This window comes from Pseudothauera nasutitermitis, assembly GCF_004801295.1.
Classification (GTDB): Bacteria; Pseudomonadota; Gammaproteobacteria; order Burkholderiales; family Rhodocyclaceae; genus Pseudothauera; species Pseudothauera nasutitermitis.
On record NZ_SSOC01000003.1, the window covers coordinates 1 to 114,140 of the forward strand.

The 114,140-nt window shown below is 68.5% G+C and carries 98 protein-coding genes and 1 tRNA gene (1 of these 99 running past the window's edge); 35 read left to right on the plus strand and 64 right to left on the minus strand.

Translation table 11 applies throughout. The features are described 5' to 3' along the window. Positions 1-416: 416 nt before the first annotated feature. Complete coding sequence (locus E6C76_RS22030) at positions 417-1,547, minus strand: YncE family protein (protein ID WP_168734275.1); 1,131 nt, start codon at positions 1,545-1,547, stop codon at positions 417-419. Between the two features lie 69 nt (positions 1,548-1,616). Between E6C76_RS22030 and E6C76_RS22235 the strand changes: the two genes are divergently transcribed. Further along, entirely contained in the window at positions 1,617-1,856 is a 240-nt protein-coding gene (locus E6C76_RS22235) for a CopG family antitoxin (RefSeq protein WP_211090151.1), read from the plus strand. On the opposite strand, the gene E6C76_RS07355 is transcribed toward E6C76_RS22235, so the two are convergent. The 7 genes from E6C76_RS07355 to fdnG all read right to left on the minus strand — a co-directional run bounded on the left by E6C76_RS07355 (position 1,844) and on the right by fdnG (position 11,512). Beyond that, a complete protein-coding gene (locus E6C76_RS07355) occupies positions 1,844-4,174 on the minus strand; it encodes a TonB-dependent siderophore receptor (protein ID WP_136347617.1) in 2,331 nt (776 codons plus the stop codon). The genes E6C76_RS22235 and E6C76_RS07355 overlap by 13 nt on opposite strands. 253 nt (positions 4,175-4,427) lie before the next feature. Then, on the minus strand, positions 4,428-5,282 hold the full coding sequence (locus E6C76_RS07360; protein ID WP_168734276.1) for a FecR family protein: 855 nt from the start codon (positions 5,280-5,282) through the stop codon (positions 4,428-4,430). Positions 5,283-5,331: 49 nt separating this feature from the next. Next, entirely contained in the window at positions 5,332-5,874 is a 543-nt protein-coding gene (locus tag E6C76_RS07365; protein ID WP_136347619.1) for an RNA polymerase sigma factor, read from the minus strand. Positions 5,875-6,020: 146 nt separating this feature from the next. Then, positions 6,021-6,896 carry a formate dehydrogenase accessory sulfurtransferase FdhD gene (fdhD, locus tag E6C76_RS07370; protein ID WP_136347620.1) on the minus strand — a complete coding sequence of 292 codons (876 nt, stop codon included), beginning with the start codon at positions 6,894-6,896 and terminating at the stop codon, positions 6,021-6,023. Positions 6,897-6,915: 19 nt separating this feature from the next. Next, positions 6,916-7,533, minus strand: coding sequence for a formate dehydrogenase subunit gamma (locus E6C76_RS07375; protein WP_136347621.1), 618 nt, complete (start codon positions 7,531-7,533; stop codon positions 6,916-6,918). Further along, positions 7,530-8,453, minus strand: a complete 924-nt coding sequence (gene fdxH / locus E6C76_RS07380) for a formate dehydrogenase subunit beta (protein ID WP_136347622.1) — start codon at positions 8,451-8,453, stop codon at positions 7,530-7,532. The genes E6C76_RS07375 and fdxH overlap by 4 nt, the downstream gene beginning before the upstream one ends. Before the next feature lie 11 nt (positions 8,454-8,464). Continuing rightward, positions 8,465-11,512 (minus strand): formate dehydrogenase-N subunit alpha, encoded by a 3,048-nt coding sequence (gene fdnG, locus E6C76_RS07385; RefSeq protein ID WP_136347623.1) that lies wholly within the window; start codon positions 11,510-11,512, stop codon positions 8,465-8,467. 369 nt (positions 11,513-11,881) lie between these two features. On the opposite strand from fdnG, the gene fdhE reads away from it, so the two are divergent. The 3 genes from fdhE to E6C76_RS07395 all read left to right on the plus strand — a co-directional run bounded on the left by fdhE (position 11,882) and on the right by E6C76_RS07395 (position 14,604). Then, positions 11,882-12,784, plus strand: a complete 903-nt coding sequence (fdhE, locus tag E6C76_RS07390) for a formate dehydrogenase accessory protein FdhE (protein ID WP_168734277.1) — start codon at positions 11,882-11,884, stop codon at positions 12,782-12,784. A 552-nt stretch (positions 12,785-13,336) separates the two neighbouring features. Beyond that, positions 13,337-13,486 carry a hypothetical protein gene (locus tag E6C76_RS22035; RefSeq protein ID WP_168734278.1) on the plus strand — a complete coding sequence of 50 codons (150 nt, stop codon included), beginning with the start codon at positions 13,337-13,339 and terminating at the stop codon, positions 13,484-13,486. Beyond that, complete coding sequence (locus E6C76_RS07395; RefSeq protein ID WP_136347625.1) at positions 13,486-14,604, plus strand: YeiH family protein; 1,119 nt, start codon at positions 13,486-13,488, stop codon at positions 14,602-14,604. The genes E6C76_RS22035 and E6C76_RS07395 overlap by 1 nt, the downstream gene beginning before the upstream one ends. A 54-nt stretch (positions 14,605-14,658) precedes the next feature. Here E6C76_RS07395 and E6C76_RS07400 read toward each other — a convergent pair whose 3' ends face one another. From E6C76_RS07400 to E6C76_RS07410, 3 genes are all read right to left on the minus strand, one after another. Then, entirely contained in the window at positions 14,659-16,704 is a 2,046-nt protein-coding gene (locus tag E6C76_RS07400) for a cache domain-containing protein (protein ID WP_136348142.1), read from the minus strand. A 79-nt stretch (positions 16,705-16,783) separates the two neighbouring features. Next, positions 16,784-18,160 (minus strand): sigma-54-dependent transcriptional regulator, encoded by a 1,377-nt coding sequence (locus E6C76_RS07405; RefSeq protein ID WP_408003474.1) that lies wholly within the window; start codon positions 18,158-18,160, stop codon positions 16,784-16,786. A 221-nt stretch (positions 18,161-18,381) separates the two neighbouring features. Continuing rightward, positions 18,382-19,464: a phospholipase A gene (locus E6C76_RS07410; protein ID WP_168734279.1), complete on the minus strand. Its 1,083-nt coding sequence runs from the start codon at positions 19,462-19,464 to the stop codon at positions 18,382-18,384. 208 nt (positions 19,465-19,672) lie between these two features. Here E6C76_RS07410 and E6C76_RS07415 point away from each other — a divergent pair, with 208 nt between their 5' ends. After that, complete coding sequence (locus tag E6C76_RS07415; protein ID WP_136347627.1) at positions 19,673-20,731, plus strand: carboxysome shell carbonic anhydrase domain-containg protein; 1,059 nt, start codon at positions 19,673-19,675, stop codon at positions 20,729-20,731. Between the two features lie 34 nt (positions 20,732-20,765). Here E6C76_RS07415 and E6C76_RS07420 read toward each other — a convergent pair whose 3' ends face one another. Further along, positions 20,766-21,350, minus strand: a complete 585-nt coding sequence (locus E6C76_RS07420) for a CBS domain-containing protein (protein WP_168734280.1) — start codon at positions 21,348-21,350, stop codon at positions 20,766-20,768. Between the two features lie 360 nt (positions 21,351-21,710). Here E6C76_RS07420 and E6C76_RS07425 point away from each other — a divergent pair, with 360 nt between their 5' ends. The 7 genes from E6C76_RS07425 (at position 21,711) to E6C76_RS07455 (ending at position 30,522) form a co-directional block, all read left to right on the plus strand. Further along, complete coding sequence (locus E6C76_RS07425) at positions 21,711-22,709, plus strand: helix-turn-helix transcriptional regulator (RefSeq protein WP_136347629.1); 999 nt, start codon at positions 21,711-21,713, stop codon at positions 22,707-22,709. A gap of 161 nt (positions 22,710-22,870) precedes the next feature. After that, complete coding sequence (locus tag E6C76_RS07430; RefSeq protein WP_136347630.1) at positions 22,871-24,964, plus strand: TonB-dependent receptor domain-containing protein; 2,094 nt, start codon at positions 22,871-22,873, stop codon at positions 24,962-24,964. After that, positions 24,964-26,115: an ABC transporter substrate-binding protein gene (locus E6C76_RS07435; RefSeq protein WP_136347631.1), complete on the plus strand. Its 1,152-nt coding sequence runs from the start codon at positions 24,964-24,966 to the stop codon at positions 26,113-26,115. The genes E6C76_RS07430 and E6C76_RS07435 overlap by 1 nt, the downstream gene beginning before the upstream one ends. Then, entirely contained in the window at positions 26,112-27,197 is a 1,086-nt protein-coding gene (locus tag E6C76_RS07440; protein ID WP_211090152.1) for a FecCD family ABC transporter permease, read from the plus strand. Before E6C76_RS07435 ends, E6C76_RS07440 begins: the two co-directional genes overlap by 4 nt. Positions 27,198-27,201: 4 nt before the next feature. Next, positions 27,202-28,002 (plus strand): ABC transporter ATP-binding protein, encoded by an 801-nt coding sequence (locus E6C76_RS07445; protein ID WP_136347632.1) that lies wholly within the window; start codon positions 27,202-27,204, stop codon positions 28,000-28,002. Positions 28,003-28,055: 53 nt separating this feature from the next. Beyond that, positions 28,056-29,150 carry a siderophore-interacting protein gene (locus E6C76_RS07450; protein WP_136347633.1) on the plus strand — a complete coding sequence of 365 codons (1,095 nt, stop codon included), beginning with the start codon at positions 28,056-28,058 and terminating at the stop codon, positions 29,148-29,150. After that, positions 29,143-30,522 (plus strand): MFS transporter, encoded by a 1,380-nt coding sequence (locus tag E6C76_RS07455; RefSeq protein ID WP_136347634.1) that lies wholly within the window; start codon positions 29,143-29,145, stop codon positions 30,520-30,522. The genes E6C76_RS07450 and E6C76_RS07455 overlap by 8 nt, the downstream gene beginning before the upstream one ends. A 10-nt stretch (positions 30,523-30,532) precedes the next feature. Here E6C76_RS07455 and metE read toward each other — a convergent pair whose 3' ends face one another. Then, positions 30,533-32,815: a 5-methyltetrahydropteroyltriglutamate--homocysteine S-methyltransferase gene (gene metE / locus E6C76_RS07460; RefSeq protein WP_136347635.1), complete on the minus strand. Its 2,283-nt coding sequence runs from the start codon at positions 32,813-32,815 to the stop codon at positions 30,533-30,535. A gap of 105 nt (positions 32,816-32,920) precedes the next feature. Here metE and E6C76_RS07465 point away from each other — a divergent pair, with 105 nt between their 5' ends. From E6C76_RS07465 to E6C76_RS07475, 3 genes are all read left to right on the plus strand, one after another. Then, entirely contained in the window at positions 32,921-33,823 is a 903-nt protein-coding gene (locus E6C76_RS07465; protein WP_211090153.1) for a LysR family transcriptional regulator, read from the plus strand. An 80-nt stretch (positions 33,824-33,903) separates the two neighbouring features. After that, complete coding sequence (locus E6C76_RS07470) at positions 33,904-34,155, plus strand: type II toxin-antitoxin system Phd/YefM family antitoxin (RefSeq protein WP_136347636.1); 252 nt, start codon at positions 33,904-33,906, stop codon at positions 34,153-34,155. Next, positions 34,145-34,570 carry a putative toxin-antitoxin system toxin component, PIN family gene (locus E6C76_RS07475; RefSeq protein ID WP_136347637.1) on the plus strand — a complete coding sequence of 142 codons (426 nt, stop codon included), beginning with the start codon at positions 34,145-34,147 and terminating at the stop codon, positions 34,568-34,570. Before E6C76_RS07470 ends, E6C76_RS07475 begins: the two co-directional genes overlap by 11 nt. Before the next feature lie 282 nt (positions 34,571-34,852). On the opposite strand, the gene E6C76_RS07480 is transcribed toward E6C76_RS07475, so the two are convergent. From E6C76_RS07480 to E6C76_RS07510, 7 genes are all read right to left on the minus strand, one after another. Further along, positions 34,853-35,737, minus strand: coding sequence for a DUF3325 domain-containing protein (locus E6C76_RS07480; RefSeq protein ID WP_168734281.1), 885 nt, complete (start codon positions 35,735-35,737; stop codon positions 34,853-34,855). Continuing rightward, a complete protein-coding gene (locus tag E6C76_RS07485) occupies positions 35,734-36,051 on the minus strand; it encodes an iron transporter (protein WP_211090154.1) in 318 nt (105 codons plus the stop codon). Before E6C76_RS07485 ends, E6C76_RS07480 begins: the two co-directional genes overlap by 4 nt. A gap of 2 nt (positions 36,052-36,053) precedes the next feature. Then, on the minus strand, positions 36,054-36,821 hold the full coding sequence (locus E6C76_RS07490) for a PepSY domain-containing protein (RefSeq protein WP_230976189.1): 768 nt from the start codon (positions 36,819-36,821) through the stop codon (positions 36,054-36,056). A 31-nt stretch (positions 36,822-36,852) separates the two neighbouring features. After that, positions 36,853-39,303 carry a TonB-dependent siderophore receptor gene (locus E6C76_RS07495; protein WP_136347640.1) on the minus strand — a complete coding sequence of 817 codons (2,451 nt, stop codon included), beginning with the start codon at positions 39,301-39,303 and terminating at the stop codon, positions 36,853-36,855. A 94-nt stretch (positions 39,304-39,397) separates the two neighbouring features. Beyond that, positions 39,398-40,378 carry a FecR domain-containing protein gene (locus E6C76_RS07500; RefSeq protein ID WP_211090155.1) on the minus strand — a complete coding sequence of 327 codons (981 nt, stop codon included), beginning with the start codon at positions 40,376-40,378 and terminating at the stop codon, positions 39,398-39,400. Position 40,379: 1 nt separating this feature from the next. Continuing rightward, complete coding sequence (locus E6C76_RS07505) at positions 40,380-40,877, minus strand: sigma-70 family RNA polymerase sigma factor (RefSeq protein WP_136347641.1); 498 nt, start codon at positions 40,875-40,877, stop codon at positions 40,380-40,382. Positions 40,878-41,088: 211 nt separating this feature from the next. Continuing rightward, entirely contained in the window at positions 41,089-41,340 is a 252-nt protein-coding gene (locus E6C76_RS07510) for a GlsB/YeaQ/YmgE family stress response membrane protein (RefSeq protein ID WP_136347642.1), read from the minus strand. A 197-nt stretch (positions 41,341-41,537) separates the two neighbouring features. Between E6C76_RS07510 and E6C76_RS07515 the strand changes: the two genes are divergently transcribed. After that, complete coding sequence (locus E6C76_RS07515; protein ID WP_136347643.1) at positions 41,538-42,638, plus strand: zinc-binding metallopeptidase family protein; 1,101 nt, start codon at positions 41,538-41,540, stop codon at positions 42,636-42,638. A 61-nt stretch (positions 42,639-42,699) separates the two neighbouring features. Here E6C76_RS07515 and E6C76_RS07520 read toward each other — a convergent pair whose 3' ends face one another. The 7 genes from E6C76_RS07520 to E6C76_RS07550 all read right to left on the minus strand — a co-directional run bounded on the left by E6C76_RS07520 (position 42,700) and on the right by E6C76_RS07550 (position 49,082). Then, a complete protein-coding gene (locus tag E6C76_RS07520; RefSeq protein WP_136347644.1) occupies positions 42,700-43,119 on the minus strand; it encodes a hypothetical protein in 420 nt (139 codons plus the stop codon). 199 nt (positions 43,120-43,318) lie between these two features. Further along, on the minus strand, positions 43,319-43,510 hold the full coding sequence (locus tag E6C76_RS07525; RefSeq protein ID WP_211090156.1) for a hypothetical protein: 192 nt from the start codon (positions 43,508-43,510) through the stop codon (positions 43,319-43,321). Then, a complete protein-coding gene (gene mmsB / locus E6C76_RS07530) occupies positions 43,511-44,422 on the minus strand; it encodes a 3-hydroxyisobutyrate dehydrogenase (protein WP_136347645.1) in 912 nt (303 codons plus the stop codon). It abuts the gene before it with no gap. Between the two features lie 28 nt (positions 44,423-44,450). Continuing rightward, on the minus strand, positions 44,451-45,611 hold the full coding sequence (locus tag E6C76_RS07535) for an enoyl-CoA hydratase/isomerase family protein (RefSeq protein ID WP_230976190.1): 1,161 nt from the start codon (positions 45,609-45,611) through the stop codon (positions 44,451-44,453). After that, the gene (locus tag E6C76_RS07540) at positions 45,604-46,392 is read right to left on the minus strand and encodes an enoyl-CoA hydratase (protein ID WP_136347646.1); all 789 of its coding nucleotides are present in this window, start codon (positions 46,390-46,392) and stop codon (positions 45,604-45,606) included. Before E6C76_RS07540 ends, E6C76_RS07535 begins: the two co-directional genes overlap by 8 nt. Beyond that, positions 46,389-47,549: an acyl-CoA dehydrogenase family protein gene (locus E6C76_RS07545; protein WP_136347647.1), complete on the minus strand. Its 1,161-nt coding sequence runs from the start codon at positions 47,547-47,549 to the stop codon at positions 46,389-46,391. Before E6C76_RS07545 ends, E6C76_RS07540 begins: the two co-directional genes overlap by 4 nt. A gap of 21 nt (positions 47,550-47,570) precedes the next feature. Further along, on the minus strand, positions 47,571-49,082 hold the full coding sequence (locus E6C76_RS07550; RefSeq protein ID WP_136347648.1) for a CoA-acylating methylmalonate-semialdehyde dehydrogenase: 1,512 nt from the start codon (positions 49,080-49,082) through the stop codon (positions 47,571-47,573). Positions 49,083-49,259: 177 nt separating this feature from the next. On the opposite strand from E6C76_RS07550, the gene E6C76_RS07555 reads away from it, so the two are divergent. After that, the gene (locus E6C76_RS07555; protein ID WP_136347649.1) at positions 49,260-50,699 is read left to right on the plus strand and encodes a short-chain fatty acyl-CoA regulator family protein; all 1,440 of its coding nucleotides are present in this window, start codon (positions 49,260-49,262) and stop codon (positions 50,697-50,699) included. A 112-nt stretch (positions 50,700-50,811) separates the two neighbouring features. Here E6C76_RS07555 and E6C76_RS07560 read toward each other — a convergent pair whose 3' ends face one another. Next, positions 50,812-53,031: an OsmC domain/YcaO domain-containing protein gene (locus E6C76_RS07560; RefSeq protein WP_136347650.1), complete on the minus strand. Its 2,220-nt coding sequence runs from the start codon at positions 53,029-53,031 to the stop codon at positions 50,812-50,814. 369 nt (positions 53,032-53,400) lie between these two features. On the opposite strand from E6C76_RS07560, the gene E6C76_RS07570 reads away from it, so the two are divergent. From E6C76_RS07570 to E6C76_RS07580, 3 genes are read left to right on the plus strand one after another with little or no spacing between them, the layout of a single operon-like run. Beyond that, positions 53,401-55,431: a ribonucleoside triphosphate reductase gene (locus tag E6C76_RS07570; RefSeq protein WP_136347651.1), complete on the plus strand. Its 2,031-nt coding sequence runs from the start codon at positions 53,401-53,403 to the stop codon at positions 55,429-55,431. Between the two features lie 28 nt (positions 55,432-55,459). Continuing rightward, positions 55,460-55,657: an anaerobic ribonucleoside-triphosphate reductase gene (nrdD, locus tag E6C76_RS07575; protein ID WP_136347652.1), complete on the plus strand. Its 198-nt coding sequence runs from the start codon at positions 55,460-55,462 to the stop codon at positions 55,655-55,657. 13 nt (positions 55,658-55,670) lie between these two features. Then, complete coding sequence (locus tag E6C76_RS07580) at positions 55,671-56,270, plus strand: anaerobic ribonucleoside-triphosphate reductase activating protein (RefSeq protein WP_136347653.1); 600 nt, start codon at positions 55,671-55,673, stop codon at positions 56,268-56,270. Between the two features lie 35 nt (positions 56,271-56,305). On the opposite strand, the gene E6C76_RS07585 is transcribed toward E6C76_RS07580, so the two are convergent. The 6 genes from E6C76_RS07585 to prpC all read right to left on the minus strand — a co-directional run bounded on the left by E6C76_RS07585 (position 56,306) and on the right by prpC (position 66,739). Beyond that, entirely contained in the window at positions 56,306-56,896 is a 591-nt protein-coding gene (locus E6C76_RS07585) for a GntR family transcriptional regulator (RefSeq protein ID WP_136347654.1), read from the minus strand. Between the two features lie 189 nt (positions 56,897-57,085). Then, positions 57,086-60,568: a pyruvate carboxylase gene (locus tag E6C76_RS07590; protein ID WP_136347655.1), complete on the minus strand. Its 3,483-nt coding sequence runs from the start codon at positions 60,566-60,568 to the stop codon at positions 57,086-57,088. Positions 60,569-60,694: 126 nt separating this feature from the next. After that, complete coding sequence (locus E6C76_RS07595; protein ID WP_136347656.1) at positions 60,695-61,555, minus strand: isocitrate lyase/PEP mutase family protein; 861 nt, start codon at positions 61,553-61,555, stop codon at positions 60,695-60,697. 33 nt (positions 61,556-61,588) lie between these two features. Beyond that, positions 61,589-62,788, minus strand: coding sequence for a 2-methylaconitate cis-trans isomerase PrpF (prpF, locus tag E6C76_RS07600; RefSeq protein ID WP_136347657.1), 1,200 nt, complete (start codon positions 62,786-62,788; stop codon positions 61,589-61,591). A gap of 95 nt (positions 62,789-62,883) precedes the next feature. After that, positions 62,884-65,505 carry a Fe/S-dependent 2-methylisocitrate dehydratase AcnD gene (gene acnD, locus E6C76_RS07605; protein WP_136347658.1) on the minus strand — a complete coding sequence of 874 codons (2,622 nt, stop codon included), beginning with the start codon at positions 65,503-65,505 and terminating at the stop codon, positions 62,884-62,886. A gap of 76 nt (positions 65,506-65,581) precedes the next feature. Then, positions 65,582-66,739, minus strand: coding sequence for a bifunctional 2-methylcitrate synthase/citrate synthase (gene prpC, locus E6C76_RS07610; protein ID WP_136347659.1), 1,158 nt, complete (start codon positions 66,737-66,739; stop codon positions 65,582-65,584). A 207-nt stretch (positions 66,740-66,946) separates the two neighbouring features. Between prpC and E6C76_RS07615 the strand changes: the two genes are divergently transcribed. Further along, on the plus strand, positions 66,947-68,407 hold the full coding sequence (locus E6C76_RS07615; protein WP_136347660.1) for a short-chain fatty acyl-CoA regulator family protein: 1,461 nt from the start codon (positions 66,947-66,949) through the stop codon (positions 68,405-68,407). Between the two features lie 19 nt (positions 68,408-68,426). On the opposite strand, the gene E6C76_RS07620 is transcribed toward E6C76_RS07615, so the two are convergent. Both E6C76_RS07620 and E6C76_RS07625 read right to left on the minus strand, forming a co-directional pair. Beyond that, entirely contained in the window at positions 68,427-70,067 is a 1,641-nt protein-coding gene (locus E6C76_RS07620; RefSeq protein ID WP_136347661.1) for a Na+/H+ antiporter, read from the minus strand. A 114-nt stretch (positions 70,068-70,181) separates the two neighbouring features. Then, the gene (locus tag E6C76_RS07625; RefSeq protein ID WP_136347662.1) at positions 70,182-71,336 is read right to left on the minus strand and encodes an AI-2E family transporter; all 1,155 of its coding nucleotides are present in this window, start codon (positions 71,334-71,336) and stop codon (positions 70,182-70,184) included. Between the two features lie 275 nt (positions 71,337-71,611). On the opposite strand from E6C76_RS07625, the gene E6C76_RS07630 reads away from it, so the two are divergent. The 4 genes from E6C76_RS07630 (at position 71,612) to E6C76_RS07645 (ending at position 74,673) form a co-directional block, all read left to right on the plus strand. Continuing rightward, on the plus strand, positions 71,612-72,418 hold the full coding sequence (locus E6C76_RS07630; RefSeq protein WP_136347663.1) for an ABC transporter substrate-binding protein: 807 nt from the start codon (positions 71,612-71,614) through the stop codon (positions 72,416-72,418). Between the two features lie 93 nt (positions 72,419-72,511). Next, the gene (locus tag E6C76_RS07635) at positions 72,512-73,243 is read left to right on the plus strand and encodes an amino acid ABC transporter permease (protein WP_136347664.1); all 732 of its coding nucleotides are present in this window, start codon (positions 72,512-72,514) and stop codon (positions 73,241-73,243) included. Positions 73,244-73,249: 6 nt separating this feature from the next. After that, on the plus strand, positions 73,250-73,942 hold the full coding sequence (locus E6C76_RS07640) for an amino acid ABC transporter permease (RefSeq protein ID WP_136347665.1): 693 nt from the start codon (positions 73,250-73,252) through the stop codon (positions 73,940-73,942). Beyond that, positions 73,939-74,673: an amino acid ABC transporter ATP-binding protein gene (locus E6C76_RS07645; protein WP_136347666.1), complete on the plus strand. Its 735-nt coding sequence runs from the start codon at positions 73,939-73,941 to the stop codon at positions 74,671-74,673. The genes E6C76_RS07640 and E6C76_RS07645 overlap by 4 nt, the downstream gene beginning before the upstream one ends. An 18-nt stretch (positions 74,674-74,691) precedes the next feature. Here the strand turns inward: E6C76_RS07645 and E6C76_RS07650 are convergent, their stop codons facing one another. Both E6C76_RS07650 and E6C76_RS07655 read right to left on the minus strand, forming a co-directional pair. After that, positions 74,692-76,911 carry a patatin-like phospholipase family protein gene (locus tag E6C76_RS07650; protein ID WP_136347667.1) on the minus strand — a complete coding sequence of 740 codons (2,220 nt, stop codon included), beginning with the start codon at positions 76,909-76,911 and terminating at the stop codon, positions 74,692-74,694. Continuing rightward, the gene (locus E6C76_RS07655) at positions 76,911-78,095 is read right to left on the minus strand and encodes a hypothetical protein (RefSeq protein ID WP_136347668.1); all 1,185 of its coding nucleotides are present in this window, start codon (positions 78,093-78,095) and stop codon (positions 76,911-76,913) included. Before E6C76_RS07655 ends, E6C76_RS07650 begins: the two co-directional genes overlap by 1 nt. Positions 78,096-78,557: 462 nt before the next feature. Here E6C76_RS07655 and E6C76_RS07660 point away from each other — a divergent pair, with 462 nt between their 5' ends. From E6C76_RS07660 to E6C76_RS07685, 6 genes are read left to right on the plus strand one after another with little or no spacing between them, the layout of a single operon-like run. Further along, on the plus strand, positions 78,558-78,899 hold the full coding sequence (locus tag E6C76_RS07660) for a cation transporter (protein ID WP_136347669.1): 342 nt from the start codon (positions 78,558-78,560) through the stop codon (positions 78,897-78,899). Then, the gene (locus E6C76_RS07665; protein WP_136347670.1) at positions 78,886-79,584 is read left to right on the plus strand and encodes a ferritin family protein; all 699 of its coding nucleotides are present in this window, start codon (positions 78,886-78,888) and stop codon (positions 79,582-79,584) included. The genes E6C76_RS07660 and E6C76_RS07665 overlap by 14 nt, the downstream gene beginning before the upstream one ends. Before the next feature lies 1 nt (position 79,585). Continuing rightward, on the plus strand, positions 79,586-79,951 hold the full coding sequence (locus E6C76_RS07670) for a hypothetical protein (protein WP_136347671.1): 366 nt from the start codon (positions 79,586-79,588) through the stop codon (positions 79,949-79,951). After that, positions 79,948-80,295, plus strand: coding sequence for a hypothetical protein (locus E6C76_RS07675; protein ID WP_136347672.1), 348 nt, complete (start codon positions 79,948-79,950; stop codon positions 80,293-80,295). The genes E6C76_RS07670 and E6C76_RS07675 overlap by 4 nt, the downstream gene beginning before the upstream one ends. Then, positions 80,279-80,683, plus strand: coding sequence for a hypothetical protein (locus E6C76_RS07680; protein ID WP_136347673.1), 405 nt, complete (start codon positions 80,279-80,281; stop codon positions 80,681-80,683). The genes E6C76_RS07675 and E6C76_RS07680 overlap by 17 nt, the downstream gene beginning before the upstream one ends. Continuing rightward, the gene (locus E6C76_RS07685; protein ID WP_211090157.1) at positions 80,680-82,818 is read left to right on the plus strand and encodes a heavy metal translocating P-type ATPase; all 2,139 of its coding nucleotides are present in this window, start codon (positions 80,680-80,682) and stop codon (positions 82,816-82,818) included. Before E6C76_RS07680 ends, E6C76_RS07685 begins: the two co-directional genes overlap by 4 nt. 51 nt (positions 82,819-82,869) lie before the next feature. Here the strand turns inward: E6C76_RS07685 and E6C76_RS07690 are convergent, their stop codons facing one another. The 5 genes from E6C76_RS07690 to E6C76_RS07710 all read right to left on the minus strand — a co-directional run bounded on the left by E6C76_RS07690 (position 82,870) and on the right by E6C76_RS07710 (position 86,621). Next, on the minus strand, positions 82,870-83,298 hold the full coding sequence (locus tag E6C76_RS07690; RefSeq protein ID WP_136347674.1) for an HMA2 domain-containing protein: 429 nt from the start codon (positions 83,296-83,298) through the stop codon (positions 82,870-82,872). A gap of 119 nt (positions 83,299-83,417) precedes the next feature. After that, positions 83,418-83,494, minus strand: a tRNA-Pro gene (locus tag E6C76_RS07695). A gap of 37 nt (positions 83,495-83,531) precedes the next feature. After that, complete coding sequence (gene ispB, locus E6C76_RS07700; RefSeq protein WP_136348150.1) at positions 83,532-84,500, minus strand: octaprenyl diphosphate synthase; 969 nt, start codon at positions 84,498-84,500, stop codon at positions 83,532-83,534. Between the two features lie 91 nt (positions 84,501-84,591). Continuing rightward, positions 84,592-85,332, minus strand: coding sequence for a glycerophosphodiester phosphodiesterase (gene ugpQ / locus E6C76_RS07705; RefSeq protein WP_230976191.1), 741 nt, complete (start codon positions 85,330-85,332; stop codon positions 84,592-84,594). 2 nt (positions 85,333-85,334) lie between these two features. Next, entirely contained in the window at positions 85,335-86,621 is a 1,287-nt protein-coding gene (locus E6C76_RS07710; RefSeq protein ID WP_136348152.1) for an extracellular solute-binding protein, read from the minus strand. Positions 86,622-86,734: 113 nt separating this feature from the next. On the opposite strand from E6C76_RS07710, the gene E6C76_RS07715 reads away from it, so the two are divergent. Further along, positions 86,735-87,115 carry a hypothetical protein gene (locus E6C76_RS07715; RefSeq protein ID WP_230976192.1) on the plus strand — a complete coding sequence of 127 codons (381 nt, stop codon included), beginning with the start codon at positions 86,735-86,737 and terminating at the stop codon, positions 87,113-87,115. Positions 87,116-87,163: 48 nt separating this feature from the next. Here the strand turns inward: E6C76_RS07715 and E6C76_RS07720 are convergent, their stop codons facing one another. Continuing rightward, positions 87,164-88,201, minus strand: coding sequence for an aldo/keto reductase (locus tag E6C76_RS07720; RefSeq protein ID WP_136347675.1), 1,038 nt, complete (start codon positions 88,199-88,201; stop codon positions 87,164-87,166). A gap of 106 nt (positions 88,202-88,307) precedes the next feature. Here E6C76_RS07720 and rlmM point away from each other — a divergent pair, with 106 nt between their 5' ends. After that, a complete protein-coding gene (gene rlmM / locus E6C76_RS07725; RefSeq protein WP_136347676.1) occupies positions 88,308-89,399 on the plus strand; it encodes a 23S rRNA (cytidine(2498)-2'-O)-methyltransferase RlmM in 1,092 nt (363 codons plus the stop codon). Between the two features lie 18 nt (positions 89,400-89,417). Here rlmM and E6C76_RS07730 read toward each other — a convergent pair whose 3' ends face one another. From E6C76_RS07730 to E6C76_RS07815, 18 genes are all read right to left on the minus strand, one after another. Further along, entirely contained in the window at positions 89,418-90,047 is a 630-nt protein-coding gene (locus E6C76_RS07730; protein WP_136347677.1) for an SCO family protein, read from the minus strand. Between the two features lie 35 nt (positions 90,048-90,082). Beyond that, positions 90,083-91,198, minus strand: a complete 1,116-nt coding sequence (locus E6C76_RS07735; RefSeq protein ID WP_136347678.1) for a YncE family protein — start codon at positions 91,196-91,198, stop codon at positions 90,083-90,085. A 64-nt stretch (positions 91,199-91,262) separates the two neighbouring features. Further along, positions 91,263-92,228 (minus strand): ABC transporter substrate-binding protein, encoded by a 966-nt coding sequence (locus E6C76_RS07740; RefSeq protein WP_136347679.1) that lies wholly within the window; start codon positions 92,226-92,228, stop codon positions 91,263-91,265. Between the two features lie 41 nt (positions 92,229-92,269). Then, complete coding sequence (locus tag E6C76_RS07745; protein WP_211090158.1) at positions 92,270-93,031, minus strand: ABC transporter permease; 762 nt, start codon at positions 93,029-93,031, stop codon at positions 92,270-92,272. Then, entirely contained in the window at positions 93,031-93,927 is an 897-nt protein-coding gene (locus E6C76_RS07750; RefSeq protein ID WP_136347681.1) for an ABC transporter ATP-binding protein, read from the minus strand. The genes E6C76_RS07745 and E6C76_RS07750 overlap by 1 nt, the downstream gene beginning before the upstream one ends. A gap of 187 nt (positions 93,928-94,114) precedes the next feature. Next, complete coding sequence (locus E6C76_RS07755) at positions 94,115-95,152, minus strand: sigma-54 interaction domain-containing protein (protein WP_331000009.1); 1,038 nt, start codon at positions 95,150-95,152, stop codon at positions 94,115-94,117. A gap of 77 nt (positions 95,153-95,229) precedes the next feature. Beyond that, positions 95,230-96,447 carry an acyl-CoA dehydrogenase family protein gene (locus E6C76_RS07760; RefSeq protein ID WP_230976193.1) on the minus strand — a complete coding sequence of 406 codons (1,218 nt, stop codon included), beginning with the start codon at positions 96,445-96,447 and terminating at the stop codon, positions 95,230-95,232. Between the two features lie 27 nt (positions 96,448-96,474). After that, on the minus strand, positions 96,475-96,990 hold the full coding sequence (locus E6C76_RS22365; RefSeq protein WP_136347683.1) for an OsmC family protein: 516 nt from the start codon (positions 96,988-96,990) through the stop codon (positions 96,475-96,477). After that, positions 96,987-98,957, minus strand: coding sequence for an acetate--CoA ligase (gene acs, locus E6C76_RS07770; RefSeq protein WP_136347684.1), 1,971 nt, complete (start codon positions 98,955-98,957; stop codon positions 96,987-96,989). The genes E6C76_RS22365 and acs overlap by 4 nt, the downstream gene beginning before the upstream one ends. A 153-nt stretch (positions 98,958-99,110) precedes the next feature. Beyond that, on the minus strand, positions 99,111-99,488 hold the full coding sequence (locus E6C76_RS07775) for a type II toxin-antitoxin system PemK/MazF family toxin (RefSeq protein ID WP_211090159.1): 378 nt from the start codon (positions 99,486-99,488) through the stop codon (positions 99,111-99,113). Next, positions 99,485-99,739 (minus strand): AbrB/MazE/SpoVT family DNA-binding domain-containing protein, encoded by a 255-nt coding sequence (locus tag E6C76_RS07780; protein WP_136347686.1) that lies wholly within the window; start codon positions 99,737-99,739, stop codon positions 99,485-99,487. The genes E6C76_RS07775 and E6C76_RS07780 overlap by 4 nt, the downstream gene beginning before the upstream one ends. Before the next feature lie 83 nt (positions 99,740-99,822). Further along, a complete protein-coding gene (locus tag E6C76_RS07785; protein ID WP_136347687.1) occupies positions 99,823-100,503 on the minus strand; it encodes a fumarate hydratase C-terminal domain-containing protein in 681 nt (226 codons plus the stop codon). Beyond that, positions 100,479-101,432: a fumarate hydratase gene (locus E6C76_RS07790; RefSeq protein ID WP_136347688.1), complete on the minus strand. Its 954-nt coding sequence runs from the start codon at positions 101,430-101,432 to the stop codon at positions 100,479-100,481. Before E6C76_RS07790 ends, E6C76_RS07785 begins: the two co-directional genes overlap by 25 nt. Further along, the gene (locus tag E6C76_RS07795) at positions 101,429-103,153 is read right to left on the minus strand and encodes an L-aspartate oxidase (RefSeq protein WP_136347689.1); all 1,725 of its coding nucleotides are present in this window, start codon (positions 103,151-103,153) and stop codon (positions 101,429-101,431) included. The genes E6C76_RS07790 and E6C76_RS07795 overlap by 4 nt, the downstream gene beginning before the upstream one ends. Beyond that, positions 103,150-103,509 (minus strand): hypothetical protein, encoded by a 360-nt coding sequence (locus E6C76_RS07800; protein WP_211090160.1) that lies wholly within the window; start codon positions 103,507-103,509, stop codon positions 103,150-103,152. Before E6C76_RS07800 ends, E6C76_RS07795 begins: the two co-directional genes overlap by 4 nt. Next, positions 103,500-103,835, minus strand: coding sequence for a succinate dehydrogenase (locus E6C76_RS07805; protein ID WP_136347690.1), 336 nt, complete (start codon positions 103,833-103,835; stop codon positions 103,500-103,502). The genes E6C76_RS07800 and E6C76_RS07805 overlap by 10 nt, the downstream gene beginning before the upstream one ends. A 1-nt stretch (position 103,836) precedes the next feature. Then, positions 103,837-104,589: a succinate dehydrogenase/fumarate reductase iron-sulfur subunit gene (locus tag E6C76_RS07810; protein WP_136347691.1), complete on the minus strand. Its 753-nt coding sequence runs from the start codon at positions 104,587-104,589 to the stop codon at positions 103,837-103,839. After that, entirely contained in the window at positions 104,586-106,238 is a 1,653-nt protein-coding gene (locus E6C76_RS07815; RefSeq protein ID WP_136347692.1) for a thiamine pyrophosphate-binding protein, read from the minus strand. The genes E6C76_RS07810 and E6C76_RS07815 overlap by 4 nt, the downstream gene beginning before the upstream one ends. Before the next feature lie 326 nt (positions 106,239-106,564). On the opposite strand from E6C76_RS07815, the gene E6C76_RS07820 reads away from it, so the two are divergent. Together E6C76_RS07820 and E6C76_RS22245 are read left to right on the plus strand one after the other, a co-directional pair. Next, positions 106,565-108,001 carry a DEAD/DEAH box helicase gene (locus E6C76_RS07820; protein ID WP_136347693.1) on the plus strand — a complete coding sequence of 479 codons (1,437 nt, stop codon included), beginning with the start codon at positions 106,565-106,567 and terminating at the stop codon, positions 107,999-108,001. 120 nt (positions 108,002-108,121) lie between these two features. Beyond that, positions 108,122-110,893: a putative bifunctional diguanylate cyclase/phosphodiesterase gene (locus tag E6C76_RS22245; protein ID WP_211090161.1), complete on the plus strand. Its 2,772-nt coding sequence runs from the start codon at positions 108,122-108,124 to the stop codon at positions 110,891-110,893. A gap of 52 nt (positions 110,894-110,945) precedes the next feature. Here the strand turns inward: E6C76_RS22245 and E6C76_RS07840 are convergent, their stop codons facing one another. Further along, positions 110,946-113,345, minus strand: coding sequence for a TonB-dependent siderophore receptor (locus tag E6C76_RS07840; protein WP_136347694.1), 2,400 nt, complete (start codon positions 113,343-113,345; stop codon positions 110,946-110,948). 138 nt (positions 113,346-113,483) lie between these two features. Further along, positions 113,484-114,140, minus strand: the 3' portion of a protein-coding gene (locus E6C76_RS07845; RefSeq protein ID WP_168734282.1) for a FecR domain-containing protein. The gene runs 327 nt beyond the window's last position; only the last 657 of its 984 coding nucleotides appear in the window; the start codon falls outside the window, past its right edge — the gene reads right to left on this strand; the stop codon is at positions 113,484-113,486.

The following is a 114,140-nucleotide window of genomic DNA, read 5'->3' on the forward strand; positions in this document are numbered from 1 at the left end:
TTTTCTAGATCGTGCCGCCACTCGGACGATCTCTCTTCGGTCTCATCGGAGACAATATCTGCGATAACCACCACCGTCGATAGGTCGAGTTTCGCTTCTTTCTCCTGCATGATAATTCCTAGTTATCAGTAAATTGGAAAGAAAAATTTATCTTAACCAGCAACTCTGGCCACCAGGACAAGACACATGTCCGACTCTCCGCAAGGCGAACCGCCACGTGCCAATACCCGATACGGGTAACCACCCTCAGATGGAGGCATTATTTTGAAGCATCCGATCACTCAAACCGCATCAGATTAAGCGGACGGATACATCATAGCAGCATCGGCTGCGGGCTCGCGGCCCGCAGCCGATGCTGCTATGCAAAGGTTTTCAAGGCAGCGGGTCATGCTAGTCCAGCTTTTTCGAACAGTGAGCTACAACCGCTGCAGATCAATACGCACCACCCGCTCCATCGGCGCAAGTTGGCCCCCCGCCGGAAACGCCCGCTTCACGGTCACGAACAGCACCTGCCCATCGGCCGACAGCGCCAGGCTGTTCGGGTGCGTGGGCAGTTCGATCTGGCGCTTGACGGCATACGTCGCCGCATCCACCACCGTTACCGTACCGCCTTCGCGGTTGGCCACATACACCTCGTCGCGCACCGGGTTGAAGCGGATGCCCACCGGCGACTTGCCCGTTTCCACCGTGTGCAGTACCTGGCCGTTCTGCGCATCGAAGACGAACAATTCGCCCGCATAGGTCGATTCGGTCGCGAACAGCCGCCGCGCGCCCTGATCCAGCGCCAAGTTGATGAAGTAGCGGCCGTAGCTGTCCTCCTTGCCTGCCGGCTTGGGCACCGCATGCAGGCCGACGCGGCGCATGCCCCGGGTGTCGATCACTTCGTACGCACCCGTGGCCCCGGTGTAGAGCAGCCCTTGCGAGGCGTCCAGCGCCATGCCGATACTCTTGCCGTCGGGCGAACGCAGCACCTGCTTCTCCGCCAGCGTGCGGCCGTCCAGCACCCAGACGATGCCGCCCTTGCCCACCCCGCCCACGTACAGCGTGCCGCTGGATTCATCCGCCAGCAGTTGCCGCGTGCGGATCGGCTTGCCCTCGTCGTTGAACTGCTCCAGCTTCACCGTGCCGCGCACCCGGCCGCTGGCCACGTCGATGGCGGTGATGGTGCTTTCCAGCGAATGGCCCGCGTAGAGAATGCCCGCCTGGTTGTCGCTGGCCAGCGCGAAGGGCTTGAGCGGCAGTTCGATGGTTCTTTGCAGCGCGAGGGTGTCGGCATTCAGCTGGTAGATGAAGCCACCCTTGCCGTCGCCGAAACGCTCGCCCATGCCGGCGACGTAGATGGCATTGTTGGCGCTGCTGTAAACCAGCTCGTAAATGCCGCGCAACTCGGCTTGCGCCACGACCGCAGAAGGCGCGGCAACCGCCGACGAAGCAGCAGCGTCCGACTGCGTGGCCGGCGCAGACGCGCAGGCCAGCAAGGACAGGCACGCCAGCGAAACAGCGCCAAGCCGGATGGCGCGCTGCACGAGGTTGATGTGTTGATCCATGAGAGTTCCAAAGAAGTCAAAAGATTTCGAGCATTTGTATATTCTGGCAATACACAAAGCGGGCCATTTATGAACAAACCGGCGAAGGCCACGACCAAGGTCCGCACGAAAGACATCCCCCGGTTCATCTCGCTGCGCCTGCCGCAGCACCTGCTGGACGCAATCAAGGCCGCCAATGCGCGCGACGTGCCCTACCAGTCGCTCATCAAGGTATGGTTGCAGGAGAAGGTGCATGACTGGGGGCGGGGCGCGCCCGCTCAGGTGGGCAGCGCCTCATGCCAGATCCAACAAGGGGTTCAGAAGTCGTAGCGTGCGCTCACGTTGAAGCTGCGCGGGGCGCCCCAGGTGTAGCCAAGGCCTTGGTACCCGGCGATGACATACGAGAAGTACTTCTTGTCGAACACGTTGTTGATGTTGGCGCTGATGCTCAACTGGCTGGTGACCTGGTAGCGCGCCATCAGGTCCAGCAGCCAGTAGCTGGGTTGTTGCACCTTGCTGCCCGCAAAACTGGCGGATGTTGCGGTCGTGGTGCTCTGCCAGCGGGTGGCCGCCCCTACCGTCAGGCCCTGGAGATGGCCGTCCGCGAAGCGATAGGTGCTGCCCAGCTTGAACTGGTGCTTGGGGTCGGACCCGGCATTGCTCAGGTTGCTGCTGTTCATCGTGTAGCCGCCCTGCACCTGCCAGCCCCGCGCCAGTTCGCCGGAAAGCTCCAGTTCGTAGCCGCGCCGGCTGGCGCCCATGATTGCCCGATACGCATAATCGCCGCTGGGCGTCCTGCCGCCAGTAGCCTCTGCCTCGTTGTCGGTTCTGATCCAGAAATGGCTGATGCTGGCGTTCAGGCGCTTGTCGAAGAATTCGCCTTTGGCACCGACTTCATAGGTCAGGCCCTCTCGGGGGTCAAGGATGCGCCCTTGCTCATCCTGACTGCTCTGGGGCTCGAAGATGCTGGCATAGCTGCCGTACAGCGAGACGTTCTTGCTGACATCGAACACCAGCCCGGCGTAGGGCGTGACCACACCGGTTTCTTTCAGACCACTGCCTCCCCACAGTGTTGTGTAGTCCTGATTTTCGTAGTTGGTGATCCGCGCACCCACAATGACTTTGAGCGGGTCGGCCAGATTGATGCGGCTTGCTGCGTACACATAGCGTTGCTTCCAATCGTGATGGCTGGCTCCAAACTTATTCGAGTCAAAGTCAGTATCGCCATTGGAAGCGCCAGCCCCAAGCAGCACATCATGGGTTCGGCCAAACAGGTGCACCGGGCCTTTCAGGTCGGCAATGATGCTGGAATTGCGGTTTTCGGTATCGAGATAGCGGGTGGCGGTATCGAAGTCGCCTCCAGAATCACCCAACAGCAGTTCAGGGATTTCGATGTTTTCATGCGCCACCTGGATTTTGCCCGTCCACCCATTGGCGAACTGGTGCTCCAGGCGTGCGAAGACGTTGGTTGATTCCTGCTCATAGCCTGACCAGGATGCGCCTGGGTTGTACGAGCGCGGCTTCCCGCCCAGGAACTGCGTGGGGTCGCTGGCGCTGTAGGCCACAATGTTGGTCCACATGGCCAGGCCGCGCACCTCGCGCTTGCGATAGGTCAAACCGGCGCTGAGCACGGTGTCGGGAGTCAGATCGAATTCCACCGTGCCATACAAAGTCCGGCTCTTGTTCTTTTCATAATCGCGGAAGCTGTCGCCATCGGTCACCGCCGCGGCCACGCGGCCGCGCAGCGTGCCGCTGGCATTGAGCGGGCCGCCCACATCCGCGTTGGCGTTGTAGTTGTTCCAGCTTCCCGCACTGGCGCCCACCCGCGCCTGGAACTCGCGCGTGGGGCGTTTGCGGATCAGGTTGACGGTCGCCCCCGTGTTGCCCTTGCCGACCAGCAGGCCATTGGAGCCTTTCAAGACTTCGATGCGATCAATATCCACCATGCTGTCCAGCGTGAAGTTGGTACTGCTGAAGTAGGCGTAGCCAGATGCGAGTTGCTGGTTGCCTTCGGTTTGCAGATTGACGCTGGTGCCACGCGCCTGGAAGCCGACATGGCTGCCCTGCCGGACGACCGTGATGCCCGGCGTCTGCTCCATCACATCGGTCAGCGTTTCCAGCTTGAAGTCGTCCATGCGCTGGCGGGTCATCACGGTCAGTGATTGGGGAGTTTCGCGCAGCGTCAGGCTCAGGCCGGTGGCGGCACCGCTGGGACCGGTCTGGGTGTAGCTGCCGGTGCCTTCCGTGGTGCCACTGCGGTCAGCGGCGGCGGTGACCGTCACCGGCGCCAGCGTGGTGCCTCCTTCCTTGTCCCGGACCACGGTGAAGGTGTTGGCGCCGCTGGGCTGGACCGCGAGCCCGCTGCCGGCGAGCAGTTGCCGCAGCGCCTGCTCGACGGTGAGCTGGCCGCGCAGCGCCGGAGCGTGCTGGGTGTTGGCGATGTCGGTGACGAAGACGATCTGCGCGCCGCTTTGCCGGGCCAGCGCGTTGAGCGCCTTGTCGAGCGGCTGGGCGGGGAGGTCGAGATCGAGCGCCGCGCCCTGGGCCAGGGCGATGCCACTGCTCAGCAGGGCCGCGGCCAGGGTGGTGAGGGCGGCGAGGCGCCGGACGGCGGCGGGCCGGTGCGGGGTCTTGCGGGAATGGAGCATCACGTGTCCCTTTCTACGGTAATGAGAAGAATTACTCTTCGTATGCCGTTTCGGGGTCTGGCAATGTACACCTTGTGGTGGAAATTTTTCTGAGGTGGGGGCCGGTGGGATTGGCGGCACTCGCATCTGTCCCCCCCACCCCTCCCACTCGAAGGGAGAGGGGGGGTGTGCGGGGATTACCAAGCCGCCCCTCTTCGGCACGTGCAGCCCTCCGCCGAAAGGAGAGGGAGGGGTGGCCGGGAAACGTTCAGCCTCAAGGAGCGGGCAGGCGCTCGACGTGGGGGGTGCCGTCGGCGGAACGGCCGAGGCGGACCGGGGCGAAGCGCGGCAGCAGGTCGATGAGCTGTTCGCGGTTGCCCAGGTCGAACTGGCCGGAGATGCGCAATTGCGCGGCGTCGCTGCCCAGGGTGACGGGCAGCGGGCCGTAGCGGCGCAGTTCGTCGACGACTTCCGCGAGCGGGGTGTTGTCGAAGACGATGCGGCCGTCGTGCCAGGCGGTGAGGTTGTCGACTTCGGCCGGCACCGGCCGGCCGGGTGCTTGCGGGGTGGTACGCAACATCTGGCCCCGGCCGAGTTCGACGCTTTCCGTGTGGCCGTTGTCGACGCGCACGCGGCCTTGCTGGACGCTGACTTCGACCGCATCGCCGGGCAGGCGGCGGACGTTGAAGGTGGTGCCGATGTCTTCGATGCGCGTGCCGCCGGCTTGCACGGTGAAGCGCCGTTCCAGCGCCGGCAGCAGGCCGTGCCAGGGAGCGTGGGCGACGTCGAAGGTGGCTTCGCCGCTTGCCAGCGAGAGCCGGCGCGAGCGTAGGTGCAGGGCGACGTCGACGCGGGAGTCGGTGTTGAGATGCACCCGGCTGCCGTCGGAGAGCGTCCAGACGCCGCTTTCCCCCAACACGGTGGTCATGGTCTGGGTCTGGTAGACGGGGTCGATCCACCAGGCGATACCCAGGGCGAGGCCAAGCGCCAGGGCGATGCCGGCGCGGCGCACGCGGGCGCTACGCTGGCGTTGCTCGGCACGCTGGATGATGTCGTCTGCACTGGGCAACTGAGCGCGCAGAGCATCGGCGTAAGGCGCCAGGGCGCTTTCCAGTGCCACGACACGCACGCCGCGTGCTCCGGATGTCGGTGCACAGGCTGGAGAGGGTTTGCGCGGGTCAGTCATGATCGTGCAGCACCGGCAGGATGTCTTCCAGCGAGCGGGCCAGGTGGCGCGCGATCATGCCGCGCGAGATGCGCAGCTTGTCGGCCACTTCGGCCTGCGGCATGTGGTAGAGGTGGATCAGGATGAAGACTTCCTGGCTGCGCGGCGGCAGGCCGCGAATGGCGCACAGCAAGGCTTGTTCGCGCTGCTGCCGGAGGGCGGCGAGTTCAGGCGAGGTCAGCCCGCTGGCGCCGCCGCCATCGCAGGCGAGTTCGCCGGGCAGGCAGTCGGTGGTGTCGATCAGCCCGGCGTAGGCACGTTCGCTGCGGCAGCGGTCGATGGCGGTGTGCATGGCCATGCGCCGCAGAAAGGCCAGCGGAATCTGGATGTCTTGTGCCGGTGCCGGGTTCTTCAGCACTTTCAGGCAGACCTCATGCACCACTTCCTGGGCAAAGGCCTTGTCGCCGAAGCGGCGGCGGACGTAGCCGATCAGTTCATCGTAGTGGGCGACGATGGCCTGAAGCAGGGACGGAGAGCCGGAGGGGGAGGACAGCATGGCGTGGGGCACGGGGAAAACCAGCCGATCTTACTGGTTTCCATTCTCATTTACAAAATGAGGGGCAAGAATGCTGCGCCCTGCCCCACCCGATCACCCGCCTTGGCACGGTATGCGCAGAATGGGCAGATGCCGCGCCGCCCACCTCAACCCGGCAGCAGGCGCTCCGCATGGGCGTAGGCCACCAGGCGGTCGCCGCGAGCGAAGCCGGCCAGCAGCAGGCCGCTGTATTCGGCCATGCGGCAGGCCATGGCGGTGGGTGCGGAAACCGCGACCAGTGCGCCGATGCCAGCGCGCGCGCTCTTCTGCACCATCTCGTAGCTCGCCCGGCTGGAGACCAGCGCGAAGCCCTGCGCCGCTTCCGCGTCGCCCTCGGCAAGGCGCGCGGCGCGCCAGCCGATGAGCTTGTCGAGGGCGTTGTGGCGGCCGACGTCCTCGCGCACCGCGACGATGCCGCCGTCCGGGCGCACCCAGGCGGCGGCGTGCGCGGCGCCGGTGCGCGCGCGTACCGGCTGGTGGCGGTCGAGTTCGGCGAGCGCGGCGCTCACCGCCGGGGCGGCGAGCACGGTGTCGCCCGCCAGTTGCGGCATGGCGCGGTCGAATTCGGCCAGGCTGTCGACGCCGCACAAGCCGCAGCCGGTGCGCCCGGCCAGCGCGCGGCGGCGCTCCTTGAGGGCAGCGAGGCGGCGTGCGGCGATTTCGATGCGCACCTCGATGCCGTTGGGCAGGGAAAACACCTCCCGGTCGAAGACTTCATCGGCGCTTTCGACGATGCGCTCGCTGAGTGTGAAGCCGAGGGCAAAGTCTTCCAGATCGGCCGGCGAGGCCAGCATGACCGCGTGGGAGATGCCGTTGAACACCAGGGCCACCGGCACTTCCTCGACCAGTTCGTCCACGTCGTCGCGCGCCGCCTGCCCGGCCGCCAGGCGCCGCACGGCGACCGCGCGGGCGGTCGGCCAGTGTGCCGGGTCGAAGTCGCGGGGTGCGGCTTCGGGCGGGCAGGCGGCGGGTTCGGATGTCATCGGCGGCACGCTCCGTGGCTTACTTGCGGCCGGTCATCTCCCGATACCAGCGCGGGTGGTGTTTCTTGGCCCAGGCGTGGATGACCACACCTTCGACCATGGCCCGGATGGTACCCTTGACCCACAGCGCGGCATAGACGTGCACGATGATGCCGGCGATCAGCGCGATGGCGCTGGCCGCGTGCAGCAGCAAGGCGATGCGAAGCACCGGAATGGGGAAGAACTCGGCGAAGTACTGACGCCAGATGATGATGCCGGTGGCCAGCAGCACCAGCATGCAGATGGACATCAGCCAGAACATGCCCTTCTGCCCGCCGTTGTAGCGGCCGATGTCGCCCACTTCGTTGCCCTTCATGACCTCGCCCACCGCCTTCATCCACTTCACGTCTTCCTTGTCGATGAAGTTGTGATGGAAGTAGCGGAAGAACTGCACGAGGAAGCCGACGAACATCACCACGCCGATGAAGGGGTGCAGCAGGCGCGCCAGCTGCGGCGTGCCGAACACGCCGGTGAGCCAGAAGAAGGCCGGGTAGAAGAAGGCCAGCCCGGAGATGGCCAGCAGGATGAAGCACCACACCACCACCCAGTGGTTGATGCGTTCGGCAACGGAGTAGCGCTGGATCAGTTTTTCCTTCATTTGGTCACCTCGGTTTCCTGGGTGGCGTGTTCGCCGTGTGCTTCGCCTTCCTCTTCTTCCTCGTCCGCCCGGTTGGGGCCGACGGTGGTGTAGTGGAAGAAGCCGAACAGGCCGGCGGCGGCGATGCCGATGGTGGCGAGCGGCTTCAACATGCCCTTCCACAGATTCACCGTGGGGCTGATCTGCGGATCGCTGGGCAGGTTGTTGTAGAGCTGCGGACGGTCGGCGTGGTGCAGCACGTACATCACGTGGGTGCCGCCGACGCCTTGCGGGTCGTACAGGCCGGCGTTGCCGAAGCCGCGCGACTGGAGATCGGCGACACGGCCGGCAGCCACTAGCTTCATGTCTTCCTTGGTGCCGAACTGGATGGCGCCGGTGGGGCAGGTCTTCACGCAGGACGGTTCCTGGCCCACGGCGAGGCGGTCCGAGCACAGCGTGCACTTGTAGGCCTTGTTGTCGGCCTTGTTGATGCGCGGCACGTTGAACGGACAGCCGGCGATGCAGTAGCCGCAGCCGATGCAGTGCTCGGACTGGAAATCCACCACGCCGTTGGCGTACTGGATGATCGCGCCGGGCGCCGGGCAGGCTTTCATGCAGCCGGGGTCGGCGCAGTGCATGCAGCCGTCCTTGCGGATCAGCCATTGCAGGCGGCCGCCCTCCTCCTGGTGCTCGGCGAAACGCATCACCGTCCAGCTCTTGGCGGTGAGGTCGATGGGGTTGTCATACACGCCGTGGTTGACGCCGACCTCGTCGCGGATGTCGTTCCATTCCGAACAGGCCACCTGACAGGCCTTGCAGCCGATGCAGGTGGTCACGTCGATGAGCTTTGCGATCTCCATCTTGTGGTCGCGCACCCGTGGCGCGGGGGTAAGCGCCGCGGTGGCCGAGCGCCCGATGATGTCTTGGGATTGCATGGACATGGTGTGTTTCCTCAAGCCTTCTCGACGTTGACCAGGAAGGCCTTGTATTCCGGGGTCTGGGTGTTGGCATCACCGACGCGGGGAGTCAGGATATTGGCGAGGAAGCCCTTGCGGGTGCTGCCCTCGAAGCCCCAATGGACGGGGATGCCGACCTGTTCGACTTCCTGCCCCGCCACCTGCAGCGTCATCACGCGTTTGGTCACCACCGCCTTGCCGCGGATGTAGCCGCGCTTGCTCGATACCTTGATCACATCACCGGCCGCGATGCCCTTGCTGGCGGCCAGCTTCTCGCTGATCTCGACGAACTGCTCGGGCTGCACGATGGCATTGAGGCGCGCGTGCTTGGTCCAGTGGCGGAACATTTCGGTGATCGAGTAGGAGGTGGCGACGAAGGGGAATTCCTCGCGCGTGCCGAAGCTGGGCAGATCCTCCTTGAAGATGCGCGACACCGGGCTCTTGCCGTGACCGGAATGCAGCGGATTGGCCGGGATCGGGCTTTCTTCCGGTTCGTAGTGCTCCGGGAAAGGGCCATCGACCAGGGCGCCCATGGAGAAAATATGCCCCACGCCGTCCTGCAGCATGATGAAGGGGCTGACGCCGCTGTTGGGCGGCGAGCCGACCGGGTAGTCGGGCACGTCGGCGCCGCTCCAGCGGCTGCCGTCCCAGTGCAGGAACTTGCGTTGCGGATCCCAGGGCTTGCCGGCCGGGTCCAGCGAGGCACGGTTGTACAGCAGGCGGCGGTTGGCGGGCCAGGCGAAGGCCCAGCCCGGGGTGTTGCCGAAGCCGGTGTCGGTGTTGTCGCGGCGGGCCATCTGGTTGCCGGCCTGGGTCCACGAGCCGGTATAGATCCAGCACAGGCTGGAGGTGCTGCCGTCGTCGCGCAGGTGGGCGAAGCTGGAAAGCAGTTCGCCCTTCCTGGCGATCAGCCTGCCCTGGTCGTCATGCAGGTCCGCCAGGGCATAACCATTGAGCTGCTTGGTCACTTCTTCCGGATGCGGGTCGCTCGGATCGTGGTAGTGCCAGTCCAGATTGAACACGGGCTCCGGGTAGGCCCCGCCTTCCTTCTCGTACAGCTCGCGCAGCTTCATGAGCAGGGTGCCGAGGATCTTGCCGTCGTGGCGCGCCTCGAAGGGCGGCGTCTGGCCGGCCCAGTGCCACTGCAGCCAGCGCGCGGAGTTGGCGATGGAACCGTCTTCCTCGGCGAAACAGGAGGACGGCAGACGGAACACCGTGGTCTGGATCGTCGCCGGATCCACGTCGTTGAACTCGCCGTGGTTCTCCCAGAAGGAGGCGGTTTCCGTCTGCAGCGGATCGATCACCACCAGGAACTTCAGCCTGGCCAGCGCGTCGCGCACCTTGCCGGAAGAGGCCGCCGCGGCGATGACGTTGAAACCCTGGACGAGGTAGCCATTCACCTTGCCCTTGTACATCTGGTCCACGTAGGCCATCACGTCGTAGCTGCGGTCCCACTTGGGCAGCCAGTGGTAGCCGAAGTCGTTCTCGGCGGTGGCTTTGTCGCCCCACATGCCCTTGAGGAAGCTGACCATGAACTTCGGCGTGTTGCGCCAGAAGTTCACCTGGCTGGCCACCAGGGTCTTGGGCGTGCGTTCGTCCAGGTAGCTCTGCAGCGACTGCTGGTTCTCGTGCGGCAGGGTCAGGTAGCCCGGCAGCATGGTGGTCAGCACGCCCAGGTCGGTGAAGCCCTGCACGTTGGAGTGGCCGCGCAGGGCGTTGATGCCGCCGCCCGGCATGCCGATGTTGCCCAGCAGCAGTTGCACGACGGCGGAGGCGCGGATCATCTGCGAACCGCCGGTGTGCTGGGTCCAGCCCAGGGCGTAGAGGATGCTGGTGGTGCGCTCGGGCACACAGGTGGTGGCCAGCACCTCGCAGACCTTCAGGAAATCTTCCCTGGGCGTGCCGCAGATGCTGCTCACCATGTCCGGCGTGTAGCGTTCCACGTGCATCTTCAGCAGGTTGAACACGCAGCGCGGGTGCTGCAGGGTGTCGTCGCGCAGGGCGTAGCCGTCGGGGCCCAGTTCGTAGGCCCAGGAAGAGCGGTCGTAGGCGCGCTTTTCGGCGTCGTAGCCGCTGAAGATGCCTTCGTCGAAGCCGTAGTCCTCGCGCACGATCAGCGGGGCGTTGGTGTAGGCCTTGACGTATTCGTGCTGGATCTTGTCGTGGTTCAGCAGGTAGTTGGCCACGCCCAGCAGGAAGGCGGTATCGGCGCCGGCGCGGATCGGCGCGTAGAAGTCGGCGACGGCGGCGGTGCGGTTGAAGCGCGGGTCCACCACCATCATGTAGGCCTTGTTGCGCACCTTGGCCTCGACCGCCCACTTGAAGCCCACCGGGTGGGCTTCAGCCGGGTTGCCGCCCATCACCAGGATCACGTCGGCATTCTTGATGTCGACCCAGTGGTTGGTCATCGCGCCGCGCCCGAAGGACGGCGCCAGGCCGGCCACGGAGGGGCCGTGGCACAGGCGGGCCTGGTTCTCCAGGTGCACCATGCCCAGCGCGCGGGCGAACTTGACGTCGAGGATGCCGGTCTCGTTGCTGGCTGCGGAGGAGCCCAGGAAGCCGGTGGTGGTCCAGCGGTTGACCACCTGGCCCTTCTCGTTGCGCTCGACGAAGTTGGCGTCGCGGTCGTCCTTCATCAGGCGGGCGATGCGCTCGATGGCCTCGTCCCAGCCGATGCGCTTCCATTCCTTGCTGCCGGCTTCGCGCACTTCGGGGTACTTCAGGCGCTGCGGGCTGTGAATGTAGTCGATCAGGCCGGAGCCCTTCGGACAGAGCGAACCGCGGCTCACCGGATGGTCCGGGTCGCCCTCGATGTGGAAGATCTTCTTCTTCGCATTCTTGGCGCCGTCGCCCAAGCTGTACATCAGCAGGCCACAGCCCACCGAACAGTACGTACAGTTGTTGCGCGTCTCGGTGGCGCGCAGCAGCTTGTACTGGCGCACGCCGGCCAGCGCAGCGCCGGGCGCCATGCCGAGCGCGGTCAGGCTGGAAGTACCCAGCCCGGCGGTGGAAATCTTGAAGAACTGGCGTCTGGTGATCTGCATGAACCCTCCTGGCAATGCGTTACCCGGAAGGCTCACGCGCCCCGTCGACGAGCCCGGGGCCCGCCACGCGCGGTGAAGCGACGGAGACGACACGCGCCATCCGGTACGGTTATTACTTCAGCACTATCCGTGCCAACCCGGAGAGCGGTGCCTGCAAAGGGAAATACGCTACGCGAGAGAGAATCCCGGGACAAAATGTCGCGCACCGGCAGGACAAAATAACCCGTTCTTGAGTAGGGTCAAGAATGCAAAAGCCCCCATCCGCGCCGGTTTATGGGCGATCTCACCGCGGAAGACCGTCCGCACGCTTCTTGCTGTGAACGCCGGCCGCACGCCGGCGCACTTCCACCCGCAATCCCCGGATTCAGCATGACCTCCAGCCCCCCGACCCCGAATTTCACCCCCGGCCCCACGCCCAACGGGCACCTCGCCCCCCGCCCCGCCAGCCTGTTTGCCGCGCGCGCACGCCGCCTGCGCGAACTCGCGGCCGATGCCGCGCTGGCCGACTGGCTGCGCTTCGTCGCCCATCTGGCCGACGCGCAGGCCGACGTGCAGCGCCTTCTCGACGAAGACATCCGCGCGGCCGGCTGCCTGGATGCCGCCGGCCATCTCGACCTCGTCCGCCTGCCCGCCCTGCCGCTGTGGCAGCGCGCCGCCGTCCTGCTCGCCGAGCGCATCGCCGCCGTCGATAGCCCCGCCGCCGCCAAGGCCGCGCGCGCCCTGCTCGCCCTCGACGACGGCACGCGTGAAGCCCTGGCCCTGCGCGTGCTGGGCGGTGAGACGCGTGCCGAGGACCTGCACGGTGCCCCGCTGGCCTGTGCCGCGCTCGAACTGCTGGCCACCGGTGCGGCCGCGCTGGCGCGCCCGCAGATCCATACAGGCATCGGGAAAAGCTGTCCGGTGTGCGACGGCCCCGCACTCGTCGCCACGCTGGAAACCAGCGCCACCAGCGGCCTGCGCTATCTGCACTGCGCGCACTGCAACACCGCCTGGCACCACGTGCGCGCGCAATGCACGCATTGCCACGACGCGCGCGGCGTTTCCTACCAGTCGCTGGAAAAAGCAGAGGAAATCCCGCTCTGGCGTGCGGAAACCTGCGATGCCTGCCACGCCTACCTGAAGCTGTTCGACCGCACGAAGGTGCGTGAACTCGACCCGGTGGCCGACGACCTGGCCAGCCTGGAACTCGACCTTGCGCTCGGCGAGGCCGGCTACCGCCGCACCGGCGCCAACGCCTACCTGCTGCTGCTCGGCGAGCACGCCGGCGCCTGAGAGCCTGTCTACGCTCTTTTCATGGGTCCCGTTTCCCCGCCAGGCCGGTCGATGCAAGGCACAAAACGCAGTCGGGCTGGTGGCCCGGCGAGTATTTGTAACGCCGCAGCGGCCGGCCTGGCGGGGAAACCCGAAGGGCAGCCGCCCAAAGCGTTCCGCTCCGCGTTGCACGCCTTGCCAAGACATCCGGTATTGGCTGCGCCACGCGCCTTGAGCGGAACGCTTTGGGCGGCTGCGGGACCCATGAAAAGAGCGTAGACAGGCTCTGAGAAGCAGCGCGGGCGGGTATGGCCGGGGTGATCGGGCGCAGGCTTCCCGGCACCGGTCTGCGGCCTGCCGGAATCACATCGATGCTTATCTGCTTAGCGGGCTGTCGATAGCGCCTGCATAGATATACAAACACAGGATAAATTAATGAATTTATTTTGTTTTTGAGTTTCCGCGCCGGCTGGCACGATTTCATCGACCAGCGCCGGCAGCAGACCAGATTCTTCCCGGCAAGCTGATCGATGCACCGCCATAAATACATGCTGCATGTTCAGGAGAATTGCCATGAGTCAGAAAGAAGATCTGGACGCCACCGCAACGGATACCGGCCCGGGCGGCAAAGCCCTGAATGAGGATTGGCTCGCGACGATCGTGGGCCTCGCGATTCTCGCGCTGGCCCTGCTCGGCTTCATTCCCAGGGAGGTACTCTGGTAATGAGCACTCGATCCGAATCCATCGATATTGCCGAAACCGATGCGCTCGCCGAGCGCTCCCAATCCTCGGCACCCTGGTTTTTCGTGGGTCTGGCGCTCGTCCTCGCGCTCGGCCTGGCTACCCGCTTCCTGGAAAAGAACGTTCCCGTCTGGGTCGATTGGGGCTGGGTGAAGTCCGTCGAGTACCCCGTCTACGCCATCGTGCTGGGCCTCGTGGGCAGCGGCATCGTCGGCGTGCTCGGCATCCGGGAGAAGGTCGCCTCGGCGTTCCGCACCGAGTTCTTCATCAAGACCGGCCTCGTGCTGCTCGGCGCCTCCGTGCAACTGCACGTCATTGCCAGGGCCGGCGCCCTGGGTGTGGTACAGGCGGTGCTGCTCGTCTCTTCGGTGTTCTTCTTCACCTGGTGGATCGGCGGCAAGCTGAAAGTGGGCGAAAAACTCCGGGCGCTGCTCGCCGCATCGGTATCGATCTGCGGCGTGAGCGCGGCCATTGCCGCGGCCGGCGCGGTGAGGGCCACGAAGGAGCAGATTGCGTACACGGCGACGCTGGTGATCCTCTTTGCGCTGCCGTCGATCTTCCTCCTGCCATGGCTGGCCGGTCTGCTCGGCCTGAGCGGTCCGGTGGCCGGCGCCTGGATCGGGGGGAACATCGACACCACCGCGGCGGTGGCGGCGGCGGGCGCGATCGTCGGCGAAGAAGCGCTGCAGATCGCGGCCATCGTCAAGTCGGCGCAGAACGTGCTGATGGGCGTGGTCGCCGTCGCCTTGACACTCTATTTCGCCCTGTACGTGGAGAAAAAGGGACAGGACGCCACCAAGGGCGCGAGCAAGGCCTTGTGGGAGCGCTTTCCCAAGTTCGTGCTGGGCTTCATCCTGGCCTCGGCCGTGGCGACCTGGTATGTGAACGCCGGCGGCGCGAGCGCCGGCATCAGCGCTGCCAATACCCTGCGGGCCTACTTCCTGATCCTCGCATTCGTCAGCATCGGCCTGGAATTCCGGCTGACCAAGCTGCTTGCGGAAGGATGGCGCCCGATCGCGGTGTTCGGCTCGGCCACCGTGTTCAATCTGGCCATCGCGTTGCTGATCGCCTCGATCCTCTTCTCGAACTTCCAGATTTGAGTCGTCGCCGGCGCGCGGATCAGCACGACGCGCGCCGGCCTTCGCCAGCCCGGCTCAGCCGCTCTCGCGGCCGAAGAAGCGTCTGGCGAAGCCCGGCGCGCTGGGCTCTTCGTTGAACACCGGGCGGCAGCGCAGCACCACGGAGAAATGCGCGCCGCGCCCCGGCGCACTGTCCACGGCGATGTGCCCGCCGTAGCGCGTGACGATGGCGTAGCTGATCGACAGGCCCAGGCCCGTGCCGTCCTGCTTCTTGGTGGTGAAGAAGGGGTCGAAGATGCGGTCGATCAGCACCGGCGCGATGCCCTGTCCGGTGTCTTCCACTTCGATGCGCACGCCATCGACGCCCTTCTCGATTTCGGTGTCGCGCGTGCGCAGGTGCAGCGTGCCGCCTTCCGGCATGGCCTGCATGGCGTTGACGATGAGGTTGATCAGCACCTGCTGCAGTTCGCCGCGGTTGATCTCCACCGTGCGCCCCGCGTGCAGTTCCACGCGCACCTCCACGCGCGCGCGGCTCAGGTTGTGGCGGGTCAGCACCAGGCAGTCGTTGATCAGGGCGTTGACGTCCACCTCGTCGGTGTAGCCGGCGAAATCGCCCGGACGGGCGAACTGCAGCAGCTTGGCGACGATGCCGTGGATGCGCCGCACCTGCTCGTCGATGGCGCGGATCTCCTCGCGGATCGGCGCCGCGCCCGGCCCCAGCACCTCGCGCAGCAGTTCCAGGTTGCCCTGGATGACCGCCACCGGGTTGTTGATCTCGTGCGCCACCCCGGCGGTCAGTTCGCCGATGGCGGTGAGCTTCTCGTTCATCACCAGTTGCTGGCGCGCGCGGCGCAGCGTGGCGTTGGCGGTTTCCAGTTCGGCGGTGCGCGCGGCCACCATGGTGTCCAACTCGCCCGCCCAGCGCTGCAATTCGGCGCGGCGTGCCTCCAGCATGTTCAGCAGGCTGTCGAAGGTGCGCGCCAGCTGGCCGAGTTCGTCATCGCGCCCCACCAGGCCCACGCGCGCCTTTTCTTCGCCGTGCTCGATGCGCTGCATCACCGCGGCCATGCGCTCGATGGGCTGGAAGATGGAGCGCGCCCAGCGCACCGCGCCCAGCGTGCCGAGCGCGGAAACCACCAGGAAGAGCAGGAACAGGCCGCCCAGCGCGCGGTACAGCTCGCGCTGCAGCGGTTCCTGCATGAAGCCCACGTACAGCATGCCGATGCGCTCGCCGTCGCCGTCGAGCAGCGGCGAATAGCCGGAGATGTACGGCGCGTTGACCACGAAGGCCGAGCCCAGCCAGGTTTCGCCGTGCTCCAGCACCTTTTCGCGCACTGCCGCCGATACCCGCGTGCCCAGCGCGCGCGTGCCCTCGCGGAACATGCGCACGTTGGTGGCCACCCGCGTGTCACCGAGGAACAGCGTGGCCGTGCCCTGGCTGTCGAGCGGCAGCGAGGTGTCCTGGTACACCACCGCGTTGAGGCGGTCGACGATGCCCAGGTTGCGGTTGAGCATCACCCCGCCCTCCAGCACGCCGCGCAGTCCGCCCTGTTCGTCGAACACCGGCACGGCCACCTGGATCATCAGCCCGCGCTCTTCGCTCTGACGCGTATCCGGGGCGGCGTTGGGCGTGGCGATGAGCGGCAGCGTGGCACGCTCGCGCAGGGCCGGCGACAAGGCTTGCAGATGCGCCGGCGAGAACACCGCGAGCGCCTGATGCGCCTGCCCGCCGAGCGCGTCGCGCACCACCGGCCAGTCGGCGCGTTCGGCAAAGGGCGCCGGCAGCCGCACCGAGCCCGCGTCGAAACGACCGTTCTCGTCGAGCAGCACCAGATAGTCGAGCCCCTGGGCAAGCGCAGCGCCGTTCAGCAGTGCGTCCAGCGCGCCCCGGCCGCCCTCGTCGCGCTCCAGTTCGAGCGCCAGCCGGTGCGAGGCGGCGAAACCCGCCAGGCCGCCGGCCACACTTTCCTGCACGCGCTCGAAATACTGGCGCGCGGTGAGCAGATCGGAACTGACCTTGTTGACCAGCAACTGGTTGTAGCCCTGCGTGCCCCACACCCAGACGATGCCGAGCAGCACCGGCACGCCCAGCAGCAGCGGCGCGAGCACCAGCGCGAGCATGCGCGCGCGCACCGAACGCACGCCGGGAAAGCGGCGCCCGGGCGGGCGCGGCGCCGCCTCGGGGGCGGCGGCGTTCACGCTACACCGCCCATTCGGCGCACTTGCGTTCCAGCGTCTTGCGCGACACGCCGAGCAGTTCGGCCGCGCGCGTCTTGTTGCCGCCGCAGTGCTCCAGCACGGCAAGGATGTGGTGCTTTTCCACCTCGCCGAGCGGCAGCGGCGAGGCCTCCACGCGCGCTACGCCCGGTTCGGTGCGCGCGCCGGCGCCGGCCAGGCTGTCGAGCGGGAACTCGCCGAACAGCAGCGAACGCTCGATGAAGTTGCGCAGTTCGCGCACGTTGCCCGGCCACGGGTAGGCGCGCAGGCGCTCGGAAACTTCGGGACGCACCAGCAGCGGCGGCACGCCCAACTGCATGGAGAGCTGGCTCATGAACGCGGCGGCCAGCGCCGGGATGTCCTCGGCGCGCTCGCGCAGCGGCGGCACGGTCAGGGTGATGACTTCGAGGCGGTAGAACAGATCCTCGCGGAAGCGGCAGGCTTCCACCTCGGCGCGCAGGTTGCGGTTGGTGGCGGCCAGCACGCGCACATCCACCGGCACCTCGGTTTCCGAGCCGAGCGGGCGCACGCGGCGCTCTTCCAGCACGCGCAGCAGGCGCGACTGCAGGGCCAGCGGCAGTTCGCCGATCTCGTCGAGGAACAGCGTGCCGCCGTGGGCATAGTGGAACAGGCCGTTGCGCGCCTCGCGCGCGCCGGTGAACGCGCCCTTGACGTGGCCGAACAGCTCGGACTCGATCAGTTCGGCGGAGATTGCCGCGCAATTGACCGGCACGAAGGGCTTGCCGGCGCGCGGCGAACCCTGGTGCAGCGCGCGCGCCACGACTTCCTTGCCGACCCCGGATTCGCCCTGGATCAGCACGGTGGAAGGCGTGGGCGCGATGCGCTGGAGAATCTGGCGCAGGCGCGCGATGGCCGGCGAACTGCCGACCATGCCGTCGTCGCCGCGCGCGCTCTCGGCCACCTGGCGGCGCAGCAGGTAGTTCTCGCGCGACAGCCGGGTGCGCTCGGTGCAGCGCTGGATGGCGTTGGCGATCTGGTCCACGCGGAAGGGCTTGAGGATGAAGTCCGAGGCCCCGGCGCGCAGCGCGTCGATGGCGGTTTCCATGTCGGCGAAGGCAGTGATCAGGATCACGTCGCCGGCGAAACCGTCGGCCTTCAGTTCCTTCAGCCACTCGATGCCGGCCTTGCCGGGCAGCGCGATGTCCAGGACGATCAGGTCGAAATGGGTGTGCTCGAACTTCTGCGCGCCCTCTTCCGCCGAGCCGGCCAGTTCCACCGTGTAGCCGCGCAGCGCCAGCGCGCGGGACAGGAAGCTGCGCATGCCAGACTCGTCATCGACGACCAGGATGCTGCCTTCAGTCGGAGGGATTTCGCTCACCGGACGCTCCGGGGAGCGGATGCGCGCGAACGCGCGGGAGCAGGAGGCGCTTTCAGGAAGAACATGTGCTGCGTGCCGAGGGAAGTTCCGGAAACGACGGGCGAAGGCGCTGCGCACGCTGCGGTGCACCGGGCCGCGACGCGGCTCCGCAGTCTAGCAGGTCACCCCCGGCTTGGACAGGCGCGGGCGCGCCGGCGGCACGCTGGACCATGCGTCCCGCATGCGCACGGACGCTCTCCGGGCTACAGCCGGTCGGTGAGGATCAGGCCGATGCCCAGCGAGGTCTGCCGCCAGTTGTAATCGATCAGGCTCTCGCCGTAGCCGGAGAACAGGCGCACGTAGCCGCGCAGCTGGCCGGCCACGGGAAAGCTCCAGTCCGCCTCCACCGAGCCCCGGCTGTTCTTGAAGGTGCTGCGCAGCTTGACCGAATACTGGTGCTGGCCGTGGCGATACACGCCGACCAGTTCCCCGCGGCCGATGTAGTCCTCGATGTCCGGGTTGTCGTCGCGCGAACGCGATTCCGGCAGCCGCCACCACGGGCGGAACCACAGCGCCAGATCACCGACCTCCGCGCCCACTTCGACGAACATGCGGTCCCAGCTGCGCGACAGCGGATCGGAACGCCCGTTGGACTGATGCACGTAGCCCAGCCCGGCATAGCGCAGTTGCAGGCCCCCGATCTTGTGGGAAAGCGGCGCCACCCATACCACTTCCGGCTCGTAGTTGGTTTCGCGGAAGGGTCGCGAGATCGCGCCGTTGAACACCTGCCAGTTGCTCTGCTGGGTATAGCCGAACCACAGATTGCTGCCGGTGCCGCCCAGATTGCCGAGCAGCTTGGTCTTGAACGACAGCTGGAACCCGAGCTCGTTGGAGTCCAGTCGCTGATCCTCGCCCGGCGCCATGTCGAGCAGCGGGCGGAAGGGGTGGTCATTGACGCGGTTGGTGCTCTTGTAGACGACGTAGTTCTGCCGGTGCGGGCGCAGGCCGAAGGTGCCCCGGTCGGTGTCGGCGGTCAGTTCCCAGCGCGCCTGCAGGGGGCTGGTGGCCGGCGCCGCGTCGTGCACCGGATCGTCGAAGCTGGCGCTGGGCGGCTCGCCCCTGGGCTCCTCCGGCAAACGCACGGACGCCGCCACGAGTGCGCTGCCGGCGGGGCTCGCGGGCGCGGACGGCGCTGCGCGGCTGGCGAGGCGGTCGTAGCAGGCCAGCCGCGCGGCATCCTCGACGACGCGCGCGCAGGCGCCGAGGTCTTCCGGTTCCACCGCGTGGGCCGTGGCCCCCGCACAACTCAGCAACACCGCCACCAGGCCGGCCGTCCTGTTCTTCATAGAATCCCCCGCAACCTCGATCAGCCCGGCCTCGCCGGGCAGGCCATTATGGCGCGGCCGGCGTCCGGCGGACGATAAGGATTCGTGTCTGCCGGTTGCGGTACGGACCGGCTCCGGCAGACCACCCAGGCACGGACCGCGAACCCCGCCGGCAACGCCGGACCTCGGAGTACCATGCGGAACTTCGGGCGCATTGGGGGAAGGCGGGATGGCTCTGCACGAAAAACCGATCGGCGAACGCATCGACTGGCTGTTCGGCCTGGCCCGCCAGCACGCCGCCGAATTCGCCAGCCCGGAAACCCAGCTGGCCCGCGCACGCTACCTGGCCGAGCACCCCACCGCGATCATGGCACTCAAGTGCATGGACGGACGCATCAACATCGCCATCGCCACGCGCACCCCCAGAGGCATCGTGCAGCCCTTCCGCAACCTCGGCGGCATGTTCAACCTGGGCTGGCCGCATCTGGGCGAAGTGCTCGCCGAATACGTGCAGGACATCGTGCACGACGGCCGGCGCGCGCTGGCCCTGGTGACCTACCACTATTCCAAGGGCGACCCGGCGCGCGGCTGCGCCGGCTTCGCCTTCGACACCGCCGCCGCGCGCGAGCACACCTTCGCCATCCGCCGGCAGTTCGAACAGGTGTTCGGCGGCGGCCACGGCACCGTGTATCCGCTGGTATGCGGCTTCGAAACCGACGAGGAGGCGCTGGTGCTGCATGCCGATTCCGGTGAAACGCTGGACGTCGCCGCGCTGGCGCCGGACGAGGCGCCCTGGCTGCGTCAACGCCTCGCCCGGCTCTTCCCCGACATGCCGGGGCAGGTGCTCAACGACCTCGTGCCGCTGGTCGAGGGCAACCTCGCCCATGTCGCTGCGACGCGCGGGCGCCCGCGCGAGCTGGACATCGAGCACCGCGAATGGACGATCTGCCTGGGGCGTGGCTTCGATTTCCTGCACACCCCCAACCTGGCGCTGATCATCGGCCCGTACAGCCCCGATCTGGGCGATCCGGTGCGCAAGGCCGCCGGCATCATCCAGGCCAACATGGACTGCGGGCGGATTCCGCCGGACGGTTTCCTGCTGCTCGCCTCGGCGCCCTACGTCGACCCCGGCATGGACCGCGCCCGCGCGGAATTGAAGGCGCGCTTCCTGTCCGACTTCGCCGCCGGGGTGATCGCCGAAGCCCAGCCGGAACTGGCGGCGCGCATGCACGTGCATACCGCCGTGCTCGACTGGCGCACGCGCGCGCTGACGCGGCTGCCGGACTGACGCGTCCGGCACCGCGCGCAGGCCCCGGACGGCTTCACCCCGCCAGCGCCGCCTCGATCTCCGCGAAGGTGCGCGGCAGGTCGAAACCAAGCACCGGCACGCCGAGCAGGCGGCCGATGTGCGTGGCCGAGAACAGCCCGCGCACGCGCGCCAGACCGGTCACCGGGTCGGTGTCCTCGATGAGGATGTGCTGGCGGCCCAACTGCTTGAGCGCATCCAGGATGTCGGCCACCCGGGCGTTCAGCACCTCGTCCAGGTAGAGCGTGTCGATCGCGCCGATCGGCGTCATCAGGTCGCGCACCAGCAGTTCCTCGTGCTTCACGCCGCGCGCCTGGGCGACCTGGACCGGCTTCTCGCCAAGGATGTCGCGCGCGGTGATCAGTCCGGCGATACGCTCGTTGCCATCCACCACCACCAGCAGTCGCACGCCGCGCGAAATCATGTAGGCATTGGCGTCATTCACCGAAGCCTGTACCGGAATGCTCACCGCCTGCGTGCGGGAGAAATCGGTCATCGCCTCGATGGCGGGCGAATCGGCGCCGATCAGGTTGAAGCCGGCCGCGCACAGGAAGGCATCGGCCGAGAGTTTGTGGGTGCGGACATGGGTGGGCAGCGTCATTTCGGGTTTCCTCCTGCGGGTTCTCTGTCTGGTCTGTTTTATCCGTGCGCCGTGGCGGCGAAACCCCGCGGCCATTCCCGGGGCTCGCCAAGCAGTATTCGGCGAAAGCAAGCCCCCCCGCAATTAGGGTTCCATCACCCCCTCCCCGGCCTTGCACGGCGCCCGGCCCGGCGCATCGCGCGGCGGATGCGCCAAAACAACGGACCGGGGCCGCCGCACCGGTCTTGTGCAAGAACGGGCTTGCGCTCCTTGCTATCAGATCAAATAATAATGGTTATCATTAATAATTAACTCTTCCGTCGACATCGGTCCAGCCACCCCACACGACGGCCGCACGGCCCATCGGATACCCCGACCAGCATGAACTCAGCACTGAGCACGGAACACGCCCGCAATCCCCTTCTGCCGTCCGGCATGATGCGCGCTGGGGATTTTTGCGGCGGCGACTACCACTTCGTCGGCGTGCGCATGCCGCCGGACGAGCCGGTGCTCGCCGGACGCGTGTTCCGCCTGGGCGCGCAGGAAGGACTCGAGGTGCATTGCACGCAGAACTGTGATCTGCGCGATCTGCGCTCCCGGGTCTCGGCGGCGCCCGGCCTGCGCGTCACCGTGCTGCTGGCCGGCAACGTGGATGTCTCCTTCGGCGCCCGCCACGTCGATCTGGCGGCGGGACGGCAGCAGCCCTGCCCGCGCGGCATGATGGTCGGCACCACGCATCTGGAAACCTTCGAGCGGCGCTGGCAGCGCGGCAAGCACGAACGCAAGGTGAGCCTGTTCCTGTCCTCGGACTGGCTGCAGCGCCAGGGATTGGGCGACGCGGAGACGGACCCCGGGGTGCGCGACTTCCTCGGCCGCCATCTGGCGGTCCAGCCCTGGCAGCCCTCGCCGCGCGCCGTCGCGCTGGCCGAGCAACTGCTGCAGCTGACCGCCGGCCCGGCGCCGGTGGGCAGGCTGCTGATCAGCAGCCGGGCCATCGAACTGGCGCACGAGGCCCTGAGCAACCTGGCCGGCCAGGGCGGGCACACCAGTCTGCCGCCGCGCGAGCACCAGCGCCTGGCGCGCCTGCGCGAATTCCTCTCCAGCGACGAGGCGCTGGATCTCAGCCTGGACGACATCGCCCGCTGGGCCGGACTCAGCGCCAGCGCGCTGCAGCGCCATTTCCGCGCGGCCTACGGCACCTCGATCGCCGAATTCCGCCGCGACGCCCGCCTGCACAAGGCGCGCATCGACCTGGAACAGCGCGGCCTGAGCGTGGCCCAGGCCGCCTACGCGGCGGGCTACAACAGCGCCGCCAACTTCGCCACCGCCTTCAAGCGCCGCTTCGGCCTGTCCCCCAAGCTGGTGCGCGCGCGCATCTGACGATCGCGCGCGCCGCGCAAACATCCGCGCGTTTCCGGCAAACCACGGAGGTGGAGCTGGGTGCTGAAATCACCCGCTGAAGCACGCAGGCAGGTGCCGCGTGCTGCCGAGCCCTCCGTCGCCGCTGCGCGACTCCACCGCACCCGAAGGTCACTATCGCCATGAAATCCGCCGCCACTCCAGCGTTCCCGCGCCGCCGCGCCTCCAGCCCGCTCTCCATCCGCATCCTGGCCGCCATCGGCATGCTGGCCGGCGCCACGTGCGCGCACGCCCAGAACGACGGCGTGCTGAGCGAGGTGGTGGTCACCGCCAGCGGCAAGCAGCAGATGGTCAAGGACGCGCCGGCGTCGATCTCCGTCATCACCCGCGAGGAACTCGACAAGCTGCCGGTGAGCAGCGCGGCCGATGCGATCAACCGTCTGGAAGGGGTGAGCGTGCATGGCGACAGCCCGAATTCCGCCGATATCTCGATCCGCGGCATGCCTGGCGAATACACGCTGATCCTGGTGGACGGCAAACGGCAGAACACCCGCGAGACCATGAACCGCGGCACCGGCGGCGTACAGGCCAACTTCCTGCCGCCGCTCGACGCCATCGAGCGCATCGAGGTGGTGCGCGGCCCTATGGGCACGCTGTACGGCGCCGACGCGATGGGCGGCGTGGTCAACATCATCACCCGCAAGGTGCCCTCCGAGTGGCACGGCTCGGTCACCCTGTCCGCGACCCGGCAGGAGCATTCCGAGCTCGGCGACAGCCGCCAGGCCGATTTCTGGGTGGGCGGGCCGATCAAGGCCGACGCGCTCGGCCTGCAGATCTATGGCCAGTACCTGCGCCGCTACGAAGACGACATCTACTACGCCCGCCCGTACGTCAGCGGCGCCCATGGCCTGCGCGACCGTTCCATCGGCGCCAAGCTCAGCGCCAAGCTGAGCGACCGCCAGGACCTCACCCTGGACCTGGGCACCGAGACCTTCAGCCATCTGCGCGAGCCGGGCCACTCCATCGCGGCCACCGCGGCGGCCACCGAAACCCGCCACAGCCGCGACCACTTCGCCCTCACCCACGAGGGGCGCTGGTCCTTCGGCAACTCCCGCGTGGCGCTCAGCCAGGAGATCGGCAAGCAGGTCGATTACACCAACGGCGCGCGCAACGTGGCCCGCCCGGAAGTGACCAACACCGTGCTCGACGGCCAGCTCTCGCTGCCCTTCACGCGCCACCTGCTGCGCCTCGGCGCCCAGTACCAGCGCGGCAGCGTCAGCGGCATCAGCCAGCAGGACGCCATCCCCGGCTTCCCGACGGCCAACGTGGACAAGGTGGACATCGATTCGTGGGCCCTGTCGGTGGAGGACGACTTCTTCCTCAACGAGCGCTTCACGCTGACCGCCGGCGCCCGCCTCGACCACCACGACCTCTACGGCTCGCACTGGTCGCCGCGCCTGTATGGCGTGTACCAGCTCGACGACGCATGGACCCTGCGCGGCGGCATCGCCAGCGGCTTCAAGGCGCCCACGCTGCGCCAGAGCGTGGCGGGCTACTGCATGACCACCGGCGGCAACACGCCCAGCCGCGGCAACCTGTGCGGCAACCCCAACCTCGATCCGGAAACCAGCCTGACCCAGGAATTCGGCGTGGCCTGGCAGTGGGCGCCGCGCGCCAGCCTCAGCGCCACGGTGTTCAACAACGACTTCAAGAACAAGGTGGCCAGCTACGACACCGGCGTGGTCGATCCGCGCATGCCGTCCCGCACCATCTATATCTACGACAACATCGACAACGTCACCATCCGCGGCCTGGAAGTGGCGCTGAATTTCCCGCTCACCCGCACGCTGAGCTTCGACGGCAACTACACCTACGTGAAGTCCAAGCGCGAGGGCGGCGGCGAATTCTCCTTCGACAACAGTTCGCTCGACGGCAAGCCGCTGGACAAGACGCCCGAGCACATGGTCAAGGCGCAGCTCGACTGGACCCCCGGCGACGCCTTCTCCGCCTACCTGCGCGCCAACTACTACGGCAAGTCGTACTGGGCCGGTTTCCGCAACGGCGCGATGAACGTGCGCGAGCGCCCGGCCTCGGCCACGCTGGACGTCGGCGGGCAGTACAACTTCAGTTCCGCGCTGAAGCTCAAGTTCGCCCTGCTCAACGTCACCGACCGCATGGTCGCGGTGGACGACCGCACGCGCGCCACCGGGCTGGACGGCAACTGGCTGCAGGACGAAGGCCGCCGCCTGTGGGTCGCGCTGAACGCGAGCTTCTGATGGGCGCAGGCCGCTTTTCCGTGGCATTGCGCGCCGGCCTGATCGGCCTGCTGTCCGCGCTGTCGCTGGGGGCAAGCCCCGCGGCGGCGGAGGTGGCGGTGACCGACCAGGCCGGCCGCCGCGTGGTGCTGGCGCAGCCCGCCCAGCGCATCGTGCTGACCGACACGACGGACTTCATTTCGCTCGCCCTGATCGACGACCGCCCGGCACAGCGCCTGGTGGCGTGGAACCGCTGGCGCCTGGACGCGGACACGCTGGGCGCACTGCGCGCGGCCGACCCCGCCTTCGACGACATCCTGCAGCTCAGCGTCGATGATCCGAACAACTTCCCGCTCGAACGCGTCATCGCCCTGCAGCCCGACCTGGTGGTGCTGCATCCGCGCTTCAACGCCGCCGAACAGCTGATCCGCCGGCTGGAAGCGGCCGGCATCGGCGTGGCGGTGCTGCGCCTGACGCCCAGCTTCCGCACCGCCGAACCGCTGGAAGGCCTGCAGCAGCTCGGCGTGCTGATCGGCCGCAGCGAACAGGCCGAAGCCTACGTGCGCTTCTTCCAGGCACGCCTCGAGCGCATCCGCGAACGCGCCGCCACCGTCCGCCAGCGTCCCACCGTGCTGCTCGAACCGCACGCGGGCAGCGCCGCCTGTTGCTCGTCGGTGGGGCGTGGCGAGAGCATCGGCGACCTCGTCACCCATGCCGGCGGCCGGCACATCGGCGAGGACGTGCTGCCCGGCATGTTCGGCCAGTTGAGCCTGGAATACGTGCTCGACCAGGCACCGGAGGTGTACATCGGCGTGGGCGGCGCCTACCTCGCCGAACGCGGCGGACTGGTGCTCGGCGTGCGCACCACGCCGGACGCCGCGCAGGCCTCGCTGGGCCGCGCGCTGGCGCGCAAGGGCATGTCCGGCGTGCGCGCGGTGGAGGACGGCCGCGCCCACGGCATCTGGTTCCCGCTCACCGGCGGCCTGAGCATCGTCGCCCTCGAAGTGGTCGCCAAGTGGGTGCTGCCCGAGCTGTACGCCGACATCGACCCGCAGGCCACGCTGGACGAGATCAACACCCGCTTCCTCGCCACCCCGCTGCGCGGCACCTTCTGGACCAACGCGCCGGGGCAGCCCGCCGGCTTTCCCGCCCCCGCGCGGAGCACCCGATGACGCACGCGGACGGGAACAAACCGGCCGCCACGGTCTCGGCAGCCGGGCTGCGCACCCTGGGCGACTACCGCCGGCTGATGTGGCGGCGCCGCGCGCTGGTGGCCCTGCTGGTGGCGATCGCCCTGGCCAGCGCGCTCACCGACTTCGTCAGCGGCCCTTCGTCGCTCGGCTTCGCGGACGCCCTGCGCGGACTGCTCGACCCGGCCTCCCTGGGGCACGGACAACGCGTGATCCTGTGGGACGTGCGCCTGCCCATCGCCGTGCTGGCGATCCTAGTGGGCATGGCGCTGGCGCTCGCCGGCATGGAAATGCAGACCATCCTGGGCAACCCGCTGGCCGAACCGTTCACCCTCGGCGTATCGTCCTCGGCGGCGCTCGGCGCCGCGCTCGCCATCGTGCTCGGGGTGGGCGTTCCAGGGGTTGATCTGTCCTGGCTGGTGCCCGCCAACGCCTTCGTGTTCGCGCTCGGCGCGCTGCTGCTCCTGCAGGTGCTCGCGCGCACCCACCACGCCGGGCCGGAAACCCTGGTGCTGTTCGGCATCACCATCGGCTTCGCCGCAGGCGCCTTGCTCTCCCTGCTGCAGTTCGTCGCCAGCGAGGACGCCCTGCAGCAGTTGGTGTTCTGGACCATGGGCAGCCTGGCGCGCGCCGACTGGCCCAGCGTCGGCCTGCTGGCCGCCGTGCTGGCCGTGACCCTGCCCTTTTCCTGGCGCGCCGCGCGCCGCCTCACCGCGCTGCGCCTGGGCGACGACCGCGCGCGCAGCTTCGGCGTCAACGTGGACCGCCTGCGCCTGTGGGCGCTGGTGCGCGCCAGCCTGCTGGCCGCGACGGCGGTGGCGCTGGTCGGCACCATCGGCTTCGTCGGCCTGGTCGGCCCGCACATGGCGCGCCTGCTGGTCGGCGAGGACCACCGCTTCCTGCTGCCGGCCAGCGTGCTGTGCGGCGCGCTGCTGATGTCGCTGGCCTCGGTGATCAGCAAGACGCTGGTGCCCGGCGTGCTGGTGCCGGTGGGCATCGCCACCTCGCTGGTCGGCCTGCCGGTGTTCCTCGCGCTGATCACCCGGCGCCACCGGCGGAGATGAATCCATGAACCCTTCGCACTCCGGCCCGGCGCTGGAAATCCAGCATCTCACCGTGTCCTACCGCAACCGCGCGGTGTTGAGCGACCTCAGCCTGCCGCCGCTGCTGCCCGGCCAACTGGTGGCCCTGGTGGGCCCCAACGCCACCGGCAAATCCACCCTGCTGCGCGCGCTCGCGCAACTGGTGCCGGCCAGCGGCCAGATACGCTGGGACGGCCAGGACCTGCTCGCCCTGTCCAGTGCCGCGCTGGCGCGCACCATCGGCTACATGCCGCAGAGCCTGCCGGAAACCGCCGCGCTGAACGTGCTGGAAGTCACCCTGACCGCCATGCAGGCGCAGAACCTGCCCGCCAGCGCGGAACAGCTCGCCGCCATGGCGGTGCTCGAACGCCTGGGCATCGACGACCTGGCCCTGCGGCGCCTGGACCAGCTCTCCGGCGGCCAGCGCCAGGTGGCTGCGCTGGCCCAGGCCATCGCGCGCGATTCGCCCATCCTGCTGCTCGACGAACCCACCAGTGCGCTCGACCTGCGCCACCAGTGGCGGGTGATGAACACCGTGCGCAGGCTGGCCGACGACGGCCATCTGGTCATCGCGGTGCTGCACGACCTGGCGCTGGCCGCGCAATGGGCCGACCGCATCCTGGTGCTGGATCGCGGCCGCCTGCACGCCTGCGGCACGCCGCAGACGGCCATCACCCCGGACATGCTGCGCACCGTGTACCGCGTGGACGCGCGCGTGCAGCGCTGCGAGCGCGGCCGCACGGTGGTGCTCATCGACGGCCCGGCCGAAGAAACGCCGCGGGCCTGAGCCTGCTGAACCCGCTGAATCCAATCTCCCTCCCGACCGAGGAACGTTTCACCATGACCCAGCTTTCCGCGCAGGCGCACATCCGCCTGCCTGCCCCCGAAGACACCCTCACCCGCCTGGGCGAGCACGTGCGCGAACACGGCTTCCAGTTTCAGCGCGAAGGGGCCGACTGGACGCTCTCCGTGGACGGCGGATGCGTACGCATCCGTGTCGACGGCGAACAGCTCGACATCCGCGCCGAGGCCGCCACGCTGGAAGCCCTGCACGACCTCCAGGTCACGGTGGTCAGCCACCTGCAGGAGTTCTCCGCCGGCGCCGGCGAAATCCGCTGGCGGGGCGACGGCAGCCAGTTGCGCGAACCGCCGGCCTTCCGCGTGCTGCGGGTCACCGCCGTGCGCGACCTCACCCCACGCATGCGCCGCATCACGCTGGCCGGCGAGCGCCTCGAACGCTATGCCGCCCTGGGCAACCTGCACTGCAAGCTGCTGCTGCCGCAGCCGGGCGACACGGAGCCGGAATGGCCGACGCTGGCGGCCAACGGCCTGCCGCGCATGCCGGAGGGCGACAAGCGGCTGGACGTGCGCACCTACACCATCCGCCACATCGACCCGGCGGCCGGCACGCTGGACATCGACATGGTGCTGCACGAACCTTCCGGCCCCGGTGGCAGCTGGGCGCAGCGCGCCCGCCCCGGCGATCTGGTGGGCATGCGCGGGCCGGGCGGGCTGGGCGCGCGCGAGGCCGACTGGTATCTGCTCGCCGGCGACGAAACCGCGCTGCCCGCCATCGCGCGCATCCTGGAAAACCTGCCGGCCGAAGCGCGCGGCGTGGCGCTGATCGAAACCCAGGACGACAGCGGCAGGCTGAACCTGCGCGCGCCCGCCGGCATCGCCGTGCGCTGGCTGCTGCGCGGCACGCACGCGCCCGGCACCACCGCGCTGCTGCCGGACGCCGTGCGCGCGGTGGACTGGCCGGCGCCCGGCACGCGGTGGTTCGTCTGGGCCGGGCTGGAGTTCGACGCCTTCCGCGCGGTGCGCGAGTACGTGCGCAAGGAACGCGGGCTCACCGCCGCCGAACATCTGGTGGTGGCCTACTGGCGGCGCGGGCGCAGCGAAACCGAGTTCAAGCACGCGCCCGAAAGTGACTGAGCCGCCCGCTTCCAGGGCGGAGGAATCCGCCCGCCCCGCGCCGGCCGGCGCGCTCCGCCCTGAATCGGTGGCCGAGTCCTGTCCCGGGCCGGGCGACGCGGCCCGGCCCGCACGGCACCTGTCGCGCCTCGCCCGTTTCGCGGTGGATATCTCCCCGCTGCGCGCCAGCCCGGCCTTCCGCCTGCTCTACCTGGCGCGCGGCGTGGCGCTGATGGTGTATGCCATCAACGCCGTCGCGGTGGCCTGGCAGGTGTATGGCCTGACGCAATCCTCCCTGCACGTGGCGCTGGTCGGCTTCTGCCTGGCCGGCGGGCAGCTCGCCGGGCTGGTGTTCGGCGGCCGCCTGGCCGACCGGCACGACCGCCGCGCGCTGATGGTCGGCAGCCGCATCGCCTACGTCGGCGTGATCGCCCTGCTGTTCGGCAACGCGCTGCTGCCGCAGCCCCAGCTCGGCCTGATCTACCTGGCGGCGCTGGCCGGCGGGTTCACCGGCGGCATCGGCGCGCCCGCGCTGCTGGCCGCGCTGCCCGCCGTGGTCGAACGCCAACAGCTCGCCGCCGCCGGCGCGCTGAGCGCGATTGCCGCGCAACTCGCCGCATTGATCGGCCCGGTCCTCGCCGGTGCGCTGATCGCCGGCACGGGGCTGGCCGGCTGCTACGCCGTGGTGCTGGCGGCCTCGGCGCTCACCCCGCTGCTGCTCGCACGCCTGCCCCGCATCAAACCCGCACAAGCGGATGCCCGGCCGGCCCCGGAGAACACCGGCGTGCTCGCCGAATGGCGCGACGGGCTGCGCTTCATCCGCCGCAGCCCGATGATCGCCGCCATGCTGTGGCTGGACCTGATCGCCAGCCTGCTGGCGATGCCCTTCGTGCTGCTGCCGCAGATCGCCAGCGAAACGCTGGGCGGCGACGCGGCCCTGGTCGGCGTGCTGCACGCGGCGCCGGCACTGGGCGCGCTGCTGGCCGCGCTGTGCTCCGGGTGGACGCGCAGTCTGCAGCACCCCGGCCGCCTGCTGGCGGCCATGGCGGTGCTGTGGGGCCTGGCGGTGGCCGCCGCCGGCCTGGCCGGCAGCCTGTGGGCCATGCTGGCCTGCCTGGCGCTCGCCGGCATCGCCGACACGGTGGGCGACATCGTGCGCGGCGCACTGCTCCAGCAGCACACGCCGGACGCGCTGCGCGGGCGCGTGTCGGCCTTCTGGCTGGTGCAATCCACGTTGGGGCCAGCCCTCGGCGGCCTGCAGATGGGCTACGTGGCGCGCCGCTTCACGGTATCGACGGCGCTGCTGGCCGGCGGCGCGGCCTGTACGCTGGGCAGCGCGGCCGCCTGGGCAGCGCTGCCGGCACTGCGGCGAAGATCCGCCCCGCCCTCGTAAAACACCCGCTTCAGACCGCAGCGCGCAGCGCCCTGGCAGCAGCCACCATGTTGGTCAGTGCCGGAATCACCTCCGCCCATTGACGGGTCTTCAGCCCGCAGTCGGGATTCACCCACAGGCGCTCGGCCGGAATGCGCTCGGCGGCCTTGCGCATCAGTTGCACGATGTGCGCCTGCGTGGGGATGTTGGGCGAGTGGATGTCGTACACGCCGGGGCCGATCTCGTTGGGGTACTGGAAGTTCTCGAACGCGTCGAGCAGCTCCATGTCGGAGCGCGAGGTCTCGATGGTGATTACGTCCGCGTCCATGCCGGCGATGGACTCGATGATGTCGTTGAACTCGGAGTAGCACATGTGGGTGTGGATCTGGGTTTCGTCGCGCACGCCGTTGGCGGTGATGCGGAAGGATTCCACTGCCCAGTCGAGGTATTCCTTCCACTGCGCGCGGCGCAGCGGCAGCCCTTCGCGCAGCGCGGCCTCGTCGATCTGGATCACGCGCACGCCAGCCTTCTCCAGGTCCAGCACTTCCTCGCGGGTCGCCAGGGCGAGCTGTTTGCACGAGGCCGAACGCGGCTGGTCGTCGCGCACGAAGGACCAGTTGAGGATGGTCACCGGGCCGGTGAGCATGCCCTTCATCGGCTTCGCGGTGAGCGACTGGGCGTAGGTGATCCACTCCACGGTCATCGGGTGCGGGCGGCTGATGTCGCCGAACAGGATGGGCGGCTTGACGCAGCGCGAGCCGTAGGACTGCACCCAGCCGAACTGGCTGAAGGCGTAGCCGTCGAGCTGTTCGCCGAAGTATTCCACCATGTCGTTGCGCTCGGCCTCGCCGTGCACCAGCACGTCCAGCCCCAGCGCTTCCTGCTCGCGCACGGCGCGGGCGATCTCGGCCTGCATGGCCGCCTTGTAGGCGGCGGCGTCCAGCCGGCCGGCCTTGAACCCGGCGCGCGCCTGGCGGATTTCGGCGGTCTGCGGGAAGGAGCCGATGGTGGTGGTCGGGTAGGCCGGCAGTTGCAGCCGTTCGGCCTGCTTGGGCGCACGTTTGGCGTAGCTGCTTTCGCGCATGCCCAGGTGGGCGTCGATGCGCGCCACCGCGGCCTGCACCTTGGGGTTGTGCACGCGCGGCGAGCTGCGCCGGGCGGCCAAGTCGGCCTGGTTGGCGGCCAGTGCATCGGCGACCGCGCCGCGCCCTTCGCGCAATGCGGCGGCGAGCACCTCGAGTTCGCCGAGCTTCTGCAGCGCGAAGGCCAGCCAGGACTTCAGTTCCGGGTCCAGCTTGTGTTCGCTGGAGAGATCCACCGGCACGTGCAGCAGCGAGCACGACGGCGCGATCCACAGGCGGTCGCCCAGGCGTTCGGCCAGCGGCTCCAGCCAGTCGAGCACGGCGGCAAGGTCCGTCTTCCAGATGTTGCGGCCGTTGATCACGCCCAGCGACAGCACCTTGTGCGAGGGCAGCAGGCCGATCAGCGGCAGCACGTCGTCGCGCCCGTTGATCGCATCCACGTGCAGCCCGGCCACCGGCAGGTTGGCGGCGAGGTACTGGTTTTCCGCCAGTTGGCCGAAATAGGTCGCCAGCAGCAGCTTGACGCGGCTGCTCTTCAGGTGGTGGTAGGCGGTGTTGAAGGCATGTTGCCAGTCGGCATCCAGTTCGGTGACCAGGATGGGCTCGTCGATCTGCACCCACTCCACGCCCTGCGCGGCCAGGGTCTCCAGCAGTTCGGCATACACCGGCAGCAGGCGCTGCAGCAGGTCCAGCCGGTTGCTGCCGTCCTTGGCCTTGCCGATCGCCAGATAGGTCACCGGGCCGACGATCACCGGCTTGGCGCGCACGCCCTGCGCCCTGGCTTCGGCGAGCTGCGCCAGCAGGCGCGAGGCGTCCAGGCGGAATTCGGTGGCGGCGGTGAATTCCGGGACGATGTAGTGGTAGTTGGTGTCGAACCACTTAGTCATCTCGCCGGCGGCCACGCCGCCGCAGCACGCGGCGTGCGACTCGGCAGACCTGCCCCGTGCCACGCGGAAAGTGTTGTCCAGCGCATCGCCGTGGAAGCCCTGCACGCGCTCGGGCAGGTTGCCCAGCGTGAAGCTCATGTCGAGCACCTGGTCGTAGAACGAGAAATCGCCCACCGGCACCAGATCCAGCCCGGCTTGCGCCTGCCAGTGGCGTTGGCGCAGCGCGGCGCCGGCCGATTTCAGCTCGTCTAGGGAGGATTCGCCCTTCCAGTAGGATTCGAGGGCGAACTTGAGTTCGCGCTTGGCGCCGATGCGCGGAAAGCCGAGGTTGTGCGTGAGTGCCATGAGGATTGCGGATAACAGTTGGTCGTGGCGCCATCCTAGGGCGCATCAGCCATGAATAAAAATGGTATTGTTTCATCCATCCATTAACATGGCTCACGTAATCTCATGCCCATCCTGGAACGCGCCCACCTGGAAATCGTCCGCGCCGTCGATCAGTACGGCTCCCTGACCGCCGCCGCCGAAAAGCTGCACGTCACCCAGTCGGCGCTCAGCCACACCGTGCGCAAGCTGGAAGACCAACTCGGCACCGCCATCTGGCACCGCGAGGGGCGCAGCCTGCGGCCCACCCAGGCCGGCGAATACCTGCTGGCGGTGGCCCGGCGCCTGCTGCCGCAGCTCGCGCTGGCGGAAGAACGCCTGCGCCAGTTCGCCCAGGGCGAGCGCGGCGCGCTGCGCATCGGCATGGAATGCCACCCCTGCTACCAGTGGCTACTGAAAATCGTCTCGCCCTACCTGGCCGCGTGGCCGGCGGTGGACGTGGATGTGAAGCAGAAATTCCAGTTCGGCGGCATCGGCGCGCTGTTCGGCTATGAGATCGACCTGTTGGTCACGCCGGACCCGCTGCACAAGAACGGACTGGTGTTCGAGCCGGTGTTCGACTACGAGCAGGTGCTGGTGGTCGGCCGCCAGCATCCCTTGGGCAAGACCCGTCACGTGCGGCCGGAACAGTTGTCGGACGAAACGCTGATCACCTATCCGGTGAGCCTGGACCGGCTGGACATCTACACCCGCTTCCTCACCCCGGCAGGCATTGCGCCCAAGCGCCACAAGCCCATCGAGACCACCGACATCATGCTGCAGATGGTCGCCAGCGGCCGCGGCGTGGCCGCGCTGCCGCGCTGGCTGGTGGAGGAGAACGCGGAGCGCTTCGGCGTGCTGCCGGTCAAGCTGGGGGCGCAGGGCGTGGACAAGCAGATCTTCCTGGGCTACCGCGAGGCGGACGGCGATACCGATTACCTGCGCGCCTTCATCGGGATGGCGCGGGCGCATCGCGATACCACTAGGTGACGCGTTGCCGTCACCGCCTGCTCGTAGATCGAATCGAACGATTCGTCTAATATGAACGAAACAACGTGCCGGAGCCGACCATGCTGACCTTTACCGCCAACGAAGCCAAAACCCGCTTTGGGGAACTGCTTGACCGGGTACAGCGCGAACCCGTGCAGGTTGCCCGCCGCAACCGCGTGGTGGGCGTGATGGTCTCGCCGGAAGACTACGCCGCCATGCGCGCCTTCTATGCCGACCGCCTGCGCCGCACCCTGGAGCAGACCGCCGACGCAGCGGCGGCCCAAGGCCTGACCGAAGCGGAGCTGGAAAAACTGCTGGCCGATGAAAGCTAAGCGCGCGGTCGTCGACAGCAACGTATTGATCAGCGCTACCCTGTCGCCGGGCTCGTCTCCCGCACGCATCGTCTTCTGGCTACTGGAGCATGGTCGGCTACTGTTTTGCGAGGAAACCTTCGCAGAGCTCGAAACCCGTTTGTGGCGCCCCAAGTTCGACCGCTACCTGAGCCTGGAAAACCGCCTCCTGCTGCTGCACGACCTGAGCGCGGTGGGAGAGTGGATCAAATTGCCGCCGGAGGGCCTGCGTCCATTGAGCCGCGATGCGGATGACGACAAGTTCATCTGGCTGGCACAGGCCGGAGGCGCCGAGTGGCTGGTCAGTGGCGACCGCGATCTGCTGGACCTGGAGCCGCCCGAGGGCTTGCGCATCCTTTCGCCGGCCGATGCGCTCGCGTTGATCGAGGCATCATGAGCGTGCGGTGGCGAAAACTTGTTCCGGAATGGCGCCATTGCAGCACTCCGGGTCACTCCGACGGCTCTGACCGGCGGGCGCTCAGTCGGGCCAATGCCGCCTGCCTGATTGCTTCGCTGACCCACTGATTCAGGCTTTGGCCGTGCGCGGCGGATCGTTGGGTTAAACAAGTGACGGGCAAGGCCACTACGCTGCGGAAGAAGTTCCACCACAGCAATAGCGCCAGGCCGGCCAGAGCCAGCAGGCTGATGAGAGTCCGCCCCAGACGCCGCAATCCGGCCTTCACTGTCTGCCCTGCCGTTCAGTAAACCACGCTACGGTTGCCGGGGAGGCTTCGTCCATACGCCATGCCACCTGATGCACTGTGCCATCCCGCCCCACCACCGTGAGCCATAGTTCACTGTCTGCGGCGGTGTTGCTCGGCAACTGGACGAGGGCGCGGCGATCCCAGTGGCGGCCCTCGAAGAGCGTACCGGCGTTGCGCGTGCTGCGCGGTTTATGCACTTTCAGGTAGGCGGCACGAATTTCGGTATCGCAACCCTCGCAGAAACGCAGGTGCCAGGTCTTGATCGGGACACCCAGGGGCGCGAGCGTGGGCGGGCCCTGACGGTCTTCGGCCAAGCGGAACGGCCACGGCCCGGCCTGACCGTGCAGCACATCGGGGCGGGCAAGCGGTGCTTCAGGCGCGTGATACAGCGCCCACCCGAAGGCCAGCGGCAGAAGTGCCAGCGCCGCACCCAGCACCAACCGCCAAAAAACGTCCCGTTCCCCCTGCGGGAGAAGGGCGGCGGGAGAGGAGCGGCGGTCGTCGGATGCCCCCCTTTCCCTACCCATCTCCTGCGAAGGGAGAGGGCGCCGGGCCGGGGCTGGCTGGCCGCGCCCCGGCCAGTACGCAATCGCCAATACCACCGTCGTTGCCGCCACCGTCAGCCAGCCAAACCACAACACCGTGCCGAAGTGGCCAAACCAGCCCCAGATGCACACCCCCAAGGCCAGCATCAGAAGCGGCCAGCCCAGCAAGTGCAAAATGAATTTCTCCCGCCTCGTCGCTGTCCTGCTCAGCAGAACCTTGCCTTCGCGTTCGCTCGCCAGCGCCAGCAGCATGAACCCGCCCAGGCTCAGAGCCAGCACCAGCCAATGCCAGCCAACGGCCAGATTCGGCATCATGACCAGCCCCCTTTCAGTACGGCCCAGCACAGTGCGGATGCCACCCCGGTCCATGCCGCCAGCCATGCCCAGGCACGGGTGGCGCTGCGGGCATGGAACACCCACAGCAGGATCAGCAGGTAGATCAGAAAGCCTGGCTTGAGTGCTGAAACTCTCGCCATGGTTTCCGGCATCGGCATCAAAGCGGCGAGCAACAGCATGGTCAGGGCCGACGTCAGGGCGTAGCCGCCGAGTATCGCGGCCAGGGTGCGAGAGGCAACGCTGACGCGATGGCGCATCATCGTGCTCAAACGGGAATAGACAGGGATAGGCATGGTCACTGCCCCCCTGCCACGACCATGTTCGTCGCAACCGGCGTCGTATCGGCCTTGGCCCAGCGCCGTCCCAGCTTCCAGGCTATGGTCCCGAATATCGCTGCCAATCCGAACATCGCCAAGTCGAAGCCCGCCAGCGGCCAATCGCCAGCCGCAATCGTCACCCCCAGATGCCTATCGGTAGTCAGCGCGTTGACCACAGGCACCAGCCCGAAAGCCGCCGTTGCCAGCCACAGGGTTTCCACCCACGCGCGTTTCTCCGGGCGGAAGGCGGCATAGCAGAACAGCCAGCCCCAGACGAGGAACATCGCATGCAACTCCCACGCAGCGCGCTCGGCCATGGACACCGGCAGCAGGCGGTTGGCCCAGAAGTACGCGGCAACCGCCACCGGCAGGCCGGCCAGCACGGCTACGTTCAGGCACGCCATCAGCCGCATGCCGAAGTGTTCTGGAATGCTGTCCTTCGCGTGCCGCGCTCGGCGCTTGATCACCCACAACACCATGCCGGTCGCAATCATCACGCAGCCGAGCAAGCCGGAAACGAAATGCAGCCAGCGCAAGGGATAGTTGGCGTACCAAGCCTCATGCAGTGAAACCAGCGTGCGATACCAGGCCACGTCTGCACCACCCAGACCACGCACCGCGACCACGGGCAAGCGCTCGCCGGAGAAAACGCAAACCGCGGCTTCATGCGATTGCCTGTCGGGTTGATCGCAGCGGAAATGAAAACGCCGGCAGGATGAACTGACCGGCGTTTGTTCGGGCGTCACTCGGAAACCGCGTTCCTGATTGATTCTGCCATCAGTAGCTCGCATTCAGCGTCAGCAGCGCGCTGCGTGGCCTGCCATAAGCCTCGTTCGCGGCCCAGTACCAGTGGCCGGAGATGTGCGAGTAGTAAACCTTGTCGAAGACGTTGTTGATGTCGAGCTTGACATTGAGGTTTTGGGTCAGGCGGTAGGTAGCCGACAGATCCACGACGGCGCGGGCATCCTGTTGGTTGCGCACGATCTCGCCATAGGCGTTCTCCCAATCCCGGTACATCTTGCTCTGCCAGTTGATCCGCCCGCCCAGCGTCAGCCGGTTCAGCGCGCCCGGCAAGATGTATTGCGTGCTCAACTTGAACGAGGTGGTCGGATTCATGGTGACGAGCCGCTTGCCGACGTTGGCGGGGTTGGCATCCTTGCGGTAGCGCGTTTCGGACCAGGTGAGGCCGGCCCCGATCTGCCAGCTGGGCGTGAGGGCGCCTTGCAGTTCGATATCCACCCCCTCGGTGCGGACCAGACCGGCGGCAGCGTAGCAACCTTCGGCAACAGGGCAGCCTGTTTGGTCTGCCAGATAGATGGCCCGGTTGCTCTCGTCGATGCGGAACAGCGCGATGCTGCCGTTCAGCGCACCGTCCAGATATTCGCCCTTCACCCCGACTTCATAGTTCTTGCCAACCTTGGGCGACAGAACGCTGCCGCTCACGTTGCGCTCGTTCTGTGGCTGAAACACATCGGTATAGCTCACGTAGGCGGAGTGCTGGTCCGCGAACTTCCACGTCAACCCGGCATATTTCGTCAGGTGCGCGTTTTCCGACCAGGACATACGGCCGCTGTCAAAATGCTGTTCCCGGTCGTACCAGTCCAGCCGCGCGCCCAGCAGCAGGTCCAGCGTGTCGGTCATGTTGAAACGGCCGGCGGAGTACAGGCTGTCTTGCTTGTAGTGGTTCGAGTATTGGTACAGCCAGGGACTGGTGCTGCTGGTATCCGGCCGGGGCGCGGTATGGTTCCAGGTGGACAGATCGATGCCGCTGGTGATCGGGGCGTCCCAACCCTCCCACCACTCGGAAACACGACTATCCTGGCGGTTGACCGTGGCGCCGAATACCAGGTCGTGCTGGCGTCCAAACCAGGAGACGGGACCGGAGACGTTGAGATCGGCCGCCTTCTGTTTGCGCGCCGTCTGCGCTGCCCACCACACATGCCCATGGCCGCCGACATCAGGGGTGGGGATCAAAACGGTCGCCAACATGCCATAGCGACCATCCACGTAGGTGCCATTGAAGTCCAGCTTCCAGCCCCCGCCGAAGTCGTGCGCCAGGTTGGCGTAGAGCGTATCGGCCTGATTCTTGTTGTATTCCCAGTCCGCACCGACGAAGGTCGAGCGCGGCAGGTCGAGGTGGCGGAACCCATAGCTCGTCGGCATGCCGCCCCAGTTCAGGTTCTTGTTGGAATACAGGTGGGAATAGCCGATGTTGAGGGTGGTGCGCTCGGTCAGATCGACATCGATCGTGGCATAGCCCAGGCGTTTGTCGTTGAAGGCGAGGTCATAGAAATCGCTGGCGTCCTGGATATAGGCGACGGCGCGGCCGCGCACGCGACCATCCTCCGTCAAGGGGCCGCTGGCGTCGGCCATCAGCCGGTAGTCGTCCCAGCTGCCGGCGCTGACGGAACCCTTGAATTGCCGGGTGCTGGTGGGCCGCTTGCGGACCATGTTGACGGCAGCGGACGGGTTGCCGCCGCCCTGCATCAGTCCCGTTGCACCCCGCACCACCTCCACCCGGTCCTGCATGGCCAGGTTGCCGAGCGAGTCACCCGAATACCAATCGTATCGGGTGGCAATGCCGTCCTGCGTCACGCTTTCGATTTCGTAGCCACGCGATTGCAAAACCGGGCGGATGTCTTGGGACTGAAGCACGAGCCCCGGCGTTGCCCTGGCGATATCGGTTAGGTCGACCAGGTTGTCTGCCTCGATGCGGGCGCTGGTCAGCACCGTGACCGACTGCGGCGTCTCGCGCATGCTCAGCGGCAGGTGGGTGGCACTGGACATGCTGCGCGTGGTGAAAGAACCGGTGCCTTCGGTGGTGCCACTGCGCTCAGCAGCGGCGGTCACCGTTACCGGTGCCAGTGCGGTCTCTCCTGCCGCCGCCGGCAGTCTGTACAAAGTATAGCTTCCGTCGTTGCGTGCTTCCGCCGCCAGTCCCGTGCCTTGCAGCAGCCGGGCAAGGCCGCCGGCAAGGTCGTGGCTACCGCGCAGCCCGGGGCTGCGCAGGCCGGCGGTGAGGTTGGTGGAGAAGCCGAGCGTGATGCCGGCTTCGCGGCCGAAGCGGTTCAGGGCGGCTTCCAGCGGGCCGGCGGGGATGTCGTAGGTTCGCTGGACGGCGGCTTTGGCGGCACTGGCTGTTTCGGCGGCAAGCGCCGGCACAGCGATGCCGAGGTGGGCGACGGCCAGGGCCAGCAGGCTCAGGCGCGGCAGGTGGTGACGGGGCATGGTGTTTCCTCGGGTGGTGAAGGTGAAAAATGCGGCTTCACCTGGTTTGTCCGACGAGGAAAAAAAGTAGACCACCCCTTGTGCATCGCCCCGCTCAGGCGGCGGGATGCACCGTGACCCAGTAGCGCGTGAGGTAGTGGATGCGCACCGGCAGGCTGGCGCGCAGGACGTCGAGGATGCGGTCGGTGTCGTCCAGCCGGTAGGTGCCGGAAACGCGCCAGTCGGCGATTTCCGGCGCGCAGGCCAGCCGGCCGTGGCGATGCCGGCCGACTTCGGCGAGGAAGTCGGCGAACCGCATGTTGGCGGCGACCAGGATGTCCTCACGCCAGGCGACGGCGTTTTCGTCAGCGGCCTGCGGCGCTTCGTCGAGGCCCGGGGCGAAGCGCAGTTGTTCACCGGCCTGCAGGGTGACGCGCGGCGCCGTGTCGCCACCGTGCTGGACGGCGACGGCGCCTTCGAAGACGGCGAGGTGGCCGGCGTCCGGCAGGATGCGCACGGCAAAGCGGGTGCCGAGCGGGCGCAGCGCACCGTAGCGGGTGAGGACGATGAAGGGGCGTCTGGCCGGATCCTGCCCCGTGCGGATGAGGATTTCGCCGCGGTGCAGGGTCAGTTGCCGGGCCTGATCGTCGAAGTGGACGTCCAGCGCGCTGTCGCTGTTGATCGCCAGTTCGCTGCCGTCGGCCAGCTCCAATGTGCGGCGTTCGCCGACGCCGGTGCGCAGGTCGGCCAGCAGGCCGGTGCTGCGCCGGCCGTGGCCGCTATGCAGCCACAGGCCGCTGGTGGCACCGGCGGTGAGCAGCGCGATGAGCAGTTCGCGGCGCCGATGGCGGGGGCCGCCGAGCAACGCCTTGCGCACGGGCGGCGCGTTGTCGGCCACCGAGTGCAGGCGGGCGTTGACGCGCTGGATGTGTTCCCAGGCGCGGCGGTGGTCGGGGTGCTCGGCCAGCCAGCTTTCGAAAGCCCGGCGCGGCGCTTCGGCGTCTCCGGCCTCCTGTAGTTCGAACAGCCATTCCACGGCACGGCAGGCGATTTTCGGATCGAAGTCGGCCGGCGGCTGGGGCGTCGCAGCGGACATCTCAGCCGGCATCGAGGGCGAAGTAGCACAGGGTGCCGGCCCGGGTCAGGTAACGCTTGACGGTGGTCACCGAGACGCCGAGTTCCGCGGCGATCTGGGCCTGGTTGAGGCCGTCGAGCTGCGACAGCAGGAAGGCGCGGCGCACTTCGCCGGGCAGGGTGGACAGCAGGGCGTCGATCTCGATCAGCGTGGCCAGGATCACCTGGCGCTCCTCGGGCGAGGGGGCCAGCGCCTCGGGCCGCAGGGCCAGGGCTTCGAGATAGGCCTGTTCCAGGTACTCGCGCCGCCAGTGGTTGGACAGCAGACGCTGCGCGATGGTGGTCAGGAAGGCCCGTGGCTCCTGGATGGCGACCGGCTCTTCACGGGCAAGCAGGCGCAGCCAGGTGTCGTGCGCCAGATCGGCGGCGCGGTGGGTGCAGCCGAGCCGGCGGCGCAGCCAGGTGTGCAGCCATTTGTGATGATCGGTGTACAGCTCGTCGACGTTGGGGGCGGCAGGCACGGCATGCTCCGGGAAGCGGAAAGAAGCGCTGGCTACCGGGAGTTTCCCCTTGGCTGGCTATCGAGAACCGTTCTTATTTTCTTCCTGGAGCATGCCGCCGTCAATGCGGCTTCGCCGCGCGGCCGATGGCGGCAGGATTGCGCGGTTCCGCACAAGATGCACTACCCGCCGCTTCGAACCATCGCCCCACGGCGTGGCGCCACCGCCCCTGCTATTTCCGGATCGCCCGCACCAGCCAGACCAGGATGCACGCGCCAAGCACGCCGGCCACCAGGTAGCCCAGCCAGCCGCCGAAGGAAATGCCGAGGATGCCGAACAGGAAGCTCGCCACCGAGGCGCCGATGATGCCCAGTACGATGTTCAGCAGAATGCCGGTATTGGTCTTCATCAAGCCCGACGCAATCCAGCCCGCAAGCCCGCCGATGATGATAGCGGCCAGCCAGCCAATTCCCGCTTCGCTCATTTCTGTATCCTCCTGCGATTCATGGAAATACCCAGCGTCCCGGACCGGCGACGTGCGTTCCATTATGCGTACGCCCTGCGGGAATCGTCGGCATGCAATGGTAAAAAGTCGATTCACAGCGTGAACTCTGCATCGCCGCTGGCGAGAATCTTCCTCAACACTCACCCCATCACGCGGCATCCGCCGGGGAGTCCCAGATGAAACTGTTCCAGTGCCAGTGCTGCAAACAGGTGCTGTACTTCGAGAACACCGTCTGCCTGCGCTGCGGCCAGACTGTCGGCTATCTGCCGCAGGAAGACCGCATGGCCGCGGTGGAAGCGGATGGCCCGCGCTGGCGCGTGCTGCCCGCCAACGGCCATTACGCGCCGGATACCCGGCGCTGGCGCTTCTGCCGCAACTGGGAACTGAGCGCCTGCAACTGGATGGTGCCCGCCGGCGACGAGGGCTACGCGGAAGCTCCGGGCGCCGCTGAGTTCTGCCCGGCCTGCCGGCACAACCGCACCGTGCCCAACCTCGACGACCCACTGCATCGCGCACGCTGGCAGAAGATCGAGGCCGCCAAGCGCCGGCTCATCTACACCCTCACCCGCCTCGGCCTGCCGTGCCCCGTCACCGGCGACGGCCACCCGGAACCCCTGGTCTTCGACTTTCTGGCCGACGCGCCGGGCGGCACCGAACGGGTGATGACCGGCCATGCCGACGGCGTGGTGACCATCGCGCTCAACGAAGCCGACGATGCCGCACGCGAACAGGCGCGCACCGAGATGGGCGAGGCCTACCGCACCCTGCTCGGCCACTTCCGCCATGAAATCGGCCACTACTACTGGGATCTGCTGGTACGCGACGGCGGCGCCCTGGAGGGCTTCCGCGCCATGTTCGGCGACGAGCGCGCCGACTACGATGCCGCCCTCGACCGCCACTACCGCGAAGGTGCACCGGAAGGCTGGCAGGAAACCCACGTTTCGGCCTACGCCACCATGCACCCCTGGGAAGACTGGGCGGAGACCTGGGCGCACTACCTGCACATGGTCGACACATTGGAAACCGCCGCTGCGCTGGGCATTGAAGTCGGGCCCGAGGTGGATGCCGAAGGCGGCCTGTCCACGGACATCGATTTCGATCCCTACCGGATAGCGCGGGTGGAATGGCTGTTGTCCGCCTGGGTGCCGCTCACCGTGGCACTCAATACGCTGAACCGCTCGATGGGCGCGGCGGACCTGTATCCCTTCGCGCTGCCGGAAGCGGTGCGGCAAAAGCTCGCCTTCGTGCACGATCTGGTCAGTACGCGGTGGGGCTGAAGTACATCCCCCACCTTCGGGCATGCCCTGGATGGCGCGCGCCGGATATTGGATGCGCCGTTCAGGAAACGGAAGCGCGCTCCTCGTGATCCGGCGACCCGGACGGGTCCCGCGCCGCCGGCCGCCGCACAGTACCGCACATGCGCCGGAGCCGCGCAAGATCGCGGCGCGCCTGCGCTTGCAGCGCCTCGGAAGCCAGTTCCGGCGCGACGTGCTCCAGCAGCACAGCGGCCGCTTCGAGCAGTTCGAGGTGGCTCTTCCACGCACCGTTGCGCCCGTGCGGCAGGCGCAGCCGGGTGGCAAAGCGGGCAATCTCCTGCGCCAGTTCCAGCCCCGCCTCCGGCGTGGGCACGGCCGCTGGCGACAGTGCGCGGCAGAAACCCAGGACCAGCGGCGTCTGCCCCGCGCGGATGGCGGCCGCGAGCGCCTGGGGACATCCTGCGCGGCCACCCCGGCGAGCAGCCGCTCCAGCCACTCGCACGCCTGCTTCCTGCGCCCCATCTTCAGGCAGGTTTCCGCGACGATCAGCCACAGGCGGGGCGCGGCCACCCCGGCGGGGCCGCCCAGGGCGCGCCGGAACAATGTGTCGAGCCCGCCGGGGGTACCGGCGATCAGGGCCGCCTCCACGGTCCTGCCGAACGCTTCCGCATCGAAGCTGCCGCGCCGCCCCGGCATGATGCCTAGCAATAGGCCGGGAAGCGGGCGGTCAGCGCATGGCCCCTGGCGCGCACCGCGTCGATGACGGCCTCGTCGCGCGGATTGTCCAGCACGTCGGCGATCAGGTGGGCGGTGGCACGCGCTTCCTCGTCGCCGAAGCCGCGCGTGGTCATGGCCGGCGTGCCCAGCGAGCACGCCGGCGGGTGAACCGGCATCTACGGGCGCGGGCGCCCTTCCAGCGCGGTGATGACGCTGGAGAAATCCAGCCCGCCGTTGCCGGCCGCGCTGTGGGCGGCATACAGCGATTCCGCCAGGCCGCCCAGCGGCACCGGCGCGCGTTTGGCGATGGCCGCTTCCAGCGCGAGGCCGAGATCCTTCAGCATCAGGTCGGTGCCGAAGCCGCCACTGTAGCCGCGCGCGGCGGGCACGTTGTCCATCACGCCGGGCACCGGGTTGTACTTCTCCAGCACCCAGTTGGCGCCGGAACTCTTCTTCATGATGCCGGCGAGCACGGCGGGGTCCAGGCCCAGCGAGCGGCCCAGGTTGAGGGCCTCACTGGTGCCGATCATCAGGATGCCCAGCAGCATGTTGTTGCACAGCTTGGCGGATTGCCCCGCTCCCGCGCCGCCGGCATGGAAGATGTTCTGGCCCATGCGGTCGAGGATGGGTTCGGCGCGGGCGAGCGCGCTTTCGTCGCCGCCGACCATGAAGGTCAGCGTGCCCGCAGCGGCGCCGGCGGTGCCGCCCGAGACCGGGGCATCGAGCACCGCGAGGCTGCGCGCCTTGCCGGCTTCGGCGAGTTTTTGCGCGCTGGCGGGGGCGATGGTGCTGCAATCGATCACCAGCGTGCCCGCGGGCAGCGCGTCGAACAGGCCCGGCTCCCCGGCGCCACCCAGGTACAGGCTCTCCACGTGGCGGCTGGCCGGCAGCATGCTGATGACGACCTCGGCGCCCTCCACGGCCGCCAGCGCGGATTCGGCGATGCGGGCGCCGTGTTCGGCCACCCGCGCGCAGGCCGCGGCGTCCAGGTCGAAAGCCTGCACGGCGAAGCTGGCCCTGGCGAGGTTGATGGCCATCGGGCCGCCCATGTTGCCGAGGCCGATGAAGGCGATGCGTGTGGTGCTCATGTCTCCTCCTTTTGCGTTGTGTTTCGCGTCAGCCCAGGTCGGCCAGCGGATGCGGGCCGCCGTAGCGGGGCTTGAAATGATCTTCGACGGCTTCGTCGGGCACGGCGTCCAGCGTGGCGTACCGCCAGCGCGGCTGGTGGTCCTTGTCGATGAGCAGGGCGCGCACGCCTTCGGCGAAGTCGCCGTGGGCGGTGGCGGCCACCGAGACGTGGTATTCGGTGCGGAACACCTCGGCCAGCGACAGGTGCCGGGTGCGCTGCCACAGCGCCCACGACAGGTGCGCGGAACTGGGCGCGCCGCGCGCGAAGGTCTTGCCGGCGGCGGCGAGCCAGGGGTCGGCGTCCTCCGCGAGCGCGGTCAGGCGGGCGGCGATGTCGGCCAGGCCGTCGTGGCCGATCAGCGCCTCGATGCGGTCGAAGTGGGCGCGCAGCGGCGAATCGGGCACGGCGGCTGATTCACCCAGGCGATCAAGCAGCGCGCCCAGGCGGGCGTGGTTGGCCCGGCCGGGAACGTCCGGCGCATCCCAGCGCGTTTCGGCGATCAGCGCGGGCAGGCGCTCGCGCTCGGCATCGCCGATGACGAAATCCGCCAGCCCGGCGAAGCGCGCATCGGCGGCGTTGAGCGGCGCGCCGGTGAGCGCCAGGAACAGGCCGGTGCGCCCCGGCATGCGGCGCAGGAACCAGCTTCCGCCCACGTCCGGGTACAGGCCGATGGTGATCTCGGGCATCGCCATGCGCGTGGTGGGCGTGGCGACGCGGTGCGAGGAGCCGGCCATCAGGCCGATGCCGCCGCCCATGACGATGCCCTGGCCCCAGCACAGCACCGGCTTGGGGTAGGTGTGGATGCGATGGTCGAGGCGGTATTCGCGCTCGAAAAAGGCGGCGGCCTCGGGCGGTGCCTCGCCTTCCGGCATGGCCTTGATCGCATGGTAGAGCGCAGCCACGTCGCCGCCGGCGCAGAAGGCCTTTTCGCCCGCGCCGTCGAGCAGCACGCCGACGATGCCGGGGTCGGCGGCCCAGGCGTCGAGCTGCGGCGCGAGGCGGTCGATCATCGCCAGCGACAGGGCGTTGAGGCTCTTCGGCGCGTTCAGCGTGGCATGGCCGAAGCGCCGGCCGCAGGCGGTGGAGAATTCGCGCAGGATCACGCAGTCGTTCATCGCGCTGTTGTCCATCAATACGTCCTCAGGCATTGCGCCACATCGGCGTGCGTTTTTCGAGGAAGGCGGTGACCCCCTCGCGCTGGTCGGCGGTGTCGAACAGCTTCACGAACGCGGCGCGCTCGCTCGGTAGGGCTTCGCCCGGCGGCATATGGCGCGCGGCCTGGATCATGCGCTTGCAGGCGGCCACGCTGGTGGGGCTCTGGCGCTCCGCCGCCCGGGCCAGTTCCAGCGCGCGTGCCAGGGCCTCGCCCTTGCCGGTGACTTCTTCCACCAGGCGGATGCGCAGCGCGGTGGCCGCGTCCAGGCGTTCGCCGCACAGAATCAGGCGCTTGGCCCAGCCCTCGCCCACCATCCACGACAGCCACTGGGTGCCGCCGGCGCAGGGCAGCAGACCCACGGCAGCCTCGGGCAGCGCCAGCACGGCCTGTTCCTCGGCCACGCGGATGTCGCAGGCCAGTGCGCATTCCAGCCCGCCGCCCATGGCGTAGCCGTTGATCGCGGCGATGGACACGCCGCGGAAGGCGGCCAGGGTTTCGAAGGCGCGGCCGAAGTGGTGGGCCATGCCGGCGGCGATGGCCCGCTCACCGCTGGCGAAGAGCTTGAGGTCGGCGCCGGCGGAAAAGAATTTCTCGCCCTGGCCGGTCACCACCAGACTGTAGATTTCGCGGTCGGCATTGAGACCCTCCACCACTTCCACCAGCGCGGCCAGGCTGTCCTGCGTCCAGGTGTTGGCCGGCGGGTTGGCCAGCGTGAGGATGGCGGTGTGGCCGCGCTTCTCGAGTTCGAGGCCGGGGTAGGTGTGTTTTTTCATTGGAGGATCTCCGTGGTGGGGTGCGCGAGCATGCGGCGGGCGATGATGACGCGCATGATTTCGTTGGTGCCTTCGAGGATCTGGTGCACCCGCGCGTCGCGCAGGTAGCGTTCCAGCGGGTATTCGCGGATGTAGCCGTAGCCGCCGTGGATCTGCAGGGCCTCGTTGCAGATGGTGAAGCCCAGATCGGTGGCCAGGCGCTTGGCCATCGCGCAGTACAGCGTGGCGTCGCGGGCGCCGGCGTCGAGCCGGCTGGCGGCCAGGCGCACCATCTGGCGCGCGGCCACCAGTTCGGTCGCCATGTCGGCAAGCTTGAACTGGAGCGCCTGGAAGTCCGCCAGCGGACGGCCGAACTGGCGGCGCTCGTGCACGTAGGCCAGCGCGGCGTTCAATGCGCCCTGGGCCGCGCCCACCGAGCAGGTGGCGATGTTGATGCGCCCGCCGTCCAGCCCCTGCATGGCGATGGCGAAGCCTTCGCCTTCCCCGCCCAGCAGGTGGGCGGCCGGCACGCGCACGCCGTCGAAGGTGATGCCGCGCGTGGGCTGGCTGTTCCAGCCCATCTTGTGCTCCTTCTTGCCGTACTCGATGCCGGGGCTGTCGGCGGCGACGAGGAAGGCGGAGATGCCCTTCGGCCCGGCCTCGCCGGTGCGCGCCATGACCACCAGCGCATCGGTGGCGCCGGCGCCGGAGATGAAAGCCTTGGCGCCGTCGAGCACGTAGTGGTCGCCTTCCCGGCGGGCGCGGGTGGCGAGCGCGGCGGCATCCGAGCCGGCGCCCGGCTCGGTGAGGCAGTAGGAGGCCAGCCGTTCGCCGGAGGCCAGCCGCGGCCCCCATTCGGCAGCCACCGCCGGCCGGGCGAAGCGCGTCACCATCCAGGCCGCCATGTTGTGGATGGTCAGGTAGGCGGTGGTGGACGGGCAGGCCGCGGCCAGTTCCTCGAACACGATGCTCGCGTCCAGGCGCGGCAGGCCCAGGCCGCCGTATTCCTCCAGCGCATACAGGCCGCAGAAGCCCAGTTCGCCGGCGCGGCGCAGCGCATCCAGTGGAAACTCGGCCTCGGCATCCCAGCGCGCCGCGTGGGGCGCGAATTCGCGCTGGGCGAATTCGCGCGCGGTGTCACGGAAGGCGCGCTGGTCTTCGGAGAGTTCGAAGTCCATGGCGTTTCTCCAGGGCGGGCTTTACTTCAGGCTGATGGTGGTGTTCACCGGCGCCACCACGTCGTCGTCGAACCAGCGCGCGGTGACGGTCTTGGTCTGGGTGTAGAACAGGATCACCTGCTGGCCGTAGGGACCGAGGTCGCCCAGCTTGGAGCCGCGCGAGCCGGTGAAGGAGAACAGCGGCACCGGCACCGGAATCGGCACGTTGATGCCCACCTGGCCGACGTCGATCTCCTCCTGGAACTTGCGCGCGGCGGCGCCGGACTGGGTGAACACCCCGGTGCCGTTGCCGTTGGGGTTGGCGTTGATCAGCGCGATGGCCTCGTCCAGCGACTCGACCGCCAGCGTGCACAGCACCGGGCCGAAGATTTCCTCGTCGTAGATGCGCATGCCGGGCTTGACGCCGGAAAACAGCGTGGGGGCGACGAAGTTGCCGTCGGCGTAGCCGGGCACCTGCGGGTTGCGGCCGTCCAGTTCCAGCGTGGCACCCTCTTCCACGCCTGCGGCGATCAGTTCCAGGATGCGTGCCTTGGCCGCGCGGGAGATCACCGGGCCGAGATCGGCGCCCGCCTCATGGCCGGCGTTCACCTTCAGCGCGCGGGCACGATCGGCCAGTTCCGGCAGCCACTTGGCCGATTCGCCGACGAACACCACCACCGCGGAGGCCATGCAGCGCTGCCCGGCGGCGCCGAAGCCGGCGCCGGCCAGGGCGTTGAGGGTCTGTTCCTTGTGCGCGTCGGGCAGCACGACGACGTGGTTCTTCGCCCCCATCATGCACTGGGCGCGCTTGCTGGCGAGGCTGGCGCGGTTGTAGACGTGGGTGCCGACGCGGGTCGAACCGACGAAGGACACCGCCTTGATGTCCGGGTGGTCGCAGATGCCGTTGACCACGTCGACGGCGCCATGCACCACGTTGAGCACGCCGGGCGGAATGCCGGCTTCCACCGCCAGTTCGACCAGCCGCATGGTGGACAGCGGGTCCTGTTCCGAGGGCTTGAGCACGAAGGTGTTGCCGCAGGCGATGGCCATCGGGAACATCCACAGCGGAATCATCGCCGGGAAGTTGAACGGCGTGATGCCGGCGCACACGCCGATGGGCTGCAACAGGGTGTAGGTATCCACGCCGCCCGCCACGTTGTTGGCCAGCCCGCCCAGTTGCAGCGTACCGATATTGGCGGCGTGTTCCACCACCTCCAGGCCGCGGAACACGTCGCCTTCCGCGTCCGGCAGGGTCTTGCCCTGTTCGGCGGTGAGGATGGCGGCCACCTCCTTCATGTTTTCGCGGATCAGTTGCTGGTACTTCAGGAAGATGCGCGCGCGGGCGCCGATGGGGGTCTTGCGCCAGCTTGCGAAGGCCTTCTTCGCCGCGGCCACGGCGGCGTTGAGTTCATCGGCGGTCGCCAGAGGCACGCGCGCCAGCACCTGCTGGGTGGCGGGGTTGACCACGTCGCGCCACTCGGTGGTGCGCGATTCGACGAATTCGCCGCCGATCAGCAGTTTGACGGTGGGGATGGCGGTGGAAGCTGGGTTCATCGGAAGTCTCCTCGATCGTTTTTCTGCGGCACGCCCGGCGGTTCCGGACGCGTTCGGCAAGATCGTATTTACAGCCGCCCAATTCAACAATAAGCTTTTGATGTAAAAGAGAATTTTTGCAAATAAATTCGCAAGACAGAACGCCGTTGTGCAAATCTTGCGAACAAGGAGGAGACATTGAGCCGCAAGCTGTTCATCGGCGCACGCCTGCGCCGCCTGCGCGAACAGGGCGGGCAGAGCCAGGCGGCATTGGCCGGGCGCCTGGGCATCTCGCTGAGCTACGTGTGCCAGCTGGAGAACAACCAGCGCCCGGTGAGCGCCCCGCTGCTGCTGAAGCTGGTGCAGGTCTTTCAGTGCGACATCGCGGAGTTTTCCGAGGAGCAGGACAAGCGCCTGCTGCACGAGCTACAGGCGGTGTGCCTGGACCGCGGCGTAGTCGGCGAGCGCATCGCCCCCGCGCAACTGGCGCGCATGGTGGAGCACGTGCCGGACATCGCGGCAGCCTTCGTCAGCCTCGCCGAGCGCCATCAGCGCCTGCGCGAGGAATACGCGCAGGTCATCGAGCGCTTCCGCGGCGAGCCGGCCGGCGTGTCGCCCACGCCGCTGCCGCACGAGGAAGTGCGCGATTTCTTCAACCGCCGCGACAACCACATCGACACGCTCGACACCCAGGCCGAGGCCCTCGCGCAGGCACTCGCCCTGCGCCCCGGCGAGCGCGCCGCCGCCCTGCGGGAAGTGCTGCGCCAACGCCACGGCGTGGACACGCTGGCCTCGGACTTCGACGATTTCGGCGTGCTGCGCCGCTTCGACGCGCGCCGCCGCCGGCTGGAGATTGCCGCCGGGCTCAGCGACGCCCAGCAGGCCTTCCAGCTCGCCACCCAGCTCGCGCTGCTCGAACAGCTCGAACGCATCGACGGGGAAATCGCCGCCGCCGGCCTCGCCGATGCGCACAGCCGGGGCCTCGCCCGGCAGGGGCTCGCCCACTACTTCGCCGGCGCCCTGCTGCTGCCCTATGGCGAATTCCTGCATGCCGCGCGCGCGGCGCGCTACGACATCGAAGCCCTGCAACGGCGCTTCGCGGTGGGTTTCGAAACCGTCTGCCACCGCCTGTCCACCCTGCAACGCAGCGGCGCGCGCGGCGTGCCCTTCTACCTCGTGCGCGTGGACCGCGCGGGCAACATCTCCAAGCGCCAGAGCGCCACGGCCTTCCACTTCGCCCACCACGGCGGCGCCTGTCCGCTGTGGCACGTGCACGACGCCTTCGCCCACCCCGGACAGATTCTCGTCCAGACCGCGGAAATGCCGGACGGCACGCGCTTCTTCGGCATCGCGCGCAGCATCGGGCGCGGCGGGGGCGGCTGGCGGACGCCGCGCAAGTCCTTCGCCATCGGCCTGGGCTGCGAACTGCCGCATGCGCGCGAACTGGTGTACGCCGACGGGCTGGACCTTGCCGCGCCGCGCGAGGTGGTGCCCATCGGTCCGGGCTGCCGCGTATGCCCGCGCGCCGACTGCGTGCAGCGCGCCTTCCCGCCCGCCGGCAAGCCGCTGGAGACCAGCGTGGATGCGGAATTTCTGGGCGCCTACCGCTTCGGGGACGAGCACGGCATGCACGGGTAACGCGCCCCGGGGTGAGGCCGTAACACACCGAAGACCCGCCTCTCGCGACGCTTCAGGACGAACAAAGAGGAGGGTTCTGCGGCCCCGCCTGATCGCGGCGCAGGCAGACCGATCACGGACAGACCGCAAGACCATCCAAAGCCGCCGCCCTGGCGCGCGCGCCGTGCAGCTTTTTGTAGCTGTCGATCAGGCGCTGGTGCCGGTCCAGCCCTTCCAGCTGCATGCTCGTCGGCGTCAGGCCGAAGAATCGCACGCTGCCATCCACCGAGCCCATCACCGCATCCATCCTCGGATTGCCGAACATCCGGCGGAAATTGGCCTCGTAATCGTCCAGTTCCAGTTCGTCATCCAGCAGCACCTCCAGCACCACATTCATGGCCTGGTAGAACAATCCGCGCTCGACCGTGTTTTCGTTGTACTGCAAAAAGGCTTCCACCGACTCTTTCGCCGCGTCGAACTGCCGCAAGGCCAGGCGGATCAACAATTTCAGTTCCAGAATCGTCAACTGGCCCCAGACCGTATTTTCATCGAACTCGATACCGATCAAGGTGATGATGTCGGTGTAGTCATCCAGCTCGCTGTCTTCCAGCCGCTCAAGCAGCGCTTCCAGGCCGGCATCGTCCAGACGGTGCAGATTCAGGATGTCTTCGCGGAACAGCAGCGCCTTGTTGGTGTTGTCCCAGACCAGATCCTCCACCGGATACACTTCCGAATAGCCCGGCACCAGAATCCGGCAGGCCGTGGCGCCCAGATTCTCGTACACCGCCACGTACACTTCCTTGCCCATGCCTTCGAGCAGGCCGAACAAGGTGGCGGCCTCCCCGGCGTTGGCGTTTTCACCTTGGCTGGTGAAATCCCATTCGACGAAATCGTAATCCGCCCTGGCACTGAAAAAACGCCAAGACACCACGCCGCTGGAATCGATGAAGTGCTCGACGAAGTTGTTCGGCTCGGTCACCGCATTGCTTTCAAAAGTGGGCCGGGGCAAATCGTTCAGCCCTTCAAAACTGCGCCCCTGCAGCAACTCCGTAAGGCTGCGCTCCAGCGCCACCTCCAGGCTCGGGTGGGCGCCGAACGAAGCGAACACACCGCCGGTACGCGGATTCATCAAGGTCACGCACATCACCGGAAACGCCCCGCCCAGCGACGCATCCTTCACCAGCACCGGAAAACCCTGCTGCTCCAGGGCCTGAATGCCCGCCACAATGCCGGGATATTTCGCCAGCACTGCGTGCGGCACATCGGGCAGTGCGATTTCACCTTCCAGGATTTCGCGCTTGACCGCCCGTTCGAATATTTCCGACAGGCATTGCACCTGCGCTTCGGCCAAGGTATTGCCCGCGCTCATGCCGTTGCTGAGAAACAGGTTGTCGATCAGGTTGCTTGGAAAGTACACCACCTCGCCGTCCGACTGGCGCACGTACGGCAGCGCGCAAATGCCGCGCTCGACGTTGCCGGAATTGGTGTCGTACAGATGCGAGCCGCGCAACTCGCCATCGGGGTCGTAGATTTCCAGGCAGTACTCGTCGAGCATGCCGGCCGGCAGCGCGTCCCCGGGGCCCGGCTGGAACCAGCGCTCGTCGGGGTAATGCACGAACGCCGCATTGGCGATGTCTTCCCCCCAGAACTGGTCATTGTAGAAATGATTGCAATTCGTCCGCTCGATGAATTCGCCCAGCGCCGACGCCAACGCGCTTTCCTTGGTCGCCCCCTTGCCATTGGTGAAGCACATCGGCGAGTGCGCGTCGCGGATGTGCAGCGACCACACATTGGGCACCAGATTGCGCCACGAAGCGATCTCGATCTTCATGCCGAGGCCCGCCAGCACGCCCGACAGGTTGGCGATGGTTTGTTCCAGCGGCAAATCCTTGCCCGCGATACAGGTCTTCGTTTCCGCAGCCGAATCCAGCATCAGCAATGACTGCGCATCGGCATCCAGATTCTCCACCTCTTCGATCACGAACTCCGGTCCGGTCTGCACGACCTTCTTCACCGTGCAGCGTTCGATGGAGCGCAGAATGCCCTGGCGATCCTTGGCGGAAAGTTCCTCCGGCAATTCAACCTGTATCTTGAAAATCTGCTTGTAGCGGTTTTCCGGATCGACAATATTGTTCTGCGACAGACGGATGTTATCGGTCGGAATATTGCGGGTCTCGCAGTACAACTTCACGAAATACGCCGCGCACAAAGCCGATGACGCCAGAAAATAGTCGAACGGCCCCGGCGCCGAGCCATCGCCCTTGTAGCGGATGGGCTGATCGGCGATGACCGTGAAGTCGTCGAATCGGGCTTCGAGGCGAAGCTTGTCGAGAAAATTGACCTTGATTTCCATACGGGAATTCCAGAAACGCTTGAATCGAATGGGCCGCCATTATCGTGGTTTCCCGCCGGGAAAACCGATCTTCTTGGCAGCGGAAACATGCGGCATACCGGCGCCGGCAAGGGCATCCACGCGCGCCCTGCGCGCCGGGGCAGGCTCAGCCCTGGCTCCGGATCGCTCAACGGATGCGCTCCGCTGTGCCGCGCCCTGAAATGATCCTCGACGGCCTCTTCCGGCATGTCCGCCAGCGTGGCGTACTGCCAGCGCGGACTGCGGTCCTTGGGGCAAATGCTGATCGCTATCCATTCTTGATAGAGGTCAATCAACCTATAGTAGGCCGCGAGTAATATCGCACTACATTTAGTACGAAAGGTGATTTCCATGCACAACCCCACCCAGGCCGACCCGGCCACTCTGCCCCACGAAGCGATCAAGCGCGATGGACGACGCGCGCCCTTCGACGCCATCAAGATCCAGGCCGCGCTGCGCCGCGCCGGCGCCGCCAGCGGCGAGTTCGGCGATGCCGAGGCCGGCCGGCTCACCGCCCGTGTGCTGCGCGTGCTCGGCCACCGCTTCGGCCACCATGCGGTGCATATCGAGCAGATCCAGGACGTGGTGGAGGAAACCCTGATCGCCGACGGCCTCACCGCCACCGCGCGCGCCTACATCGTCTACCGCGAACAGCACGCCGTGCTGCGCGGCGAGCGCAAGGTGCAGGTGGACGTGGAAGCCTCGGTCAACGAATACCTCACCCGCGCCGACTGGCGGGTCAATGCCAACGCCAACCAGGGCTATTCGCTGGGCGGGCTGATCCTCAACGTGGCCGGCAAGGTCACCGCCAACTACTGGCTGTCGCACGTCTACCCGCCCGAGGTGGGCGCCGCGCACCGCGAGGGCGACCTCCACATCCACGACCTGGACATGCTGTCCGGCTACTGCGCGGGCTGGTCGCTGCGCACCCTGCTGCACGAGGGCCTCAACGGCGTCCCGGGCAAGGTGGAAGCCGGCCCGCCCAAACACATGTCGAGCGCGGTGGGACAGATCGTGAATTTCCTCGGCACCATGCAGAACGAATGGGCGGGGGCGCAGGCCTTCTCGTCCTTCGATACCTACATGGCGCCCTTCGTGCGCAAGGACAACATGCGCTACGAGGAGGTCCGCCAGCACATCCAGGAACTCATCTACAACCTCAACGTGCCCTCGCGCTGGGGCACGCAGACGCCCTTCACCAACCTCACCTTCGACTGGACCTGCCCGGACGACCTGAAGGAGCAGATCCCCGTCATCGCCGGCGAGGAAATGCCCTTCGCCTACGGCGACCTGCAGGCCGAGATGGACCTGATCAACCGCGCCTACATCGAGGTCATGTCCGCCGGCGACGCCAAGGGCCGGGTGTTCACCTTTCCCATCCCGACCTACAACATCACCCCGGACTTTCCGTGGGAGTCGGACAACGCCGCGCTGCTGTTCGACATGACCGCCAAGTACGGCCTGCCCTACTTCCAGAATTTCGTGAACTCGGAACTGCAGCCCAACATGGTGCGCTCCATGTGCTGCCGCCTGCAACTCGACCTGCGCGAACTGCTCAAGCGCGGCAACGGCCTGTTCGGCAGCGCCGAGCAGACCGGCAGCCTGGGCGTGGTGACGATCAACTGCGCCCGCCTGGGCTATCTTTTCCGTGGCGACGAAGCGGGCTTGTTCGCCCGCCTGGACGCCCTGCTGGAAATCGGCCGCAGCAGCCTGGAGATCAAGCGCAAGCTGATCCAGCGCCTCATCGACCAGGGCCTGTTCCCCTACACCAAGCGCTATCTCGGCACGCTGCGCAACCACTTCTCCACGCTGGGGGTGAACGGCATCAACGAGATGATCCGCAACTTCAGCGCGGACACCGAGGACGTCACCACCGAATGGGGCCACGCCTTCGCCGTACGCCTGCTCGACCACGTGCGCGCGCGCATGACCGCCTTCCAGGAAGAAACCGGGCATATGTACAACCTGGAAGCCACCCCGGCCGAGGGCACCACCTACCGCTTCGCCCGCGAGGACAAGAAACGCTGGCCGGACATCCTGCAGGCCGGCACCGCCGAGCAGCCCTACTACACCAACTCCTCGCAACTGCCCGCCGGCTTCACCGACGACCCCTTCGAAGCCCTCGCGCGCCAGGAAGCCCTGCAACGCAAATACACCGGTGGCACGGTGCTGCACCTCTACATGGGCGAGCGTCTGTCCAGCGGCGAGGCGTGCAAGCGCCTGGTGCGCCGTGCGCTGGAAAACTTCCGCCTGCCCTACATCACCGTGACGCCGACCTTCTCCATCTGCCCGGCGCACGGCTACCTGGCCGGCGAGCACGCCTTCTGCCCGAAGTGCGACGAGGAGCGCCTGGCCGCCAAGCGGGCACGGCTCGCGGCCTGATCACCCAATTTTCCCCAAGGAGCACGCCATGAACATGCATTCCGCCACCGAAACCCGGCACCTCGCCGACACCATCACCCTCAGCGACGACGAGCGCCAGCCCTGCGAAGTGTGGACGCGCGTGATGGGCTACCACCGCCCGGTCGCCAGTTTCAACACCGGCAAGAAGGGCGAGCATGCCGAACGGCGCTTCTTCGCCGAGAACCGCTGCGCGCTCGGCGGCTGAACCCGGCCCCCGCATGCACGCCCTGCGCGTCGGCGGCCTCACGCCGCTGACCACCATCGACTTTCCCGGCCGGCTCGCCGCCGTGGTGTTCTGCCAGGGCTGCCCGTGGCGCTGCGGCTACTGCCACAACCCGCAGTTGATTGCGGCGGGCGCGGCGCCGGAGCGGCCGTGGCAGGCGGTGCTGGATTTCCTCGCCCGGCGGCGCGGGCTGCTCGACGGCGTGGTGTTCTCCGGTGGCGAACCCACCTTGCAGGCGGCGCTGCCGGAGGCGCTGCGCGAGGTCAGGGCGATGGGGTTCGAAACCGCGCTGCACACCGCCGGCATGTACCCGGAGCGCCTCGCCGCCGTGCTGCCGCTGCTCGATTGGGTGGGGCTGGACATCAAGGCGCCGGCGCAACACTACGACGCCATCACCGCCACGCCCGGCAGCGCGGACGCCGTGCAGCGCTCGCTGGACCTGCTGCTGGCCAGCGGCGTGGAGCACGAATGCCGCACCACCTGGCACGCTGGGCTGTTCAGCCGGGAAGAACTCGACCGCCTGGGCGACGGACTGAAGGCGCGTGGCGTGCGGCGCTGGCAGGTTCAGGAGTGCCGCCAGGGTCAGCGGCAGTAGGCGGGCGCCGTCGGCACCCGGCAGAAGAAGCCGGATCAGGCCGCTTGCAGCGCCGCCGGCGTGCATCCCGCGCGCGTCCGGCGCGCGGCGGTGTATTCCCGCCACGTCCGTTCGGCCTGCGCCGCGTCGTGCATTTCCAACGCAGCCAGCAGGGCCGGCGCGGCGCTGTCCAGCAGTTCGGCCTCGTCCCGGCCGAAAGCGGGCCCCAGGGCCAGCAGGAGCTTTTCGCGCAGGCGGGTGATGGCTTCGGCCGCATAGCGGTTGCCCGAGGTTTCCAGCAGGCGGAGGTAATCCACCTTCCCGGCCACCTCCAGGCCGTGATGCGCGATCTCGCTCACGGCATAGCCTTCCAGCAGTTCCAGCACGTCGAACAAGGCGCGCACGTCGGCCGCGGAAAACTCGGCCACGCAGCAGCCGCGGCGCGGTTCGATCAGCACCAGCCCCTCATGGGCCAGCACTTTCATCGCCTCGCGCACCGGCGTGCGGCTGACGCCGTAGCCCGAGGCCAGCGCGGCCTCGTCCAGCGCCGCCCCGGGCGGCAGTTCGTGGGCGAAGATGCGTTCGCGCAGCGAGTCCGCGATGGCCTCGTAGAGCGCCCGCGGGCGCAGCAGATCGTCGTCGTTCATCTTGGTGCATCTCCGTTTGCAGGCCCGCGGCGTGGCTTCCTTGCTGCGGAACAGCTGCCGGCTGCCGGTACGGCATTGATGTGACGGGGTTTCCCTCCCACAGTCCGGCATGACCCCGTCACGAAGCTCATGCCGGCCTTGAACCTTGTACGTACCGCGCGATGGTGGCGGATGCCGGTGCCAGCCCGGTCATGCCCCCGCCCCGGCCGCCGCATCGGCGAACTCGATCAGCAGATCCTTGGATTCCACCTGTTCGCCCGGCTTCACCCACACGCGGGCGATGGTGGCGTCGCGCTCGGCGGCGAGCACGCTTTCCATCTTCATCGCCTCGATCGACAGCAGCGGCGTGCCCTTCTGCACGCGCTGGCCGGCTTCCACGGCGACCATCGCCACCGCGCCGGGCATGGGCGCCGGCAGGTGGGCGGGGTTGCCGTCCTCGGCCTTGGGATGCTTGCGCTCGGCTCGGGCAAGGCCGGCCTGGGCGATGCGGATCGGGCGCGGCTGGCCGTTGAGTTCGAAGAACAGCTTGACCATGCCGTCGTCGTCCGCCTCGGTGCGGCCGACCAGGCGCACCGCCAGGGTTTTGCCGGCGTCGATGGGCACGTCGATTTCGTCGCGTTCGGCCAGCCCGTTGAAGAACACCGGGGTGGGCAGCACCGAGACGTCGCCGTAGCGGCGCTGGTGGCGGGCGAAGTCGGCGAACACCTTGGGGTACATCAGCCAGGAGGCGAGGTCGTTGTCGCCGATCTCGCGGCCGGCGGCTTCCTGCGCCGCCGCGCGCGCGGCGTCGAGGTCGGCCGGCGGCAGCACGGCGCCGGGGCGCTCACTGAGCGGCGGGCGGCCCTTGAGCACCTTGCGCTGGAGTTCGGTGGGGAAGCCGTCCGGCGGCAGGCCGAGTTCGCCGCGCATCAGTTGCACGACGGATTCGGGGAAAGCGATCTCGCGCGCCGGGTCGAGCACGTCGGCCGGGGTGAGTTCGTTGGCGACCATGAAGATCGCCATGTCGCCGACCACCTTGGAGGTGGGGGTGACCTTGACGATGTCGCCGAACAGCATGTTGACGTCGGCATAGGCCTGGGCAATGGCGTCCCAGCGGTGCGCCAGCCCCATCGCGCGGGCCTGTTCGCGCAGGTTGGTGTATTGGCCGCCGGGCATTTCGTGGCGGTATACGTCGGCGGTGCCGGCGCGCATGTCGGCCTCGAAGGGCGCGTAGTGGCGGCGCACGCCTTCCCAGTAGTGGGAGAACGGGCGAAGCTGGTCCAGCGTGACGGCCGGCGCACGTTCGCTGCCTTCCAGCGCGGCGACGATGGCGCCCAGCGAAGGCTGCGAGGTGAGCCCGCTCATGGCGTCCATGGCGCCGTCCACCGCATCCACGCCGGCGTCGACGGCCGCCAGCACGCTGGCCGCCGAGGCGCCGCTGGTGTCGTGGGTGTGGAAGTGCACCGGCAGGCCGGTTTCCTCGCGCAGCGCCTTGACCAGCGCGCTCACCGCGCGCGGGCGGCAGATGCCGGCCATGTCCTTGATGCCGAGGATGTGGGCGCCGGCGCGCTCGAACTGCTTGGCGAGATCGACGTAGTACTTGAGCGAATACTTGTCGCGCCGGGCGTCGAACAGGTCGCCGGTGTAGCACAGCGCGGCTTCGCACAGGGCACCGGATTCATTCACCGCGTCCATCGCCACGCGCATGTTGTCGGCGTTGTTGAGCGAGTCGAACACGCGGAACAGGTCGATGCCCTCGGCCGCCGCGCGCTGCACGAAGAAGCGCACCACGTTGTCCGGGTAGTTGGTGTAGCCCACCGCGTTGGAGGCGCGCAGCAGCATCTGGAACAGGATGTTGGGCACCCGCTCGCGCAGTTGCGCGAGGCGCTGCCACGGGTCTTCCTTGAGGAAGCGCATGGCCACGTCGAAGGTGGCGCCGCCCCAGCATTCCAGCGACAGCAGGCCGGCGAGTTCGCGCGCGTAGTGCGGCGCGGCCGGCAGCATGTCGGCACTGCGCATGCGGGTGGCGAACAGGGACTGGTGGGCGTCGCGCAGCGTGGTGTCGGTGAGCAGCACGGCCTGCTGCGCGCGCATCCACGCGGCAAAGCCCTGGGGGCCGAGTTCGCGCAGGCGGTCGCGGCTGCCGGCCGGGATGGCCTTGCCCAGACTGGATGCAGGCCAGATCAGGCTGGTGTCGCCATGCACGCCGTGGGCAGTGGCCGGCTGGCGGCCCTTCATTTCCGGGTTGCCGTTGACGACCACTTCGCCGATGAATTCGAGCATGCGTGTGGCGCGGTCCTGGCGCGGCGTGGTGGCGAACAGTTCCGGCGTGTCGTCGATGAAGCGGGTGGTGCAGGAGCCGTCGCGGAAGGCCGGGTGGCCGACGATGTTCTCCAGGAAGGCCAGATTGGTGCTGACCCCGCGGATGCGGAATTCGCGCAGCGCGCGGTCCATGCGCTGCGCCGCTTCGCCGGGGTCGCGCCCCCAGGCGGTGACCTTGACCAGCAGGGAATCGTAGTAGGGGGTGATCACCGCGCCGGTGTAGGCGGTGCCGGCATCGAGGCGGATGCCGAAGCCGGCGGCGCTGCGGTAGGCGCTGAGCTTGCCGTAGTCCGGCGCGAAGCCTTTGTCCGGATCTTCGGTGGTGACGCGGCATTGCAGCGCGTGGCCGTTGAGGCGGATGCCGGCCTGCGCCGGCACGCCGGCGTCCGCGTCGCCGATGCGCGCGCCTTCGCTGATGTGGATCTGCGCCTTGACGATGTCGATGCCGGTGACTTCCTCGGTGACGGTGTGTTCGACCTGGATGCGCGGGTTCACTTCGATGAAGTAGAAGTGCCCGTTGTCCGCGTCGAAGAGGAATTCCACCGTGCCGGCGTGGGTGTAGCCCACCGAGCGGCACAGGCGCAGCGCGGCCTCGCACAGTTCGGCGCGTCGGGCGTCGTCGAGATAGGGTGCCGGCGCCCGCTCCACCACCTTCTGGTTGCGCCGCTGCACCGAGCAGTCGCGCTCGAACAAATGCACGAGCTGACCATGGGTGTCGCCGAGCACCTGCACCTCCACGTGGCGGGCGCGCACGATGCGCTTTTCCAGATAGACCTCGTCGTTGCCGAAGGCGGCCTTGGCCTCGCGCCGCGCGGCGGCGATGGCGGCGCCGAGTTCGGACTCGTCGTCGATCGCGCGCATGCCGCGCCCGCCGCCGCCCCAACTGGCCTTGAGCATCAACGGGTAGCCGATCGCGGCGGCCTGCGCCTTCACCGTGTCGAGGTCGTCGGGCAGCGCGCCGGTGGCCGGAATCACCGGCACCTCGGCGGCGATGGCGGCCTCGCGCGCCGCCACCTTGTTGCCCAGGGTGCGCATCACCGCGGGCGAGGGGCCGATGAATTCGATGCCGGCGGCGGCACAGGCTTCGGCGAAATCCGGGTTCTCGGAGAGGAAGCCGTAGCCGGGGTGGATGGCGTCCACGCCCGCCTCGCGCGCGATGCGCAGGATGTCTTCGATGTCCAGGTAAGCCTGGATCGGCGTCTTGCCGGCGCCGACCAGATAGCTTTCGTCGGCCTTGAAGCGGTGCAAAGCGAAGCGGTCTTCACGCGCGTAAACGGCGACGGTGCGGATGCCCAGTTCGGCGGCGGCGCGCATCACGCGGATGGCGATCTCGCTGCGGTTGGCGACCAGCAGGCTGGTGATCTTTTTCATTGCAGGGTCCTTTTCAGGGCGCGAACCGCCCCAGCCTCCGCCGCGAAGGGGGAGGAAACCGGGAGGAGCGTGGAGTTCAGCGTGCCGCGCAGGGCGCCGCGCCGAGGCGCGAACGGGTACGCCGGGTCAGGTGTAACGCTTCTCCAGCGCGTCCCACTCGGCCTTGCCGACCAGGCGCTGGCGCTCGGCGAACGGCGTGACCAGCCCGCTCGATTCCTTCACTTCCTTCTCGTCGCGCAGCACGGTCAGCGCCCGCTGCATGCCGGCCACCGCACCCTGCAGCGCGGCGTTGGCGTACAGCACCACGCCGTAGCCCAGCGCCCCCAGTTCGGTGGCGTTGAAGATCGGCGTCTTGCCGCCGATCACCATGTTCATCAACTGCGGACGCGGCAGGCGCTGCGGCAGGGCGCGCACTTCCTCTTCCCTGGTCACGGCCTCGACGAACAGGATGTCGGCGCCCGCGTCGGCAAAGCGCATGGCGCGTTCGACGGCGGCCTCGAAGCCATGCACGGCGGCGGCATCGGTGCGCGCCATGATGAGGAAGTTTTCATCGCGGCGCGCATCGACGGCGGCCTTGATCTTGCTGACGGCCTCCTCGGTGCTGATCACGTCCTTGCCGCTGAAGTGGCCGCAGCGCTTGGGTGAAACCTGGTCTTCCAGCTGGATGCAGTCGGCGCCGGCGCGCTCCAGCGTGCGCACGGTGTGATAGACGTTGAGCGCGTTGCCGAAACCGGTGTCGGCGTCGACGATCAGCGGCACCGACACCGCGTCGCGGATGCGCGCGGTGTGGTCGGCGATTTCGGCCAGGCCCATGAAGCCCTGGTCCGGCATGCCGAACCACATGTTGGTGACGCCGGCGCCGGTGATGTAGATGGCTTCGAAGCCGAGGTCTTCGACGACCTTGGCGGACAGGGCGTTGAAGGCGCCCGGCACGATCACGCCACGGCGGGCTTCGACGAGGGCTTTCAGTTGCTTGCGAGTGGACATGGGGTTTCCTTTGTTCGGGCGGTGTTCGAGGGGTCAGAAAGCGTCGCCGGGCACGCGTACCCAGCCTTCCATCAGCACGCGGGCGGAGCGCGACATGATGGCTTTGGTGACCTGCCAGCTTTTTCCTGTCTCGCCGTCGACCTGCTTGGCCTCGGCGCCGACGCGCAAGGTGCCGGAGGGGTGGCCGAAGCGGACGGACTGGCGCTCGCCGCCGCCAGCAGCGAGATTGACCAGCGTGCCGGGAATGGCTGCGGCGGTGCCGATGGCAACCGCCGCGGTGCCCATCATGGCGTGGTGCAGCTTGCCCATGGACAGCGCGCGCACCAGCAGGTCGACCTCGCCGGCCTTGACCGTCTTGCCGCTGGATGCCACGTAGTCCTTGGGCTTGGAGACGAAGGCGATCTTGGGCGTGTGCTGGCGGGTGGCGGCTTCTTCCGGGGTCTTGATCAGGCCCATGCGCAGGGCGCCGGCCACGCGGATCTTCTCGAAGCGGGCCAGCGCCGCGGGGTCGCCGTTGATGTCCTCGCGCAGCTCGGTGCCCTGGTAGCCGATGTCCTCGGCGTTGACGAACACCGTGGGGATGCCGGCGCTGATCATCGTCGCCTTGAAAATCCCGACGCCGGGTACGTCCAGATCGTCGACCAGATTGCCGGTGGGGAACATCGAGCCGCCTTCGTCACCGTCGTCGGACGGGTCGAGGAACTCCAGCACGATCTCGGCGGCTGGGAAGGTCACGCCGTCCAGCTCGAAGTCGCCGGTTTCCTGCACCTGGCCGTTGGTGACCGGCACGCGGGCGATGATGGTCTTGCCGATGTTGGCCTGCCAGATGCGCACCACGCACACGCCGTTGTCGGGAATGCGCGCCGGGTCGACCAGCCCGGCGTGGATGCCGAAGGCGCCGGCGGCGGTGGACAGGTTGCCGCAGTTGCCGGACCAGTCCACGAAATCGGTGTCGATGGAGACCTGGCCGTAGAGGTAGTCCACGTCGTGTTCCGGCCGGCTGCTCTTCGACAGGATCACGCACTTGCTGGTGCTGGAGGTGGCGCCGCCCATGCCGTCGATCTGCGCGGCATAAGGGTCGGGGCTGCCGATGACGCGCTGGAACAGCTTGTCGCGGGCCGCGCCCGGCGTCTGGCAGCGCTCGGGCAGGTCCTGCAGGCGGAAGAACACACCCTTGCTGGTGCCGCCGCGCAGGTAGGTGGCGGGAATCTTGACTTGCGCTGCATGGGCCATGTGCGGGGCTCCTGTCAGGCCGCCGGGTGCGACGGCGGCGATGTGATGAAGGTGCGGGAAGCGCGCCGGGGCGCCGCTTCCCGCGTCTTGCCGGGTCAGACCGTTCCGGCGAGGAAGTCCTTGGCGAAGCGCTGCAACACCCCGCCCGCCTCATACACCGACACTTCCTCGTCCGAATCCAGCCGGCAGGTGACCGGCACGCGCAGGGTTTCGCCGTTGCGGCGGTGGATCACCAGCGTCAGCTCGGCGCGCGGCTGCAATTCGCCTTCGACGTCGTAGGCTTCGGTGCCGTCGAGTTGCAGGGTCAGGCGGTTGGTGCCCGGCTTGAATTCCAGCGGCAGCACGCCCATGCCGATCAGGTTGGTGCGGTGGATGCGCTCGAAGCCTTCGGCCACCACCGTCTCTACGCCGGCGAGGCGCACGCCCTTGGCGGCCCAGTCGCGGCTGGAGCCCTGGCCGTAGTCGGCGCCGGCGATGATGATGAGCGGCTGGCGTCGGTTCAGGTAGGTCTCGATCGCTTCCCACATGCGCATGACCTGGCCTTCCGGTTCGACACGCGCCAGCGAGCCGCGCTTGACCTGCCCATCGACCACGGCCATTTCATTCACCAGTTGCGGGTTGGCGAAAGTGGCGCGCATCGCGGTCAGGTGGTCGCCGCGGTGGGTGGCGTAGGAGTTGAAGTCCTCTTCCGGCAGGCCCATCTTCGCCAGGTATTCGCCCGCGGCCGAACTTGCCAGGATGGCGTTGGACGGCGACAGGTGGTCGGTGGTGATGTTGTCCGGCAGGATCGCCAGCGGGCGCATGCCCTTGAGCGTGCGCGGATTGGCGGCCAGCGCGCCGACGCCTTCGGTGTCCCAGTAGGGCGGGCGGCGGATGTAGGTCGACATCGGGCGCCAGTCGTACTGCGGCGCGGCTTTCTCGCCGTCGTCGCGGCGGATCGCGAACATCGGCTCATACACGGCGCGGAACTGCTCGGGCTTGACCGCCTTGGCAACGATCTCGTCGATTTCCTCGTCGCTCGGCCAGATGTCCTTCAGCCGGATTGGATTGCCATCGACCACCGCGAGCACGTCCTGTTCGATGTCGAAGCGCACCGTGCCGGCAATCGCGTAGGCCACCACCAGCGGCGGCGAGGCCAGGAAAGCCTGCTTGGCGTAGGGGTGGATACGGCCGTCGAAGTTGCGGTTGCCCGACAGCACGGCGGTGGCATAGAGGTCGCGGTCTATGATCTCCTGCTGGATCTTGGGGTCGAGCGCGCCGCTCATGCCGTTGCAGGTGGTGCAGGCGAAGGCGACGATGCCGAAGCCGAGCTTCTCCAGGTCGCCGAGCAGGCCGGCTTCCTTCAGATACAGCTCGACGGCCTTGGAGCCGGGCGCCAGCGAGCTTTTCACCCAAGGCTTGCGCGTCAGGCCGAGCTTGTTGGCGTTGCGCGCCAGCAGCGCGGCGGCGATCACGTTGCGCGGGTTGCTGGTGTTGGTGCACGAGGTGATCGCGGCGATGATCACCGCGCCGTCGGGCATCAAGCCCCTGGCTTCTTCTTCCTTGCCGGCGGCCAGCTTGGCGGCGTCGGCAATGCCGCGCTCCTGCAGCGCCGACACCGGCAGGCGGCGGTGCGGATTCGACGGGCCGGCCATGTTGCGCACCACGGTGGACAGATCGAACGTCAGCACACGCTCGTATTCGGCGGTTTGCAGCGCACTGCTCCAGATGCCGGCCTGCCTGGCGTAGGTTTCCACCAGCCTGACCTGTTCCGGGCTGCGGTCGGTCAGCTTGAGGTAGGCGATGGTTTGCTGGTCGATGAAGAACAGCGCGGCGGTGGCGCCGTACTCCGGGCACATGTTGGAGATCGTCGAGCGGTCGCCGATCGACAGGCTGTCCGCGCCTTCGCCGAAGAATTCGACGTAGGCACCGACGACTTTCTCCTTGCGCAGGAATTCGGTCAGCGCCAGGGCGATGTCGGTGGCGGTGATGCCGGGCTGGCGCCTGCCGGTCAGCTCGACGCCGACGATGTCGGGCAGGCGCATCCACGACGCACGGCCGAGCATCACGTTCTCGGCTTCCAGGCCGCCGACGCCGACGGCGATCACGCCCAGCGCATCGACGTGCGGGGTATGGCTGTCCGTGCCCACACAGGTGTCGGGGAAGGCTACACCGTCCTGCACATAGACCACCGGCGACATCTTCTCCAGGTTGATCTGATGCATGATGCCGTTGCCTGCCGGGATCACGTCGACGTTGGCGAAGGCCTTCTTCGTCCACTCGATGAAATGGAAGCGGTCCTCGTTGCGGCGATCCTCGATCTCGCGGTTCTTGCGGAAGGCGTCGGGGTCAAAACCGCCGCATTCCACCGCCAGCGAGTGATCGACGATCAACTGCACCGGTACCACCGGGTTCACTGCCGCCGGGTCGCCACCTTCCTTGGCAATGGCGTCGCGCAGGCCGGCCAGATCCACCAGCGCGGTCTGGCCAAGGATGTCGTGGCAGACCACGCGCACCGGGAACCAGGGAAAGTCGATCTCGCGCTTGCGCTCGATCAACTGCGAAAGACAGGCGTCGATGATGGCCGGATCGGCCTTGCGCACGATGTTCTCGGCGTGGATGCGGGCGGTGTACGGCAGCCTGTCCCAGGCGCCGGGCTGGATCGCGTCGACCGCTGCGCGGGCGTCGAAATAGTCCAGCGAGGTGCCGGGCAGGGGTTTGCGATGGGCTGTATTCATGGATGGCAGGAGGAAAGCTCGTCGGGGAATCGGGCTGCGGCGGCGGCCACGGGCCGGCCGCCGCCTTCGCGGACGCTCAGTTGCGCGCTTCGATCGGCACGAAGGCCAGATCGTCCGGGCCGACGTAGTTGGCGCTCGGGCGGATGATCTTGTTGTCGATGCGCTGCTCGATGATGTGCGCCGCCCAGCCGCTGGTGCGCGCGATGACGAACAAGGGGGTGAACATCGCCGTCGGCACGCCCATCATGTGATAGCTGACCGCGCTGAACCAGTCCAGGTTGGGGAACATCTTCTTCACTTCCCACATCACCTGCTCCAGGCGCTCGGCAATGTCGTACATCTTGGTCGAACCGGCATCAATCGACAGGCGCTTGGCCACACCCTTGATGACCACGTTGCGCGGGTCGCTCACGGTATACACCGGGTGTCCGAAGCCGATCACCACTTCCTTGGCTTCCACGCGGCGGCGGATGTCGGCTTCCGCCTCGTCCGGGTTGTCGTAGCGCTTCTGGATCTCGAAGGCCATCTCGTTGGCGCCACCGTGCTTGGGTCCGCGCAGCGCGCCGATGGCGCCGGCGACAGCCGAATACATGTCGCTGCCGGTGCCGGCAATGACGCGCGCAGTGAAGGTCGAGGCGTTGAATTCATGCTCGGCGTACAGGTTGAGCGAGGTATGCATCGCCCGCACCCAGGTTTCCGTCGGCTTTTCGCCGTGCAGCAGATGCAGGAAGTGGCCGCCGATGGAGTCGTCGTCGGTTTCCACCTCGATGCGCTGGCCCTTGGTGGACCAGTGGTACCAGTACAGCAGCATCGAACCCAGCGAAGCCATCAGGCGGTCGGCGATGTCTCGCGCGCCCGGCGTGTTGTGGTCGTCCTTCTCCGGCAGCACACAGCCAAGCGCCGACACGCCGGTGCGCATCACGTCCATCGGGTGGGCCGAGGCCGGCAGGCGCTCCAGCGCTTCCTTGACGCTCGCGGGCAGGCCGCGCATGGCCTTCAGCTTCGTCTTGTAGGCGCGCAGTTCGGCCTTGGTCGGCAGCTTGCCGTGCACCAGCAGGTGGGCCACTTCCTCGAATTCGCAGCGCTCGGCAAGGTCGAGGATGTCGTAGCCGCGGTAGTGCAGGTCGTTGCCGGTCTTGCCGACGGTGCACAAGGCGGTGTTGCCGGCGGTAACACCGGACAGGGCGACGGACTTCTTCGGCTTGAAGCCGGCTTCGGTAGGCTGAGTGCTCATGCGGTGCTCCAAACGAACAGGGAGAAAGAATCACGCGGGGGATGCACGAGGGGTTTGCATTTGCCCGCGTTTGTTCGCAATATACGCAGCATGAAAAATTCGTAAATCACTGAATTGGCATTGATTTGCGAATGAACTCACACCAGATTGCGAAGATTGCGAATGAACATCCACCGCTCATCCACCACTCATCTACCGAAACCCGCGATGAAGAAAGTATTTACCGGCGTGCGCCTGCGCCGCCTGCGCGAGGAACGCGGCCTGACCCAGGCGGCGCTCGCCCGCCTGCTGGAACTCTCCCCCAGCTACCTCAACCAGATCGAACAGAACCAGCGCCCGCTCACCGTGCCGGTGCTACTGCGCATCAGCGCCACCCTGGGCGTGGACGTGCAGCGCTTTTCCGACGACGACGAAGGCCGGCTGGTGGCCGAACTGCGCGACGTGCTGGGCGATGCCGGCCAGCCCGCGCCGGGCGGGGAGAGCGTGTCCCTGGCCGAGATCCGCGAACTCGCCAGCCAGATGCCGGCGGTGGCGCGCGCCCTGCTCACCCTCGACCGCCGCCGCCGCGAAGCCGAGGACCGTCTGGCCACCTACGCCTCGCGCCTGGGCGAGGAACGCGGCGCGGCGCGCCCCACCGCGCCCATGCCCTACGAGGAAGTGCGTGATTTCTTCTACGCGCGCCACAACCACATCGCCGGCCTGGACGCACTGGCCGAACGCTGCTTCGATGAATGGGAACTGAAGGCCGGCAGCGTCGATCAGGGGCTGGCCGAACGGCTGACGCGCATCCACGGCATCGCCGTGGACGGCACGCCGCGCGGCGATGCCGGGGCCACCGGGGCCGCCGAAGCCCTGGATGGCGAGCACGCCCCACTGCGCGAATTCGACGCCGCGCGGCGCATCCTGCGCCTGTCGCCGCTGCTCGACGCCGGCCAGCGCGCCTTCCAGATGGCCACCCAGCTGGCCTTGCTGGAGGCCCGCGAGGAGATCGAAGGGCTGGTCGAAGAAGGCGCCTTTCTCGGCGAGGAAGCACGCGTGCTGGCGCGCATCGGCCTGGCCAACTACTTCGCTGGCGCGCTGATCCTGCCCTACGGGCACTTCCTCGCCGCCGCCGAGGCGCTCGCCTACGACATCGACCGCCTCGGCCGCCGTTTCGGCGTCGGCTTCGAAACCGTGTGCCACCGTCTGTCCACGCTGCAGCGCCCGCAGGCGCGCGGCGTGCCTTTCATCTTCGTGCGCGTGGACCGCGCCGGCAACATCTCCAAGCGCCAGTCGGCCACGGATTTCCACTTCTCGCGCGTGGGCGGCACCTGTCCGCTTTGGAACGTCTACGAAGCCTTCGCCCGCCCCGGGCAGATCCAGACCCAGCTCGCCGCCATGCCGGACGGCCGCGCCTACCTGTGGATCGCCCGCAGCGTGGTGCATCGGCGCGGCGGCTGGGGCACACCGGAAAAGACCTTCGCGGTGGGCCTGGGCTGCGACCTGCGCCACGCCGGCCGCCTGGTCTATTCGCGCGGCCTGCCGCTGGACGACCCGGAAGCGCGCACGCCCATCGGCGCCGGCTGCAAGATCTGCGAGCGGCCGTCCTGTGCGCAGCGCGCCTTTCCGCCGGTCGGCGCGCGCCTGCCCGCCGACCCGGACCGCAGCCGCTTCGAGCCGTATTCATAAACGGCCGGGCGACGCCTCTTCAGCGGTAGCGCTCTTCCATCAGGTCGATCTGGCGCACCAGCTTGCGCGAGATCTCGTCGGAAATCTCCGCTTCGCGCGCCAGCCGGAAGATGGCCTCGCGCTCGGCCTGCAGGGCGGCGAGCCGCAGGGCCACTTCGGCGCGGTCGGCCGCGCGCAGGCGCTCGGCGTCCACGTCGCCGGGCACGGCGCTGTCCTCCAGGCGGTGCTGGTAATTGGCCATGACCCGCACGGCGGCGTTGGCGTACAGGTCGGCATCCGCGGCGCTGGCCGCCGACAGGGCGTGGCGCGTGCGCTCGATGGCGGCGACCGCCGCCGCCGCGGCTTCGCGCCGCACGCGATCCTCCTTGCGCTGCTCGGCCGGCTCGTCCGGCAGTTCCAGCCCGCGCAGCACCCGCGGCAGGGCGACGCTGGCCACCACCAGCGAAATCAGGATCACCGACGCGGCCAGGAAGATCACCAGATCGCGTGCCGGAAACTCGCGCCCGTCCGGCAGCAGCAGCGGCAGGGTCAGCACGCCCGCCAGGGTGATCGCCCCGCGCACGCCGGCCAGCGACACCGCCGCGACGATGCGCCAGTGGGGGCGCTGCAGCGGCTCGCCGGGATCGCGCGCGCGGAACAGGCTGAGGCGCAGCGACACCCATACCCAGACGAAGCGCAGCAGCGCCAGGATGGCGCTGATCGCCAACGCATAGGCCAGCAGCCACCAGCCCGACCGGTGGCCGGTCTCCTGCACGGAGATCGCTGCCCGCTCCAGGATGCCCGGCAACTGCTCGCCGAGCAGCACGAACATGATGCCGTTGAGCGAGAACTGCACCGTGTCCCACACTGCCGCGCGCTGCACCCGGGTGGTGGCGAGCGCGCGGCCGCTCAGTTCGACGTAGCTCATGGTGACGCCGGCGGCCACTGCCGCGAGGATGCCCGAGGCTTCCAGGTGCTCGGCGATCAGGTAGGCGCCGAAGGGCGTGAGCAGATTGATCAGGATGGACGAGCCGGCCTCCTCGCCCAGCAGGCGCGACAGCCAGCGCTGGGTCAGGCTCACGCCCCAGGTCACCCCGGCGCCCACCGCCAGCCCCGCCGCGGCCACCCACAGGAAGGTGAGCGAGGCCGACGCCAGCGAAAAGGTGCCGGTCATCACCGCCGCCACCGCGAAGCGGAAGCACACCAGGCCCGAGGCGTCGTTGAGCAGCGACTCGCCTTCGAGGATGTGCATCAACCGCTTGGGGATGGGCACCCGTTTCGCCAGCGAGGACACCGCCACCGGGTCGGTGGGCGAGACGATGGCCGCCAGCGCGAAGGCCACCGGCAGCGGCATGGCCGGAATCATCCAGTGGATCAGGAAACCGGCGCCGATCACGGTAAACACCACCAGGCCGAAGGCCAGTTCGAGAATGCTCGCCTTGTCGCGGAACAGCCCGACCTTGGGAATGCGCCAGCCGTCGAGGAAGAGCAGCGGCGGCAGAAAAAGCAGGAAGAAGATTTCCGGATCCAGCCGCACGCCGTGGCCGAACACTCCGGCGATCACCGCGCCCAGCGCGATCTGTACCATCGGCAGGGGCAGCGAAAACGGCACCACCCTCACCAGATACCCGCTGGCGACCACCGCCAGCAGCATCGCCAGGACTACCTCGATCGAATACATGCTTGTGCCTGCCCGCCCTCAAAGCGCGTCAGTTTACGGCCTGCCGGCACATATTTCTGAGTCGCGTTGTTTCCGGGCGCTCCCGCCACGCGGTGCAGACAGCCGACGGGCCAGTCAGCCGGGCGGAATCCCCGAATCCGCCGGCGGCGTCCGCGTGCCGCCTTCCGTCGTCACCGGCAGGGCCAGCGGTTCCGTATGGGCGGCATATTCCGGCTGCGTGCCTTCCATGCCGTGCAGCCACTCGCGCCACATCGCCACCAGCAGCGCCATCAGCACCGGGCCGACGAACAGGCCGACCAGCCCCATGGTCTGCACGCCGCCGACCAGGCCGAAGAAGGTGGGCAGGAAGGGCAGCTTCACCGGCCCGCCCACCAGACGCGGACGCAGGGTCTTGTCCACGATGAACAGCTCGATGGAGCCCCAGGCGAACAGCCCCAGACCGGCCATCAGTTCGCCCGAGCCGACCAGGTACAGCGACACCAGCGTGAACGACAGCGGCGCGCCGCCGGGAATCAGCGCCATGAAGCCGGTGGCCACGCCGAGCAGCACCGGCGAGGGCACGCCGACGATCCAGTAGGCCACGCCGAGCACCACGCCCTCGCCCACGGCGATCAGCCCCATGCCGGTCACCGTGGCGCTCACCGTGGCCGGCACCACGCGCGAGAAGCGCTGCCAGCGCATGGGCAGGATGCGCTCGCCCACGGTATCGAGCTGCGCGGCGATGCGCGCGCCGTCCTTGTAGACGAAGAACAGCGTGATCAGCATGAACAGCACGGTCAGCGCAATGCGGAACAGATCGCCGGTGGCGGTGAGCAGCGCGCGGTAGATGTTGCCGAGGTGCTCGCCGCTGAGCAGCTGCACCCAGTGGCCCAGCGCGTGCGGCTCGCCCAGATGCTCCCTCCACAGTTCCGCCAGGCGCTCGCCCACCACCGGCAGGGAACTGATCCAGCCCGGCACCGGCGCGCCGACGCGGTTAGCCTCCAGCAGCCAGGCGATGAAGTTCCCCGCTTCCTGCAGCGCGTAATGCAGCGCGATGGTGAGCGGCAGGATCAGCGCACCGATCACCACCAGCAGCGCCACCGTGGCCGCGATCGCCGTGTTGCCGCCGCATGCCGCCACCCCGCGCCGGTACAGCGGCCAGCTGGCGAAACCGATCACCAGCGCCGCGAGCACCGGCACGATGAAGCCGCTGAGGAAGTAGATCCCCGCAGCCAGGATCAGCAGCAACAACGCGCGAACGACGAACGGGGCTTGCAGGACGGGCGACATGGCGGAGAGCGGGGCGCGGTGCGGGTGAAGGTAAGGACAGGACTATACCGGACGGCAAAGGTTTTGCCCGGCCCGCTCCGGGTCGTGGCACCACGCCGGGCGCGCGCCGGACGCGGGCGGCGCACCACGATCGACCGCCCGCATGCACTCAAAAGGTGCAAAGCAACGCATTATTTCGTGGTTCTGCCACGCAGGGCCGCTCCCTATCATCCGCTCACTGCCCCTCGGCGCCCATGCCGTGCGGGTGATGGAAAACAATTCATGGAGTTGCGCAAATGATCAAGAAATTCCGTCTGGCCGCCGTGATCGCCCTGTCGGCCCTGGCCGGCGTCGCCCACGCCGACCGCCTCGACGACATCCAGAAGACGGGCGTGCTGCGCGTGGCCGCGTTCGACAGCAACCCGCCGTTCGGCTTCGTCGATCCGCAGAGCAAGCAGATCAGCGGCCTGGACGTGGACTACGCCAAGGAACTGGCCGCCAAGCTGGGCGTGAAGCTGGAACTGGTGCCGACCAACCCCGCCAACCGCATCCCGCTGCTGGCCGCCAACAAGGTCGACATCGTGCTGGCCAACTTCACCATCACCGAAGAGCGCGCCAAGCAGGTCAACTTCAGCATCCCCTACTTCGCCTCCGGCCAGCAGTTCATCGCCAAGAAAGGCGTGCTGAAGTCCGCCGACCAGCTCGGCAGCCTGCGCATCGGCGTGGACAAGGGCACCACCAACGAGATCGTGCTGCGCGAGAAGTACCCCACCGCCACGCTGGTGGCCTACGACGACACCCCGTTCGCGTTCACCGCGCTGCGCAACGGCAACGTGCAGGCCATCACCCAGGACGGCCCCAAGCTGATCGGCCTGCTGGCCAACGTGCCGGACAAGCAGAACTACGAGATTCCGCCGTTCTCCATCTCCGACGACCTGATCGGCGCCGGCCTGCCGAAGGGCGAGACCCGCCTGACCGAATACGTCAATGACTTCCTGCGCGAGTTGGAAGCCAGCGGCAAGGCCCAGCAGATCTACGACCGCTGGTTCGGCCCGGACACCAAGACCCCGCTGACGCGCATCTTCCGCATCGGCGACAAGTAATCCCCGCCACATTCCAACGCCCCTTCCGGCTCCGCGCGGTTCCCGCCGCGCGGAGCCTTGTCACGCACGCCACCGCCGCACCCTCCAACCCGCATGCTCGATGAATTGCTCGCACCGAAATACGTCGGCTGGCTGATCGACGGTTTCTACGTCACCCTGCTGCTTTCCGCGCTGGCCTCGGCCGCCGCCACCGCGCTCGGCCTGCTGCTCTGCCTGGCCCGCCTCGCCCCCACGCGCTGGATCGCCTGGCCGGCGCTGGCCTGGCTGTCGCTGTTCCGCAATACCCCGCTGCTGGTACAGCTGTTCTTCTGGTACTTCGGCTTTTCCGCGCTGCTGCCGCAGGAAGTGGTGGTCTGGCTGAACGCCCCGCACCACTGGCATCTGGCGTTCTTCGGCGTGCGCTGGCCGCCGTTCGAATACCTCGCCGGCTTCGTCGGCCTGACCCTGTTCACCGCCGCCTTCATCGCCGAGGAATTCCGCGCCGGCGTGCGCGGCGTGCCGGCCGGCCAGACGGTGGCCGCGCGCGCGCTGGGCCTGCGCCCCTGGCAGGTATGGCGCCACGTGGTGATCCCGCAGGCCTTGCGCATTTCCCTGCCGCCGCTGCTCGGCCAGTACATGAACGCGGTGAAGAATTCCTCGCTGACCATGGCCATCGGGCTGGCCGAACTGTCCTACGCCTCGCGCCAGGTGGAAACCGAAACCTTCAAGACCTTCCAGGCCTTCGGCATCGCCACCCTGCTGTACATCGGCACCGTGGCCGTCATCGAACTGGCCGGCCAGTGGCTGCAGCGCCGCAACCCCACCGTGGGGGCGGCTGCGCGCTGAAACACCATGGACTTCTCCGTCATCACCAACAACCTGTCCTACTTCCTGCTCGGCGCCTGGCCGCACGGCCCGCTGGGCGGCGCCGCGCTGACCCTGGTGCTGAGCGTGTGCTCGGCGCTGGCCTCCGGCGTGCTCGGCCTGGTGTTCGGCGTGGCGCTGGCCATGACGCACGGCGCCGCCCACCAGGCGCTGGTGCTGTTCCTCGGCTTCTTCCGCGCCATTCCGGTGCTGATGCTGATCTTCTGGACCTATTTCCTGCTGCCCATCGTGTTCGGCTTCAACGTGCCGGGCGTGGGCACGGTGATCGTCGCGCTGTCGCTGATCGGCGGCAGCTACCTCGCCCATTCGGTGTACGCCGGCATCCGCAGCCTGCCGCCCGGGCAGTGGCAGGCCGCCGCCGCGCTGGGGCTGGGGCGGGTGCAGGCGCTGCGCTACGTAATCCTGCCGCAGGCGCTGCCGATCATGCTGCCCTCCTTCCTCAACCAGTGGATCGCGCTGATCAAGGACAGCTCGCTGGCCTACGTGATCGGCGTGGGGGAACTGTCCTTCGTCGCCACCCAGGTGAGCAACCGCGAGATGGTCTATCCCACCGAGATCTTCCTGTTCGTCGCCCTGCTCTATTTCCTCATCTGCTCGTCGCTGGAACTGGGCGCCGGGGCCATCGCCCGGCGCTACGGCACGGCGGCCAAACCGACATGATCGTCATCGAAAACGTTTCCAAGTGGTACGGTAAAACGCGCGTGCTCGACCACTGCAGCACCCGCATCGCCCAGGGCGAGGTGGTGGTGGTGTGCGGCCCGTCGGGCTCGGGCAAATCCACGCTGATCAAGACCATCAACGGACTGGAGCCCTTCGACGAAGGCCGCATCGTCGTCAACGGCGTCTCGGTGGGCGCGCCGGGCACCAACCTGCCGAAACTGCGCGCGCACGTCGGCATGGTGTTCCAGAGCTTCGAGCTGTTCCCCCACCTGACGGTGATCGAGAACCTCGCACTGGCGCAGGTGGTGGTGCTCGGCCGCAGCCGCGATGAAGCCCGCACGCGCGGGCAGGGTTACCTCGCCCGCGTCGGCCTGGACGGCTTCGCCGACCGCCTGCCCGCGCAGCTTTCCGGCGGCCAGCAGCAGCGCGTGGCGATCGCCCGCGCACTGTGCATGGACCCGGTGTGCATGCTGTTCGACGAACCCACCTCGGCGCTCGACCCGGAGATGGTCGGCGAGGTGCTCGACGTGATGGTGGAGCTGGCCGGCGAGGGCATGACCATGGTGTGCGTGACCCACGAGATGGGCTTCGCCCGCAAGGTGGCCGACCGGGTGATCTTCATGGACCAGGGCGCCATCCTGGACGATTGCGCCGGCGAGGCGTTCTTCGGCGATCCCGACGGCCGCCCGGAGCGCGCGCGCCAGTTTCTCGCCCGCGTGCTGCCGCACTGAGCGGCAACACGCGCACGCTCAGTACGGCTGGCCGAACAGCAGGTAGTAGCGCGGCTCGCCGACCCGCGAAGCGTAGGCCACGCCGACGTACAGCGGCCCCAGCACGGTATCCGCGCCGAGAAACAGTGACATCGAGTTGCGGTTGCCCAGCGACGGCGCGTCCAGCGCATCGTTGCGCAGGTTCGCCCACTCCAGCGAACCACCCAGATACACGCCGCGCCCCAGCGCCTCCGGCAGGGTGTTGATCAGACGGTAGTAGGATACGTTGGCCATCGCCACCTGGTCGGCCGCCAGTTCGCCGTAGCGGTAGCCGGACAGACGCAGCGGCCCGCCCAGCGTATAGCGCCCGGCCGCGGGCAGTTCATGGTCCGGGCTGCCCGCCAGCGTCAGGTTGACCAGCACGCTGTGCGGCCCGCGGGAACGCACCCAACTGGTGTCGAGTTCCATGTAGCGGTAGTCCAGATCGCTGCCGAAGCGTCCGGAATGCCATTCGCCGAGCAGTTGCGCGCGCACGCCGCGGCGCGGGAAGAACGGGCTGTCCAGGCGGTCCAGCACGGCCGACACGCGCAGCTTGCCCTGCTCCACGTTCTGCTTCGGATAGACCTCCACGCCGCTGATGATCTCGCCCTTCTCGCGTCCGCGGTGCCAGCCCGCGCGCAGTTCGCCCCACTCGTCCAGCTCGTAGCCCAGATCCAGCCCGATGGTGGCCTCGCGCACGCGGAAATCGGCTTGCTTGCGGCCGTTTTCATACACCGGCACGCTGCGCATGCCCACCTGCGCCACCGGCGCGACGAACCAGGAGCTCTTCAGTCCCAGCGGCTGGAACAGTTCCGCGCGCAGGCGGTTGCTGGTGCCGACCTGCGCATCCAGGTTCAGCCGCCCTTCCCAGTCGTTGAGCCAGCGCCGCGACAGCCCGGCGAACAGGCCCACCGCGCCGCCGCCCTGCAGATCGGCGGCTAGCCCGCCGCCGAAGCGCAGGTAGTTCGGCCCCCAGGACTTGTCCACCGCCTCGACGAACAGGCGCCCATAGGCGCCGTCGCGCTCGATGCGGTAGCGCAGGCGCTCGAAATCGCCGCGCGCGTACAGGCGCTGCAGATCGGCCTCCAGCACCGCGCTGTCGAGGGGATGGCCCTCTTTCTGGCGCAGCCCGGCCAGGATGCCGGCGGGCGGCACGTGGCGCAGCCCTTCCACCTCCACCTTGGTGACGATGGGCGCCGGGCGCTGCAGGCGTGCCTGGCGGTGCATCTGCCAGCGCGCATAGACCTCGGGCTCCACGGCGAAGCGCGCCAGTTCGGCGGCCGCCGCGCGCGCCGCGCGCTCGCCCAGCGGAATGGTGTCGAGCACACGGGTGAAGTCGCGCGAACTGATGTCCTGCAGATCCACCTCCACCAGCACGTCGCCCTCGCCCAGGCGGCCGAGCTGCTGCTGCACGTTCTGCTCCAGCGCCAGGTTGATGGCCTGCAGCACGATGTCGGCCACCGTGTTGAGGCGCTCGCGGCCGAACGGCGGCGTGCCCAGATTGACCGCGATGACGCGTCCGCCGCACAGTTCGCGGCCCACATCCACCGGCAGGTTCATCACCAGCCCGCCATCGACCAGCAGGCGGCCGTGGTGCTCGATGGGCAGGAACACGCCCGGCACCGCCATGCTGGCGCGCATCGCCCGCCACAGCGGGCCGTCGTTGATCACCACCATCCCGCCGGTTTCCAGGTCGGTGGCAATGGCACGGTAGGGCAGCGCCAGCGTGTCGAAGGCGCTCAGCGACTCGACGTCGCCCGCCAGCCCGCTCAGGAACAGATCCAGCTGCTGGCCGGTGATGGCGCTCTGCGGCAGACGGAATTCTCCGCCGCCCCAGCCCAGGGTGATTGCCGAACGGTTGCCGGCGGAATCCTGCTTCTCGCGGAACGGCTGTTCGTCGCGCGGCAGGGCATTCTGGAACATCTCCGTCCAGTCGGCCGCGCGCACCCGGCGCTCCATCTCGTCCAGCGCCATGCCCGAAGCGTAGGCGCCACCGACGATGGCCCCCATGCTGGTGCCGACCACGCAATCCACCGGCACGCGCAACTCTTCCAGCACCTTCAGCACGCCCAGGTGGGCCACCCCGCGCGCGCCGCCGCCGGACAATACCAGGGCCACGCCCTCCGGCACGGCGGGTGTGGCCGGCGTCACGGGCGCGGCCGCCAGGGCGCCAGCCGGCAGCAAACCGGCCAGCGCGGCCGCCAACAAAAGACGACGCATCAAACCTCCAGCTTGTGTAGAACGCGCTCCGCGGCCTCCGCCAGCGCGCCAAGCGCGGCATGGCGCGCGCGCTTGGCGCGCCCGTGGCCGCGCAGCAGGGAACCGCCCGCCCCGGCCAGCAGGCCGATCCACCACGCCTGCCCGGCGGCCAGCGCCAGGCGGCTGGCGCCGGCCGACAGCAGGATCTCCGCGCCGCGCGCGCCGAAGCGTTCGCTGCGCTCCAGCAGGCTGCGCGAACGGTCGGCGAAGGTCGCCAGGGCCAGGAAGGCCAGCCCGGCCGGACTGGTCGCCCAGCCTCCGTCGGGCGCTTCTGCGCGCAGATCCGCCGGCTCCAGATCGGCCAGCGCGCGCTCCACCGCACGCGGGTCCGGCCCGTCTCCTGCAGCGCGTTCCAGCATGGCGCGCATCAACAGTTCGGCGGTGAGTTCGTCCACATCGTCGGAAACCAGATCGGCATGGCGGGCGAGCGCCGCGCGCACGTGCACGAGCGATTCCTCCGCCTTGCGCTGCAGGGCTGCGTTGCCCGCCCCGGCGCCATCCTCGATGCGGAATCCCGCCGCCTCGCCAGCAGCCGCCACGGCCGCGTAGCCGGCGGGCAGGTGCCCGCGATTGAGCCACTCGGCATAGCGCGCCGGCAGCGTCTCCATGCGCGCGGCCGGACCGGGCACGCATCCACGCACGCCCATCAGCGCCCGGTAGCGCTCGGCGCTGGCCGCGATGCGCGCGCCCAGCACGGCGAAATCCTCGCCGCCGAGCGCGGCGGCATCCAGCGCGCCGCCGACCTGCTCGACCACCGTGGCGAACGCCCCGGCCGCCGCCGCGCCGATCGGTTCACCGGCTGCACGCGCGGCGGCCACCCCGCCGGCCGCGCGCCCCAGCACGGCGCCGGAACGCCGCAAGGCCTGCGCGCCCAGATCGCGCGCACGCTCTCCCAGCCCGCCCTCTGCGGAACGCGGCCCTTCACCCAGAGCCCTGCCGGCGGCGGACAGGCCGGCACCCGCGCCGTCGAGCAGATCGGCCGCGCTGCGCGCGGCTTCATCCACGCCGGCACCGATCACGCGGCGCACGTCATCCTTGTGCTCGCCCAGGGCGAGCGCGCCGTTGCCGGCCGCACGCAATGCGGACTTGAACAGGCTGCGTGCCTGAAAGCCCGCCTTGCGGGCCTTGTCGGTCAGATCGGACATGAACGCTCCATGCGTACTGGAATCCAGCCGCGGCCGGGGCGGGCCGCGAAGCTGCGGGATTATCCCACGCGCTCCCGGCACGCACGCGCATGTGCCGGTTTCGGCAGGTATCCGTCGGACCGCCGGATGCGCGCACGATTCCGGCACCCCGGTCCACACCCCCGTCGCGCAGCACGGCGTCGTGTTCATATCGCATGCCCCGCGGGCGCAATACCCCGCGCCGAGCCGCTCTTGACCGGCATCAGGGCCGCATGCGCCGGCAAGGCGTACGCTGTTCGGCAAATCGACCACGCGCACGCGGCGGAGTATGATTCCATCGGCACGACAGAGCAGTCCACCGTAGCCGGCCCGCATCGCCAGCATCCGCCAGCCAAGCGCCATACAGCGTGGAAACCGCCCGGCTCCTGGTCGTGTATCGATCCGTCGGCGCGTCCTCGACGCGCCGCTTTGCTGGAAGCCTTCATGCCCGAATTCGAGGAACTGCGCGCATTCCTGAACAGTGTGCGCATCGCCCACCACATCCGCGGACGCATCCGCCTCAAGCTGCAGGGCGGCGTGCCTGGCGCCGTCGAACTGTCCGGCGCGCAGGCGCGCGCCTTCCAGTCCGTGCTCGACCGTCTTCCCGGCATCCAGTCCGTTCAGACCAACCTGCTCGCGCGCTCGTGCACGGTGATCTACGACACCGATGTGATTTCCGAGCGGGCCTGGGGCGACTTCCTGAGCGGCATCCAGTCCGAACCGGCAGGCAGGCTCGAACGCATCCTGCGCGATGCCTACCAGGAGATCGCCGATGCTCAATCATGACGAAACGATCCTGCGCACCCGGCGCATCGATCCGGCGGCACCGTTTCCGGTGGTCCATCAGGCGGTGCGCATCGCGCTGTACGACGAGTACGCGGCACGCAGCTTCCATGCGCGGGTGATCGAGGCCTTCGGCCCGCGCGCGCCCTTCCCCAAGGCCCTGCAGGGCTGCACGCAGCGCATCGGCATGCTGCTGAAGATCTGCGAGCGCTTCGGCATCCCCCGCCCGCTCGATCCCTTTCCGCAGGAAACCACCGTCGAACCCAGCTGGCTGGCAAACTGCCTGCGCGCCCTCGCGGGCGAGGCCGGCAAGGTCCGCCTGCATGCCGAACTGCTGATGCAGGTCGGCGAGCCCGCCGTCCGCCAGGTGCTCGAAGAACTCCAGCACGGCTCGCTGCACGAGTACCTGCCGGCCTTCCAGCAGGCGGTGGAAGCCGCCCAGGCGCAGGAGAACTATCACGCCGCGCATGGCATCGGCCCGCAGCAGGCCTATGTGCGCCATGGCCCACTGGCCGATTTCCTCGAACGCGCGTTCGCCCAGCTCGGCCCCTACGCCGGACCACTCGGTCTATTCAGTCCGCTTCTGCGCCATACACCCCCCGCCATGCTGGCCGGCATGGTCGCGGGCGGCGCCGGAGTCCATCTGTTGAAGAAAAACAGAATCGGCCGCCATCGCAAGGAGTCCTGACATGTTTCCGCTTTTCCCCTTCGTCGCAGGCGTGGTGACCGGCGCGGTCGCACTCCGCCTGCTCAAGACCGACAAGGCCGGCCAGAGCCTGGACATTGCCCGCCAGGGTCTGGACAAGGCGCGCGACAGCCTGCGCAGCGCCACCGTATCCAGCCTGGAGGCCATCGAAAGCGCCTCCAGCCGCGCCCGCTCACAGTTGGGCACGCCCGCGGCCGAGACCCCCGCCGCCGAGCCGGCAGCCGCCAAGCCCGCCCGCAAGCGTGCGCCGCGCGCGGCCAAGCCGGCAGGCAAGGCGGCCGGCAAGCCCGCCAGCGCCAAGGCCGCGCCCAAGAGTGCCGCCAAGGCTGACAAGGCGGCCGGCGAATGAATGCACGCTTCGCACCGCGCACGGCCTTTCCGGCACCCGCCCGCCCACGCGGCGCGGGGGGCGGCTTCGCCCAGGGTTTCGTCACGGCGGGCTGCCTGTCCGCCTTCCAGGACCGCCCTTCCCCCCAATCGCCCACCGACCTGAGGCGCGTGCTGCGCCACGCCCTGCAGGGCGGCACGGCACTGGCCGCCGGCAGCCAGGCCGCGCAGGCCCTGCGCCAGCGCGACTACACCCGGGCGCTCGCCGCCACGGTAGCCGGCGCGGCCGGCGTACTGCTCATCGAACAACTGCTGCGCGACGCAGCACCCAGCGAACAGGAGAACAGCAATGGGAAAAAAGCGTAAGAAAGGCAACGGCCGCAACGACTATCAGCCGCCGTACGGGCAGTACGGCTACTACGGCCAGCAGGGCGATGCCGGCTTCGCCCCCGGCATGGGCGGCCCCGGCCTGCAGGAAGGGCTGCGCGCCGGGCTCAACGCCGCCGGGCTGGACGCGGGGCTGCTGCAAGGCATGCCGGCCTTTCTGCGTTCGCGCAACACCGAGCAGTTCCTGCTCGGCGCGCTGATCGGCGCGGCCGCCGCCTGGGTGCTGAGCGACGAGGAACTGCGCGGCAAGCTGGTCAAGTCCGCCATCAAGCTGTACGCGGGCGTGGCCGGCGGCTTCGAGGAAATGAAGGAGCAGATGGCCGACATCCGCGCCGAGGTGGAAGCGGAGCAGCACGGGGACGCATGATGGCGGCTGGCTGGGTCTCGGCGCTGGAGCCGGTCCATACGACACGCGGCCGGGTGCGCTGGCGCTACCGCTGCCACCCCGGCACGCCGCGCGAGGCACGCGTCATCGAGCGCGCCGTGGAAGGCATCGAGGGCGTGCACAAGGCACGCCTCAATCCCGCGGCACGCTCGCTGGTGGTGGAGTTCGACCCGGCGCTCACCGACGCGGAACGCATCGCCCTCGGCATCCTGCGCCTCACACCCGTCCCGCAACGCAACGGCGCCCCTCGCAACGACGAGGTCAGCGCCGCCCCGGTCGCGCTCAGCGCGGCCAGCCTGCTGGCCTCACGCACGCTCAACCCTGCCCTGCAGGCCCCGGTGGCACTGGGCACGGCGGTGCCGCTGTTCGGCGAGGCGGTCGACGACCTGCTCGAAAAGGGCGTGACCTCGCACGTGCTCGAAGCGCTCGCGGTGGCCATCTCCATCGGCCGGCGCGACTACCTGGCGGCCAACACCACCTCCTTCCTGCTCGCCCTCGGCGAGTATCTCGAAGCCTCCATCGAACGCCGTTCCGACGATCTGCTCAAACATCTGCTCAAGCCTGCGGACGATGCGGTATGGGTGGAGCGCGACGGCGTGGAAATGCAGATCGATGCCGCCGCGGTGAAGGTCGGCGACACGGTGATCGCCGCCACCGGCGGCATGGTCCCGGTCGATGGCACCGTGCTCGGCGGCGAGGCACTGGTCAACGAGGCGGCGATGACCGGCGAGAGCGTGCCGGTGGAACGCCGGCGCGGCGACCGCGTGCTGTCCGGCACGCTGGTCGAGGAAGGCCGCCTGCGCATCTATGCCGAACACGTCGGCGCGCAGGCCGCCGCCGCGCGCATTGCGGATTTCGTCGAACAGTCGCTGGCGGTGAAGAGCAACACCCAGCTCGAAGCCGCGCGCATGGCCGACCGCCTGGTGCCCATGGTGCTCGGGCTGGCGGGCGGCACCTGGCTGGTGTCGCGCGACTGGCAGCGCGTCGCGGCGGTGCTGCAGGCCGACTATTCCTGCGCGCTCAAGCTGTCGACGCCGGTCGCCTTCAAGGCGGCCATGTACGAGGCCGGCAAGGCCGGCATGCTGATCAAGGGCGCGAAGGCCCTGGAACGCCTGGCCGAGGCCGACACCTTCGTGTTCGACAAGACCGGCACGCTGAGCACCGGCAAGCTGGAGGTGACCGATTCGGTCGCCTTCAAGCAGGGCTATTCGCCGGAAGACCTGATCAACCTGGCCGCCTCGGTCGAGGAACACTACTTCCACCCGCTCGCCCTGGCCGTGGTCGAGGCCTCGCGGCGCCTGGACAATCCGCGCCACTTCGATCACAAGGAAGTCGAATTCATCGTCGCCCACGGCGTCGCCAGCGTCATCGACGGGCGGCGCATCGTGGTCGGCTCGCGCCACTTCGTCGAGGACGACGAGGGCATCCCCATCGACGCGCATTGCGTACTCATCGAACGCCTGCAGCGCGAAGGCAAGACCCTGCTCTACATCGGCTACGGCGGCGAACTGCTGGGCGTGCTGGCGCTGCGCGACAGCCTGCGCCACAACAGCGCGGCCACCATCCGCCGCCTGCGCGAACTGGGAGTGAAGCACGTGCTGATGCTCACCGGCGACCACCCGGAACGCGCCAGCGCCACCGCCGGGGAGCTCGGCCTGGACGAATTCCACGCCGGCCTGCTGCCCGAGGACAAGGCGCGCATCCTGCAGGAACTGGCCGCCCGGGGCGCGCGCATCGCCTTCGTGGGCGACGGCGTCAACGATGCCCCCGCGCTCAGCGGCGCGCACGTCGGCATCTCCATGCACAATGGCGCGGACGTCGCCCGCCTGGCCTCGGACGTGGCCCTGCTCGAGGACGACATCGCCCGCGTGGCCGACGCCAAGGCCCTGGCCCTGGCCACGCGCCGGCTGATCGACAGCAACTTCAAGCTCACCGTGGGGCTCAACACCAGCATCCTGTCGGCCGCCGCCTTCGGCTGGCTGAAACCGATCGCCGCGTCCGCGCTGCACAACGGCACCACCATCGCGATCCTGCTGCGCGCACTGGCCGGCGCCGGGCTGCCGCACGCGCACAGGGCTCGTTCCGCAAGCGCCGGAGCAAGACACGGGAAGGGATGAACGCAGAGGCGCGGCGGGACACCACCCGGCCGCGCGGCGGCGGCCCCTCGCTCAGCGCAGGATATGCTTGCGATGCACCGCGAGATGCACGCCCAGACAGGCGACGAACACCCCGCCGGCCACCGCGTGCCAGTGCTTCTGCCCTGCGGCGGCAAGTACCAGCGAAGTCCCCAGGCTACCCAGCATGCCGAGCTTGGCCGCTCGATTGACACGATTGCGCAGGCGGTGGCGGCCCTTGCGCCGCGGCGCCGCCAGCACCGCATCGACGGCCTCGTCGACCGTGCGCTCGAACGCTTCCACATCGATCCGCCCGGCATCGTAATGCAGCACGATGCTGCCGGCCGCCGCATTGCCGCGCAGTCCGGCCACGCCCTCCAGCGCCGCCAGGGTCTGTTCGAGCAGATCGAGCCGGTCGGGTGCGCGCAGCGCGGGGTCGCGGACGCGGATGCGACCGGGCAGGGAGGAAACGATGCGGGTCATGATGTGTGTCCTGATGGTGCTGCGGAATCACCCTAGCACCCGCGCGGCAGCCAGGCAATACGGCGCCCGATGCCGCAAAAAGAAAAAGCCACTCGATGAGTGGCTTTTCCGGGAATGGATGGTCGGGGAAAGAGGATTCGAACCTCCGGCCCCTGCGTCCCGAACGCAGTGCTCTACCAGGCTGAGCTATTCCCCGACACTTTTACTTTCGCCTCGCGAAGCCGATCAATATATCAGCGATCTCGCGTAACCGCAAAGTCTGATAATTGTAGCAGCGCGTCCTTGAAAATGGAAGGGGGCAAGGCCCGCAGCGCCTCGGCCGCCAGCACGGCTTCGGCCTGCGCGTGGCGGCGGCTCACCTCCAGCGCGCCGGTGGCACGGATGGCCGCCAGCACGGCCTGGAAATCGTCGCGCCCGCCGCTTTCGATGGCCCCGCGCACCACCCCGGCCTGCTCGGCGCTGCCGTGCTGCATCACGTGGATCAGCGGCAACGTGGGCTTGCCCTCGGCGAGGTCGTCGCCCAGATGCTTACCGGTGGCCGCCTCGTCGGACGAATAATCGAGCACGTCGTCGATGATCTGGAAGGCCGTGCCCAGATGCATGCCGTAGGCCGCCAGCCCCTCTTCCTGCTCGGCCGTGCCACCGCCCAGGATGCCGCCCAGGCGCGCGGCGGCCTCGAACAGCTTGGCGGTCTTGTAGCGGATCACGCGCAGGTAGTCGTCGATGCCAACGTCGGCGTCGTGACAGTTGAGCAGTTGCAGCACCTCGCCTTCGGCGATGATGTTGGTGGCGTCGGCCAGCACCTGCATGACGCGCATGTCGTTCACACCGACCATCATCTGGAAAGCGCGTGAATACAGGAAATCGCCCACCAGCACGGAGGCGGCGTTGCCGAACATGGCGTTGGCGGTCTTGTTGCCGCGGCGCAGTTCGGATTCGTCGACCACGTCGTCGTGCAGCAGCGTGGCGGTATGGATGAATTCCACCACCGCGGCGAGTTCATGGTGATGGGTGCCCTGGTAGCCCATCGCGCCGGCGGTGTACAGCACCAGCGCCGGACGCAGGCGCTTGCCGCCGCTGTGGATGATGTATTCGGCCACCTGTCGGACCAGCACCACGTCCGAGTGGAGGCGCTGACGGATCACCGCGTCGACGGCCTGCATGTCGGCGGCGATCGGGGCGAAGAGCTGCTGGATGGACACGGCGGAAGCGCTCACGGCAAGGCAAAGAGCGGGATGGTAGGAGGCCGGCCGCAGCCGCGTCAAGGAGGCCGCTCGCACGCGGGTGGCGCGCTCAGGACACCCGGATGAGATCGGGACGGTCGGTGATCACGCAATCCACGCCCCAGGCCAGCAGTTCCGCCGCGCGCGGCGGCTCATTGACGGTATACACCGCCAGGTGCAGGCCCGCGGCCCGCACGGCGTCGACCTGGGCACGCTGCAGGCCGGCATCGGCAACATGCAGGGCCACCGCCCCCAGCCGCGCGCAACGCGCGGCGAAGTCGGCCGGCACGCCCTCCACCAGCAGGCCTCGCGGGAGTTCGGGCGCGCGGCGCCGGGCGGCATCCAGCGCCGTCTCGGAAAACGACGAGAGCAGCGGTGGCAACACGGCGGCGCTCCACAGCCGGCTCGCCAGACCGGCGGCCACTTCGCCGGTCTGCGCTTCACGGCCGCTTGAAGGCTTGATTTCCAGATTGACCGCGAGCCCCAGCGCCGTGCAGCGCTCGGCGGCTTCCGCCAGCGTCGGAATGCGCTCGCCGGCGAAGCGCGCGGCGAACCAGCTTCCGGCATCCAGCCCGCGCAACGCGGCGTACGGCGTATCGGCCACCGCGCCGCGGCCATTGCTGGTGCGTTCCAGGGTTTCGTCGTGGATCAGCACCGGCACGCCATCGGCGCTCAGCATCACATCGAACTCGACGCCCCGGCAGCCCGCCGCGACGGCGACGGGCAGGCCGGCCAGGGTGTTCTCCGGCGCCAGCGCGCCGCCGCAGCGATGCGCCAGCACGCGCGGCCAAGGCCACGCAGCAGGCAGCACGTTCAGCGCGCTCCGGCGGGCGGGTGCAGACGCGCCACGGCGGTGTCGAGCGCTTCCTTGGCCGGTTTCACGTCGGCCCACACGGCGGCCAGTTCCTCATCGAGCACGCGGCGCACGGATTCTCGCCCGACCAGGGAAGAAGAGGAGGAATCGGCGGTGGCCGGTTTGTTGGTGAGCTGGTGGACGGCCACCCGCACGTTCTCCAGGTCCTCGCCGAGCAATTCGCTTTCCGAGGCCAGCAGACCGGCACGGTTGAGCGGCAGATAGCCGGCCTCGCGCTGCCAGGCAACCTGGTTCTCCGGTTGCAGCCAGAATGCCACGAAGCGCGCCAGCACACGGTATTCGGCGGGCTTCTTGCCGGCCGCCACCCACAGCGAGGCGCCATCGGCCAGGGTGTTCTGCGGCGCGCCGGGGAAGTCGTCGTAATACGGCAGGCGCAGTACGCCGATGTCCAGGCCGGACTGGCGGCGGAAGTTCGCCCAGCTCGCCGACGGGCCGGCCAGCACCGCGCATTCGCCGGAAGCGAAGCGGCGCTCGGCCTCCGGGCCGCGATCGAAGATGTGCAGATAGCGCGCGCGGTGCCAGCTCGCCATCATCGCCACGTGCTTGATCTGCACCATGCCGTTGAAGGCCGGCGCGTCGGCGCGCCCGCGGCGCGCGGTCACCGGCGTGTTGTGCCAGGCGCTGAGGTTCTCCACCATCACCTTGCCGGGCTCGGACACGGTGTAGGGGCAGGCGTTGCCGCTGTCGAACAGCTGGCCGAGGGCGTGCTGCAGATCCTGCCAGGTCTGGATCGGCATGTCCGGATTCAGTCCGGCCTTGCGGAAGCTCTCCCGGTTCACATAGAGCACCGGCGTGGCCAGCCCCACCGGCAGCGCCAGCAGGCGGCCCTGGGCATCGACCGGCTTGCGCGTCATCATCACCGGCGGACGCACGGTCTGCAGCGGCACGCCGGCCGAGCGCATGAGCTCGTGCAAGGGCCGGTAGCGCGGCTTCTGCCCGGCCAGGAAAAGCTCTTCCGCTTCGCCGTCGAGAATCATCAGGTGCGGCAGGTCGCCCTGCTGCCAGTCGCGCCGGCCGAGCACGACGTGGTATTCCTTGTTCTGCGCGTTGAAGTGATCCACCAGTGTCTGCAAGGCCTGGGTTCTGGCAAGATCGAAGGAATGGACAAGTTCCAGTTCCTGCGGCGCGCGCGCTGCCTGCGACTGCGCCAAGGCCGGCAGCGCCACCGCGGCGGCCAGCAGGAAGCCGGCGCGCACGAGACGCTGCAGGCGGAGGGGCGAAGACATCATGATGGTGATCGCTCGTAGGAAGTGTTTCAAGTATTTCCGTTGGCGGACGTTATTTTTGGTGTACGCCGCGACACAGGCTGTAAGAAATTATGTTCACCGCCGTCAAACGAATGCTACTCCTGCTGTGCCTGCCCTTGTTGCTCGGTTGCGAGCGCATGGCCGACCTGCTCGAACTGCCCGACCCCCAAAAGGAAACCGAGATCGCCGAATCGGAAGGGCGCGCCATCGGCGGTGCCTGCCGCCATGCCGGGCGCTCCCTGGAAGACTGCTACGCCCTCAACCCCGACGCGGTGAAGGCAGCGGTGTTCGCCGGCTGGCGGGACATGAACGACTACATGATGGAGCATAAGCTGCAGGACGTGCCATCGCATTTCGTCCTGCCGCCCGGAAGCGCCGTCATCGGCCCCGCAGGCTCGGTCGCGCATGGCGAGGAAACGCCGAAGATCACGCCGGGAACGCCCTTCACCCCGATCCAGCCCCCGAAACCGTAACGGCGGGGCCGGGGCCGCATTCACCCCCGCCTGCAGGATGTGCGCCACTCAGGGCGCCGGATTGGCGTTGCACTGGTGGATGGCGTCGATTTCTTCCAGCAAGTCGGCGCTCGGCCGGACCGCCCAGGCGGCCAGATTCTCTTCCAGTTGCGCCAGCGTGGTCGCACCGATGATGGTGCTGGCGACGAACCAGCGGTGATAGACGAAGGACAGCGCCAACTGCGTCGGCGTCAGGCCGTGGCGGCGGGCCAGCGCGGCATAGGCTTCCACCGCCGGCCGCACGCCAGGCTTGGCGTAGCGCTGGCCGAAGCCCGGAAAGGCCGCCACCCGGCCCGGGGCGGCCGGATCGTCCAGATACTTGCCCGACAGATGGCCAAAGGCCAGCGGTGAGTAGGCCAGCAGGCCGACGCGCTCGCGGTGGCAAACTTCCGCCAGGCCGTACTCGAACACCCGGTTGAGCAGGTTGTAGGCGTTCTGCGTCGACACCATGCGCGGCAGGCCGGACTCCTTCGCCAGTTGGGCGAATTGCATCACCCCCCAGGGATGTTCGTTGGACAGCCCGACATGGCGGATCTTGCCCTCCTCCAGCAGTTCGGCCAGCGCTTCCAGCTGGGCGCGGATGGGCGTGCATTCGCGCTCCTTGCCCGGGTCGTACTGCCATTGGCCGAACAGCGGCTGGTTGCGCTCCGGCCAGTGCAGTTGGTAGAGGTCGATGTATTCGGTGCGCAGCCGGCGCAGGCTGCCTTCCACCGCCGCGCGGAGGTTGGCACGGTCGAGCGCCAGGGGGCCGCCGCGTATCCAGCCCAGGCCGCGTGCCGGGCCGGCGGCCTTGGTGGCCAGCACCACGCTCTCGCGCGGGCGGCGCGCCAGCCAGTTGCCCACGATGGTCTCGCTGGCCCCGCTGGTTTCCGCGCGGGCGGGGATTGCATACATCTCGGCGGTATCGATGAAATTCACCCCACGCTCGATCGCACAGTCGAGCTGGGCATGCCCCTCGGCCTCGGTGTTCTGTTCGCCGAAGGTCATCGTGCCCAGGCACACGGCCGAAACGCGCGGCCCGTCGCCGCCCAGAAGTCGATATTCCATGGATTGTCCTCTGCTGGTGAACCGGCGGGCTTTGCGCCCCCGGCGGCGGGGCTTATCATCGCCGCCTTCCTCCGATGATACGCCAGCGCTCTGCAGGCGCCCGACCATGTCCGCCTTCCAAAACTCCAAGCTGCCGGTACGCGGCCTGCTGGGCCTGTGCCGTGCCGGTTTCGAAAACGAACTGGCCGCCGAACTCGATGAACTGGCTTCCGACGCCGGCCTGATCGGCCACGTGCGCGCCAAGCCCGGCACGGGTTTCGTCGTTTACGAGACCTATGAGGCGCTGCCCACCTCGGTGTACGAACAGCTGTCCGACTGGCGCCGCCCGGTGTTCGCCCGCCAGCTCCTGCTGTGGTTCGCGCGCGTCACCGATCTGCCCGAGCGCGACCGCGCCACCCCGCTGCTCGCTGCGGTGAAAAGCGCCAACGAACGCTTCGCCGATTTCGTGCTGGAAACCCCGGACACCGACGAGGCCAAGCAGCGTTCCGGCTTCTGCCGGCGCTTCGCCGAGCCCTTCGGCCGCGTGCTGGAGAAGACCGGCGCACTGCGCCGCGCCAAGTCGGGGCTGCCGATCCTGCACGTGCTGTTCGAGGACGCCGCCACCGCCTGGCTGACTGCCGCCTGGCCGCAGGAAAGCTCACCCTGGCCGATGGGCATCCCGCGCCTGCGCATGCCCGGCGGTGCGCCCAGCCGCTCCACGCTGAAGCTGTCCGAAGCCTTCATGACCCTGCTCAGCGAAGAAGAGCGCACCGTCACCCTGCGCGCCGGCCTGCGCGCGGTGGATCTGGGCGCCGCGCCCGGCGGGTGGACCTGGCAACTGGCCACGCGCGGCCTGCACGTCACCGCCGTGGACAACGGCCCGCTGGCCGATTCCGTGCTCGCCACCGAGATGGTCGAACACCTGCGCGTAGACGGCTTCACCTGGCGCCCGCAACGCACGGTGGAGTGGATGGTGTGCGACATGGTCGAACAGCCCTCGCGCATCGCCTCGCTGGTGGCCGAATGGATCGCCACCGGACGCTGCAAGCGCAGCATCTTCAATCTCAAGCTGCCGATGAAGCGCCGCCTGGACGCGGTGGCGCAATGCCGCACGCTGATCCACAAGCGCCTGGCCAGCGTGGGCCCGTACGATCTGCGCATCAAGCACCTGTACCACGACCGCGAGGAGGTCACCGCGTATCTGGCATTGCGCCAGTAAAGCGGCCCGCCCCCGGCGCTACGGCAGATACGGACGCACCGCAGCGGCAATGGCCGATGGAGTTTCGTTGAAGGCCAGATGCGTGCGGTAGCGGCCATCGGTGCCGAGCAGGTAGACGAAGCTGGTGTGGTCGACGCGATAGTTCTCCGCGGATGCGTGGCCGCCGTGTCCGGCATGGCCGGCGTGCGCGCTGGCCGGAGGCTCGCTGTAGTACGCCTTGTAGGCAGCGGCCACGGCGGCAATGCGCTCGGGCGTGCCGGTCAGTCCGACGAAACGGGCATCGAAGTTGGACAGATAGGCGTCGATCACTTCCGGGGTGTCGCGCACGGGGTCCACGGTAATGAACACCGGCACCACCTGCTCGGCCTGCTCGCCGAGCAGTTTCAGCGCCTGGGCGAGGTTGGCGACGGTGATCGGGCACACGTCCGGGCAGTGGGTGAAGCCGAAGAAAACCAGCGCCACCTTGCCGTGCAGGTCACTGTCGCGCACGCTGCGACCATGCTGGTCGGTCAGCTCGAAGTGGCCGCCGATGGCCGGGGCGACGGCGGGAAGCGCCGGGCCGCCGTGGGCGGCGGCCTGCGGAGAGGCGGCCAGGGCGGCCAGCATGGCGGCCAGCGCGAGGCCCGGGCGGATGGTTTTCTTGTGCATGGTTGTGGCTCCGTTGTTGGGGAAATGGATGCGCATCAGTGGCAGATGCCGAAGGTCACCGCCATCAGCGCGGCCAGCGGCGGTGCGTCGAGGGGGAGGTACTTCGCCAGGCGGCGCCCTTCCGCGTCGATGACCGCAAGGCGCGGCTCGCCCGCGATCGGCAGGTAGAACTTGCGCCCGTCCGGTGTCACGGTGCCGCGTCCGCCGGGGCCGGACAGCGGGATGTCGGCGTCACGCGCGGCGCGTTCCTGGTCATACACCAGCACCGCGGGGCCTTCCGCGCTGGGCACGAAGGCCACGGTATCGAACCACGCCGAATACACGTGCCCCAGGCCGGCGGCGGCGGGTAGCGTGGCCTGGGTTTCCAGGGTGAGCGGGGAAACGATGGACATCCGCCGCTGCGCGCTGTCGGGCAGGAACAGCCGGGTGCCGGTGGCATTCGTGTAGGCGCGCGCCACGCCCTCCCCGGCCGCGAAACTGCCCGGGCCGGCGGCGGTGGCGGATGCTTCGAGTTCGACCGCATGGATCGCCCCGTCGGCCGAGCGGGCATACAGATGGCGGCTGGAAACGCTGGGGTACAGCCCGAGGACCGCGCCTGCCGGACCGATGCGCCCGAGTGGACGGCCCGCGTCCAGGTCGAAGCGTTCGATGCCTCCAGCGTCGGCGACATACAGCGTCCGCCCCCAGCGGTCGAACAGCAGGTCGTGCAGTTGCGGATGCCGGCGGGCCGGGCCGAGGGGGACGGCAAAGAGCAGATCGACCAGGGCGAACCGCTCTTCTTCCGGGGAGAACACGGCGGCTTTGAGACGGTCCGGGCTGAGCACGACGCGGCGCGGCACGAAGTCCAGCGCGACGCTGACCACCCGGCCGGTGGTCAGCTCGACCAGGTGGATGCGTGGCGTGCGTCCGTCGATGGCGATCAGCTTGGCCAGATCGCCCGAACCTTCCAGTTGCACCGGCGCCAGGCCCGCGTCCAGCGTGCCGGCGATGCGGTCCTCACGCGTGTCGATGACGGTGATCAGGCTGCTGGCGGGGTGGCTGACGAACAGGTAGAACGCGTCGCCGAAGCTCGCCGCATGTGCCGGCAGGGCGGTGAGCGCGGCGAGGCCGAGCGCGCAGCGCCGGATCAAGGAGAGGAAAGCGGACGGCATGATCTGGATCCGGACCGATGAAGCATGGCGCGGCGGCACGGGGAACGTTCCGCCGCGCCACCGCTTACTGCTTGGCGACGTAATAGGGGTTGAAGCGGTTGGTATACACGTCGGCAGCCTTCTGCGTGCCCGGCTTGAGCTGGCCGATGCCTTCCAGGTAGTCGATCCACCACTGCACCGGGCCATCCGCGATCAGGCCGTTCTCGTAGTAGCTCCAGCTGCCCGCGTACTGCGGATCCAGGCCGCGCCGCTTGGCGAAGATCTGCCCGGCTTCCTCATGGTTCTGGTTGACCCAGTTGGAGGCGCGCACCAGCACCTTGACGAACTTGCGCACCACTTCCGGGTTTTCCTTGATGAAGTCGTCGTGGGTGAAGTACGGCAGCATGCCGGGCTCGCCATCATCGACCGCGTAATCGCTGAACACGGCGGTGGCGGTACGGGTGATCAGCGCCTTCTCGTAGAACGGCGAATGCAGCACGCCCACGTCGATCAGTCCCTGGGTGAGCGCCTGCTCCATGTTCGGATCGGGCAGCACGACGAACTCCACGCTGCCGTCCAGGCCGTTGCGCTTCAGGTACTCCTTCAGCACATACTCGGAGCACGCACCAAAGCTGTTGATGCCGACCTTCTTGCCCTTGAAGTCGGCAATGGACTGGATCGGGCTGCCGGCCTTCACCAGGTACTGCATGTGCGGACGCTCCGGCGTGGTCTGCGCGCCGGCGGCGATCAGGGTCAGCTTGGCGCCGCCCTGGCGCGCGGTGAGCACCAGCGGCGTCATGCGGTTGGTGATGTCCACCTTGCGGGAGGCCACCGAAGGCACGAGCTGGGCGGCGGGGACTTCGCCGACCCAGTCGATCTTCAGTCCTTCCTCTTCGAACCAGCCTTTCTCGTCGGCGATGTAGACCGGGTCGAACCATTGCACGTTGGCGTATTTGATCGGGAACGGATTCGCTCCGGCGGCATGCAGCGCCGGGGCCGACAAGCTAGCCAGCGCCAGGCCGGCTGCGGACAACAGGGTGGAGAGTTTCATTACGGTAGGGCTCCTGGTTTCAACAGTGGGTCGAGGGGGAATCAATGCCCCGTGGCCGCCGCGCGCCACGAGGTCAGGTTGTGCTCCAGCACCAGCAGGAGCTTGTTCAGCACCAGGCCGAAAATGGCCAGGGCGACGATGGCCGCGTACATCTGCGGAATGCGGAAGACTTCCTGCGAGTGCAGCACCAGGAAGCCGAGCCCGGCGTTGGCGCCGATCATTTCGGCGGCCACCAGCACCATGAAGGCGTAGGCCGCACCGGTACGGATGCCGGTGAAGATGGCCGGCGTGGCGGCCGGCAGGGTGACCTTGCGGAACAGCACCAGCCCCCGGGCGCCCATCGAGCGCGCGGAACGGATCAGCACCGGGTCGACGTCGGTGACCCCGGCGGTGGCGTTGAGCAGGATGGGCCACACCGAGGCCCAGAAGATGATCATCACCTTGGACAGTTCGCCGATGCCGAAGAACAGGATGAACACCGGGAACAGCGCGATCGCCGAGACCTGCCGGCTGGCCTGCAGCGGCCCGTCGAAGGCGCCGGCGAACAGATGCGAGGTGCCGATCAGGATGCCGAGCGGCACGCCGATGAGGATGGACAGCCCCAGGCCCAGCGCGGTGCGCTGCAGGCTGATGGACACGTGGCGGACGATCTCGCCCGACGCGATCCAGTTCCACAGCGCGTCCACCACGCTGGAGAAGGGCGGCAGGAAGGTCGGATCGGCCAGGCCGGCGCGCGGGGCGATTTCCCAGGCGCCGAGAATCAACACCGCCACGGAGGCGCGCAACAGCAATGTGCGGATCATCACCCGGCCCTCCGCGAGAAGGCTCCGGCCAAGGTCGCGAACCATCCGGGGGAGGCTTGCCCGACCGCTCGGGCGCGGCTTTCCAGCCCGTAGCCGCTGGCCTTGTTGACCTCGTCGGCGAGCAGTTCCCACAGCTGGTGGCGCACGGCGGAGAACTCGGCGCTGGAACGCACGTCGCGCTCGTGGCGCGGCGCCGGCAGATCGATGTCCACCACCGCCTTCAGGCGCCCCGGCCGCGCGGTGATCACCGCCACCCGCTGCGACAGGAAGACCGCCTCGTCCAGGCTGTGGGTGACGAACACGATGGTCTTGCCGGTGCGCTCCCAGATGCGCAGCAGTTCGCCCTGCAGGATCTCGCGCGTCTGCGCGTCGAGCGCGGCAAAGGGCTCGTCCATCAGCAGCACCTCGGGGTCGTAGGCCAGCGCGCGGGCAATCGCCACGCGTTGCTTCATGCCGCCGGAAAGCTGCGCCGGGTAGCGCTCCTCGAAGCCCTGCAGGCCCACCGCCGCGATATGCCGGCGGGCGATTTCCTCCCGTTCGGCGGCGGCAATCCGCTTGATCTCCAGGCCGAAGGCAACGTTGTCCAGCACGGTCCGCCAGGGAAACAGCGCATAGTCCTGGAACACCACGCCACGGTCCAGGTCCGGGCCCACCACCTTGCGGCCGTGCACCCGGATGTCGCCTTCGGCGCCGGTCAGTCCGGCAATGATGTGCAGCAGGGTGGACTTGCCGCAGCCGCTCGGCCCGAGGATGGACAGGAACTCGCCGCGCCGGACCCGCAGATCGATGTTTTCGAGCGCCAGCAGCGCCTCCGTGCCCGCATGCGGACGGTAGCGCTTGCTCAGCGCGGCAATGGAAATCGAGTACTCCCCGGCATCCTCGGCGGTCAGGCTCATGGCAGTGATTTGATTATCAAAATAAATGGAATGGACGATTCAACACAGATTCCTTCAATAGGAGCAGAAGCCGTGCCAGATGCGCCTTCCGCACAACGGCAAGCCTTTCCGCCTTTCCTGGACATTTCCGTGTTGCCCTGGCAGCACGCTGCTGATCGACTGCTGCTCCATCAGCAGCCCCGGGGGCCTACTTGAGTGCGGCGATCGCGCCCATGCGGATCAGCCGCGCGCGCAGCACATTGCGGCTGATGCCCAGCAGACGGGCGGCCTGGACCTGGTTGCGCTCGCTGTATTCGAAGGCCGCACGCACGATCACGTCTTCCAGGTGCTCATAGAGATGTTCGTGGTCTTCCTGGAAGTAAGCCGCCAGCGCGGCCTCCAGGCGGGCGCGCGGATCGGCGGCGATCTCGCCCGCGCGTGCGCCGCCCTGCAGCGAGGAAAGGTGCAGGTCCGCCGGGCGGATCAGCCCGTCGCGGCAGATCAGCAGGGCGTGATGGATGACGTTTTCCAGTTCGCGGATGTTGCCCGGCCAGGGATGGGCAAGCAGCTTGTCCGCTGCTTCGCTGCCCAGGCGGATGTCGCCGTAGCCCAGGCGCTGGCGGTACTCGGCGATGAAATGGCGGGCCAGCGGCAGGATGTCGCCGGGGCGTTCGCGCAGCGCCGGCAGGTCGAGCGAGACCACGTGCAGGCGGTAATACAGATCCTCGCGGAAATGCCCGGCCGCCACGGCCTCTTCCAGCCGTACGTTGGTGGCGGCGACGACGCGCACGTCGATCGGCACCGTGCGGCGCGAGCCCAGGCGCACCACCTCGCGCTCCTGCAGCACGCGCAGCAGCTTGACCTGCACGGCCAGCGGCAGGTCGCCGATCTCGTCGAGGAACAGCGTGCCGCCGTTGGCGGCCTCGAACCAGCCCGCCTTGGCGGCGAAGGCCCCGCTGAAGGCGCCCTTCTCGTGGCCGAACAGCTCGCTTTCCACCAGGGTTTCAGGAAAGGCGCCGCAATTGACCGCGATGAACGGCGCGCCCGCGCGGTGGCTCAGCGCGTGCACGTGGCGCGCCACCAGTTCCTTGCCGGTGCCGGTTTCGCCCATCACCAGCACGCTGGCGTCGCTCGGTGCGATCAGCCGGATGCGCGCCAGCAGCTCCATCGAACGCGGATCCTCGAAAACCTGTGCGGTCGCGCGGATCGAGGTGGCCAGCGCCTGCCGGTTCGGCAGGGTCCACAAGTGCCCGCTATCCCCCGTGGCGGCAGGCGGTGCTTGCGCGGCGGGAGGGTCGGCGCGGGCATCCGGCATCATGGCGCTCAGGAGTAGAAACTCGGCTCGGGGTAGGTCCCGACCAGGGCCCATTCGCCCATCTCGCGCAGCTTGTAGTCGAGCGGGTCGTGCAGGGTGTGGGTACGCAGGTTGCGCCAGTAACGGTCGAGCGCCAGGGCCGAATGGGTGGCGCGCGCGCCGGCGACTTCGAACATGCGTGTGCACAGGTCGAGCCCGCCGCGGCTGACCACCGCCTTGGCGGCGGCGATCGCCAGTGCAAGCTCGCCGCGCTCGGCATGGTCCAGCGCCTCGCCTTTGCGCCAGGCCGCGTCCAGTGCATCCACGGCGCGTTCGAACAGCGCCCGCCCGCTTTCCAGTGCCAGCCAGAACTCGCCGTAGCGCAGCAGTACGTAGGGGTCGTGTTCGACACGCTCCACCCCGGAGCGGAACCATGGACGCGCTTCGGTGCGCGTGTAGCGCCGGGCCTCGTCGAAGGCGCCTTCCACGATGCCCAGGTAGATCGCGATCAGGCACAACTGGCCGATCAGCGGACGCAGGCAGGCGAAGGGCGAGGACAGCGGCCCCGGATCGGCGAGGATTTCGTCGTCCTCGACCCGCACTTTCTCGAAGGTCACGCTGCCGCTGTCGGTCTGGCGCTGGCCGATGTTGTCCCAGTCCTGCAGGGTCTTCACCCCGCTGCGCTGGGTCGGCAGGGCCGCGATCAGCATGGCGGATGTATCGCGGCTGCGCGCCGAGACGATGAGCATCTCCGAGTCGAGCGCGCCGGAGCAGAAGCTCTTGATGCCGGAAAACTCGTGCCAGCCATCCTGCGGCGTGGCCACCAGGCGCTCGTCGAGCGGATTCAGCGCATTGCCCCAGAACCAGTTGCGCCGCGCGGTATGCTCATACCAGGGCTCCCACTGGTCGGGGCGGGAAAACAGGCGCACGGTGGCCAGCATCAGATGCTGGAAGGAGAACAGGTGGGCAATGGACCCATCCACGCGCGCCAGCACGCGCACTACCTCCAGCGTCTCCTGCCAGTTCGCCCCGTAGCCGCCATAGGCACGCGGAATGCTCATGCGCAGCAGGCCGCTGTCGCGCAGCGCGTCGCGCTCGGCCTTCGGCGTGCCGCCAAGGCGGTCGCGCTCGACGGCGTTTTCGGCAAAACGGCGGGCCAGTTCCCGGGCCACGCGCAAGGGTTCGAAGGGCGCCGGCTCCGTGTGTCCCTCGGCAAGCCCGGGGGATGGCGACGTTTCCAGGATCAACGACGCATCCTCCTCCAGGTGCCCGGCTCAGGGCACCGCACGGTCCACCCGCAGGCTCAGGCGCGCGGGCCGGGCCAGGGTCTGGAACACCACGCAGTAACGCTCGGTGAGCTTGACCAACTGGTCGACGCGTTCCTGCGGCTCGGTGCTGTCCAGCTGGAAATGCAGACGGATTTCGCGGAAACCCACCGGGGCCTCCTTGTCGACGCCCAGCGTTCCGCGAAAATCGAGATCCCCCTCGGCGAACACCTTGCCCCCGGCGAGCTGGAAACCGATTGCGGTGGCCACCGCTTTCAGGGTCACCCCGGCGCAGGCCACCAGCGCATCGAGCAGCATGTTGCCCGAGCAGGCGAACGCACCGCTGCCGCCGGTGGCCGGATGCAGGCCGGCTTCGACCAGCGCGCGGCCGGTTTCCACACGGCATACCACGTTGTCGGCATCCAGCTCGCCGGCAGCCTTGAGTGTGATCAGCGCGGCCGACGGATCGGTCTTGTATTGACCCTTCAACGGGGCCTGCAATTGGCGCAGTTCATCGGCATTCATGCGTTTTCCCTTGTATCCGCCACACCCAGGTCGCGCTGGCGGCGATGGACGATGTCATCCACCACCCCCGGTTCGGCCACCGTCGAGGTATCGCCGAAATTCTCGAAATCATTGGCCGCCACCTTGCTCAGGATGCGCCGCAGGATCTTGCCGGCACGGTTCTTCGGCAATGCCGGCGCCCATTGGATGACGTCCGGCGTGGCGATCGGGCCGATGCGCTCGCGCACCCAGGCGACGATTTCACGGTGCAATGCCTCGGATTCGTCATGGCCGGCCTTCAGCGTCACGTAGGCGAACACGCCATGGCCCTTGACCTCGTGCGGATAGCCGACCACCGCCGACTCGGCCACCGCCGGGTGCGAGGAAATGGCGCTTTCCAGTTCCACGGTGCCCAGGCGGTGGCCGGAAACATTGATCACGTCGTCCACCCGGCCGCTGATGCGATAGTAGCCATCCTCATCGCGCCCCACGCCGTCACCCGTGAAGAAATAGCCGGGATACGGCGCGAAGTAGGTGCGCACGAAGCGTTCGTGGTCGTGCAGGATGGTGCGCGCCTGGCCCGGCCAGGAGCCGGCGAAGCACATGTTCCCGTCGCCCGGCCCCTCCAGCACGCGCCCCTGGGCGTCGAGAATCGCCGGGCGGATGCCGAAATAGGGTTTGGCGGCCTTGCCCGGCTTGTTCGGAATCGCGCCGGGAATGGGCACCAGCAGCACGGCGCCGGTTTCGGTCTGCCAGTAGGTATCGACGATGGGGCAGCGCCCGCCGCCGATCACCGAGTGGTACCAGCGCCAGGCCTCGGGATTGATCGGCTCACCCACCGAGCCGAGCACGCGCAGGGACGACAGGTCGTGGCGTGCAACCGGCCCCTCGCCTTCGCGCATCAGCGCGCGCAGGGCGGTGGGCGCGGTGTAGAAGAGGTTGACCCGGTGGCGTTCGATGATGGACCACCAGCGCGACGAATCCGGCCAGGTGGGCACCCCTTCGAACAGCACGCTGGTGGCGCCGTTGAGCAGCGGGCCGTAGATCTTGTAGGTGTGCGCGGTGACCCAGCCCACGTCGGCGGTGCACCAGAACACGTCGCCCTCGTGCCAGTCGAAGATGATCCGCCACGAGGTGCCGGCATGCACCAGATAGCCGCCGGTGGTGTGCACCAGGCCCTTGGGCTTGCCGGTGGAGCCCGAGGTGTACAGGATGAACAGCGGGTCCTCGGCGCCCACTTCCACCGGCTCGCACCAGGGGTCGGCGGCGGCCACGGCCTCGTCGTACCACCGGTCGCGCCCCGGCGTGAACGGCACCTCGGCGCCGGTGCGGCGCACCACCACCACGTGGCGGATGCTGGGCTGGCCGGCCACCGCCCGGTCGGCATTGCGCTTGAGGGGCACCGCGCGGCCGCCGCGCAGGCCCTCGTCGGCGGTGATCAGCACCTTGGCGCCGGCGTCCGCAATGCGGTTTTCCAGCGACTCGGAGGAAAAGCCGGAGAACACCACGGAATGGACGGCACCGATGCGCACGCAGGCCATCATGGCGACGAAGACCTCCGGAATCACCGGCAGGTAGATGGTCACCACGTCGCCCTTGGCCACCCCCAGGCCCTTCAGCACGTTGGCGAGGCGGTTGACCTGGTCGGCCAGTTCGCCCCAGCTCACCGTGCGCGATTCGCCCACGCGGTCGCCTTCCCACAGGATGGCCGGCTGCGCGGCCTTGGCCGGCAGGTGGCGGTCCACGCAATTGACCGAGGCGTTCAGCGCACCGTCGGCGAACCACTGGATGCGCAGGTCGTCCGGGTCGAAGCGGGTGTCGCTGACCCGGGTGAACGGCCGCAGCCAGTCGATGAAGGCGGCCTGCCCGCGCCAGAAGGCGTCGGGGTCGTCGATGGATTCGCGGTACAGCCGCTCGTAGGCGGCGGCGTCCACGTGGGCCCTGGCGGCGAAGCCGGGCGGAACGGGATAGGTCTCGGGAGCGCTCATCTTTCGTCGTGAAGCCGCCCCGGCGGGCGGATGGCCGAAAACAGCGCCGCATTGTGCGAGGCCCGGCCAGACGCGCCAACGAATCAATCCTGCAAAGGATATACGCCGGCCCGCGCATGACCGGCCCGCCCCGCAGCCGCGCGGGGCTTGCGCTCAGGCCAGTTGGACGATCTGGTTGAGCACCGCCAGCACCTCGGCGAAGCGGGCCTCCGCAAGCCGTTTCATCGGGTGCGGAGCGCCGCCGCGCAGGCGCCAGTCGAAGGATTTGGGCTGGTGGCAAAGCACGTAGCTGGTCTGCCCGCTCTTGCGTCCGCCGGCTACCCCCACGGCGATGGCGAAGGGATTGTCAGCGTTGTAGGCGGCCGTGGTCATCGGCAGGCCGATGACCAGCGAGGTGCGTTCGTTGAAGGCCTTGGGCGACAGCACCAGAAAGGGATGGACGTCGCGCATTTCCTGCCCGCGCTGCGGATTGCAGTCGATCCAGATAACGTCCCGGCGCTCCGGCACCCAGCCGGCGGCGGCGCGCCTCACCACCGTTCGGCCCCGAGCGCCTCGCCGGTTTGCATGGCTTCGCCGCCGTGGCGCGCCGGATCGAAGTGGGCCAAGCGCTGTTCCAGGGTCGGTGGCTCGTCGCGCAGGGGGGTGATGATGACCCGCTCGCCCTCCACCGAAATGCGCACGCGCTGGTCGGCATGCAGGTGGGCGGCACGGGCCACGGCCGCGGGCAGGCGCACGCCGAGGTTGTTGCCCCAGTGCTTGATGTCGAGGACGGTTTCGGTCATGGCAATCTCCAAGCATTCGTTTATACGGAGTTTAAACATCTCCGCACCCACCCGCAACGATGGACGAAATCCTGCCGGCGGCGCTACATGACTTCGCGCTTGCGGTCGTCGGTCTCGCCGTAGCGGTGCAGGGCCGGCGGCTTCAGCCCCGCGTACAGCGCGTCGATGCGCGCATTGATCGCCTCGCCGTGCTGGTGGAAGAGCGAATTGCCGCGGACGTCGCTCTCCACGATGAAGGGGCCGAAATCCTCGACCTCGAAGATCCACAGAGCCTGGGCAATGCCCAGTTCGTCCAGCCAATGGACCTCGCGCACACGCCGGATGCCGCGGCCCAGCAGCGCGCCGGTGCCGTAGCCGACCGTGGTCAGATAGACCGCGCCGTTGGGCACCATGACCTTGCCATAGTCCTCGTGGGGCATGCCGCCCTTGCCGATGACGATGCGGGTGCCGGTCAGCTTCAGCCAGCGGTCCATCCATCTGGAGAAGCGGAAGCTGGCGGTGGCGGTGACCGCGCCCACCTTGTAGCGGCCGTCCGGCTGCGCCGCGGCGGCGGGCGAGCAGTGGAAGTTCGCCTGGCTGAGCGAGCGCAGGTCCACCGGCAGCGCATGCCCCTCGCCCAGCACCTTCTGGTAGACGCCCTCGCGCGCCGTATAGACGGTGCCGGTCAGATAGACCACGGAGCCGGTCTCCAGCCGCCCGATGTCCTCGTCGCCGGCCGGCAGGGCGAGCCGCACGATCTTCAGGTCCTCGTCCGGGTTTCCCATTCCGTCGTCTCCCTGCGCAGGTAGGGGGTGAACCACTGCGGGTCGCTGCGGTATTCGACCGCGCCGTCGGCGTGGATGCGTGCCGTGGCCCGGCGCGAGGCCAGGCAGAAGGTATGCATGCTCACCGGCATCCCGCCCGTGTGGGTGTGCCCGACCTCGATGTGGCAATCCACCACCATGGACGATCCCACGAAGCCCATCGCACCCATGCCGATGGCGTTGCCCAGGGCCTGCAGCTCCAGTTCCAGGGCGGCGATGCCGGGGTCGGGGTGGCGGTCGCCGACGATGCGCAGGCAGGCCGCCTGCTTGCCGAGCTGCATGCAGGTATCCTTGGAGCCGCCCAGGCCGATGCCGAGGATCGCGGGCTGGCAGGCCAGGCCCCGCTTGCCGAAGGCGATCAGGCCGTCGAGCACGAAGCGCTTGATGCCGTCCACGCCGTCGCCGGGGAACAGCATGCGGTAGTCGGTGCCGAACAGGCCGCCCTTGTGCACGGTGGTGATGTCCACCCAGTCCGCGCCGGGCTCGAAGCTCCAGTCGATCTCCGGCGCGTTGATGCCCACGTTGTTGCCGTGCTCGGTGCGCCACAGGGGATGCACGCGGTTGGGCCGCAGCGGCACGTCGCGGGTGGCGCGCGCGGTGGCCTGGCGCAGCACCCGCTCCACGCCGACGAAGCCGGTTTCCACCCTGGCCTCGTTGCCCACCTTGACGTAGTAGCGCGGCAGCCCGGTGTCGGCGCACATGGGCCGGCGGTCCGCACTCGCGGCTTCCCAGTTCTCGGCCATCGCGTGCAGCACGAAGCGCGCCAGCTTCCCGGTCTCGCGCGCGCGCATCTCCGCTATGCCCCGGCGGTAGTCCGGCGGAATGTCGATGGCCGCACGGCACATGATCTCGTAGGCCGCCGCCTCGATGCGTTCGATGGCGATCGTCATCCCGCCTCCCCGATCAGCGATTCGCCCGGTTTCACGATGTCGAAGGATACCGGCACCATGTCCAGCGCGAAGGCGTCGCTCCGCTGTGCCACGCGCGTGTAGTGCGAGCCCGCCGGATCCCCGCTGTGCGGGAAATCCTCGCGGAAATGCGCGCCGCGGCTGTCCTCGCGCGCCAGGGCGGACAGCGCGATGACCTGCGAGATCGTGGCCAGGCTGTCCAGGTTCAGCCAGTCGTGCCAGCTCAGGTTGAAGCGCCGCTCGCCGTCCGCCACGCCGGTGGCGTCCAGTTCGCCGCGGTGCGCCGCGATCCTGTCCAGCCCGCGCTCCAGGCCCGCCCGCGTGCGCAGGATGCCGACCTCGTCCCACATGGTGCGTGCCAGCGCCTCGCGCACTGGCAGGCTGGATTGCGGCGGACGCGAGAAGGGGAATTCCGCCCGCGCCACACCCCGCTCGATGGCCTGCTCGTCCGGGTCGCGCAGGGGCGCGCCCGCGGCGACGTAGGCGGCCATCGAATCGCCGGCGATGCCGCCGAACACTGTGGAATTCGCCACCCCGTTGCCGCCCAGCCGGTTGGCGCCATGCACGCCGCCGCAGTCCTCGCCGGCGGCGAACAGGCCGGGCGAGGCGGTCGCGCCGTCCACGTCGAACTCCACGCCGCCCATCAGATAGTGCGCGGTGGGCACGATCTCCACTTGCCCCCCGGCCAGATCGAAGCCGCAGTCCCGGCAGCGCTGCACCATGCCGGGGAACCTGCGCGCCACCGCCTCCGGCCCCAGGTGGCTCATGCGGAGGTACACGCCGCCCATCGGCGAGGTCCGCCCGGCGCGCATCTCCGCATGGATGGCGCGGCTCACCACGTCGCGCGTGGCGCGCTCGCCGCGCGGGTCGTACTGGTGCATGAAGCGTTCACCGGCGCCGTTGAGCAGATGGCCGCCGGCGCCGCGCAGGCCCTCCTCGAGCACGGTGCCGGTCATGCGCGTGTCGGGGCCGCCGAGCAGGCCGGTGGGGTGGAACTGCACCATCTCCATGTCGCGCACGCGCAGGCCGTAGCGCAGGGCCATGGCCAGGCCGTCGCAGGTTTTTTCCCCCGAGGGCGTGTGGTACCGATACATGGAGGGGCCGGCGCCGGTGGCGAGCAGCACGGCCTTGGCCCCCACGAAGCGGTAGGTGCCGGCGCGCATGTCGATGAACAGCACGCCGGCGATGCCGGATTTGTCCCGCGCGGGGATCAGCTCGATGGCACGGTGTTCCTCCAGGCGGCGCACGCCGGCGCCGCGCACCTGCTCCATCAGCCGGTTGATGATCTCGATGCCGGTGAGGTCGGCCTTGTGCACGGTGCGGTCGAAGCTCTGCCCGGCGAACGCCTTCTGGTGCAGCGTGCCGTCCGGGTTGCGGTCGAAGAAGCAGCCGATCTCGTTCTCCAGCTCCCGCACCCGCTCCACGGCGCCCACCACCAGCCGCCAGGCCAGATCCTGGCGCGGCAGCCATTTGCCGCCCTCGATGGTGTCCATGAAATGGCGTTCCACCGAATCCCCCGCGGCCAGCGCCACGTTGTAGCCGCCCTGCACCATCCGCGTACAGCCGCTTTTGCCCATCAGGCCCTTCACCGCCACGGTGACCTCCAGCGCGGGATTGGCCTGCCTGGCGTGCAGCGCGGCGAACAGCCCGGCGCCGCCCGAACCCAGGATCAGCACGTCGGTGGTGGAACGCTCGATGTTCATCCGCGCAAGATGCTCCACAGGAAGACGAGGCCGACGGACAGGGCGAAACCCGCGGCACGGCCGATCCAGTGCAGCCGGGCGCCGCGCGCGCCCGGCCAGGCGAGGAACTCGACCGCCAGCAGGCGCAGCCCCAGGCCCAGATGCAGCGCCAGCAGCACCACCAGCGCCCATTCGGCCGCCTTGACGGCCGGCATGGCGGCGAAGGCGAGCAGGCCGTCCAGGCGCGCCTGGCCTTCCAGGGCCAGGCCGAGGACGAGGAAATGCAGGGGCAGGAAGAACGCCAGCGCCAGACCCGAGATGCGGTGGCCGAGAAAGGCCAGATAGGCCTGATGGCGATCGGCGGATCTCAGGCCCATGCGCCCCCCACCGCGACCACGGCGCGCACGCCCAGCACCAGCAGCGCCGCGCCGAAGAGCAGGCCGAGCGCATCCCCCAGCCGGCGCGGCAGGCGCAGCCACTCCAGCAGCACGTTGCGCACGCCGATGCCCGCATGGACGGCCGCGGCCACGACGAACAGGCCGTAGAAGGCCATCCACCACGCGTTGTCCTGGGTCCGGGCGAGGATTTCCTGCGCCGTCAGCCCGCCGCGCACGGCATGCAGAATCAGGCCGAGATGGACCAGCACGAGCGGCCCCAGGACCGCGGCGGTCAGGCGCTGCAGCATGAACAGCCGGAGGTCCACCTCAGCGCCCTCCCTTGAAGAATTCCAGCAACGCCAGGCGCTTCAGTCCGGCGATGCTGCCGGTGGGGCTGAGCCCGAGCGGGCAATGGGCCATGCAGCCGCCCTGGGTGTGGCAGGCGCAGCAGCCGCCGTCGGCCAGCGCCCGTTTCAGGGTGTCCCGCGCGCCGGCGTGGCGCTCGTCGTTGACCAGCGTCCAGGCCCGGTTGAGCGCGGCCGGGCCGAGGTAATCCGGCTTCCATGCCACCACGTCGCAGGCCGCATGGCAGACCCCGCAGTTGATGCACTCGATGGCCGCGTCGGCCAGCCTGCGCTTCCTGCTGTACGGGTCCACCGCCGCCGGCGGGTCGTGCCGCGTCGCCGTGCCGCTGAACCGGCCGCCGGCCTGCTGCCACTTGTCGAAGAACCCGCTCATGTCCACGACCAGATCCTTGATGCGCGGCAGGTTGCGCAGGGGCTCCAAGGTGAGGACGCCGTCCTCGTGCACGTGGCCGACGTGGCTGCGGCAGGTCCAGCGCGGCTTGCCGTTCACGGTCATGGCACAGGAACCGCACACCCCCACGCGGCAGGAGAAGCGGTAGGCCAGCGCGGGCTCGATGCGCCGCTGGATCTCGGTGACCACGTCCAGCACGGTCTGGTTGGCGCGCCACGGCACGGCGTAGGACACGAATTCGCCGTCCTGGGCGCCCCGCCAGATGCGCACGGTCAGGCTGCGGCCTTCCTCCGTTGCCGGCACGGTGCGCTCCACCTCGTTCATGGGTGCCCTCCCGGACCCCGCGGCGGCGCGGCGCCCTGCCCGCGGTCGACGAACACGGGGGCGGGCAGCCCCGCCATGTCCACATTCACGCAGGCCGGCAGGCCGCTGGCCACGGCCGCGACCAGCGCCTCGTCCAGATCGGCGGCCGTGGTGACGTGGGCGCCGTGGCCGCCCAGCCCCGCAGCCGCGAGGTCGTAGCGCGCGGCGCGGCTCAACTGGCAGCCGATCAGACGCTCCGGGCCGTAGTCGCGCAACTGGATCTGGTGCTCGGCATTCCAGCGCGCATCGTTGCCGACCACGGCGACGAAGGGCGCGTTCTCCCGCGCCGCGGTTTCGAACTCGGCCAGATGGAAGCCCGCCGAACCGTCCCCGCTCATCAGGAACACGCCGGCGTGCGGGCGCGCGAGGCGCGCGGCGATGGCGTGGCACAGGCCGCCGCCGATGCTGCCCGAAAGGCCGTTGATGAGCCTGGACGGCGCCGTGCACAGGGCCTGGGCCCACTGGCCGAACTCGCCGCCGTCGCAGATCAGGATGGGCTCGCGCGCGCCGTCGATGGCCTTCTGCACCGCCGCGCAGATGTCCTGCGGGCCGATGCCGGCCTGCGCCGGCCGCTCGTCCAGCAGGGTACGCCGGCGCAGGCTGGCGTCGACGCGCCTCAGCCATTCCCCGCGCCCGGCCGGCAGCGCCCGTTCGGCCAGCGTGCGCAGCGCGGCGTCGGCATCCGCCCGCACGGCCAGGCGCAGCCGGCTGCCGAACAGGCGGCGGGCGCGCTCCAGCATCGCCGCCTCGGGGTCGATGGCGACCACCTCGGCATCGGCGCCGAACGGGAGCGTGCCGCCGACGCCCAGGGAGAAATCGGGCACCTTGCCCACCAGCACCACCAGATCCGCCTCCGCCAGCACAGTGGAGAAGGTACCCAACGCCGGGTCGCGCAGCCCGCGCGGGCTCTCCATGGCGACCACCGGCGCGGCCAGCGCGCGCGCCGCCAATTCGGTGAGCCCCGCCGCGCGGCTGCGGTTGAGCAGCGGGCCGGCCAGCAGCACCGGCGCACGGGCCCGGGCGATGCGGCGGACGATGTCTTCGGCGTCCGCCCGCGCCAGGGGCGTGATCCTGCGCACCTGGGGAAAACCGGCTGCGCCGCGCTGTACGGGCACCTCCCGGCGCAGCAGATCGAACGGCACGGCCAGATGCACCGGGCCGGGACGGCCGGACAGGGCCGTCTCGATGGCCTGGCCCACCTCGCGCACCAGATCCCCAGCTTTGAGTGCCCGCCGGGCCTGCTTGACCAGCGGCGCGGTGACCTGGGTCAGGGCGAGTTCCTGGAAGGCGCCCGTGCCGTCTGCATCCAGCGGCGAATCGCCGGAAACGAGTAGCACCGGGCTTTCCGCATGGCGGGCGGCGAACAGGGGCGCGAGGCCATTGACCAGACCCGGCCCCGCGGTGAGCAGCGCAACACCGATGCAGCCGGTGAGCTGCGCCCAGGCGTCGGCCATGTGCACCGCGGCGGCCTCGTGACGCACGTGCACGATGCGCACCCCGGCGTCGATGCAGGCGTCGTAGAGGGGCATGATCTGGTTGCCCGACAGGCTGAACACCGTGTCGACGCCGGCCGCGCGCAGCGTATCGATTACCAGCTTCGCACCTGTCACCTTGGATCCCTGTCTGAGCATGTAAACCCGGCCATGCGGGCGGACGCGGCGGCGCGCATCCATCGGCGCGGCAGTATATTTTCCCGGCGCCCGGGGGCCCAAGCTTGGTTTCCTATATGGATATCTGCAAACCAGATATCCCCGTTCGCACGTTTGCTGACGCCCCTGCGGGGCTCCCCCTCCCCCAGTCCTCTCCCGCAGGGGAGAACATGCGATCACCCCAGCGGCCCACCATGCATCCGGGCAAGGCCGTGGCGCAGGGTATATAATCCGTTTTTTCAACGCTTCCGGCCGCTGCGCGGATACCGGACCCACGACGACCACCCATGAGCTTCGCCGACCTCGGCCTCATCCCCGCACTGCAGCAAGCCGTAGCCGACGCCGGCTACACCGAACCCACCCCGATCCAGCGCCAGGCCATCCCCATCGTGATCGCCGGCCACGACATCATGGGCGGCGCGCAGACCGGCACCGGCAAGACCGCCGGTTTCACCCTGCCGCTGCTGCAGCGCCTCGCGCGCCACGCCAACACCAGCACCTCGCCCGCTCGCCACCAGACGCGCGCGCTGATCCTCGCGCCCACCCGCGAACTGGCCATGCAAGTGCATGAGTCGGTCAAGACCTACTCCAAGCACGTCCCGCTGCGCTCCACCTGCATCTACGGCGGCGTGGACATGAACGCGCAAATCCAGGAGTTGCGGCGCGGCATCGAGATCGTCATCGCCACGCCGGGGCGCCTGCTCGACCACGTGCAGCAGAAGACCATCAATCTGTCCCAGGTCGAAATGCTGGTGCTCGACGAAGCCGACCGCATGCTCGACATGGGCTTCATCCCCGACATCAAGCGCATCCTCGCGCTGCTGCCCTCCAGCCGCCAGAGCCTGCTGTTCTCCGCCACCTTCTCGGACGAGATCAAGAAGCTCGCCGACCAGATGCTGAAGAACCCGCAGATGGTCGAAGTGGCCCGCCGCAACATGGTGTCGGAAACCATCACCCACGTGGTGCACCCGGTTTCCTCCGGCATGAAGCGCAACCTGCTCGCCCACCTGCTGCGCCACCAGCCCGACACCCAAGCGCTGGTGTTCGTCGATACCAAGCTGGTGTGCGGCCGCCTCGCCCACTTCCTGGAGCGCCACGGCATCTCCGCTGACTCCATCCACGGCGACAAGAGCCAGCAGCAGCGCACCGAGACCCTGGAAGCCTTCAAGGCCGGCAAGCTGCGCGTGCTGGTGGCCACCGACGTGGCCGCGCGCGGACTGGACATCGACGAACTGCCCTATGTGATCAACTACGAACTGCCGCACACCGCCGAAGACTACGTGCACCGCATCGGCCGCACCGGCCGCGCCGGCCACAAGGGCAACGCGGTGTCGCTGGTGTGCACCGAGGAAAAGCACTGGCTGTCGGAAATCGAAAAGCTCATCAAGCTGCAGATTCCGCAGGAAGTGGTGCCCGGCTTCGACCCCGAACCCGAGTTCTTCGAAGCCGGCAAGGGCCGCTCGCGCCGCCCGGCCGACAAGCAGGAGGGTGCGCGCGAACGCCAGGATGGCGGCCGGGAACGGGAACGCGGCGCGCGTGCACCGGCGCGCTCCCGCCCGGCCCCCAGCACTGTCGCGCCCGACGGCTTCGATTTCAGCAAACCCTACGAGTCGGCCACCGCCGCCGTGGCCACCACACCGGCCGCCACGGCCAAGCCTGTCGAAGCCCCACGCCGCGCACAGCGCCCGGTGGCCTTCCTGCTCGGTGGCCTGGGGCGGAAATAGGCCCGTCCCACCCGCCTATTCCGGCCTATCGGCGGAACGGCTTCAAGTATCGTGCACGCATGCCGATAGGGCTTGTTGGAAGCCCCGGAGACGTCCGAAAACTTGGAAATGTCCGCGTCGATGAATCTAGCCCCTCGCCCGGAGGGCGGCGACAACCCCGCTGAACCCTTCGTGCCCGACTTTTCGGAGGGCGCGGAGACCGGCTTGTATCTGGCCCTCCTCGAACTGCTCGACGAAGGCCTAATCATCACCGGCGACGAAGTCATCCTGGAGGTCAACAGCGCCGCCTGCCGCCTGCTCGGGCGCGAATACCGCCAGCTCGCCGGCCAGCCGCTCGCCGAACTGTTCCCCTCCGAACGCGCCTTCCTCACCGCGCGCGCGCGCCTGTTCATCCAGGGCGAGATGCGCGGCAGCCTGCAGGTCAGCACGCCCGCCGGCCTGCGCAACCTCAAGTTCATCGCCGCCGCGCGCATCCGCCCCGGCATCCACGCCCTCATCCTCTCTCCCGATCTGGCCGCGGAACTCCCGGCCGAACCAGGAGCGCGCGAGGATGCGCTGTGGCCCCGCCTGGCCGCCGCGCTCGAACAACCCGTGCTGGTCATCGACCAGGACGAACGCGTGGCCGCCGCCAATGCCGCCGCGCTGCGCACGCTCAGCATCGAACGCAGCGCGCTGGTCGGCCGCCCGCTCGCCGACAGCGTGCGCATCGAATGGCCGCCGGCCGGCGCCACGCCGCTGGCGACGCTTCACACGTCCGCCGACGAGGCGCTGAGCGCCCGCGTGCTGCCGGGCCCCCGGCCGGACTGGCGGCTGCTGATCCTGCCGCCGGTCTCCGCGATCGCCGATCCCGCCCCCGCCGCCCGCCCCCGCCGCGACGAGCGCGCGGCCTGCTTCGAACGCCTGTTCGCCGACAGCCCCCTGCCCACCCTGCTGTGCCGCGGCGACGAACTGCGCGTGGTGGCCGCCAACGCCGCCGCCGCCGAGCTGTACGGCTATACCGAAGCGGAGCTGTGCGGCCTGGAAGTCGCCGCGCTGCGCACGCCCGAGGAACACGGGCGCCCCGCGTGCGACAGCGGCGTATGGACCCACCAGAGCGTGGACGGCCGGCGCTTCGAGATCGAAGTGCTGTGCTATCCGCTGGATGTGCCCGAGGCGCCGGACGCCGTCGTGCTCATGCACGATCTGCCCGACGCTCCGCTGCTGGCCTCCCGCCTGCGCCTGCCGGTGGATGTGTTCGATACCTCCGGCCAGGCCATTCTGATCAGCGACGCGCACAACCGCATCATCTCGATCAACAAGGCCTTCACCCAGATCACCGGCTACAGCCTGGCCGACGTGCGCGGCAAGGATCCCGCCATGCTCGGCGCCGGACGCGACGACGCGCAGTTCACCGACGAACTGTGGCGCGCGCTGGCCGAGCACGGCCAATGGCAGGGCGAAGTGTGGAATCGCCGCAAGAACGGCGAGATCTATCCCGAGTGGCTGAGCATCACCGCCGTGCGCAACACGCGCGGCGAGGCGCTGCACTACATCGGCATGTTCTCCGATCTGTCCGCCAAGCGGCAGGCCGAATCGCGCGCCGATTACGTCGCCACCCACGACATCCTCACCGGCCTGCCCAACCGCCGGCTGTTCGAGCGGCGCTTCGCCGAGGCCGCCGAACGCGCGCTCAGCACGCACCGCAACGTCGGCCTGATGCGCCTGGATCTGGACAACTTCAAACTCATCAACCGCGAGTTCGGCGACAACACCGGCGACGCCTTCCTGCAGCAGGCCGCGCGCCGCCTGCAGATCGCCGTGCCGCACGGCGCCACCGTGGCGCGCGAACGCAGCGACACCTTCCTGATTCTGCTGCCCGACACCGACCTGTCGAGCGAGGTCGGCCGCATCGCCGAGGCCATGCTCGCCAGCCTGGCCCAGCCCTTCGAGGTGGAAGGACGGCAGATCCGCCTGTCGGCGAGCATCGGCATCGCCGTGCTGCCGGAAAACGGCACCGAGCTCGACATTCTGCTGCGCCACGCCGATGCCGCGCTCGCCCACGCCCGCCAGCTGGGCGGCAACAACCACCAGTATTACGCCGACGAGATGGACAGCGCCGGCCTGGAGCGCACCGCCTTCGAGATCAACCTGCGCCACGCCGTGGCGCGCGAGCAGCTCGAAGTGCATTTCCAGCCGCTGGTCGATGGCCGCGACGGCAGCCTGCGCGGCGGCGAGGCGCTGCTGCGCTGGCGCCATCCGGACCTCGGCCTGATCCCCTTCCGCCGCTTCCTCGGCGCCGCCCGCGAAGGCGGCCTGCTCGGCGAACTGGGCGACTGGGTGCTGCGCGCGGCCTGCACGCACGCCGCGCACTGGCCGGCGGACGGCATGCATGCGCCGCTGCTGACCATCAACGTGGCCATCGAGCAGGTCATGCAGGGCAACCTGGCCGAACGCGTGCAGGAGGCCCTGCGTGACTCCGGCCTGGCGCCCGAACGCCTCGAACTGGATTTCGAGGAGGTCGTCCTCAAGGAAGAACACAGCCGCATCCAGAGCACCCTGGAAAAGCTCGACGGCATGGGCGTACGGCTGGCCATCGACGATTTCGGCCGGGGGGTCAGCTCCATCCCGCGCCTCAAGCGCTACCCACTGCGCGCACTCAAGCTCGATCCCGCGCTGGTGCGCGACGTGGGCGTGCGCGAGGACGCGCAGGCCGTGGTCGAAGCCGTCGCCTGCATGGCCAACGTGCTCGGTCTGGAAGTGTTCGCCCGCGGCGTCGAAGGCAAGGCCCAGCAGGCCTTCCTGTGCGCGCTGGACTGCCACCTGCAGCAGGGCCCGCTGTTCGGCCGGCCGATGAGCGCCGAGGCCTTCGCGGCCTACGTGGCCGACCCGGCGAAATTCACTTCCGCTTCCTAGCCTTCTTCCATCGCCGCGCGGCACCGCCCGTCCGGGCGGTGCCATTGGCCGCTCAGAAGCTGTACTTCGCCGACACCATGAAGCTGCGCGGTGCGTCGAAGGTGCCGAAGTTGTTGGCAACGGTGGAGTAGTAGCGTTTGTCGAGCACGTTGTTGAGGTGCAGGGCAAGGGAGAAATTCTTGTCCACCGCGTAGCGGGCCATCAGATTGACCAGCGCCACGCCGCTCTGCGTGTACTCGGTGGCGCTCCCGCTGCGGATGGCGCTTTGCCAGTTGAGGCCTCCACCCAGCGTGAGTCTGTTCCACGCGCCCGGCAAGCGATAGGTGGTGAACAGCTTCAGGCTGTGCAGCGGCAATCGGGTGAGCGCGCGCTCGCCCTGTTCGTCTTCCGCGCGTGCATAGGCGTAGCCGGCACCGGCCTGCCAGCCTTCGGCCAGTTCGCCGTTCACTTCCAGTTCCACACCGCGCGTGCGGGTTTCACCGAGCACTTCGTAAAAGCGGACATTGGGGTCCCAGAAGGCCAGGTTTTCGACGTCCATCTGAAACACGGCGAGATTGGCGGTCAGCCGGCCGCCATTGAGGCTGGCCTTGACGCCCGCTTCGTAGCCTTCGCCCTGCTCGGGGTCGGGCGAGGCGCCGGGGCGGCCGTACAGGAACACGACGCCTTCCTGCGGCTGGAAGATCTTGGTGTAGCTGCCGTAAATGGACCAGGTGTCGTTCAGCGCATGGACCAGCCCGACGTAGGGCACGAAGACGTCTTCCTGGCGCTTGCCCGAGCCTTCATCCAGTTGCCAGTGCGCGCTGCGGCCGCCGAGCAACAGGCTGGTGGCGTCGCTGAGCTGGAAGCGGGCGTTCAGGTAGGCGCTGTACTGGCGTTCCCGGAAGCGTCCCTTGCCTGTCTTGAAGAAGTCGGGGGCGGGCGCGGTACGGGTCCAGTCGAAGATGTTGAAATCAACCGGGTAGTTCATCCAGTCGTAATCGTAGAGCGTGGTGGAAGAACGGCTGCGCGACAGCGTGACGCCGCCGATCAGCTCGTGGTCCCGCCCGAACAGCGAGAACACCCCGCTCACGTAGGCGTCGAGGTTGTCCTGACGGGCTTTGCTGCTCCAGCGGTACGGCCACACTTCCATGCCGTTTCCGGTTGCGGCATCCACCGTCTGCGTGACGCCGACGGTGAGGGCATCGTCGTCGTAGCGCGTCTGGCTGTACTCGATCTTGCCGATCCAGTTCGCGCCGAAGCGGTGTTCGAGCGAGGCGAAAACGTTGTTCGACTCGTGGTCGTAGAAGCTCCAGGAGGGGGTGCCGTCTTCGGATGGCGAAAGCTTGATGCGCTGGCCGTTGGTGAAGAACAACGGGCGCCCCAGGATCGACGCATCCGTTTTCTGGTCCAGATGGTTGAAGCCGACGGTGAGCAGGGTACGCTCGCCGAGGTCGAATTCGGCGATGCCGTAGAGCGCAAGGTTCTCCTGGTCGAAGCGCTTTGCCCAGGCGCCCTCGTTGCCGTAGTTGGCCACCAGGCGGGCACGTGCCGTGCCGCTTTCGTTCAGCGGGTTGGAGAGGTCCATGCCGACACCGTGGCGATCCCAGTTGCCTGCCTGCGCGGTCACGGATTTCTGCGGGGCGGCGGTCGGGCGCTTGCGGATCAGGTTGATCGTCGCGGCGGGCGTGCCCAGCCCGTTCATGATGCCGGTGGCGCCGCGCACCACCTCGATACGGTCGTAGGCCGCCGTATTGGACAGCAGAGGGCCGACCGCGAGCGACGTCGGCACGCCTTCGATCTGGTAATTGCGCAGGCGGGAACCCCGGGCGTAGATGTCGGTGCCGTCGATGCCTTCGCCGATCATGGTCTTCTGGACGATGATGCCGGGGGTGGCATCGAGCGCGTCGACCAGGGTATCGAGCTTCTGGTCTTCCAGCCTTTGTCGCGTCAGTACCGTGATGGCCTGGGGGGTTTCCTGCGGCGTGAGGTTCAGGCGGGTGGAACTGCTGGTCGACCAGGTGGTGTAGGAGCCGCTGCCCTCGGTGGTCGCGCCGATTCCCTTGCCGGAGATGGTCACCGCGGGCAGCACGGCTTCGCGCTCTTGCGGCAGCGCGCGCAAGGTGTAGCCGCCATGACTTTCGCGCACCGCCCGCAGCCCGGTGCCGGCCAGCAGCCGGGCGAAACCTTCGTCGACACCGTATTGGCCGCTCAGCCCCGCGCTGCGGCGGTTGCCGAGCGCCGCGGCGTCGAAGGTGAGCAGCACGCCGGCCGCGCGGGCGTAGCGGGTGAGCACGACGTCGAGCGGGCCGGGGGCGAGGTCGTGCTGCACGGCGGCGGCGGCGGGCTGGGCGTGTGCCGGCCCGGCTGCCAGCAGCGGCAGGGCGCCGAACGGAAGGACGAGGAAGGCGCCGCGCAGCGCCAGCGGCAGACGCGCGGGGTGCGGGCGGAACAGGGTGGGACGGGATGCAGACATGCGGGACTCCATGGATGGCAGGGCTATGTCTGCGATACCGAACGAGCGCGCCGAATCTGCACGGGCGGCCTGGACTTTTTTGAAATATTTTCGTTTGCCCTTGCACATCAATGGGTTGATGCGCACACCACATGGACCTCAGGCGCCGCGCACGGTGACCCAGTAGCGGGTACGCTGCTCGATGCGCAGCGGGAAGACCTGTGCGAGGGACTGCAGGGCGTGCCCGGTGTCGTCGAGGGAGAACACACCGGAGATTTCCATGGCCGCGACCTCGGGATCGCAGCGCAGCACGCCCGGCCGATAGCGCCCGAGTTCGGCAAGGAAACCGGCCAGCGGCATGCGGCGGGCCACCAGCAGGCCATCGCGCCAGGCCTCGGCATCCGCGTCGGCGGGCTGCGGCGCCGGCTCCCGGCCGCCCAGGCCCGGACCAAAGAGCAACTGCCGGCCCGCGTCGACGCGGACGTCGCCGACATCCGCGTGCCGCAAGGCCACCGTCCCCTGCCGGACCCGCAGGGTGGCCACCCCGGCCCCTCCGCCGTCGAGGCGCACGGAGAACACCGTGCCGAGCGCCTGCAGACGGCCGTGCGGCGTATCGACGAAGAACGGCCGCGCGGCCGGGTCGGGCATGGTCTCGATGAGGATTTCGCCGCGCCGCAGGACGATCCGGCGCTCGCCGGCAGCATAGCGGACGTCCACGGCGGTATCCGTGTTGAGCAGCAGCGTGCCGCCATCGGCCAGCTGGAGCCGGCGCCGTTCGCCCACGGCGGTGGCGTGCTGCGCGGCCAGGCGATGCCA

Bases quoted from the DNA above. Each gene is read 5' to 3' on its own strand.
- E6C76_RS22030 (WP_168734275.1), bottom strand. From the start codon at position 1,547: ATGGATCAACACATCAACCTCGTGCAGCGCGCCATCCGGCTTGGCGCT.
- E6C76_RS22235 (WP_211090151.1), top strand. From the start codon at position 1,617: ATGAACAAACCGGCGAAGGCCACGACCAAGGTCCGCACGAAAGACATC.
- E6C76_RS07355 (WP_136347617.1), bottom strand. From the start codon at position 4,174: ATGCTCCATTCCCGCAAGACCCCGCACCGGCCCGCCGCCGTCCGGCGC.
- E6C76_RS07365 (WP_136347619.1), bottom strand. From the start codon at position 5,874: ATGCTGTCCTCCCCCTCCGGCTCTCCGTCCCTGCTTCAGGCCATCGTC.
- fdhD (WP_136347620.1), bottom strand. From the start codon at position 6,896: ATGACATCCGAACCCGCCGCCTGCCCGCCCGAAGCCGCACCCCGCGAC.
- E6C76_RS07375 (WP_136347621.1), bottom strand. From the start codon at position 7,533: ATGAAGGAAAAACTGATCCAGCGCTACTCCGTTGCCGAACGCATCAAC.
- fdxH (WP_136347622.1), bottom strand. From the start codon at position 8,453: ATGTCCATGCAATCCCAAGACATCATCGGGCGCTCGGCCACCGCGGCG.
- fdnG (WP_136347623.1), bottom strand. From the start codon at position 11,512: ATGCAGATCACCAGACGCCAGTTCTTCAAGATTTCCACCGCCGGGCTG.
- fdhE (WP_168734277.1), top strand. From the start codon at position 11,882: ATGACCTCCAGCCCCCCGACCCCGAATTTCACCCCCGGCCCCACGCCC.
- E6C76_RS22035 (WP_168734278.1), top strand. From the start codon at position 13,337: ATGAGTCAGAAAGAAGATCTGGACGCCACCGCAACGGATACCGGCCCG.
- E6C76_RS07395 (WP_136347625.1), top strand. From the start codon at position 13,486: ATGAGCACTCGATCCGAATCCATCGATATTGCCGAAACCGATGCGCTC.
- E6C76_RS07400 (WP_136348142.1), bottom strand. From the start codon at position 16,704: ATGCTCGCGCTGGTGCTCGCGCCGCTGCTGCTGGGCGTGCCGGTGCTG.
- E6C76_RS07410 (WP_168734279.1), bottom strand. From the start codon at position 19,464: ATGAAGAACAGGACGGCCGGCCTGGTGGCGGTGTTGCTGAGTTGTGCG.
- E6C76_RS07415 (WP_136347627.1), top strand. From the start codon at position 19,673: ATGGCTCTGCACGAAAAACCGATCGGCGAACGCATCGACTGGCTGTTC.
- E6C76_RS07420 (WP_168734280.1), bottom strand. From the start codon at position 21,350: ATGACGCTGCCCACCCATGTCCGCACCCACAAACTCTCGGCCGATGCC.
- E6C76_RS07425 (WP_136347629.1), top strand. From the start codon at position 21,711: ATGAACTCAGCACTGAGCACGGAACACGCCCGCAATCCCCTTCTGCCG.
- E6C76_RS07430 (WP_136347630.1), top strand. From the start codon at position 22,871: ATGAAATCCGCCGCCACTCCAGCGTTCCCGCGCCGCCGCGCCTCCAGC.
- E6C76_RS07435 (WP_136347631.1), top strand. From the start codon at position 24,964: ATGGGCGCAGGCCGCTTTTCCGTGGCATTGCGCGCCGGCCTGATCGGC.
- E6C76_RS07440 (WP_211090152.1), top strand. From the start codon at position 26,112: ATGACGCACGCGGACGGGAACAAACCGGCCGCCACGGTCTCGGCAGCC.
- E6C76_RS07445 (WP_136347632.1), top strand. From the start codon at position 27,202: ATGAACCCTTCGCACTCCGGCCCGGCGCTGGAAATCCAGCATCTCACC.
- E6C76_RS07450 (WP_136347633.1), top strand. From the start codon at position 28,056: ATGACCCAGCTTTCCGCGCAGGCGCACATCCGCCTGCCTGCCCCCGAA.
- metE (WP_136347635.1), bottom strand. From the start codon at position 32,815: ATGGCACTCACGCACAACCTCGGCTTTCCGCGCATCGGCGCCAAGCGC.
- E6C76_RS07465 (WP_211090153.1), top strand. From the start codon at position 32,921: ATGCCCATCCTGGAACGCGCCCACCTGGAAATCGTCCGCGCCGTCGAT.
- E6C76_RS07470 (WP_136347636.1), top strand. From the start codon at position 33,904: ATGCTGACCTTTACCGCCAACGAAGCCAAAACCCGCTTTGGGGAACTG.
- E6C76_RS07475 (WP_136347637.1), top strand. From the start codon at position 34,145: ATGAAAGCTAAGCGCGCGGTCGTCGACAGCAACGTATTGATCAGCGCT.
- E6C76_RS07480 (WP_168734281.1), bottom strand. From the start codon at position 35,737: ATGATGCCGAATCTGGCCGTTGGCTGGCATTGGCTGGTGCTGGCTCTG.
- E6C76_RS07485 (WP_211090154.1), bottom strand. From the start codon at position 36,051: ATGCCTATCCCTGTCTATTCCCGTTTGAGCACGATGATGCGCCATCGC.
- E6C76_RS07495 (WP_136347640.1), bottom strand. From the start codon at position 39,303: ATGCCCCGTCACCACCTGCCGCGCCTGAGCCTGCTGGCCCTGGCCGTC.
- E6C76_RS07500 (WP_211090155.1), bottom strand. From the start codon at position 40,378: ATGTCCGCTGCGACGCCCCAGCCGCCGGCCGACTTCGATCCGAAAATC.
- E6C76_RS07510 (WP_136347642.1), bottom strand. From the start codon at position 41,340: ATGAGCGAAGCGGGAATTGGCTGGCTGGCCGCTATCATCATCGGCGGG.
- E6C76_RS07515 (WP_136347643.1), top strand. From the start codon at position 41,538: ATGAAACTGTTCCAGTGCCAGTGCTGCAAACAGGTGCTGTACTTCGAG.
- E6C76_RS07525 (WP_211090156.1), bottom strand. From the start codon at position 43,510: ATGCCGGTTCACCCGCCGGCGTGCTCGCTGGGCACGCCGGCCATGACC.
- mmsB (WP_136347645.1), bottom strand. From the start codon at position 44,422: ATGAGCACCACACGCATCGCCTTCATCGGCCTCGGCAACATGGGCGGC.
- E6C76_RS07535 (WP_230976190.1), bottom strand. From the start codon at position 45,611: ATGCCTGAGGACGTATTGATGGACAACAGCGCGATGAACGACTGCGTG.
- E6C76_RS07540 (WP_136347646.1), bottom strand. From the start codon at position 46,392: ATGAAAAAACACACCTACCCCGGCCTCGAACTCGAGAAGCGCGGCCAC.
- E6C76_RS07545 (WP_136347647.1), bottom strand. From the start codon at position 47,549: ATGGACTTCGAACTCTCCGAAGACCAGCGCGCCTTCCGTGACACCGCG.
- E6C76_RS07550 (WP_136347648.1), bottom strand. From the start codon at position 49,082: ATGAACCCAGCTTCCACCGCCATCCCCACCGTCAAACTGCTGATCGGC.
- E6C76_RS07560 (WP_136347650.1), bottom strand. From the start codon at position 53,031: ATGGAAATCAAGGTCAATTTTCTCGACAAGCTTCGCCTCGAAGCCCGA.
- E6C76_RS07570 (WP_136347651.1), top strand. From the start codon at position 53,401: ATGCACAACCCCACCCAGGCCGACCCGGCCACTCTGCCCCACGAAGCG.
- nrdD (WP_136347652.1), top strand. From the start codon at position 55,460: ATGAACATGCATTCCGCCACCGAAACCCGGCACCTCGCCGACACCATC.
- E6C76_RS07580 (WP_136347653.1), top strand. From the start codon at position 55,671: ATGCACGCCCTGCGCGTCGGCGGCCTCACGCCGCTGACCACCATCGAC.
- E6C76_RS07585 (WP_136347654.1), bottom strand. From the start codon at position 56,896: ATGAACGACGACGATCTGCTGCGCCCGCGGGCGCTCTACGAGGCCATC.
- E6C76_RS07590 (WP_136347655.1), bottom strand. From the start codon at position 60,568: ATGAAAAAGATCACCAGCCTGCTGGTCGCCAACCGCAGCGAGATCGCC.
- E6C76_RS07595 (WP_136347656.1), bottom strand. From the start codon at position 61,555: ATGTCCACTCGCAAGCAACTGAAAGCCCTCGTCGAAGCCCGCCGTGGC.
- prpF (WP_136347657.1), bottom strand. From the start codon at position 62,788: ATGGCCCATGCAGCGCAAGTCAAGATTCCCGCCACCTACCTGCGCGGC.
- acnD (WP_136347658.1), bottom strand. From the start codon at position 65,505: ATGAATACAGCCCATCGCAAACCCCTGCCCGGCACCTCGCTGGACTAT.
- prpC (WP_136347659.1), bottom strand. From the start codon at position 66,739: ATGAGCACTCAGCCTACCGAAGCCGGCTTCAAGCCGAAGAAGTCCGTC.
- E6C76_RS07615 (WP_136347660.1), top strand. From the start codon at position 66,947: ATGAAGAAAGTATTTACCGGCGTGCGCCTGCGCCGCCTGCGCGAGGAA.
- E6C76_RS07620 (WP_136347661.1), bottom strand. From the start codon at position 70,067: ATGTATTCGATCGAGGTAGTCCTGGCGATGCTGCTGGCGGTGGTCGCC.
- E6C76_RS07625 (WP_136347662.1), bottom strand. From the start codon at position 71,336: ATGTCGCCCGTCCTGCAAGCCCCGTTCGTCGTTCGCGCGTTGTTGCTG.
- E6C76_RS07630 (WP_136347663.1), top strand. From the start codon at position 71,612: ATGATCAAGAAATTCCGTCTGGCCGCCGTGATCGCCCTGTCGGCCCTG.
- E6C76_RS07635 (WP_136347664.1), top strand. From the start codon at position 72,512: ATGCTCGATGAATTGCTCGCACCGAAATACGTCGGCTGGCTGATCGAC.
- E6C76_RS07640 (WP_136347665.1), top strand. From the start codon at position 73,250: ATGGACTTCTCCGTCATCACCAACAACCTGTCCTACTTCCTGCTCGGC.
- E6C76_RS07645 (WP_136347666.1), top strand. From the start codon at position 73,939: ATGATCGTCATCGAAAACGTTTCCAAGTGGTACGGTAAAACGCGCGTG.
- E6C76_RS07650 (WP_136347667.1), bottom strand. From the start codon at position 76,911: ATGCGTCGTCTTTTGTTGGCGGCCGCGCTGGCCGGTTTGCTGCCGGCT.
- E6C76_RS07655 (WP_136347668.1), bottom strand. From the start codon at position 78,095: ATGTCCGATCTGACCGACAAGGCCCGCAAGGCGGGCTTTCAGGCACGC.
- E6C76_RS07660 (WP_136347669.1), top strand. From the start codon at position 78,558: ATGCCCGAATTCGAGGAACTGCGCGCATTCCTGAACAGTGTGCGCATC.
- E6C76_RS07665 (WP_136347670.1), top strand. From the start codon at position 78,886: ATGCTCAATCATGACGAAACGATCCTGCGCACCCGGCGCATCGATCCG.
- E6C76_RS07670 (WP_136347671.1), top strand. From the start codon at position 79,586: ATGTTTCCGCTTTTCCCCTTCGTCGCAGGCGTGGTGACCGGCGCGGTC.
- E6C76_RS07675 (WP_136347672.1), top strand. From the start codon at position 79,948: ATGAATGCACGCTTCGCACCGCGCACGGCCTTTCCGGCACCCGCCCGC.
- E6C76_RS07680 (WP_136347673.1), top strand. From the start codon at position 80,279: ATGGGAAAAAAGCGTAAGAAAGGCAACGGCCGCAACGACTATCAGCCG.
- E6C76_RS07685 (WP_211090157.1), top strand. From the start codon at position 80,680: ATGATGGCGGCTGGCTGGGTCTCGGCGCTGGAGCCGGTCCATACGACA.
- E6C76_RS07690 (WP_136347674.1), bottom strand. From the start codon at position 83,298: ATGACCCGCATCGTTTCCTCCCTGCCCGGTCGCATCCGCGTCCGCGAC.
- E6C76_RS07710 (WP_136348152.1), bottom strand. From the start codon at position 86,621: ATGTCTTCGCCCCTCCGCCTGCAGCGTCTCGTGCGCGCCGGCTTCCTG.
- E6C76_RS07715 (WP_230976192.1), top strand. From the start codon at position 86,735: ATGCTACTCCTGCTGTGCCTGCCCTTGTTGCTCGGTTGCGAGCGCATG.
- E6C76_RS07720 (WP_136347675.1), bottom strand. From the start codon at position 88,201: ATGGAATATCGACTTCTGGGCGGCGACGGGCCGCGCGTTTCGGCCGTG.
- rlmM (WP_136347676.1), top strand. From the start codon at position 88,308: ATGTCCGCCTTCCAAAACTCCAAGCTGCCGGTACGCGGCCTGCTGGGC.
- E6C76_RS07730 (WP_136347677.1), bottom strand. From the start codon at position 90,047: ATGCACAAGAAAACCATCCGCCCGGGCCTCGCGCTGGCCGCCATGCTG.
- E6C76_RS07735 (WP_136347678.1), bottom strand. From the start codon at position 91,198: ATGCCGTCCGCTTTCCTCTCCTTGATCCGGCGCTGCGCGCTCGGCCTC.
- E6C76_RS07740 (WP_136347679.1), bottom strand. From the start codon at position 92,228: ATGAAACTCTCCACCCTGTTGTCCGCAGCCGGCCTGGCGCTGGCTAGC.
- E6C76_RS07745 (WP_211090158.1), bottom strand. From the start codon at position 93,031: ATGATCCGCACATTGCTGTTGCGCGCCTCCGTGGCGGTGTTGATTCTC.
- E6C76_RS07750 (WP_136347681.1), bottom strand. From the start codon at position 93,927: ATGAGCCTGACCGCCGAGGATGCCGGGGAGTACTCGATTTCCATTGCC.
- E6C76_RS22365 (WP_136347683.1), bottom strand. From the start codon at position 96,990: ATGAATGCCGATGAACTGCGCCAATTGCAGGCCCCGTTGAAGGGTCAA.
- acs (WP_136347684.1), bottom strand. From the start codon at position 98,957: ATGAGCGCTCCCGAGACCTATCCCGTTCCGCCCGGCTTCGCCGCCAGG.
- E6C76_RS07780 (WP_136347686.1), bottom strand. From the start codon at position 99,739: ATGACCGAAACCGTCCTCGACATCAAGCACTGGGGCAACAACCTCGGC.
- E6C76_RS07785 (WP_136347687.1), bottom strand. From the start codon at position 100,503: ATGGGAAACCCGGACGAGGACCTGAAGATCGTGCGGCTCGCCCTGCCG.
- E6C76_RS07790 (WP_136347688.1), bottom strand. From the start codon at position 101,432: ATGACGATCGCCATCGAACGCATCGAGGCGGCGGCCTACGAGATCATG.
- E6C76_RS07795 (WP_136347689.1), bottom strand. From the start codon at position 103,153: ATGAACATCGAGCGTTCCACCACCGACGTGCTGATCCTGGGTTCGGGC.
- E6C76_RS07800 (WP_211090160.1), bottom strand. From the start codon at position 103,509: ATGGGCCTGAGATCCGCCGATCGCCATCAGGCCTATCTGGCCTTTCTC.
- E6C76_RS07810 (WP_136347691.1), bottom strand. From the start codon at position 104,589: ATGAACGAGGTGGAGCGCACCGTGCCGGCAACGGAGGAAGGCCGCAGC.
- E6C76_RS07820 (WP_136347693.1), top strand. From the start codon at position 106,565: ATGAGCTTCGCCGACCTCGGCCTCATCCCCGCACTGCAGCAAGCCGTA.
- E6C76_RS22245 (WP_211090161.1), top strand. From the start codon at position 108,122: ATGAATCTAGCCCCTCGCCCGGAGGGCGGCGACAACCCCGCTGAACCC.
- E6C76_RS07840 (WP_136347694.1), bottom strand. From the start codon at position 113,345: ATGTCTGCATCCCGTCCCACCCTGTTCCGCCCGCACCCCGCGCGTCTG.